Here is an 84,369-nt window from a genome sequence, read left to right on the forward strand (position 1 = left end):
TTCCGGACTCTTCCCGTATCATCCCGGTTGTTCCCACTTATCTTTCGTCCCCCTGGGAAATATCTCTCCTTCTCTCAAATGGCAGCGTGGATGTCGCGCGCTACGTCGTGCGCGAATACGAAGTGGCCGACGCGAACGCGGTCGCGCTCGGCCCCGCGCTGCTGCAGACGGGCCGCTTGAACGTGCGGCTGATGCTCGAAGCCGAGTTGACCGGCGACTGGCACGCGCTCGGCGTCGCGCGGATCGTCGAGCGGCGCACCGACGCGCGGCTGCTCGTCGACGACGGCTACATTCCGCCGCGCCTCGTCGCGCAGCACGACGCCGTGCTGCTGGCCTATGCACGCGAGCTGCACGGGCTGCTCACGCAACGCAGCGAAGCGCTCGCGGCACGGTTGTCGGAGCCCGGCCGCGGCGGCGTGTCGGAAGTCGCGGATTTCCTGCTGCTGCAGCTCGTGAACCGCTATCTCGCACTGACCTGGCACGCGCAGCAGCACGTGTCGACGCATCCGGAGGCGCTGTTCTGCGACTGGCTGAAGCTCGCGTGCGACCTCAGCACATTCACGGCGGCCGGCCGGCGCCCGCAGTCGCTCGCGGTCTATGTGCACGACGACCTGCGCACGAGCTTCGCGGAACTGATGACCGAGCTGCGCCGGTCGCTGTCGACGGTGCTCGAACAAAACGCGATTCAGATCGAGCTGCGCGATGCGGGCAACGGCATCCGCGTCGCGATGCTGGCCGACCCGGCGCTGCGCGACACGGCCGGCTTCGTGCTCGCGGTGCGCGCGGACGTGCCGGCCGACAGCCTGCGCACGCGTTTTCCCGCCCAGGCGAAGCTCGGGCCGGTCGAGCGGATCCGCGATCTCGTGCAGCTACAGTTGCCGGGCATCACGATGCGCCAGTTGCCGGTCGCGCCGCGGCAGATCCCGTATCACGCAGGTCATACGTACTTCGAGATCGACAAGGGCAGCGACCTGTGGAAGCAGCTGGCGCGCTCCGGCGGTCTCGCTTTTCATTTCGCCGGCGAATTCCCTGGACTCTCGATGGAGTTCTGGGCGATACGCGGGTAAGGGCGGGGCGACGCGATGAATTCCTCCTCCGATTCGATCTCCCCCGGCGCAGGCGGATTCGTGCCGCCGAATCCGGGCGGCGTGCATCCGTCCGCGGCGGGCACGGCCGGCCCGACCGCGACGCAGCCGCGCCCGGGACGCTGGGCCGCGAGCGGCACGAACCCGCTCGTCGCGGCGGCGAATCCGTTGCTGAACCTGGTGCCGCAGATCCGTTCGACCGTCCATCACCCGAATCCGGCGTGGCTGCGCGAGCACCTGGTCGTCGAGATCCGGCAGTTCGAGGCACGTGCGCAGGAAGCCGGCGTGCCGTCGGAAGCGATCATCGGCGCGCGCTACTGCCTGTGCACGGCGCTCGACGAAGCGGCCGCGCTGACGCCGTGGGGCGGCAGCGTGTGGTCGTCGCACAGCCTGCTCGTGTCGTTCCACAACGAGACCTGGGGCGGCGAGAAGTTCTTCCACCTGCTCGAACGCCTGTCGCAGCAGCCGCGCCAGCATCTCGACCTGCTCGAGCTGCTGTATTTCTGTCTCGCGCTCGGCTTCGAGGGCCGCTATCGCGTGCTCGACAACGGTCATGCGCAGCTCGACGCGCTACGCCACCAACTCGCGCTGACGATCCGCTCGGTGCGCGGCGAATTCGAACCGGCGCTGTCGCCGCACTGGCGCGACGTCGTCACGCGCGATGTCGCACGCCGTTTCGTCGTGCCGCTGTGGGTATGCGTGGCGCTGGCGCTGCTGATCGGCTTCGGCGTGTTCGTCGGGCTGCGGATCGCGCTCGCCGGGCATTCGGATCGGCTGTTCGCGTCGATCGACGCGCTGCACGTGCCGAAGCTGCAGCCCGCGCAGGCGCCGCCGCGTCCGGCGCCGGCGCCGCGCATCGCGAAGTTCCTGGAACCGGAAATCGCGGCTGGCCTCGTGTCGGTGCGCGACGACGCCGATCGCAGCGTGATCGTGTTGCGCGGCGACGGGTTGTTCAAGTCCGGCTCGACGTCGGTGATCGACCGCTACGTGCCGGTGCTCGCGCGCGTGGCCGATGCGCTGAACAAGGTGCCCGGCAACGTGCGCGTGACCGGCTATACCGACGACACGCCCGTGCATACCGCGCGCTTCGCGTCGAACTGGGACCTGTCGCGCGAACGCGCGGAAGCCGTGCGCGGCATGATCGCCGCGCGGCTCGACCATCCGGAGCGGCTCGCGGCGGAAGGGCGTGGCACGCTCGACCCGGTCGCACCGAACGATTCGCCGGCGAACCGCGCGCTGAACCGGCGCGTCGAGATCACGCTGCTGCCGGCGCCCGGCACTGCCGCCGTCGGCGCGAGCGCCACGCAGGGAGCCCACTGACATGAACCAGGCTGTCGCGCGTTTCGTCCGGCCGTTGCCGTCGCGGGAAATCTGGACTTTCGCCGGTCTCGTCGTGCTCGCATGCTTCATCTGGCTCGCCGGCCCGCTGTTCTCGTTCGCCGAGGTCCGGCCGCTCGAAAGCGGCTGGGCGCGCGGGCTGACGATCGCGGTGCTGTTCCTCGCGTGGGGCGCACGGGTCGCGTGGCGTGGCTGGCGTGCCGGCCGCCTCAACGCGCAGTTGCTGAACCAGCTGCGCGAAGCCGCGCCGGGGCCGGCCACCGCCGACGATCCGGCCAAAGCGCAGCTCGACGAGTTGCGCAGCCGCTTCGACGAAGCCGCGACGCTGCTGAAGAAAGTCCGCTTCGGCCAGGCCGACACAGCGCGCAAGGGCCTGTCGCAGTGGTTCGACCGGATGTCGCGCCAGTATCTGTATCAGTTGCCGTGGTACGTGTTCATCGGCGCACCGGGCTCGGGCAAGACCACCGCGCTCGTGAATTCCGGGCTCAGTTTTCCGCTCGCCGAGCAGTTCGGCCGCGCGGCGATTCGCGGCGTAGGCGGCACCCGGCATTGCGACTGGTGGTTCACGAACGACGCGGTGCTGATCGACACGGCCGGCCGCTATACGACGCACGAGGGCAACCGCGCGCTCGACGAGGCCGAGTGGAAAGGCTTCGTCGACCTGTTGAAGAAATACCGCACGCGCCAGCCGCTGAACGGTGCGATGCTGACGATCAGCGTGGCCGACCTGCTCGGCGCGTCGGAGGCCGAACGCACGCAGCACGCGATGGTGCTTCGCAAGCGGCTGCTCGAACTGCGCGCGCAGCTCGGCATCCGTTTTCCCGTGTACCTGCTCGTGACGAAGGCCGACCTGCTCGCGGGCTTCGCCGAGTATTTCAGCAGCTACGGCCGCACGGAATGCGCGCAGGTGTGGGGTTTCACGTTCCCGCTCGCGCAAAGCGAGGCGCCGGGTTTCGACCTGCGCGCGGCATTCGACCGCGAATACCGGCTGCTGCACCAGCGACTGAATGACGGGCTGCCCGAACTGCTTGCCGCGCAGACCGACGCCCGACAGCGCGAGATGACGTACCTGCTGCCGCAGCAGATCGCCGACCTGCAGGACATGCTCGGCCAGTTCGTCGCCGAGGTGTTTTCCGTGTCGAGCTACGAGCCGATGCCGATGTTGCGCGGCGTCTACCTGACGAGCGGCACGCAGGAGGGCACCGCGTTCGATCGCGTGATGAGCGGCATCAAGCGCTTCCTGAAGATCGAGGGCGTGCCGCCGGTCGCGCAGGTCGGCTCGACCGGGCGCAGCTTCTTCCTGAAGTCGCTGCTGCAGGAGCACATCTTCCGCGAAGCCGCGCTCGCCGGCAGCGATCTGCGCTGGCATCAGAAGCGGCGCGTGCTGCGGATCGCCGGCTACGTGCTGCTCGCGCTGGTGTGCGTGGCCGTGCTGGTCGCGTGGCTGCGCAGCTATTCGAACAATCGCGCGTATCTCGACCAGATCGCCGCGCGCGTGCCGGCGGTCGATGCGCAGATCGCCGGGGCGAAATTCTCCGATGCGGCCGACGTCGCCCGTCTGCTGCCCGTGCTCGACGCGCTCGGCGGCCTCGCGAATGCGGGCGGCGTCGACCTGCAGCATCCGCCGCTCGCGTATCGGTGGGGGCTGTTCCAGGGCGAGAAGATCGACGAAGCCGTCGATGCCGTGTACCGGCGCGCGCTCGAAGACGTGCTGCTGCCGATCGCCGCGAGCCGGATGGAAGCCGCGTTGCGCGACGCACGGCCCGACGAGACCGAATACGCGTATGCGGCGCTGAAGGCGTACCTGATGCTGTACGACAGCGCGCACTACGATCCTGCGTTCGTGCAGGCCGTCGTCGACCTCGAAATGGAACGCGCGCTGCCGCCCGATTTCTCGCCGGCCGAACGCTCCGCGCTGCGTGCGCATCTCGCCGCGCTGTTCGGCGGACGCGTCGCGGTGTCGCCGTATCCGATGAACGAGCGGCTCGTGGCCGACGTGCGTGACCGGCTGCGGCAGGTGCCGTTCTCGCAGCGGCTGTACCGGCAACTCACGCTCACGCTGCGGCCGGCCACCTCCGCGTTCGACTTCAGCGTCGCGCGGGCAGTCGGCCCCGACGCGTCGCTGGTGTTCCGCCGTCAGAGCGGCAAGCCGCTATCGGAAGGCGTGCCGGGCTTCTATACGCGCAACGGCTATCGCAACGTGTTCGCGCCGCGCCTGGCCGGCGAGGTCGACGCGTACGGACGCGAGGAAGTGTGGGTGCTGAACCTCGGTCTCTCCGAGATTCCGGGGCCGAACGACGCAGCCGCATGGGCCCGCGATATCCGCCAGCTGTACCTGAACGACTACCTGAAGATCTGGGACGACTATCTCGCCGACATCAAACTGCAACGCACCGCGACGCTCGCGCAGAGCATCCAGGTGGCGCGTGCGCTGTCGTCCGCCGATTCGCCGCTCACACGGCTGATGGTTGCGCTCGCGCGCGACACGGCGCTCGGCGATGCGCCGGGCGGGGCACGCAATCTCGCGGCGCGCGCGCAGGACAAGGTTGACGAGGCGCGCAGTTCGCTGTCGCAGATCTTCGCGGGCCAGGGCAGCAATGCGAGCGCATCCGCGGCGGCGCCCGCGAGCGCCGAACAGATCGTCGACAGCCACTTCGCCGGGCTGCGCGCGTTCGCGCCGGGCAGCGGCGACCAGGCCCAGGCGTTCAACGAGGTGTTGAAGTCGATCGACGCGCTGTACACGTACCTGACGGCCACCGACGACGCGCTGAGGAGCGGCGCGCAACCGCCGCCGTCCGACGCGCCCGCCAAGCTGCGCGCGCAGGCCGGCCGCCTGCCGACGCCGTTCCGCGAAGTGCTCGACGACCTGTCGAACGTCGCGAACGGCAGTGTCGCAACCGTCGAGCAGCGCAGCGTCGCGACGCGGGCCGGCGCGAACGTGGGCGACTTCTGCCGGCAGGCGATCGCGGGCCGCTATCCGTTCGCGCGCGGCGCGTCGCGCGACGTCGCGCCGGCGGATTTCGCGCAGATGTTCGCGCCCGGCGGGCTGATGGACGACTTCTTCCAGAAGAACCTGCAGTCGATCGTCGATACGACGTCGCATCCGTGGCGCTTCGCGAACCGCAATGCGGACGCCGATCCGTCGGCCGCCGCGATGCTTGCATCGTTCGAGAAGGCGGCGGTGATCCGCGACGTCTATTTCGGCGGCGGTGCGCGCACCGCGCAACTGAAGGTGCAGATCCAGCCGCTCGAAATGGATCCGTCGATCACGGAGATGGTGCTCGACGTCGACGGGCAGATCGTCCGCTACGCGCACGGCCCGCTGGTGCAGAGCGCGGTGGACTGGCCGGGCCCGCGCGGCAGCAATCAGGTGCGGCTGCAGGTATCGGGGCAGGCCGGTGCGACCGACGGTTTTTCGACCGACGGGCCGTGGGCACTGCACCGGCTGTTCGACCGCGCGGCCGTGTCGGCCGGGCGCGGTTCCGACCAGATGATTGCGCGCTTCACGGTCGACGGCAAACCGATCGTGCTGCAAGTGAATGCGGGCAGTGTCCGCAACCCGTTCAGGCTGCCCCAGATGGAGTCCTTTACATGCCCTCCGAAGCCATGAGCTCGACCCCGCCGTTCACGCGTACCGACGGCGATGCGCCGGCCTGGTACGGGAAGATTCCCGGCGCCGGCGACTTCGTGAACAGCCGTCTGCCGCATGCGCTCGCGCTGTGGTGGGAGCGTTGGCTCCAGCAGGGGATGGCCGCGATGCGGCAGCGCGGCGCGGACGAGATCGAGCGCCACTACACGGTCGCGCCGGTCTGGAATTTCCTGATTCCGGCGGGCGCCGGCGCGTCGTGCGTGCAGCCGGGCTGCCTCGCGCCGAGCTGCGACCGCGTGGGGCGTTACTACCCGGTGATCGTCACGCTGCCGATGCGCGCGGCCGATTACTGGAACGGGCTGCCGGATGCCGCCGACACGTTCTACTGGCAGGTCGGCCAGGCGCTGCTCGACGCGATCCGCCATGCACGCGCGCCGGGCGATCTCGAGCAGATGCTCGAACGCGTGCGGCTCACACAGGGCGACGACACGTACGCGGACATCGTCGACGGCATGCCGGCGCCGCCGCCGGAACGGCCGGCCCCGGCTGCGTGGCCGGGGCTGTCCGGTTACTTCGATCCGCACGGCGGCACCAGTTTCTGGTGGACCAACCGCGCGGACGGATCGCCGCTGCGCACGCATGCGCATACGGGCACGCCCGACAACGCGCTGTTCCTGACGCTGTTCGGCGGCAGTTAGCGGCCCGGCCGCAGGAGGGCGGGCCGCCGGGCGCGGCGGGCGGACAGGACGCGGTTTCGAGAGGTGGTGGAGATGAAGGACGCTGGATCGAGAGACAACGAGCACGACACGGCGACACGCGGCGACGCATCCGAATTCACGGTGCGGCCGCTGCCGCTCGGCCATCGCCTGGGCGAACTGCAGCTCGACGAGGTGCTGGGCATCGGCGGCTTCGGGATCGTCTATCGCGCATTCGACCGCACGTTGCGGCGCGCGGTCGCGATCAAGGAATACATGCCGTCGATGCTGGCCACGCGCGGCGGCGACTATACGGTGTCGCTGCGCTCCGAGCGGTTCGCGCAGGCGTTCGACGCCGGGCGCGGCGCGTTCCTCAACGAAGCGCGCCTGCTCGCGCAATTCGATCATCCGGGGCTCGTCAAGGTCCTGCATTTCTGGGAAAGCCACGGCACCGCATACATGGTGATGCCGTTCTACGAAGGGCGCACGCTCAAGCAGCTGCTCGACGGCGGGATGCGGATCAGCGAGACGCAGTTGCGCAATATCGTCGGCGCGCTGCTCGGCGCGCTCGACACGCTGCACCGCGCGCAGTGCTTCCATCGCGACGTCGCGCTCGACAACGTGCTGATCCGCCCGAACGGCAGCGCGATCCTGCTCGACTTCGGCGCGGCGCGCAAACGGATCGGCGATCTGGTCGACGACGGCGCGATGATGATCAAGCCCGGCTACGCGCCGATCGAGCAGTACACCGACGACCCCGCGTTCAGCCAGGGGCCGTGGACCGATCTCTATGCGCTCGGCGCGGTGATGCACGCGATGATCACCGGCGAGCTGCCGCCCGCGGCGGTCGTGCGCAGCATCAAGGACACGTACCGGCCGCTCGCATCGCGCGAACTGCCGGCCGGCGAGGTGTACAGCCCGGCGTTTCTCGCGGCCGTCGATCATGCGCTGCAGTTGCGGATTCCGGATCGACCGGAATCGGTCGCGGCGTTCGCGGCGGAACTCGGGTTGCGGGATTTCGGGGCGGGTGGCGGGTATGGTGCGACGGCCGTGCCGCCTGTGACTGAAGCTGGCAGGAGCGGGGAAGGGAAGGGTGAAGCTTCTGCTGCGTCCGGCACGACGTCGGCTGCCGCTGCGGCTTCGATCGGCGCGGGCGCGACCGCTTCGGGCAACGCTGCGCAGGATCGGCGGCCGTCAACGCCCGCCGGTGAGGATCAGGTGTCCAGGGCCACCGACACGGCATCCGCATCGTCTGCCGTGTCCGCTGCCAAGCCGGAGACCGATGCGCGTTCAACGCGCCAGGCGGCCGCGCAAGGCGCCACGACTGCGACCGCCGGCACGCTCGCAGCGTCCGCATCGTCTGGGCCTCAGCCGGCGGTCAACCCGGTTGAAAAGCCGATTGAATCCGACGCACCGAACGGAAACGCCGAACGCGCGAAAGCACCGCCCGCTGCACGAACCGACACCCGCGACGAAGCCGGTACGCGATCCGCAAATCCCGACACGGACATCGGTACGCGCAGTGCAGCAAGTTCCGGGAATGCGAACGCGCACGCGACTGCCGGCGCACCGTATCCCGCCGCATCGGCTTCGTCATCAGGCGGTGCATCCGTGCCGCCCGGTGCCCAACGCGGTCAAGCCACCGCCGGATCGCGCCACCGCCGCCTGCCGGTCTACGTCGGTAGCGCGCTCGTCGCGCTGATCGCCGTCGGCCTCGCCGCAACCTATCTGTCGCGTCCTGCCCGCGTCGCCGACGAGCCCGCGCCCGTTGCGAGCCAGCCGCTGGCCGGCACGTCTCCGCCTGCGAGCGCGCCGGCCGCCACACTGGCCCAACAGGGGCCGACACCGACCGTCGTGCCGCCGTCCAGCCTGCCGGCCGGATCGTCCGCGCAAGTTCCGCCGCCCCCCATCGCCGCCGAGCCTGCCAGCACGCCTGCCGTTGAAGCCGCGCCCGCGCCGCAGGTTGCGACCACCGTGACGAACCCGGCCCCGGCGGCGACGGCCGGTTCCCGTTCCGCCATCGCGCCCGCCGGCAGCCTCGACGCGTCGGAGCGCGTCGTCAACGTGCCGCCGTCGGCAGCCGCCGTACCACCGGTGGCTTCGGCATCCTCGGCGCCGAAGCCGCCTGAAAACCAGACGGCCATCGCCGCCGCGAACGTGCTGCCCGCCGAGCAACAGCCGCGTCCGCAGAAGGCGCAGGAAACCGTGCAGGTGCGATTCAACGTGCGGCCGTGGGGCGACATCTACGTGAACGGCGCGCGGCGCGGCGCTAGCCCGCCGCTGCGTTCGGTATCGCTGACGCCGGGCGTCTACGTGATCGAGATCCGCAACGGCTCGCTGCCGCCGTTGCACCGCACCGTGGCGATCGACTTCGGCAGCAAACCGGTCAACATCGACTATGCATTCGAATGACGTCAGCCAGGCGGCGCTGGCCGCCGCCGCATTGTCCACGATGCCACCCGGCATGCCGGCGACACCGCGCGCCGACGTGATCGGCCAACTGCTCGCGGATGTCGCGCCCGATGCGCCGTGCGGCATGAACCTCGAATACGACGCCGAGTTCCTGCAACTGCAGGAGCGTGCGACGCCGCGTGCCGAGCAGCAATACGGCGACACCGTGATCCCGGCCGAAGCGCCCGACTGGCGCGCGGTCGAGCGGCTCGCGCTGGCGCTGTCCGCGCGCACGAAGGATCTGCGCGTCATCGCCTGTCTCGCACGAAGCTGGACCGAGCAGCACGGCATTCACGGCTACGCGGACGCGCTCGCGCTCGTCGCGAACCTGCTCGAGCGCCGCTGGGACGACCTGCATCCGCGGCTCGACGCGGACGGCGAACCGGACCCGACACTGCGGATGAACGCGCTCGCCGAGGTAGCCGGCGCGCACGATTGCGCACGTGCGGCGCGCCGCCAGCCGTTGTTCGACGGCGGGCCGAGCGTGCGCGACGCCGAACGGCTGCTCGACGGCCGCGACGACGCCGGCAGCTCCGTGGCCGGCAGCCGCGAAAGCCTGCTGGCTGCGCTGCTGTCCACCGCGCGCAGCGACGGCACGACCCCGCTCGACGCGGCGCGCGTGGTACTGCACGCGCTGGATGCGATCCGCGTGTGCGTGACGGACAGGCTGGGCCGCGAATGGGTGCCAGACGAAGGCGATGCGGAGAAGGCGCTGCGGCGGATCGTGCGCGAAGTGCCGCTGCCCGAGCCGCAACCGGTCTCGCCCGACATGCAGCAGGCCGCACCCGGCGACGCCTCACCGGCCGGCCCCGCAGCAACCGCAGCGGCGGCGATGCCGAACGCCCACGCGTGGCGCGACGCCGAAGTCACGAGCCGCGACGACGTGCGGATCGGTCTCGACAAGATGTGCCGCTATTTCGAGCAGCACGAGCCGAGCCATCCGGCGCCGTTGCTGCTGCGTCGCGCGCAGCGGCTGCTCGCGCTCGACTTCTACGAAATCATCCGCGATCTCGCGCCGGAGAGCCTGCCGAAACTGGATCTGCTGAGCGGCGAGCGGAGCGAATGAAACGAACGAAAGGCGCCGCCATGCGGGCGACGCCGACGGACTGCGCAACCTGATCGATGTGAAGGAGTGGACGATGACGGACAGAACCAAGGCGGCAGGCAGCGGACAGAAGTTCATTGCGCGCAATCGGGCGCCGCGCGTGCAGATCGAGTACGACGTCGAGACCTACGGCGCCGAACGCAAGGTGCAGTTGCCGTTCGTGATGGGCGTGATTTCGGATCTGGCGGGCAAGCGTGCCGAGCCGCTGCCGGACTTGCCGGAGCGCAAGTTCCTCGAGATCGACGTCGACAACTTCGACGAGCGGATGAAGTCGGTCGCGCCGCGCGTCGCGTTCCAGGTGCCGAACACGCTGACGGGCGAAGGGATGCTCAACGTCGACATGACGTTCGAGCAGATCGACGATTTCTCGCCGGCCGCGATCGCGCGCAACGTCGACGCGCTGCGACGGCTGCTGGAGGCGCGCACCGAGCTGTCGAACCTGCTGTCGTACATGGACGGCAAGCACGGCGCCGAACAGCTGATCGAGCGCGCGATCAACGATCCCGACCTGCTGAAGACGCTCGTGCGCGAACCGCATGCCCCTGCACAGGGCGGCGACGCGACCCAACCGGAGGCCCGCGATGAATGATCCCGTCCAATCCCGCGCGGACACACGCGATACCGCGCAACCAGCCGTCGCGCACGACGAATTCGCCGCGCTGCTGCAGAAGGAGTTCAAGCCGAAGACGGCCGAGGCGCGCGAGTCGGTCGAGCGCGCGGTGCGCACGCTCGCGCAGCAGGCGCTCGAACATACGGTCGGCATGACGACCGATGCATACGGCAGCGTGAAGCAGATCATCGCGGAGATCGACCGCAAGCTGTCCGAGCAGATCAACCAGATCCTGCATCACAACGAGTTCCAGACGCTCGAAGGCGCGTGGCGCGGGCTGCATTACCTCGTCACGCACACCGAGACCGACGAGCTGCTGAAGATCAAGGCGCTGCCGGCGTCGCGCAACGAAGTCGCGCGGATGCTGAAGCGCTACAAGGGCGTCGCGTGGGACCAGAGTCCGCTGTTCCGCAAGATCTACGAAGAGGAGTACGGGCAGTTCGGCGGCGAACCGTTCGGCTGCCTGGTCGGCGACTTCCATTTCAACCACAGCCCGCCCGACGTCGAGATGCTCGGCGAGTTGTCGAAGATCGCGGCGGCCGCGCACGCGCCGTTCATCGCCGGCGCGTCGCCGGAGCTGATGCAGATGGATTCGTGGCAGGAGCTGTCGAACCCGCGCGACCTGACGAAGATCTTCCAGAACACCGAATACGCGGCATGGCGCAGCCTGCGGCAGTCGGAGGATTCGCGCTACATCGGCCTCGCGATGCCGCGCTTTCTCGCGCGGCTGCCGTACGGTGCGCGCACCAATCCGGTCGACGAATTCGACTTCGAGGAAGACACCGATGCCGCGAACCACGACCGCTACACGTGGGCGAACTCGGCGTACGCAATGGCCGCGAACATCAACCGCTCGTTCAAGCAGTTCGGCTGGTGTTCGTCGATCCGCGGCGTCGAATCGGGTGGGGCGGTCGAGGGGCTGCCGAGCCACACGTTCCCGACCGACGACGGCGGCGTCGACCAGAAATGCCCGACGGAAATCGCGATCAGCGACCGCCGCGAAGCCGAGCTCGCGAAGAACGGCTTCATGCCGTTCGTGCACCGGAAGAACTCGGATTTCGCGGCGTTCATCGGCGCGCAGTCGCTGTACCAGCCGGCCGAATACCACGATCCCGACGCGACCGCGAACGCGCGGCTGTCCGGCCGCCTGCCGTACCTGTTCGCGTGCTGCCGCTTCGCGCATTACCTGAAGTGCATCGTGCGCGACAAGATCGGCTCGTTCCGCGAACGCGACGACATGGAGCGCTGGCTGAACGACTGGATCATGAACTACGTCGACGGCGACCCCATCAACTCGTCGCAGGAAACCAAGGCGCGCAAACCGCTCGCGGCCGCGCAGGTGGTGGTCGACGAGGTCGAGGACAACCCCGGCTACTACACGTCGAAATTCTTCCTGCGGCCGCATTACCAGCTCGAAGGGCTCACGGTGTCGCTGCGGCTCATCTCGCGGCTGCCGACCGCGAAGGCGGCCAACGAGTGAGCGGCGGCGCAAGCAACGATCGGCATTCAACGCGGCATTCATCCTGACATCGCACTGAAACGGAGACGGCAATGGGCGTGGCAATGTTTATGAAGGTGGACGGCGTGACCGGCGAATCGGCGGACGCACAGCACAAGGGCTGGACCGACATCCAGTCGTTCACGTGGGGCGCGAGCCAGCCGGGCGCGATGGCGAGCGGCAGCGGCGGCAATGCGGGCAAGGCGAGCTTCAACGATCTCGTCGTCGCCGCGTACATGGACAAGGGCGCGCCCGCGATCATCAAGAACTGCGCGAACGGCAAGCATCTGTCGTCGGTCGAGATCTCCGCGTGCAAGACGGGCGGCACGCAGGTCGAGTTCATGCGCGTGACGCTGCAGGAGGTGCTCGTCACGTCCGCGCAGGTCGCGGGCATCGATCCGGGCGACGTCGCCGATCGGCTGATGATGCACTACGGTTTCCAGGCCGCGAAGGTGAAGAAGCAGTACTGGCAGCAGAACGACAACGGCGGCAAGGGCGCGGAGGTGACCGTCGGCTGGAACATCAAGGAAAACACCGAGATGTGACGGCGCGGAGATGACCATGGACGACCCGCGAACCCGCGACGGCCGGGAGGGCAGCCTGCGCGACCGGCTCCAGCCCGCATTGCTCGACCGGCTCACCGACGATGCGCCGCAGCACGCGACCGAAGCGCCCGGCGCACTGTGGATCGGCACCGACCGCCTGCGCGCGGCCGTGCTGCGCGATCTCGCGTGGCTGCTCAACACGCGCAACGCCGAGGACGGTTTCGTCGACTGGTTGGCGTTCGCGCACGCGCAGGCGTCGGTGCTCAACTACGGGATGCGGCCGCTCGTCGGCAAGCCGATGTCGGGCGTCGAGCGCATGTCGGTCGAGGCGTCGATCCGCGACGCGATCCTCCGTTTCGAGCCGCGCATCGCGCCCGACAGCGTCGAAGTGCGCAGCGTGATCGACGCGGCCGGCGGCCGGGCTGGCGAACGGCGCCACAACGTGTTGCTGTTCGAGATTCACGGCACGCTGTGGTCGATCCCGCATCCGCTCGAATTCGTGCTGCGCTCCGACCTCGATCTCGAGACGGGCGCGATGTCGCTGCAATCCGTGGCGGGGGCCTGACGCGATGGATACGCGCCTGCTCGACTACTACAACCGCGAACTCGCGTACCTGCGCGAGCTGGGCGGCGAATTCGCGCAGCAGTTCCCGAAAGTGGCCGCGCGGCTGCGGCTCAATGAATCGGGGCCGCCCGACCCGTACGTCGAGCGGCTGCTCGAAGGCTTCAGCTTCCTTACCGCGCGCGTGCAGCTCAAGATGGACGCCGAGTTTCCGCGCTTCACGCAGGCGCTGCTCGATGCCGTGTATCCGGGCTATATCGCACCGCTGCCGTCGATGGCGATCGTGCGGTTCGCGCCGATGCTGAACGAAGGCAGCCTCGCGCAAGGCTGGCGGCTGCCGGCCGGCACCGCGCTGCGCGCGCGTCCGGCCGCGTCCGAGCAGACCGCCTGTGAATTCCGCACCGCGCATGACCTGACGTTGTGGCCGCTCGAACTGACCGATGCGACCGTCACCGGCGCGCCGTCGTGGCTGCCGCGTGGCGCCTTCGCCGCACGGCAGGACGTGCGCGGTGCGCTGCGCATCCGGCTGAAAGCGCGCGGCGGCGCCAAACTCTCCCAGTTGCCGCTCGACCGGCTGACGTTCCATCTCGCCGGCCCCGAGCGCGACGCGTTGCACCTGCTCGAACTGATCGCCGCGCATGCGCTTGGCGTCGTGTGCCACGATCCGGCGCAGCCGCCGCGCTGGTTGCATACGCTCGACGCCGACGCGATCGTCCACGAGGGTTTCGATCCCGCGCAGGCGATCCTGCCCGACGACGGCCGCAGCTTCCACGGCTACCGGCTGCTGCGCGAGTATTTCGCGTTTCCGGCGCGCTTCCTGTTCTTCAGCATCGGCGGGCTGCGTGCCGCGCTCGCGCGCGCGACCGGCGACGAGTTCGAACTGACCGTGCTGTTCGACCGCCACGACGCGGCGCTCGAAGCGGCCGTCAGCGCGAAACACCTCGCGCTGAACTGCACGCCGGCCGTGAACCTGTTCGCGCGCCGCGCCGATCGCATTCCGCTGCAGCCCGGCGCGCGTGAGCACCATGTCGTCGTTGATCGCAGCCGGCCGCTCGACTACGAGGTCTATGCGGTGCAGCGGCTCGCGAGCGAGCAGCGCGACGACGGCCAGTCGCGCGAATTCCGGCCGTTTCACGCGTCGATCGCCAGTGACGACGGCAACCACGGCGCGTACTACACGGTGCGGCGCGAGCCGCGGCTGGTCTCCACGCAGGCACGCGCGAGCGGCACGCGCACCGGCTACGTCGGCAGCGAGACCTACGTGTCGCTGGTCGACAGCCAGTGCGCACCGTACGACGAGACGATGCGTTACCTGGCGGCCGACACGCTGTGCACGAACCGCGATCTCGTGCTGCTGCAGGCACCCGGCGACGCGAACACGTTCACGCTGCGCGTGTCGGCCCCGGTCGAAAGCATCGTCGCGATCCGTGGCCCGTCGCGGCCGCGCCCGCCGATCGCCGATGCGCAAACCGCGTGGCGGCTGATCCGCCATCTCGGGCTGGCCCGCCACACGCTGACCGATCTCGACGACGACGAGGGCGCGCATGCGCTGCGCGAACTGCTCGGCCTGCATGCCGACCCGGCCGATGCCGCGATGCGCCGGCAGATCGATGGCGTACTGCGCGTGGCGTTCTCGCCGGTGTTCCGCCGGCTGCCGACGGCCGGGCCGCTGATGTTCGGGCGCGGCGTGCAGGTCGACGTGACGGTCGACGACCATGCGTTTTCCGGCGACAGTCCGTTCCTGCTCGGCGCGGTGCTCGAACAGTTCTTCGCGCGCCACGTGTCGATCAACGCGTTCGCCGAATGCGTGCTGACCAGCGCGCAGCGCGGCACGCTCGCGCGCTGGCCGGCGCGCATCGGCAGGCGGCCCGCGATATGAAGCGCGATAGGTCACCGGGCGCCGCCCCGGCCGCCGAAGCCGCACGCCGCGACGCGTGGTGGGCACGCCTGCGTGCCGCGCCGCATGGTTACGACCTGTTCCAGGCGCTGCGCTGGCTCGACGCGCTGTCGCCCGGCCGCGCGCCGCTTGGCCATGCCGCGCGGCCGCGTGACGAACCGGTGCGGCTCGGGCAGCAGCCGTCGCTCGCGTTCGCGGCATCGATGCTGGCCGGCGTGAGCGACGAGAGCAGTGGCACGCCGCCGCGCATCGCGATCCACGGGTTCGGGGTGTTCGGGCCGAACGGGCCGCTGCCGACACACCTGACCGAATACGCGCACGAACGCGCGGCACAGCACGACGACCCGACGTTCGCCGCGTTCGCCGACCTGTTCCATCACCGGCTGATCCTGCTGTTCTACCGCGCGTGGGCCGACGCGCAGCCGACGGTGAGCCTCGATCGCCCGGAACGTGCACGGTTCGATGGCTATGTCGCGAGCCTGATCGGGCGAGCAGCACACGGCGACAAACCGGCCTCGCAAGCCAACGCCGACACCGACGCGCTCGCGCCGCACGCACGCTATTTCCATGCGGGCCATCTGGTGCGGCACACGCGCAACCCGGAGGGCCTCGTGCAGATCCTGCGCCGGCACTTCGGTGTCGAGGCCCGCGTCGTCGAGCACGTGCCGCAGTGGGTCGCGATCGAACGCTCGCAACGCTGCACGATCCGCGCGACGCGGCCGACGTTGCGGGTCGGCGCCGTCGCACTCGGCATCGCGGTGCGCGATGCGCAGTCGCGCTTCCGGATCGTGCTCGGCCCGCTGTCGCTCGACGCGTACCGCCGTTTCCTGCCGGGCGGCCCGCATGCCCGGCAGCTTGCGCAATGGGTGCGCGAATACGTCGGCATCGAGTTCGACTGGGACGTGCAACTCGAACTTGCGGCCGACGCGGTGCCGGCGATCGCGCTCGGCGCGCCGCAGGGCATCGGCCGCACCGCGTGGCTCGGACAGCGGCTCGAACCGGGCCCCGCGCGCGACCTCGTCGTCCGCTACGACGTGCGGCGCGGCGGCGCCCCCCTTCATCGCGAAACCGCCTAAACGGGAACCGTCATGTCCGATATCGGCCGCGCCAACCTGTTCGGAAAACTGAATCCGTTCCTCTACGAGACGCTCGAGCAGGCGACCGGCTTCTGCCGGCTGCGCGGCAATCCGTATGTCGAACTTGCACACTGGCTCAAGCAGATGCTGCAGCGGCCCGACGGCGACCTGCAGCGCGTACTGCGCCACTTCGCGATCGACGACGCCGCGCTCGACCGCGGGCTCGTTGCCGCGCTCGACAAGCTGCCGCGCGGCGCGGGCTCGGTGTCCGATCTATCCGTGCATATCGATGATGCGGTCGAGCGCGCATGGGTCTATGCGACGCTGAAGTACGACGCGACGCGTATTCGCGGCGCGGTGCTGCTGCTCGCGATCCTGAAGACGCCGCAATTGCGTAACGTGCTGCTGGCGATCACGCGCGAATTCGAGCGCATCGTGCCGGACGTGCTCGCCGACGCACTCGAATCGATCGTCGAAGGCTCGCCGGAGGCACCACCGGCCGGGCAGGCTGCGCCGGGCGGCGACGCTGCGATGCGCGGCACGACCGCCGCCGCCGACGGCTCGGCGCTTGCGCGCTTCGCGGTCGACCTGACCGCCCGCGCGCGGGCCGGCGAAATCGATCCCGTGATCGGGCGCGATCCGGAGATTCGCCAGATCGTCGACATCCTGCTGCGGCGCCGGCAGAACAACCCGCTGCTGGTCGGCGAGGCCGGCGTCGGCAAGACCGCCGTCGCGGAAGGCTTCGCGCTGCGAATCGCCGCCGGCGACGTGCCGCCATCGCTGCGCGACGTCGCGCTGTACCTGCTCGACATCGGGCTGCTGCAGGCCGGCGCGAGCGTGAAGGGCGAGTTCGAGAGCCGGCTGCGCGGCGTGATCGACGAAGCGATGTCGTCCGAGCGGCCCTCGATCCTGTTCATCGATGAAGTCCACACGCTCGTCGGCGCGGGCGGGGCCGCCGGCACCGGCGACGCCGCGAACCTGTTGAAGCCCGCGCTCGCGCGCGGGCTGCTGCGCACGATCGGTGCGACCACATGGTCCGAGTACAAGCAGTACATCGAGAAGGATCCCGCGCTGACGCGGCGCTTCCAGCTCGTGCACGTGCACGAACCCGAAGAAGCGGCTGCGCTGACGATGCTGCGTGGCCTGGCCGGGAAACTCGAGGCCCACCATCGCGTGCTGGTGCTCGACGACGCGTTGCAGGCCGCCGTCACGCTGTCGCACCGCTACATTCCCGCCCGCCAGTTGCCCGACAAGGCGATCAGCCTGCTCGATACGGCCTGCGCGCGCGTCGCCGTCAGCCAGCACGCGGTGCCCGCGCCGATCGAAGATGCGCGCCGCCGGATCGACAGCCTGCGTGTCGAACAGGAACGGATCGGGCGCGAATGCACGCTCGGCACCGGCGATACGGCCCGGCGCGAGGCGATCGATCACGACATCGCCGCTGCCCAGACCGAACTCGACCGGCTCGACACGCGCTGGCAAACCGAACGCGACGCGTTGACGGCGATCGTCGACGCCCGCGCGCTGCTGCTCGACGACGATCCGTCGCGTGCGCTCGACGCCGACGCGCGTACCGCGGCACAGAGCCGTCTCTCGGCCGCACAGCAGGCGCTGACCGACCTGCAGGGCGACGCGCCGCTCGTGCTGCCCGCCGTCGACACGCATGCGGTGGCCGCCGTCGTGGCCGACTGGACCGGCATTCCGCTCGGCCGGATGGTGCGCGACGAAACGCAGGCCGTGCTGAGGCTCGCCGATACGCTCGGCGAGCGCGTCGTCGGCCAGAAGCACGCGGTCGAACTGATCGCCGAGCGCATCCAGACCGCACGCGCGAAGCTGGACGATCCGAAGAAGCCGCATGGCGTGTTCCTGCTGTGCGGCCCGTCGGGTGTCGGCAAGACCGAGACCGCGCTCGCACTGGCCGACACGCTGTACGGCGGCGAACACAACGCAATCACGATCAACATGAGCGAGTTCCAGGAGGCGCATACCGTGTCGACGCTGAAAGGCGCGCCGCCCGGCTATGTCGGCTACGGCCAGGGCGGGGTGCTCACCGAGGCCGTGCGCCGCCGCCCGTACAGCGTCGTGCTGCTCGACGAGATCGAGAAGGCGCACCGCGACGTGCACGAGATCTTCTTCCAGGTATTCGACAAGGGCTGGATGGAGGACGGCGAAGGGCGCGACATCGATTTCCGGCATACGGTGATCCTGCTGACGTCGAACGTCGGCGCCGATCGCGTGATGCAGCTATGCCGCGATCCCGAGCGCCTGCCGGACACGCAGACGCTCGCCGATGCGCTGCGCGCGCCGCTGCTCGACGTGTTTCCCGCCGCGCTGCTCGGCCGGCTGACCGTCGTACCGTACTACCCGCTCACCGACGCGACGCTCGCGCGGATCGTCGCATTGCAGTTGCGGCGGATCGAGCAGCGGATCGACGCGCATCACGGCATCCGGCTGCACTGCACCGACGCGGCGACCGCGCTGGTCGTCGAGCGCTGCCGGACGATCGAATCCGGTGGCCGGATGGTCGACGCGATTCTCACGCATACCGTGATGCCACGCATCGGCCGCGCGATCCTGCAGGCCACGCTCGAAGGGCGCGCGCTCGCGTCGATCGAGTTGAGCGCGGCCGACGGCGAATTCACGTACCGGTTCGACGAGGAGGAAACGACGTGAATCGCGTATTCACACTCGACAGCCCGCACGGCGATGCCCTCAAATTCCATACGCTCGACGGCAGCGACGAACTCGGCCGCCTGTTCGAATTCCGGATCGAGGCGCTTGCCGACAGCCACAGCCTGTCGCTGAAGGACATGCTCGGCAAGCCCGTGACGGTCCGGATCGAGCAGCAGGACCTGTCGACGCGCTACCTGAACGGCATCGTTGCGCGCGCATCGCTCGCCGGACGGCGAGCCGAACGGTACTACGGCTACGAGCTGATCGTGCGCCCGTGGCTGTGGCTCGCGACGCGCCGCTCCGATTGCCGGATCTTCCAGAACAAGACCGTGCCCGAGATCGTGCAGGAAGTGCTGTCCACGTACGGCTTTCCGATCGAGAACCACCTCGCCGAGTCGTATGCGCCACGCGACTACTGCGTGCAGTACAACGAGACCGATGCCGCGTTCGTGTCGCGGCTGATGGAGTTCGAGGGGATCTACTTCTGGTTCCGGCATGCGGAGGACACGCACACGCTGATGCTCGGCGACGCGATGTCGTCGCACACCGCGCTGCCCGGTTACGAGACGATTCCGTACATCGCGCGCGACCGCACCGCGATCGCCGACGAGGAGCACATCGACGGCTGGCTGCCCGCGCAGGAGGTGAGCGTCGGGCGGCACCAGACCACCGACTACGACTATACGAAGCCGCGCGCGGATCTTTCGTCGCAGAAGGTCGATCCGCGTGGGCACGATCACGACAGTTTTGCGTCGTTCGAGTGGCCGGGTGGGTATCGCGACGATGCGCCCGGTGCGCATTACAGCCGCGTGCGGCTCGAGGAACAGCAGGCCGAACATGAGCGGGCGCGTGCCGATACCGATGTGCGCGGTGTCGCGCCCGGTTATCTGTTCACGCTGGAACACTGCCCGCGCGCAGACCAGAACCGCGAGTACCTGATCGTGCGGTGCCAGTACCGGTTTCAGGAGAACGCGTATGCGAGCGATCAGGGCGCGGAGGCCGTCGTGCATCAGACGATGATGCTCGTGCAGCCGTCGAGCCTGCCTTACCGGTCGCCGCGCGAGACGCCGCGGCCGCGCACCAACGGGCCGCAGACGGCCACTGTGGTCGGGCCGCCGGGGGAGGAAATCTGGACCGATCAGTATGGACGCGTGAAGCTGCAATTCCGCTGGGATCGGTACGGGCAGAGCAATCAGGATTCGTCGTGCTGGGTACGGGTGTCGAGTCCCTGGGCTGGTGGTGGGTTCGGGGGCGTGCAGATTCCACGGGTGGGCGATGAGGTCGTCGTGGATTTTCTGAATGGCGATCCGGATGAGCCGATCGTCACCGGGCGAGTTTTCAACGGCGAGAAGATGCCGCCGTGGGGGCTGCCGGGGAGTGCGACGCAGAGCGGGCTGCTGTCCAGATCTTCACCGGGCGGAACGACTGACCACGCCAATGCGTTCCGGTTCGAGGACAAGAAGGGCGCCGAGCAACTCTGGATGCACGCGGAACGGAATTTCGATGCGGAGACGGAGCTCGATCATTCGCTGTCTGTCGGGAACAACCACACGCATACGGTCGGGAACGACGAAACGATGCAGGTGAAGAACAACCGGCAGAGGAGTGTGGGGCAGAACGAGACGGTGAATATCGGCAAGAGCCGGGTCGCACAGATCGGGGTGGATGAGACGCATGGGGTGGGTGGGAACCGCAGCGTGTCCGTCGAGGGCGACAGTTCGCATACCGTCGCGAAAGGCAATCACAGCCTCGCGGTGATAACCGGCACGCATGACGTTTTCGTGAAGGGCGACAGCACGCATGTCGTCGGCACCGGGTCGTATGCGACCAAGGTCAATGCTGGAAACCATTCCGTGGACGTCAACAAAGTCGCTTCATTGGCGGCCGGCCAATACATCGACATGGGTTCAGGAAAGAGTGGCGTGTCGATCAACAAGGACAACGTCGGCGTCTCCATCGGCGGAACCGGAGGCGATACCGGTGTCGGGATCAGCGGCCAGGGTGGCGGTGTGGCCATCGCCGGATACGGCAAGGGCGTCAACATTGCGGGCTACGCACCTGGCGTGACGATTTACGGCGAGAACGATCTCAATCTTTCCGGCAAATCGACGGCAAATCTTCAGGCGCCGACGGTCAACATCGACAACGGCAAGAGTAGCTGCACCGTCAACGTCAACGCGACGAGGATCGTTCTGGCGACCGGTGGCGGCTCGATCACGCTCGACGGATCGGGCGTGACGATCCAGGGGACGATTGCCCACATCAATTGATTTCGACCGGCGCCTGCGGGTCACGCGATTGCATTCGAAGCATGGGAGACATTCGATGGAAAACGAATCGGATCAGATGATGGTCGACGAAGCGCTCGAAGCCGAAACGGTCGAGGCATTGCGCCGGTTGTTCGCCAACGATGCGACGCCGGATCGCACGCGGCCTGCCGAACGTCGCGAATCGTCGACGATGATCGGCGAAGTGACCGATACGCATCATCCCGACGCGATGGGGCTCATTCGCGTGAAGTGGACAGTGCAGGACGACGTCACGCACGAACGCTGGCTCGAATGTGTGGCCGACGTGAAGCCCCGCATCGGCGATCGCGTGTTGCTGCAGTCGCCGGCGAACTGGCCCGAGTACCTGATCGCCGGGCTGCTCGCGCGCAAAGGGCATGGTGAACCAGTCGAGCCCGTGGTCGAGCCGGCGATGGCGCTTTCCCTCGAAGCCGACAAGTGCGTGCAGATCGCGGATGCATCGGGCTGCCCGCTGCTGCAGGTGCGGGCCTCTTCTGACGGGCCTGTCGTGACGCTGCTGAACCGGAACGTGAACATCGAAGTCGCCGGCAAGCTGCGGTTGAGTGCGCAAACGCTAGAACTGGAGGGCGGGCGAGGCGGTGTCGATATCCGGACCGAAGCGGACACCGTCGTCCGCAGCCGGTACGTTCGCCTGAACTGAGAAGGCGGCCTGACGTCATGCATCGTGAATTCTCCGCCATCGAATCGTCGCTCGAAGCGTTCATTGATCAGCCCGACGATCCGACGCTGTTGATCGAAGCAACCGACAACGACCTCGTGCCGGTTCTCAAGATGATGCAATCGCTCGACGAACGACTCGGCGATGCGGTTTTCCTGAATTTTCCGTTTCCTTGCGACTCTGCCGACGCGTATTTGCAGACATGCATGGAAGCGCTTTCACGTCAGATCGACGAAGCGAGCAGTGCGCGCATCGAACGCGGTGAAGCAGCCTGGCCGCCGTTGCCGCTGACATGCACCGACCCAAGGCGCTCGCCGTCGACACGGCTGCGCGATGCCGTCACGCACGTTCGCACGCTGATGCCGGAAGGCACCAAGGTCGTATGGGCATGGCTGCCGTCACCGATGGGCGATTTCGGCGGCTTTGCGAAGCTGGTGCTGCAATGCCTGGCGCTGAACGGCTTTGAGGCGTGGATGGAAGGACACCGGTTCTGCATCCGCGACGACCGGAAGCATCCGTGCCTGATTCCACTGGCGCGCGAGAAGAAGGCCGAGCATGTGCTGATTCTTCCAGTCGACTTCTCGTCCGAAAAGGCGACCCGTCATCTGGTCAACATCGCGAACGATGCGACGCATTCGCTCGAACAGCGCATGGGTGCCTTGCTGCAGATTGCCGGGATCGATCTTGCACATGGCAGATTGCCCGAAGCGCAGCGCAAGTACTACGCGCTCTTTTCCTTCCACGCCGAGCGTAAGGACGCGACAGGCTGCGCAGTGGCATTGCACGGCCTCGGCGATGTGGCTTTGCGCCACGGGTCGCCGCGCGATGCGAAGGACTGGTACGTGCGCGCGCTGCCGGCTGCGCTCGATGGCCGGAACCTGCTGGTCGCGCTGAATGCGCTGATGGCGACGGGTAGCTGCTGCAACACGCTCGGCGAGCATGCCAAGGCCGCGACTTACTTCGATCTCGCGAGCGGTGCCGCCGGCAGGCTGATGCTCGTGCATACGAAGATCGAGGCGATGGAGAAGGGCGGTGTCGCGCTACTGGCGTGTGGCCAGGCGGCGGAAGCTGCGAAGAGCTGGATCGCCGCGAAGGGATTGTGCGAAAAGTTCGGCTGCGAACGGCAACGGATTTCCCTCCTCGATCGACTCGTTTCGCTCTACGGGAACGCCGGTCTGAAAATTGAGGCGAGGGCGTATGAGTTGGAGAAGGATCCGGTCTACGCAGCTCGCTTGCGCGGCGCTGCGCAGTCGGCAGCCCTTGATGGGATGTCAGGATATGAACGGGCGTGGCAATGAGTGAATCCGAAACCAGCTTGACGCGCGCATCCAGTTCGTCAGAGAGCCATGCGACGCATTCGCATTCCAGCGCGGACACCGCGTGTGATTCGCTGCTTGATACAGTCAAGTCGACCTTCGATCCGTTCAAGCAGACCTTTACGTCGGACGGCAGCGTATTCCACCACGTCAGTGACGCAGTAAATTCACTCGCATCCCTGCAGGGCATGCCGTCGCAGTTGCTCAACACCGGCATCGCGCAGATTCCGCTGCTCGACAAAATGCCGGGAATGCCGGCGGCCACCATCGGCGTCCCGCACCTCGGTACGCCGCATGCGCATAGTCACCCGCCGAGCAGCGGTTTTCCGTTGCCAAGTGTCGGGGCGACCATTGGCAGCGGATGCTTGAGCGTGCTGATTGGCGGCATTCCAGCGGCACGTGTACTGGATATCGGTATTGCGCCGACGTGTGGCGGGATAACGCCGTACTTCGACATTCAGACCGGCTCGAGCAATACGTTCATCGGCGGGATGCGTGCTGCGCGCATGGGAATCGACATGACGCGGCACTGTAATCCGATGGGGCACATGGGCCACTCCGGCGGCGAAGCGGCGAGCGCTGCCGAGAAAGGCGAGGAGGTGGCGAACGAGGCGGCGCAGGTGTCCGGCCGGTCGAAGTTGCTGGGGCGGGCAGGGAAGGTGTGGAAGCTTGGCAATGCGGCGGTCGGGCCAGCGTCCGGGGTGGCGACTGCTGCCGATGACGCGTCGCAAGGAGAAATCGCCGCGGCTGCAATGACGGCCGCCCAGACGGCTGCGGACCTCGCGTTCATGATGCTCAGCAACCTGATGGGCAAGGATCCCGGTATCGAGCCGAGTATGGGCACGCTGCTCGCGGGTGACCCAACCGTGCTGATTGGCGGATTTCCACTGCCGGACTCGCAGATGATGTGGCACAAGGCCAAGCATGGGATCGGAAAGAAGGTCCGGCCGAAGTTGCCGAAGCCTCTGCAGGAGTTGGCTTGCGAATTTTGGGGGGAGCCGGTTAGTGCGGTGACCGGCGACGTCCGTAACGACTTCCAGGATTACCAGACGAACGAAGTCGTTTCATTTGAGTGGAGCCGCTTCTACAGCAGTGGCCGGAGCAAACTGGATAGCCCACTAGGGTACGGATATCGCCACAGTTGGCAACACGAACTCCGATTCCTTCGAACTCGCGCGGTTTACATCGCGCCGAGCGGCACCGAAGTCTTCTTCGCGCAACAGCCTGACGGTCATTATCGACGGGATGGAGACGGCTATGAACTCGTTCAGTCTGGCAAGCATCGATTTACCATACGACACGAAATCGAAGGTGAGATCGATTTCGATCGAGCTGAATATAACGCTCCGTCAGCAATTTGCATCGCTCAAATCCGAGATGGCAAACGAAGTGTTCTACGCAACGACACAAATCAGCGCCTCGCTCAGATCGCGCAGCATGACGGCAGGGGCAACGTCAGCCGGATCGTTGCTTTTCAACATGATGACGACGGGCACATTGTTGAAGTCCGGCTGACGGAAACTGGCGGGCAAACCAGTCGCGTCGCACGATATGCGTACGATCCAAGGGGATGCATGATCAGGTGCGAAAACGCGCTTGGCTTATCCTCCAACTACGTGTTCGATGCATCGCGCCGCATGATGCGCTCCACTGATGCCAACGGATACTCATTCATTTACCGGTACGACGTTTCAGGTCGTTGCATTGAGACTACAGGGCAGGACGGACTCTGGCGAACACAATTCCAGTATCACCCAGGGCGCACCATCGTCACGCAGAGCGATGGTGGCGTCTGGTGCGTTCTTTACAACGATGCTGGGACGATTACTCGAGTAGTCGATCCTTATCAGGGCTCCATGGAGTATGTCCTGGGCAAGAACGGACGTATCGACAGTGAGGTAGGCGCTGGCGGGAGGGTCATACACTGGCTTTACGATGACCGGGGACGCAATACCGGACGTGTGGATCAGTGGGGCAATATCTGGCCACCCAAGGACGAAGCGCCCGTCCTGCCGGAGTTGCCCCCCGATTTCCTGCCAGGCACACCGCTTGGTATGCAGTGGGGCGATTCCGCACCAACCGACCTTTCCGGCTCAGTACAACTGCCTCCCGAGCAGGAGCGATTGATTGCACCGATCGTAGAGCGCATCGCAATGTCACGCTTGGGAAACACCACCGTTCTCAATCCTGCGGGCTGGATCGTGACCAGCAACAGCCAAAGCGGAGGCACCGAGCGATTCTTGCACGACGCGGCTGGGAACGTTATCGAACGGCAAGACGGCGATGGACGCAACTATTCTTACGAATATGCGTCATGGAACATGTGCATGACGGAAACGGATCCCCTTGGGAACCGAATTCAGTATCGATACGACCAGAAGGAGCAAATCGAGTCGATCGTCGACGCGAACGGAAATCAAAGTGAGTACACCTACGACTATCGCGGACGAGTCAAGAGTGTCCTGCGTCATGACACCTTGCGCGAGCTTTACGAATACGACGCTGACGATCACATAACCAGAAAAACTGACAGCAACGGTAACACCTTGATTCACCTGGAGATAGGGGAGTGCGGGTTACCCGTAAAGCGAACGCTGGCAAGTGGCGAAACACATCGCTATGCATATGATCAACGCGGAAAAATCACAAAAGCATCAACAGAAATATTCGATATCGCCATCAAATATGATCTGGACGGTCGATTGATCAGCGATATGCGCGATGGCATTGGCATAGTGCGCCACACTGCAAATGGTTCAAGGTACACGAAGTATCTCGACCGCTTCGTGGTACGGCGCGAAGCGATCTCTGAAGGCGAAATCTCATTTCATACGCCAACGGGAGCCGTCCATCGAATTCTGAGAGACAAGAGTGGGCGGATTCTTCTACGTCTGGGAAGCGGCACAAATTTACTTTATCTCTTTGATTCCGTGGGTCGATGTCATGGTCGGCTCCAATGGCCGGATATTGCGCCAACACAGAATCGCCTGGTTAGGTACGACTATAGTGCAACCGGCGAACTGAATCGAGCATTCGACAGTTCATCACGTAAAACCGAATATCTATATGATTTAGCGCACCGCCTGATCGGTCAAATCTGCGATGGGATGCCTGTGCGCCACTTCACTTACGACCGCGGTGGAAATGTCCTGTCCAATTCAGAATTGGAGCGACTCAGCTACACGGAAGGCAATCGACTTCATACAACCTCGAGAGCCAGATACCGTTACAACACGCGCAATCATTTGGCCGAGGAAATCGGGAATGATGGGCGCTGCATCGAATTTCATTACGACAGCACGGACTTATTGACAAGAATTGAGTGGAGCGATCGTCAGGAGATCTGGACAGCGAAATATGACGGGCTATCGCGGCGACAATTCAAGCAAATTGGTACCGAGCGGACTGAATATTATTGGGAAGGTGATCGCCTGGCAGCCGAAATAGCACCGGATCACCGTCTTAGACTATACCTGTATGCAAACGATCTGGCGTTTGTTCCCTTCATGTTCATTGACTATTCAGATCTGGACGCAGATCCGAAAGAGGGGGCCGAATATTTCATCGAATCGAACCAGATTGGGCTGCCCGAGCGAATCGAGAACTCGGAAGGTCAAACGGTTTGGAGCGCATTGGATATAGACCCGTACGGGAAAATCATTGTCGCTCCGGGGAACACCATCGATTATGATTTTCGGTGGGCCGGCCATCATTATGACAACGAGACCGGGCTTCATTACAATCGATTTCGATCGTACCACCCGGGTCTTTGCCGGTACCTGCAGTCCGATCCCATAGGTCAATCGGGCGGCATCAACCTGTATGCCTACCCCTCGAATCCGCTCGTATTTATTGACGCGACCGGTTTGGCTTGCGTCAAAGACGGCCACAAATCGACCAAAGGTGGAAATTGCGAACCAAGTTGCTTTGTCGAAACACCCGAATCTGAAAAAAATAAGTGTCCGGAGTGCAAACACGAAAATCCGGATCACGTGAAAATTTCTGACGAAGAATGGAACTCCGAAAAGGCAAAACTAGGCGAAAATGCGTCAGACGAGCAGGTGGCGGAATCCATTGCAAAGAAGCTAGCACAAGAGGCATTAGATTCGTTCAATTCAAATTTGAAGCGCCCCGTAAAGAAACGAACCGTAACGATCCGTGGCATCGATCTCAGGGCGCGTCCTTCCTCAGCTCGCCCCTGTTTGTCTGTCGTAGTCGACAAGCAAAATCGACGCGCATATTTTGGGCAAAATCAAGATTGGCCTCCACATTTTCATGCAACAGATTCTGATATGATGATAAGGAATAGAATTATAACGACAGCCCAAAATTGCATAAAAAAACTCGGCAACAAAGTCACCACATGCTGCTCGGATGATCAGAATCACTCATTCAACAACGGCATCCCGGGGAGACATTCTGAAGTTCATGCAACTGTAGCGGCATTGCGAGCCCGGGGAGATACCGATATAGGAAATCTGGTGATTTACAATGCAAAGATAAAAGAGAAAAATGGTTCATTTGGCGATACTGTTGAGGCCATGCCTCGGTGCGATCATTGCAACCCAATTACGGATGGAGCAATCGTCCATCATGAAATTGCCGAAGCGGAAGCCGCGGAATTACTGTGACGAGAGCGAGGAAATACATGAATCGTGAAGCACCTATGTCAGATCTGACCTACAAGAGCAATGGTCTGACTTATCTTGGAGCCACTCCATTCTCGGGAGTCGCATATTCAGAGAATGAAATGGGGGTACGCGAAGAGGAAACATCATATGTTGATGGACTTAGATGCGGGCTCTCCAGAGAGTGGAACGATGACGGCACGCTGGTGAAAGAAGCTATGTACTCGTGGGACGTATTCCATGGGGCTGCCCGCACCTGGCATGACAATGGCCAACTCGAACGCGATGGCGAATACGAATATGGCATAGCGCTTCACGAAAAGCTGTGGGACGAACAAGGCAATCTCCTAAGCGATTACGTCTTGTCGAAGGACGACGGGCAGTACGAATTTCTGGAGAAGCTTCGCCAGATTTATCGAGGAGGCAAGAACGTCGGCGACGATGAATCTGAGCCCGCGCAAACTTGATCAGAGCAAAACACCGGATCCGCACGGTCACGTCAGCTCTTGTTGGGCTGCATCAATTTGATTTGACATAACGTGAATTATCGACATTTTCGTTTGTGAGTCCCAAGTTCAGATGTCGTGTTTCCGCTAAATAGAGATGTCGTGTTTCGACATTAGTTTGATCGTCGACCACCCGTTTGGGAGCGCCGGCGATGAACGCGACTGGGACGATCACGATGACGATGCGCGAGCTGGACCGATTCAAGGTCAATCCGCCGAAGCCAACGCATCAAACCAGATACACGGCAACCTCATCCGCCGTCAGGAACCGCACCAGCGTCACGGACGGATTCTGCGCCGGATGGAACACGCCACCGAAGCCATCCCAGCTCCGCTGGATACCCTTTTCCGTCTCCAGTGCGATCAGCACGCATTTGCCGTGCTTGCGGTGGCTGCGCAACGGCGCTTCGCCCCACGCGAGCGCAAGGTTGTCGACCAGCACGCCATTCTCATACGCATGGGCCTGCAGCCAGTGAAACTCCGAGGTGTCCAGCTCCTCGTCGCCGTTACTCGGCGCAATCGCCTTGCCGACGCACAGCGTCTGCGCGTGTTCGCCGATCAGGCGCTGGAGCAGCGTGAACGCGTGGAACGTGTTGTTGATCGCGTGCGCGCTGGCGACGAAGCCGGTGCCTGAAGCCGGCAGCACGACGACGCACTCCGGTTCGTAGCTCAACGCCGACGCGCGGCATAGAAAGTGCAACTGGTCGGACGGCAAACTGTCGTTGTCGGCTACTTTGTCCAGCAACGCCTGCAGCGCGGCGTCAGCAATCAGGTCGCCGTGATTGTCACGATCGCGCATCAGCATGGCCATCAGCGGCAAGACGAGCGTATCGACCGCGTCCCGTAACGCATCGACTTCCCGGCGTTGCTGAGCGTCGAGTGCATCGAGCTGCTGCCGGGCCGCCTGCCAGTCGCGTCGTTCGTCGTCGGTGGCTTCATCGTCGCCCTCCTCGACCGCCCTTGCGCAAAACGGCGCGAGTTGGGGCAGCCACGCCCCAAGCCTCGCCTGCGCGGCAGGAAACAGGATGCGCGGATCGGCCCCGCGCTCGACGATCGCGCCACCGAGCAGCGCCAGCAACGCCGCGCGATTCGGATGCAGCGCCGGCAGTTCGGCCGCACACGCGCGCAGGATGGCGTCGGCGCGGGCACGATCCTGCGCCTGCTCGCGCAAGTCGTCGACTTCGGTCAGTTCGAAGAAGTCGTCCATCGTGAAAAGATCGGCTTCGTCGAGGACGGGCCGGTGCAGGACGGTAAGGAATTCAGGTGTGAGCAGCGTCATGGTGGGTGTTGTTGCAAGCAAGAACGATCGACGTTGGCGTGACCGAAGCGGACGGGGCAACGCCCGCCCGCTTCGGTGGCAAGCGCGCGTTACTCCCGCATCCCTTCCAGATCGCGGATCAACTCGCTGGCCGAGATCTCGTCGAGCGTCGACAGCGCATCAGGCTCGCGAATGCTGCCCCAGTTCGACGGCGCACCGGCCTGCAACGCACCGAGCGCCTGATCCGGATACATGTCGATCGCCCCGACGATGATCCCCGGGTCGAGCGACAGCTCGATCACCTTGCCGGCGCCGAGCGGCTTCGTGAAATACCAGATGCAGCCGCCATCCTCCACCTGGCCGCGGCGCCAGCCCTTGTTGACGAGCCCGAGCACGCGGCCGGTCGGTACCTTGACGCCCTTCCAGCGTTCGAGCAACCGCCCGTTGCGCTCATCGTCGGTCAGGCGGTACACGTCGCGGCCGAGCTGCGCGAACGGCTGCAGCAGTTCGTAGTCGGCGAACACCTGCCCGAACGCGGCGGCATCGGCCGGCGCGATTTCCAGCGCATGCGGCACACCGATGCGGATCGTCGCGCCTTCCGGCAACGTGAACGCGTCGTCGTCGGCCGTAGCTGCGGTGCCGTCTTCCGCCACACGGAAGCAGGCCTTCAGCGTGCCGCCGAAGTTGCCGCCGTCGTCGACTTCGTACACTCCCCACACGAGGCGCTGCACGAGGTGGCGCACCAGCGGATGCTCGGCGAGAAACGCGCGAAACACCTCGGGCGTCCAGCGGCGGCGCCCGCACATCGCGACCTCGAGCCGCGCAAGCTGCTGGCTCGCAATGGTGCGCGCATCCTTCTTCAGCAGCTTGAAGCGCTCGACCGCGTCCTTGCCCTTCACCGGATCGTCGGTCTTCTTCGGTTTCGGCAGGTCCGCCAGCCGCGCGCCGGGCACGCCGTCGGCCCCCGTCTCGCGCACATACGGTTTCAGCGTCTCGTCGAAGCCGACCTGGAACGCGCGCGGACCGAAGTCGAGCAGCATCGTGCCCTGCGCATCGAGCCCGAGATCCGGCGCAAGGCGATCCTCCAGCTCCTCGGACGACAGCCCGCGCGCTTCCGCGATCGCCTCAATCTTCTCGCGCGCGCGGTCCTGCAGCGCGCGGAACTTGACCTTCTGTGCGATGCCATTGAGCAGCATCAGCGCAACGTCGCTGCCGATCGAGGCCAGCACGTCGAGGCCGGTCGCCGCGCGCGCATGCGCCGATTCGCCGGGCCACGTGCGGATCAGCGGCGTCAGCTTGCGTGCGGTATCGTCGTTGCCGAACAGGCCCAGCGCGGTCAGCGCCCAGCCTTCCTTGCCCGGCGCGCCGGCATCGAGCCAGGCGTTGAAGCAGTCCCATGCGAAGTCGGCCAGCGACTCCGCCGTGCATGCGTCCTTCACGACGTCGATGCCGCCGTAGATCTCTTCATTGGTCGGGAACGTCAGCATCTGGCCGAGATGGTCGAGCGCGTCGTCCGGCAACGCCTTGCCGTTTTTCAGCACCGGTCGGCGCCAGCCGCGCGGCTGCCAGAATTCGGGCAGCTTGCTGCGCTTGGTCGGAAAACGGTCGAGCGGGCTCTCGTCGAGCACCGCGCGCACCGCCTGCTGCACCGCGTCGTCGGCATAGCGCGCGGCGACGTCCATCAGCAGCGCCTCGTGGCCGTTCGCCTGCAGCAAACGCAGCGCGGCGCCGGCGCAGTCGCGCGCTTCGCCCGGCTTGCCGAGCGACGGCGCGATCAGGCCGCTGGCCGCATGCTCGGGAAACTTCAGCAGCCACGTACGGCCTTCGTCACGCAACGTCTTCAGCTTCGCAAATGCGCGGGCCGCGATCGGCGCGCATTCGACAGCGCCGTAGTTCAGCGCACCGCCGAAATTCTCCGTCGGCTTGCTGCGCACGGCTGCGATGAGGCCGGGCAACGCGGGCAAGCCGAAGGTTGCCATCATCATGTTGACGCCCGCCGTGCTGAAATCGCCCGCAATCGCATTCCAGATATCGACCGCCACCGCGGCCGGCAACAGCGTCAGGTACTCGGCGCGCAGCGTGTACCAGAAGTACCGCTCGCGCTTGCGCTCGTCGATCATCCCGCGCCACGCGGCGACGAACGCCGGCGCGTCGCCTTGCCGGATCGCCTTTGCCGCGGCCTCGCCGAGCGGCCCGTAGTACTTCTTGCTCGCGTCGAAACCGAGGCCGGCAACCAGCGTCAACGTGTCCTTCGCCGCCTCGGCAAGTCGCTTCGCCTCCCACTGGCCAGGCGTTTTCGCCTGGTTGCGCTTCGCTTCGTCCCAGCATTCGATCGCCGCCAGTTCGAGCGGCTCCAGCATCAGCGCAGCGGCCTTTTTTTGCCGCGCGGCAAGCCACGGCGGCGCGGCCAGCACGCCCGGCAATTCGTCGGCCGATGCGACGTCGGCCGGGCCGGCCAGCAGCGCGAGCAGCTTGTCGATCACAGCCTGTGCCGGTGCGTCGAGCCACGGCCGCAGCCCGTCGACCTGCGCCGCGTGCGCGCGCAGCAGGCGTGTCAGGCTCGGCGTCAGCAGCCCTGCATCCTTGCCGCCCGCGGCCACGAGCCGCGACAGCGCGACCATGCCCGCCACCGGCCAGCGATCGAGCGACAGCGACAGGCGCGCGAGCGCGCCCTTCGAACCGCTCGCGACCTTGCCCAGCGCGGCCACCGCGTCGGGCGTGCCGATCGCGGCAAGCCCATCGCCCGCCGCATCGTCGGCGGCGCCGCGTTCCAGCGCATCGAACGCCGCCGCGCCGCGCTCGCGCAACACGGTCGCGACCATCCGCGACATTCCCCAGAACGAATAGCCAAAGCTGTCGGGCCGGATCTTCGCGGCAACCGCGATCGCGTCGGGGTCGGTCGCAGTCAGCAGCATCCAGTGCAGCGTCTCGGGCACGTTGCGCTCCGCACCCAGCCGGCGCACCAGTGCATTCGACACGTGCGGCGCGTCGGGCAGCAGCAGTGCCGGTATCGGCTGGCGGGTCGGGTGCAGCGCCGGCAGTGCGGCCTCGATCCTGTCGACGCAGGCCTGCCAGTCCGCTTCGCTCGCGGCGGCGAGATACTCGCGCAGCGCCGCCTCGCCGCCGAAGATCGGCCCGCGCCAGCTACCGCGCACCGGGCCTTCGACATTCGTCGTGAAACGATGGACGCGGCGCTGCGCCTGACGGTCGTAGTCGGTGTGCACCTGGATTTTCAACGCGTCGAGCAGCACGTCGATCGCACCCGTCAGGCCGTATTGCGCGATCAGGTAGCCGACGACCGGCCGGCCGATCGTGGTTTCGCCGTGATAGTCGCCCAGGGTCATCGCGAGCGCGAACAGCGCGGCGTCGGCTTCGGCATCCGCCACCGGCCCGGCGATCGGCGTGCGCGCGGCCTGCCGGTCGAGCATCCGCTGGACGGCCGGGCGCAGCGCCGCGTCGGTCGCGCCGATGTCGAGCGAGTAACTGTCCTTGTTTTCGATCTTCAGCCACGCGGCACGCACGTCGAGCACGGTCACCTCGACGGGAAAACGGCGCGACGCAAACGCTTCGCGCTGCATCTGCGGCGACAGGCGCACGGGGTCGCCGTGCGCAAGCCACGGCGGCGCGCCGGTGTCGGCGACCGCGGGCGCTGCGGGCGCCGGCGCAGCGGCCTCGGTCGCCACCGCCTCGCCAAGCGCCACGGCGGTCGCCTGCGCGTGGTCGTGCACGGCGGCCGACGTTCCCCAGCCATACAGCAACCGGCGCGACTTGAGCAGGTCGAACGCCATCGCGGCGCCCTGGTCACCGACGTTGTAGCGGCGCTTGATCGCAGCGACCGTCAGCCGCTCGCCAGGCTTCATGTCGCCGTTCGCGATCTCCGCGCGCATGGTCTCGACGACGCGCTCGCACTGGGCATCGAAACTTTCGGCGGCAACGGGCGGCACGGGTGCGGGGTTGGTGGTGGAGGTGGCCGTAGAAGCCGGTGTCGATGCGGCCAGCTGGGGCGACGGCGTGGGCGCCGTGCTGTTCCCCGCCGTCACCGCCGCGGGTTGCGTACTCGCCGCCGGTTCTGCATCCGTCGATGCCTCCGACACCGCGGACGAGCTTGCCGACGGCGCCGCGGCCGGCGGCTTCGCGGCGGTCGCGCCGATGCTGGTGCCAGCCGCCACCGCAACTTCCGCATAGCCCTTGCCGGTCTTCTCCTTGACGAGCTTGTCGAGCGCGGCGCGCGCTTTCGCGTCGTCCGCGAACGACTTCGTCTGGCTCTGACCCGCGGTGCCGATGCGGCCCCAGCGGATATTGAGCCCGGAGCCGTCCTGCTCCACTTCCCAGAACTTGCTGGAATTGCCTTCGATCAGTTCAAAACGACGCATCCGTTCCCTCTCACTCGGATCGACGACGCAGCACGATGCCGCGCCTGCATGCCGTGGCCGCCAGGCAGCCACGACGCCCTCTCGTTCATTCATCCCGCGATCCGTGCATCCTGCACGACGACTCGCGATGTCGGGCGCGACCTGCTCGCCCGGTCGACGGTCATGCCGTCATTGCTCGACGATGCCCAGCAACAGCAACGTCAGCGAACTCAGTTGCGTCAGTAGCGACGCCGGTTGCGCGGCACGCAGGCCGTCGGCCAGCAAGCGCAGCAGGCGGCCCGCGTGAGCGAGGCCGGCCCGCTCCAGCCGCGTGGCCTGCGCCCGCGCACGCTCGACCGCGCCGCCGCCCTGATGGCGCATCCCCTGGCGCAGCCACTCGGCCAAGAGCGCCAGCGTGTCCTCCGCGAGCGCGACCAGCTCGGGCAACGGCGCGCGCCCGCCGGCCAGCGGCAGCGGTTGCGGCGCCGTCGCTTCGGTCTGCAGCACGACGGCGCGCTGTGCGGTCAGCACGGCCAGCGGCCGCATCACGGCCGTGCCCGCATGCAGGCGCACGGTGCCCGCCAGTGCGCGCAACGCGCCCCATTCGCCGGCCAGCGCGCGCGCCAGTGCATCGACGGCGCCAGGCGCCACGGCGCGATGCGGCAGCGCGAGGTGCAGCACATCGTCGCCGTCCACGCCGGTTGTCGCGGCTTCGCCGTGCGCAAGCCGGGCGTGAAGCACCTGCGCGGCCGCATCCCAGTGAACCGACCGCACGACCATCGGCTCGAACGCGACGACGTGCAGCGACCCGGCCGCGCCGGCCGCCGCCCCATTCGCCGCCTGTCTCGGCCGCACGAAATCGGGCAGCGCGTCACGCAGGTACGCCACAAGCGCCGCGATGCCCGGCTGGCGGATCGGCGCGGCCAGATCGTCCCAGGATTTCGGTGACAGCGGCAGCACACCCGTCTGTCGTACGCCGGCCGCGATGTCGACCGCACCGTTCGCGCGCCGCTTCGCGGTTTTCGTGACGACCTGCCCGGCCGCGATCTGCCGCAGCGGAAAACCCGCGACACGGCGGCCGGCCAGATCCTGCGCCCGGCCGCCGGCCGCGACGTCGGCGGCACGCGGCCAGTTTCGCGTGAGCACCATCACGGTTTGCGTATCGGGATCGGCGAACAGCACGCTCGCCCCCTCTTCCGCTTCGTCGGCCCACAGCTCGACACCGAGCGACACCAGCCGCAGATGATCGAGTTCGACCTCGCCCTTCACGCCGATACCGAGCATCTGGCGGGCCGGTACCGCGGCACCGTCGGGCCGCGTCGCGGCGCCCATCGCCGCGCGCAGGCGCGCCCACAGTTCGGCCAGCACGCGCACGAGCCGCAGCGGCTCGAAACGGCTGCTGCGCGCATGCTGCGCGAGCACGAGCTGCCAGGCTTCGTCGAGCGCGTCGTCGACCCACTGCCAGCCGCGCTCGCGCAGACGGCCGCGCAACGACTCCACGCGCGCGGCCAGCGCGATCGGCGGCTGGCTCGAACCGTCCAGCCATAGGGCCTGCACCAGCCCGTCGAGGTCGGCGATCAACGCATGCGCCGCGTCGTCGCGCAGCGGTGAACGGTCGTCGTCGCTCTCCGCTTCATTGCCGGCCGGCGGGCGCACCTCGACGATCGTCTCCGTTGCGCCGTCGGCCGGTGTGCCGGCCTGGCGAAACGCCCAGACGGCCACCACGACGTGCGCGCAGCCGCTACCCTGCCGGCAGTCGCAGCGCGCATGCGCGAGCGAGCGCCGCGAGAAGAACCGCACGGTGCACATCGGCAGGCGTGCAATCGGCGACGACTGCACGTCGGACCACGGCTGCACGGCCACGACGGGACGCGCGACCGCGAGGCGCGCGGCCTGTTCGAGCACCGACGGCGCGAAACTCGCCGCCAGCGCGGCATCGTCGAAATCGGCCGGGCTCCATGCGCGATCCGCGGACGACGTGCCGTTCGTGTCGGTGTCCGGTGACGCATCGTCCGGGCCGTCGCGCGTTTCGCCGCGCGTTGCGTCATTCGGATCGCGGATCGATTCGTCGCGGGGATCGGCCTGCCCCGCCTTGCCGTCTCCGCCTGCATGTCCATCGCCCGACGCAGCCGCATCGGCCGCTTCGTTCGCCGGCGTACTCGCCTGATAAGCCAGCACCAGCATCACGCGATGCCGGCACATGCCGCTCGCGGTGCAGCTGCACGCCGCATCGCGCAAGGTCCGCCCCGGCGGCAGGCTGGTCCGCACACCGTCGTCGAACGACGCGTGCACCGTACCGTCGCCGTCGACGGTCAGCGCCGGCATCGCGCCGGCCGCGACATCCTTCTGTGCGCGCTTGACGAACCCGGCGTTGGCGAGCGCGGTCAGCGCCTCCGGCGTCAGTTCGAGCAGGTCGTCACGCATCGGCGCGCTCATCCCTGCACCTTCTCGGCGAGCCACGCGGCCAGTTGCCCGGGCGTCATCGCACCGACTTGCGCGCCGGCGTTCACGAGCCGCGCGGCCATCTCGCGGTCGTACGCGGGCTCGGCCGCCGAATCGAGCGCGGCCAGCCCGAGCACGCGCGCGCCGCTCTCGGCCAGCGCCTTCACGCGGCGCACGAGTTCGTAGCCGCTGCTGCCTTCGTAGAAATCGCTGACGAGCACGACCACCGTGCGCGCGGGATTCGCGACACAGGATTGCGCATACGCGACGGCCTTCGCGATGTCCGTGCCGCCGCCGAGCTGTACCTTCATCAGCAGCTCGACCGGGTCGGACACGTCGGCGGTCAGGTCGACCACCGATGTATCGAAGGCCACGAGCCGCGTGCGCATGCCCGGCAATTGCCACAGACACGCTGCCATCACCGCGCTGTGGATCACCGAGTTGACCATCGACCCGCTCTGGTCGACGAGCAGCACGATATCCCACGGCTCGACCTGGCGACGCGTGCGGCTGTTGAAAACCGGCGTGTCGAGATACAGCTTGCGCCGTTCGGGATGCCAGTGGCGCAGGTTCGCGGCCAGCGTGCGCGTGTAGTCGAAATTGCGCGCCACCTTCACCCGCGAGCGCCGGCGCCGGTCGCGCGTGCCGCTGAAGGCCTGCCGCACCTCGGTCGCCAGCCGCTCCATGATGCGCCGGACGACTTCGGCCACCAGCCGCCGCGCGGCCGCCAGCACCTCGGGATTCATCAGGTGCTTGGTGTGCAGCACGGCGCGCAGCAGCGATTCGGACGGCTCGATCCGCTCCAGCACGTCGAGGTTCGTGACGACTTCGTCGATACCGAAGCGCTCGACCGCATCGCGTTCGAGCCGGTCGATCACCTCTTTCGGAAACAGCGTGTGGATCGTGTTGATCCAGTCCGGCGTGCTCAGCGCGGACGGCCCAAGGTTGGCACCGCGCTCACCACGCTGCGCGCGGTCGCCGTCGCGACCGTACAGCCATTCGAGTGCCGCATCGGCGGCCTGCGCATCGGCACCGGGCGTGCCGCACGCGGTTTCGGCCGGTTCGCCGAGCAGCAGCCGCCAGCGTTCGAGCGGACCGGGAATGTTCAGCGGCATGGCAGGACTCGTGGAAACCGCGCCGCGTGGTGCCGTGACGGCGCGGCCTCGGGGTGAAGGAAGGAGAAGCCGGGCGCGCGGCGGCCCGTCGATCGGCGCGTCACGATGCCTCCGGATCGGGCGTCAGCCCCCAGCGCCGCAAGCGGCCCAGCACCTGTGCCTCGATGCGTGCCGCGTGCGCGGCCGCCTCGGGCGATGCCTCTTCCGCGTGCCGCTCGGTCAGCACGCGTCGCGACAGGTGGGTCGCCTGGTGCAGCGCGAGCACCTGATCGGCAAGCCGCCCGCGCTCCTGCGGCGGCAACCATGCGAACGCACCGCGCAGCCCCGGCAGCGCAAGCACGAAATCGGCGTGGTCGAGTGCGCGCACGGTCGCATCCATGCCCGCGACGAACGCAGGCGCGCTCGCCAGCGTCTCGCGCGCCAGCGCCAGCAATCCGCCGAGCGCATCGCCGAGCGCGGCGGCCGGCATCGCCTGCAGCAATGCCATCGCATCGTCGATGCCGGCGACGGGTTGACCGTCGTCGGCGCAGGCATGCGCGGCGAGATCGAGCAATGCCCCGAGCGCCGCGCCGCGACTCGCGGGTGCCGCCGCGGTATCGGCCGCCTTGCGCCGCCAGACGGCCAGCGCGCGCAACGGCTCGATCGCGAGCGGCGTGTGAGCGACACCCTCGGCGCCGGCCAGCACGTCGGCCACGATCCGGCGCAGCGCGACGTGCCCCTGCACATGGGCATCGAGATCGCCCGGCGCCAGCGCGGCGGCCGGTTCGAGCAACCACAGCGCGCGATCGAAACCGGCCTCGACGACGATCCGCAACACCGGCGCATCGTGCATGCCGAGCAGATGGCCGTGACGCAGCAACGTATGCAGATTCCCGAGCGCCGGTGCGAGCGATTCGAAGCGCTGCTCGCGCGCGACGGCGTCGTGCAGCGTGTCCAGCAAGCTGTCGCTCAGTGCCGCCAGCCCGGCCCACGCGGCGCGGTTCAGCCCGTCCGCGAGCGGCGCGATGCGGCCGCCCGCCTCACGCAATTCATCCTCGAGCCGCGCGCGCGCCGCGTCGGCCAGCGTCGCGCCCCACGCGCCGGCTTCGATCAGCGCGGCCTGTTGCTCGAGCGGCTCGCCGAGCTGCCAGACCTCGTCGCGCTCGCCCGACATCGCAAGCTGCGCGCCCTGGCAGCGCACGATGCCGGGCACCCGCAGCAGCGCCAACCGGTGCAGCACGCGGCTGCGCGCGCGACCTTCATCGGTCAGCAGATCGAGCGTCAGCGTGCCGCGCAGCACGATGCCGAGCGTGGCCAGCTCGTCGCGCACCGCGGCGACGAGCGGCGGTTGCGGCGTGCCGGGCGCAAGCTCGCCCGCGACGTCGCCGGCCAGCGCCGCCATCGCCTCGACCAGCACCGGATCGGTGCCGGCCCGCAGCGGTCCGCGATAGGTCCACGGCAGCGGCGCGTCGAGCGCGTCCTTGACCAGCGCGCCGGCCAGCGCGTCGAGCCAGTCGCAGCGCAGCGGCCGCGCATGCCCGCGCAGGCGTGCCAGCCCTTCGGCCCGCACGTGCACGGCAATCAGGTCGGCCGTCGATACCGGCAGCTTGCGCGCGCGCAGCCGCTGCATCACGTTCTCGAGCACACGCCGCGCGGCCTCTTCCGCGCCGTACGCCCAGACCCACTGGTAATAGGCCGGCGAAGGCATGCCCGACGCGTAGCCCGCGAATGCGTCAAGGCGTTTGAACGTGTACGGCACGAGATAGGAACCGTAGCGGACGCTGCGGGCGGCCCCGTCGGCGGTATTCGCATCCGTCCCGGGCCCGCAGGCGTCGTCCGCCTGTCCGTCGAGCACGGTGCAGGCGCCGCCGTCGAGCGCGCCGGGTTCGGGCGTATCGGGCAACGCGGCCGGCAGCGTGCGCCAGAGTCGTGCCAGCGCCGGCGCGTGATAGCCGCCGCAGACCACCAGCACGTCGTCCGCCCGCCCGCCGGCTTCGGCGACGGCCCACGCGATCCAGCGCGCCATCATCCGCTCGCGTGCCTGGTTGCCGAGCGAGCCCGGATCGGCGTCGCGCAGATGCGAGAAGTAGGTCGACAGGCGCTGCGCGAGCTCGTCCAGCGCGTCCGGCGTCTCGCCGACGTTCTCGAACAGGTGGTCCCAGAGCGCATCGCGCCCCTGCACCGCAAGCGTGTCCGCCAGCGCGCGCTCGTAGGCGTCGGCACGTGCCTCGTGTTCGGCGTCCGTGACATCGGCATAGCGGTTCTCCAGCTGCGAGAACGCCGCGTGCCACGCGGGCAGGTCGATGAAGCGCACCGTCGCGCCGACTTCGCGGCCCGCCTGCAACGCCTGCCATTCCGGCGAATGTTCGGCGAACGGGGTCCACGAGCCGTAATGCGCGGCATCGCCGGACAGATAGCTGTAGATCGCGATCGGCAGGCGGTGCGGGCGATACAGTTCGTCGATCCGGCCGTTGAAGTCGGCCGGCCCTTCGATCAGCACGTAGCGCGGCCGCCGCGCACGGATGCGCTCGGCCACCAGCCGCGCGCAGGCGGGGCTGTGATGCCGGATGCCGACGATGTGCGGGTTGCTGGACGTCTCGGTCTGCATGCGGCGCCCGTCAGTCGACGTCGATGCATGCGGCGCCGACGATGGCGCCCGACCTGCCCTTGCCGCCGTGCATGCCGCGCACGCCGTGTGCGTCGAACGCGTCGGGCGCAATCCGTCCCCGCCCCGGCATGCCGCCGTGATCGGTCGCATTCATGTCGCGCGTCACGGCAGACGGTGGCGTGCCGCGTAGTACGCGCGCCAGTGCGCCCCTTCGCGCCGCGCGGCTTTCTGTTCGAAGTAGCGGCGCAGCTTTGCGCGATCGTCGGCGTTATCCTTGACGACGGTGCCGGCGATGCAGTCGACGAGATCCTGCGGCGATCCTTCGCGTTGCTCGAGGAACCATGCGCGCACCCCGACCGCATGCGCGACGTTCACCGCTTCGGCTGTCGACATCACCGCCGTCAACCGATCCATCGCGCCGTCGCTGCCTGTGCCGTCGCCGGTCCCGCCGCGCAGGTCGCGAAACGTGGTGACCAGCAGTTCCAGCACCGGCTGCGGCACGGCCGCCGGAATGCCGCTGCCGGCCAGCAGCCGCGCGCTGGCTTCGCGCACGAGCGCGAGTTCGCTGTCGAAGTCGAGAATCGGAAACACGGTTTCGAAATCGAAGCGCCGCTTGAGCGCCGCGCTCATCTCGTTCACGCCGCGATCGCGCGTGTTCGCGGTCGCGATGATGTTGAAACCCTCGCGCGCATACAGCATCCCGTGTTCGCCATGCAGTTCGGGCACCGCCATCACGCGATCCGACAGCATGCCGAGCAGGCAGTCCTGCACCTCCAGCGGCGCGCGCGTGATTTCCTCGAAGCGCACGATCTTGCCGTCGTGCATGCCCTGGTACAGCGGCGCGGGCACGAGCGCGCGCGGGCTCGGTCCTTCGTTGATCAGCAACGCGTAGTTCCAGCCGTACTTGATCTGGTCTTCGGTGATGGATGCGCCGCCCTGGATCGTCAGCGTCGACGTGCCGCTGATCGCGGCCGCCAGCAGCTCGGACAGCATCGATTTCGCGGTACCCGGTTCGCCGACCAGCATCAGTCCGCGGCCGGTGGCGAGCGTGACGAGCATGCGCTCGATGCTTGCGATCGGCGCGACGATCTTCGGCGCAATGCCGAGCGAGCGATCGCCGGCAATGAATGCACGGGCGGCCGTCAGGCTCAGTTGCCAGCCCGGCGGACGGGGTTGGCCGCCATCCTGCGCCTTCAGCTCGGCGAGCTGATCGGCGTACAGGACTTCAGCGGGCGGACGCTGCAATGCATGCGGTTGAGACGGAGCCATGTCTGCTTCTTCTTGTCTTGTATTCGCGGTCGGGCTCGAATGCCCTCGGAGCGCGAATTATATCGCTGCGCGGCGACAAGATCCGTCAACATGCGTTTTGGCGATCGCGCGATTCGATCGCGGGCACCGGTTCGCGATGGAGCGGGTGCGATGAACACCGCAACAGGCTGCTCATCGCGCGTTCAACGCCGCTCGTTCGTCACCGAAGGCCAGCGGCATCTCGTGTCTCACATCGATATCAACCCGCGATACCTGCCAGCCGACCGCGAATGATCTCCGTCGCCTCGTTCACGATGCGCTCGACGAGTTCCTTCACGGTCGGGATATCGCGGATCAACCCGACGACCAAGCCGCACGACCAGGCGCCCGCATCGAGCGCGCCCTCCTTCATGATGCGCGGATACACCCCGGCGACCTCTTCAACGATATCGTCGAACCGGATACTGGCGCCGAGCTTGCTTTCCTTGTCGAGGATGCGATCGACCGCGGCGTTGCGCAGCACGCGCTCGGTATTGCGCAACGGGCGCATGACCAGACGCGTGTCCAGTTCGGTCGCCGCGACCAGCGCCTGCTTCACGTTTTCGTGCACCGGCGCCTCGCGGGTGGCGATGAAGCGCGTCCCCATGTTGATGCCATCCGCGCCTAGCGAAAGTGCCGCAACCAGCGACCGGCCATCAGCCATGCCGCCGGAGGCCACGAACGGGATCTTGAGCTCGTCGGCCGCGCGCGGCAGCAGGATGAAGTTCGGAATGTCATCCTCGCCCGGATGGCCACCGCATTCGAATCCATCGACGCTGACCGCATCGCAGCCGATAGCCTCCGCCTTGAGCGCATGACGAATCGACGTGCACTTGTGGATCACCTTGACATGCGCGTCCTTGAGCGCGGCCAGATATGGCTGCGGGTTGTTGCCGGCCGTTTCGACGATCTTGACCCCGCCTTCGACGATGGCCCGGATATAGCCCGGATAGTCGGGGGAGGTGACGGTCGGCAGGAAGGTGAGGTTCACGCCGAACGGCTTGTCGGTCATCTCGCGGCAACGCCGGATTTCGGCAGCGAGATCCGCCGGCGATCGCTGCGTCAGGCCGGTAATGATGCCGAGGCCACCGGCATTGGAGACGGCTGCCGCCAGCTCCGCGTACCCGACGTGATGCATGCCGCCCTGGATGATCGGATAGTCGATGCCGAAGAGTTCGGTGATCCTGGTTTTCATGATGTTTTCGGTTCAGGTTGAGACGAAAGCGCCTTCGCATGCCGGAAACGCGACGGGCCCCCGGTGGATTTGGACAGTTTCCTCGCAGTTCGGATTGCCGTACATTGGCTAAACTGACACATTGAGTGCGATATCCGACACGCCATGCCCCGCGCCGCCATCCTTGCGTATGACGATTGCTACGCCTCCAGCCTGGGCGGGTTCGCCGACATCCTCCAGATTGCGAACGCGCATTTGCGGCGACAGCGGGGCGATGGACATGCGCAGTTCGAATGGCGGTTCTTGTCTCCGACCGGGAAGCCGGTGATGGCGAGCAACGGGCTACAACTGAACACGGAGCCGATCCGGCCGCAAGAGAAGTTCGACCTGGTTTTCATTCCCAGCGCGCACTATGCGAGCGGCAAGGCGTTCGACGAGTTGCTGGCACGACAGTCTGCCGCATGCGACTGGCTGGTTTCGCAATGGAACGCGGGGGCCTACCTTGCGGCAAACTGCACCGGCACGTTCGTGCTGGCCAGCACCGGTCTCCTGGACGGACGGCCTGCGACGACCACGTGGTGGCTGGCCGACCAGTTTCGCAGCCGGTTTCCCCGTGTCGACCTTCAACTGGAACCCGTCGTCACCGAAGCGGATCGACTGATCTGTGCCGGTGCGTCAGCGTCCTACCTGCTGCAGACCATCCATGTCATCGAGCGTTTCGCTGGGGCGATCATCGCGGCGCAGTGCGCCAAAACGATGCTGATCGACGTGAGCCAGACCAAGCAATCGCCGTACCTCCCGTTGCTGACGGACAAGACGCACGCCGATTCGCTGGTTCACCGCGCACAGCATTGGCTGCAGAAGAACATGGCGAAGGACGTGAAGATGTCGGCGATGGCGCATGATCTCGGCGTGAGCGAGCGCACGATCATCCGCCGATTCCAGGCCGCGTTGAATCAGCCGCCCTTGCGGTATTTGCAGAGCCTGCGCATCGAAGCCGCGCGCGGTTTGCTGGAGGCCGGCGATCTCAGCCTCGAGCGGATCACGGCCCAGGTGGGATACAGCGATACGAGCTCTTTCTGCCGGCTGTTCAAGGAGAAGGTCGGTCTCAGCCCGGGTGCGTATCGTGATCGCTTTCGACCCGCTGCGGAATCACAACAATGACCGATCGGCGGATTGCGGATGACAGTCCACCGGTCAGCATCCGCTCGCCATCGCCGCCCGTCCCCCACCCACGCGATTCGTTTGTAGAATCGGCGTGTTCGCCGTTCATGACACGGTAAAAGGCATGATCGTCAGCCGCCGCCCCGGCGGCGCCCTGCCGCCCTTCATCGACTCGGTCTGGGCGGAGTACCCGCCGCCTCCGATCCGGAATGAACTTTGCCGCGGGCTATGCCGACCAGCCGCATTTCAACCGCGAGTTTCGCGCGTTCACGGGGCTGTCGCCGGAAGAGGACCGGCAACGCGCGAACGCGAACGGCTTTCACGTTCCGCTCTGACCCGATGTCAGGTGCGGCGGCAAATCTTGTTCAAGACCGGGCCCGCGAGGCCCGACAGGATCGAGCGACACCCACCCCATCACCCGGAGGGCACCATGGCGATTCACGAAGTCTTTCCCTATTTGCGCGCCAAACACGCGGACGACGCCATCGCGTTCTATGCGAAGGCGTTCGGCGCGCAGGAGAAATTCCGCCTCGTCGAGCCGTCGGGACGCATCGGCCACGCGGAATTGCAGCTCGGGCCATGCACGCTGATGATCTCGGACGAGTTCCCCGAATACGATATCCTTGCCCTCGACCCGGATGCCAAAGCGCCGATGTCGCTTCACCTGCATGTCGACGACGCCGACGCGACGATCGCCGCCGCAGTCGCGGCCGGCGCGCAATTGACACGCGCGATCCAGGACCAGTTCTACGGCGAGCGTTCCGGCAAGATTCGCGACCCGTTCGGTTACGAATGGCTGATCGGGCATACGATCGAAGCGGTCGAACCCGATGAAATGCAGCGGCGTTATACGGCGCTACTGTCCGGCGGCCAGCAGAAAACCTGAACGGCGCACCGCGCGCGCCGGTCGATCACTCCGACATTCGCGATGCACTATCACCCCGACGACATCCACCGGCTCTACCGGAGCGTGCCGACGCTGCTGCTGAACCGTCCCGCGCCGGCCGAACAATTCCTGGCCGCCGCCGTCGAGACCGGCGCCGAACTCGGGCACGTGCTGCGCGACTACCCGCAGGTCCGCTATCAGCCGCTCGACTTCCACTACCTGTGCCAGCAAAGCCTGTCCGTGCTGGACGACGCGCTGCTGGCCGACCTCACGCGCGACATGAACCACGGATGGCGCGGCGCGCAATGGGCCGCGCTGTTGATCGCGTTATCGGGCGACGCGCGTCATCTGCCGCACCTCGACGAAGTCAGGGGCCACCGCGGCGTCGAGTGGACGGCAGAGCTCGCCGAAGCCGCGTCGGGCCCCGATGCACGATCGTCGGCATTCCGTGGCTGCCAGTCGATCGTGCGCCTGCGCGATCAGCTTGCCGCGTTGCCGCGCGTCGCGGTTCGGTTGCGGCCCTGGCTCTCGCCGGAAGCGCTCGAAGCCTGGGCGATCGCCGTCCGCGCCGCGTATCGCAGCGGTGGCGTCGAAGCCGCTCTGCCGGTTGCTCGCCGTTAGACTGCTCGCCGTCGATCGCTCGATCGACGATCACGCGATGGCCGCCTGAATCCCCCGACGTCGCGCTGGAACGCATCGCCAACCCGGCGCGCGCGTTCCACCGCACCGCACGCCCTCGTCTTCCGTCCCGCCGCGATTCCGAGCGATTTCGCAGAGGACCTTTCCTGTGCAACGCCTTAATCGACCGCCGCGCGATCTCCAATAATGGCCGCTCGATCCGCCGGCCACCGGGCCGGAAAAACGATAAAAACTCCTATGCATTCCTACAAATTGACCAAGCACGCCAGCACGCGACTCGCGGGGACCGCCATTGCCGCCAGCCTGACCGCCTTCGCGCCGGGCGGCGCGCACGCACAGAGCAGCGTGACGCTGTACGGCCTGATCGATACGTCGATCACCTACGCGACGAACCAGCGCTCGCACGGCGCCGGATCGCCGGGCAGCGGCACCGTCGCGATGACGAGCGGTGCGCTTAACGCGTCGCGCTGGGGGCTGCGCGGCCGCGAGGATCTCGGCGGCGGGACGGCCGCGGTCTTCACGCTCGAGAACGGTTTCTCGGGCACCACCGGCGCGCTGTCGCAGAAAGGCGTCGACATGTTCGGCCGCCAGGCTTGGATCGGCCTGAGTTCGAAGACGGCCGGCACGCTCACGTTCGGCCGCCAGTACGACCTGATCCTCGATTTCGTGACGCCGCTCGGCGCGTCCGGCCCCGGCTGGGGCGGCAACCTGGCAGTTCATCCGTACGACAACGACGATTCGAACCGCAACCTTCGCATCAATCACGCGGTGAAGTACACGAGCCCGACGTACCGGGGGCTGACGTTCGGTGCGATGTACGGGTTCTCGAACACGGCCGGCCAGTTCGCCAACAACGCGGCCTGGAGCGCGGGGGTGTCGTATGCGAACGGGCCGCTGAAGCTCGGCGCCGGCTACCTGAAAATCAGCCGCGACCGCAATGCGCCGAACCCGAATGGCGCACTCAGCACAGTCGACGGCTCGGCGACGATCACGGGTGGCAACCAGCAGATCTGGGCCGCCGCCGGCCGTTATGCGTTCGGGCCGCATTCGGTCGGCGCCGCGTGGTCGCATTCGACCACCGATGGCGTGACGGGTGTCCTCCAGGGCGGCGGCATCGCACCGCTGAAGGGTGAATCGCTGGTGTTCGACAACTTCACGGTCGACGGACATTTCTTCGTCACGCGTGCGTTGAGCCTCTCGGCCGCGTACACGTACACGATGGGCCGCTTCGACACGCGCACCGGCCAGACGCGCCCGAAATGGAACCAGGTCGTCGCGCAAGCCGACTATGCGCTGTCGAAGCGCACGGATGCGTATCTCGAAGGCGTCTACCAGAGCGTGAGCGGCGGCAACGGCAATCCCGCATTCAACGCGACCGTCTGGACGCTGACGCCGTCGGCGAACAGCAACCAGGTCGTCGTCGCACTGGGGCTGCGGCACAAGTTCTGACGACGCGGCGCGGCGCAACGCCGCTACGCCAACCGCGTAAGGCATGCGTTCCGGCACTGCCCGATCGTCATGCCCCTGAGCCGAAAAGGCCGCGCCCGTGCGCGGCCTTTTCGCTGTGGCATCGCCCCGCACGAAGGCAAGAATGCCGCCCGGTCTGTCGCGTCGGCGCAAAAAAATGCGGAGAAACTGGTCACGCTGTGACATTTTTCCTAATCTGTTTGCAGCGGCGCCGAGATTTGGCGTTCCGGTCGCGACACTCTTTCATATGGCGCACCACCGGCTTACGAACACGATTCACGTCGTGGGTGCCGGACCTTTCGCGCTGTCGAGGCCGGATACGGACGTGCCGATCGCACGCCCCACGCGTTCAACGCAGTCAACCGCAGGAGACGAACGATGAGCAAAACGAACCGAATTGCGGTCCTGGCAACCGTCGTACTGCTGGCCGGTTGCCACCACGCGGCCAAGACGCCCGAGAATGCCGGCATGGCGCCGACGCCCTCGAGCGAAGCCGTCGCAACGGTGACGGCCGACGAGCTCAATAATCCGAACAGCCCGCTCGCGAAGCGCAGCATCTACTTCGATTTCGACCAGTACTCCGTCAAGCCCGAATACCAGTCGCTGCTGCAGGCGCATGCCGACTACCTGCGCAGCCATCCGGCGCGGCACGTGCTGATCCAGGGCAACACTGACGAACGCGGCACGTCCGAATACAACCTCGCGCTCGGCCAACGCCGGTCGCAGGCCGTGATGAGCGGGCTCGAAACGCTCGGCGTGCCGGCCACGCAACTCGAGGCGGTCAGCCTCGGCAAGGAAAAGCCGGTCGCGCTCGGCCACGACGAGGATTCCTGGGCACAGAACCGCCGCGCCGATCTCGTCTATCGTTGATCGCGGGCCACCGCGACAGTGGCACCCGCTTCACGAACAGCATGGCAGCCCGCAGGCCGCAGAAGCGGCCGCGCGGCGCATGCACGCCATCGACGATGCCGCGGTGCTTCTCGTTCAATGCCGGCGTTCGAGCCGGCGATGCAGCCAGTGCGACATCACGGCCGATGCCACGATCGCATTGAGCGTGGCGGCCGCTGTGAAGGTGTCGAACTTGTCGGTCTTCGCCAGGCCATTCACGATTTCGACGAAGCCGAGCGCCGCGCCAGCACCGACGACCATCCCCAGCAGCACGAACCAGCGCCGCTGGATTCGCGTGCCGATCGCGCCCATGATGCCGCCCGCCACGGCTGCCGGCAGGAAAAAGCCAAGCAGGAACGATCCGAAGAAGATGATCGGCACCATGCCGGCGCTGACATTCAGTCGCTCCCACGACGGGCCGTCGAGCAACGACCACATGATCAGCGTCACCGCCGGCCAGACGAGCGATGTGACCAGCGGGCCGCCGACGGCAAATGACACGCAGCCGAGCACGACGGAATGGGACGGACGCGACGTCGGACGCTCAACGGTGGCACTCATGTTTTTGTAGTCGGAATCGGAATGGCGGCGTGCCGCAGTGTACCAAGGCGCCGCGCGACGGCTCCGATCCGGCCCCTTCGCGTTCGACGATCCACAAAAAGCATGGAATAAACGGCCCGCCCGAAACGTTTCGTGTTTCGTCAGCGCGCAGACGTGCGGTTCACGCGAACCGGCCTTTCCCGCGGACTGCGCGTGGCAAGGAGGCGGACATGAAATCGGCAACGTTGGCCGCGGCGCTGATCGCCGCGCTGGTGCTCGTCCTGTCGGCGGGATGCATGTCGTCGGGGAGTGGCCCTGCGCAGGGACCGGGCATGAGCCGGTATGGCGGTGGCGGCGCGGGAGGCAGCGGAGGGGGTGGCGGAGGTGGCGGAGGTGGCGGCGGCTACTGAAGAACCGCCGCAAGAAATCGGGCGACGCGTCGCGCGCGAGCACCGGAAACCGGCTGAATCGCGCGCGACGCCCTGCCCGGCGGCACGACTTAACGCATGGCCTTCACGTCGGCCGGCGTGACGCTCGCGGGCTGGCCGCCCCACGTCGCACGCAGGTAGTTCGCGAGCTGCGCGAGTTCGTCGTCGCTCAGCGTGTGCGCGAAACCGGGCATCGGCTGCAGGTTCTCGAACCCGGCAAACTTCTGCTCGCCGATGCCGTCGAGCATCGCGACCAGCAGGTTGCGGGAATCGCCCTGGCGCACCGTCGAATTGCCGTTCATCGGCACCGCCACGTGCGGCTTGCCTTCGCCGTTGAAGCCGTGACAGCCCGCGCAGACCGCGAGATACACCGAGCGGCCGGCGGCGAGTTGCGCGGCGTCGGCCGACACCGGCTTCACCGGTTGCGGCGCGGGCGGCGTATCGCCCAGCAGGTACACGGACAGCGCGCGCAGGTCGTCCTTCGCCATGTACTGCGTGCTCAGGTGCACGACCGGATACATCTCGCCGAATGCCGACCCTTGCGGTGCGATGCCGACGCCGAAGAACGTCTGCAGGTCGGCACCCGTCCAGCCGCGCGCGGCCAGGCCGGCCGGCGTGATGTCAGGCGCCGCCACACGGCCGAGCGCCGCGCCCGTGAACGGCTTCGCGCTGTCGAGCTGGCCCGTGAACGCGCGCGGCGTATGGCATTCCGCGCAGTGGCCGAGCGCGCCCGCCAGATAGCGGCCGCGCTGCCAGTCGGCGGACTGGCCGGTCGATGCATCGGGCAGGCTGTCCTTCAGGAACACCATGTCCCAGAAGACCATCCCGAAACGCAGGTTGTACGGGAACTTCAGCTCGTGTTCGCGGTTTTCCTGCGCGACCGGCTTGACGGTCTTCAGGTACGCGTACATCGCGTCGGAATCGGCGCGCGTGAGCTGCCGGTACGACGTATACGGCATCGACGGATAGAGGCGCTTGCCCGGCGCCTTGCCGTCGTGCAGCGCGGCGTAGAAGTCGTCCGCGCTCCAGCTGCCGATCCCGTGATCCTTGTCGGGCGTGATGTTCGAGCCGTAGAACGTGCCGAACGGCGATTCGAGCGGCGCGCCGCTGGCGAACGGCGCGCCGTCCTTGGCGGTGTGGCACGCCGCGCAGTCGGCGGCCTTGACGAGATAGCGGCCGCGCGCGACCTGGTCGGCGCCGGGCGCGCCGGAAGCGGCGTTCGAGGCCGGCGCGTCGCGGCCGCCACACGCAGCGAGCAGCAGCGCGCAGGCCGCGGCGAGTGCGGGCAGGCCCGCAGCCCGCGCGACACGGTGAGCGTAGGTGCGTTTCATGCGGCGTCCTTCACGAGTCCCGGCGTCGTCAGCACCACGTCCTTGACGGCTTCGTAGTAGCGGACATAGCCCGTGCAGCGGCAGATGTGCGCGTCGAGCGATTCGGTGATCGTGCGTTCGACGTCGGCCTTCGCGATCGGCTCGCGCTTCAGGCGTTCGATCAGCACGGTCGCCGCGTTGACGAAGCCCGGCGTGCAGTAGCCGCACTGGAAGCTGAAGTGCTCGAGGAACTTCTGCTGGATCGGCGACAGTTCGACCACTTCGCCGGCTTCGTTGCGCTTCGCGTGGCCTTCGATCGTGCGGATCGAGCGGCCGTGGAAGAAGTGCGCGCCGGTAATGCACGTGCGCATTTCCTCGCTCGTGCCGTCCGGCTTGTCGACGATCACGACGCACGCGTGGCAGATCCCCTGCCCGCAGCCAAGCCGCGAACCGGTGAGGCCCGCGTACTCGTGCAGGAACTCGATCATCATCAGCCCTTCCGGCACCTGCATCGGGCCGACGGACTTGCCGTTGATGTTGATCGACAGCGGTTTCGACTGGAACCGGACGAGCGGACGCTCGACGGCAGCCGGTGCAGATGCCGCAGCCGGCACTGCCGGGGCCGAGGCCGGTGCGGCCGAAGCCGCGCTCGGCGCGGAAGCGCCGGTCGCAGCGGCGCTGGCGCTCGCGGCCGAAGCCGCGGTTTGGGCGGTCGTCATGCGAGCACCTCCTGAATCTTTTGCGGGGTCACCGGCAGGTCGGTGAAACGATGGCCGATCGCGTGCGCGATGCCGTTCACGATCGCGCCGACGACGGGGATCATCACCACTTCGGCGACGCCCTTCGGCGGATCGGTCTCGGACAGCGGCGGCAGCACGTCGCCCGTCTGCGTCCACACGGCGACGTCGGACGCGCGCGGTAGCTGGTAACGGTTGAAGTTCCACGTACCGTTGCCGGGGCCGTCTTCATACAGCGGCAGGTACTCGTGCAGCGCGTGGCCGATCCCCATCGCGAGACCCCCCTGCAACTGGCCGGACACGAGCTGCGGCGAAATCTGGTTGCCGCATTCCATGACCGAGTGATGCGTGAGCAGCTCGACCTTGCCGGTCGCTTCGTGCACGGCCAGCTCGACGAGCGTGCCGACTGCCGTGTAGTACGTGACAGCCGCGTTGTTGCGGCTCGTCGGCGGGATGAACACGCGCTTGCGGTCCAGCACGCGATAGCCGTTCGCGGTCGGCGCCAGCGTGCCGCGCATCGCAGTCGCGCCGGCCGGCGCGGCGGTGCCGGGCACCGGGCCGTTGTCGCCCGTCTTCGGCGCGCCGACGCGCAGCGACAGCCCGTCGATCGGCAAGCGCTCGACCGTGCCGCCGACTTCGAACTCGGCGTCGGTCCACTGCCAGCGGTTGAACACGTGCACGACGGCGCCGGTCGGCAGGCCGAGCGCATATGCCTGCTTCGCGAGCTGTTCGAAGCTCAACGGCTCGAGTCCGTCGGCGGTCAGCTTGCCGTCGACCCAGCGCGCGTCTTCGATGCGGATCGTGTACGGCGCGGCCTGGCCGCCGCCGAGGCCGCGCGTCCAGATCGACATCGCCGCCGGCCACAGGCCGTAGCGGAACACCGCGCGCGCGGCTTCGCGCGTGCTGTGCGTAAAGTAGTACGCGGAGTTCGTCGCGCTCGACGGCGACGCATAGCTCGGCGACCAGCGCGGGTTCGCGCTCAGGCGATCCTGGTCGGCCTGCGACATGATGTACGGATCGCCGCTGGTCTCGACCGGCAGGTCCGGCCATTCGGTCACGGCCACGCGCACTTCGGTTGCCGGACGACCCAGCCATTTCGCAACCGCGACGGCCTGCGACGTCGACATCCCGGTGCCGATCTCGGCTGCCGTGTGCTGCAGCGACACCTTGCCGTTCTCGTCGAATTCGACCTTCGCGAACGACGCTTCCGCGCCCGTGCCGAAGTCCTTCTGCACGCATGCGAAGCCGACGCCGTAGCGCTTGCCCGGATTCGCGGCCTCGTATTCAGCCTTGCGCGCGACGCGACGCGTCCACAGCGGATGCTGCTTCGAGCGCTCGAGCACCTCGTCGACGCGCAGCGCGCCGGCGGGAATCGCCCCCTGCGTGTTCTTCATCCCCGAACGCAGCGCGTTGCGCAGGCGGAAATCGATCGGGTCGATGTTCAGTTGCGCGGCGATCTCGTCGACCGCCATCTCGGTCGCGGCCATGCTCTGCAGCGTGCCGTAGCCGCGCGCGGAGCCGGCATCGATCGCGCGCGACGCGATCGCCACCGCGGCCAGGTCGCTCTTCGGGAAGTAGTAGATCGATTGCGCGGCCGTTGCGCCGACCATTGCGACCGAAGGCGAGAAGTTCGAGCGCCCGCCGCCGTTCGCCTCGAAGTCGCCCTTGAACGACTGCAGCAGGCCCGTGTTGCGGTCCACCGCGATCCGGTAGTGCATCTTGAACGCGTGACGCTTCAGCGACGTCTGGAACTGCTCGTAGCGGTCGTTCGCGAAACGCACCGGGCGGCCGTCCGCGTACAGCGCGCAGACGAGGCCGTAGAACGGCACGTTGAAGTGATCCTTGGAGCCGTAGCCGACCGTGTAGCACGGATGCACGAACAGCTTCTTCACCGGCATGCGGCACTTCGCGACCATCTCGGCCGCGTGCTCCGCCACTTCCAGCGGCGACTGGGTCGGCACGACGAGGTGCAGCGACTGCGTCGTGGTGTCGTACCAGCAGTTCGCGTTGTCCGGTTCGAGCGCGGACGTGTCGACCGACTGCGTGTTGTACTCGCGGTCGAACACGAGCCAGTCGGCCGACGGATGGTCGAGCTCGCTGGCGATCTGCCCGGCCAGGAACATGCCCTGCTCGTCGAGCTTGCCGTGCTCCTTGCCGTCCGGCCACACCGGCAGGTGCTTGCGCATCATGCTCGGAAAGATCGGTGCGTCCTTCAGGCTCGAATAGACGTCGTCGTCGTAGGCCGCCTTGCCACCCACCCGCACATAGCGGAAGGTGCCCCACGGGTCGCGCTCGAGCGGACCCGTGACCGCGCCGTAGCGGATCACGTCGTCGCGGAACTTGAGCGCGTTCTTCGCGAAGCGGAAGCGCGCGAAGTCGTGGTAGATGAGGATCGCGACCGCATGGCCGAGATACGCGGGCGTCTTGCCGGCCGGCAACAACATGTCGTCGCCGTAGAACGCCGGGAACGCGACGCCGTCGCGCGCGAGATCGTCGGCCGTGACCACGCGGTCCGGCTTCAGGTCGTCGCCGAGCAACGAAAGGTCGAAGCCTTCGTAGGTGCGGTCGGCCTGCGTGACGCGCAGGATCAGCGCATGCGACTGCTGCTGCGGCCAGTGCGGCATGTCGGCTGCGCGCACGTCACGGGCGAACACTTTCGAGCCCGTGACCTTCGCGATGCCGTCGATGCGGAATTGGGGGATGCCGGTGACGCTATCCCATTTGACGGGGGTGAGGAGTTTTTCTTCGAAGAGCGCCGCGAACGCGCGGCTGCCCAGGGGCGCGACATACACTGCGACGCCCGCCAGCACGCTGGCTTTCAGAAAACCCCGCCGTGACAGGCCGTGGTTTTTCATTGGGGGGAACCTCCTGATGCGGCTCGGACGGCGATCGGGTGTCGCGACGTTCGGAGCGGCGCGCATTCTGGCATTGTTTTAGATATATCGCCTATAGTATTTCTCGCATGAAATACTTATCGAATTTCTTATAACGGTATTCAGCCGGGCTGCGGCAGCCGGTCGCGGGTGGCAATTCGTCCCCGTCGCGTGATCGTTTGCAGCGGTTTCGATCGGATCGACCGCATCCGGCGGACCCGCGCCGCCTGCAAGGCAACCGGTCTCCCGTCGGTCGCCGAACCGCATTCCGTTCGCAACGATGCTGCCGTGACGTAGGTGAATGCGCAAGACTTTCGCGGGCGTGGTTTACGACTAGTGGCCGGCGCAGCGCCCGATGCGGCCCATGTTTCATGGTAATGTCGTGCGCATCCGGCCTGGCCGGGCTTCCGCCATGTGCCGTGCGGGCGCCGCCAGCCATCGCGACATCACGCGACATCGTGTCGAGGTTAAAAACCATGGCAGTCAGGGCATCTCTCCTGCACTCCGTTCTCGCCACTCCCCCCTCCGGCAACCACCGTGTGACGGCCGCACTGCGCCCGTCGATGCTCGTTACGCTGTTCGAAGACGTCCGCCCGATGGCGCTCTCCGGGCTCGCGAGCGGCTTCGTCGCGGCCGTCGCGCTGATCCGGCTGCAGCAGCTCTGGTGCCTCGCGTGGCTGATCGTCGACGTCGGCCTGCTCGTCGCGCGGCTCTCGATCGCGCGTGCGTACGCGGTGCGGCGCGACGCCGGCGACGACCGCGCCGAATACTGGGCGATGCACTATGCGCCCGTGTCGCTCGTCGCGTGCTTCGTGCTCGGCCTCGGCGTGATGGGCTGCGTGCAGGCCGTCGACGTCGAGCTCGGCACGCTGTCGGTGATGGTCGCGGGCGGCGTGTTCGGCGGGATCGCGTCGCGCAATTCGGCGCTGCCGCGCCTCGCGATGATGCAGGTCACGCTCGGCGTGCTGCCGATCGGCGTCGGTGCGCTGTTGGCCCACCGGTCGGGCGCATGGCTGCTGCTGCCGCCGCTCGCAATCTATCTCGCCGCGATGCGCACGGTCGTCCAGCGTCACTATCGCGTGCTCGTCGCGCTGATCGCCGCTCGCCAGCGCAACGCCGAACTCGTCGCGCGCTTCGACGCCGCGCTCACCTACATGCCGCACGGCCTGTGCATGATCGACGGCGAGCACCGCGTGATCGTCACGAACCGGCGCACCGCGCAACTGTTCGGCTCGCCGCGCGAGATCATGCTCGATACGCCGCTGCCGGCCGTCGTCGCGGCGCTCGGCGCGAACGACGCGACCGATCCCGGTGGCGCCAGTCTCGCCACACAGTGCGAGCTCTGGCTGACCTGCGACGAACCCGCGCCGCTCGACGTCGTGCTCGCCGACGGCCGCCAGCTCGAACTCACGCGCCACCGCGTGCCGGACGGCAACGCGGTGATCATCGTCGAGGACGTCACCGCGCGCCGCCGGACCGAGCAGCACATCCGGCACCTCGCGCGGCACGACGCGCTGACGGGTTTGCCGAACCGCCACGAACTGCATGCCGAGCTCAAGCGGATGCTCGCGCGCCGGCCGCGCACGCCGGGCCCCGCGCCCGCCGTCATGTATCTCGACCTCGACGGCTTCAAGGCGATCAACGACCGGTTCGGCCACCAGGCCGGCGACGACGTGCTGACGCAGGTGGCCGAGCGGCTCGGCAAGACGCTGCCGCCCGGCGAGCTGGCCGCACGAATCGGCGGCGACGAGTTTGTCGTCGCGCTCGACGACACGACGATGCACGCGTGCTCGCTGCTCGCCGCACGCATCATCCGGCAGATCTCCGCGCCGTATACGCTGTCGATCGGCGCGACCGTGAGCCTGGGGATCAGCATCGGCATCGCACTCGACGACGGGCACGGCTCCCCCGATGAACTGATCCGGCAGGCCGACAGCGCGCTGTACGACGCGAAGTCGGCCGGCAAGGGAATCTACCGCTTCTATTCGAGCGGCAGCAGCCACGTCGCGCCAGCCACCGCGAACTGACCCGGCTGCGCCGCCCTCTTTCCCCCGCGTTCGCCTCCTCCGACGATTCAAACCCGAAACGCTTTGCGTGACCGCACGTGGCGCCGCGCGTTCGCGTGTCACGTGACGTGTTCCGTAACATCGCCGCCTGCCACGCATCACGTTGGCTGCAGAAGCCGGCACGATCGAATCGGCGCCAGGCTTTTCAAGCCTGGCACTTTTATTGCTCCCTGTCAGGGAAACAGGTTGTCAGGGAGACCCAACATGAACACCGTCGAAGTCCTCAGCCGCAGCGATACCATCGACGAACTGGATGTGATCGACGGCGCGGCACTGATCCGCCGGCTCGTTTCCGAGCGCCGCATGCCGGCCGCACGCGAAGCCCGATGCGTCGACAATCCGCCGCTGACGCTCTACGGCGCGTTTCGCCAGGGCGTCGCCGATCACGGCGCGCACCGTGCGAATCCGTATCGTGCCGGCAGCCGTTTCTGGGCACTGTGGGAAGAAGGCCGTATCGAAGCTGAAACATCGGGCCGATAAGACGGCTGCGCGTGCCGGCCCTGTCGCGGCAAGGGGCCGGCGCGAAACATCGCACCCGAATGCGGCCGGCTCGCACGCCGGCATGCGTTCATCGCTGCAACATCGCACGGGGTTCCGCGTATCGGCTGTGCAACTCGTCCGTACGTCTCCATGCGCTTGCCGGTCGATGGCGTTCCGCGTTGCGCGCGCCAGGCACACCGCGCGGCGGTCGTTTCCCGATAAGATGGCAGATTCCGTTCATCGAACGATGCCGCCATGAGCGCCTCTTCCTCGCACCGCAATCCCATCCACTGCGAAATCGATCTCGACGCACCCGGCAAGCACGCGGGCTACCTGCGGCTGCCGCATTCCGTGCACCGCTCCGCGTACGGCTGGCTGCCGATCCCGATCGCGTCGATCCGCAACGGCGACGGCCCGGTCGCGCTCGTGATGGCCGGCAACCACGGCGACGAGTACGAAGGCCAGATCATCGTGTCGCAACTGATGCGCGAGATCGAGCCCGAGATGGTCAGCGGGCAGCTGATCCTGCTGCCGATGGCGAATTTCCCGGCGGCCGATGCAGGCCTGCGCGTGTCGCCGCTCGACGAAGGCAACCTGAACCGCAGCTTCCCCGGCGACCCGACCGGCACGCCGACGCAGATGATCGCCCACTACATCGAGCATGCGCTGCTGTCTCGCGCGCAGTATCTGGTCGATCTGCACTCGGGCGGCAGCTCGCTGCTGTACCAGGGCGGCAACATGCTCGCGATCGATCCGCTCGACGCCGACGAAGCCGCGAAGCTCAACGGGCTGCTGGTCGCGTTCGGGTTGCAGAATGCGCTGCTGCACGCGCCGAACCCCGTGCATTCGGCATCGGCCGCGCGTCGCCAGGGCGCGATCTCGATCGTGACCGAACTCGGCGGCGCAGGCATGGCCGATCCGTCGCTGATCCGGCTCGGCCGCCACGGGCTGCTGCACTACCTCGGCTATATCGGCCTGCTGCACGGCGCGCTCGTGCCCGATGCGCCGCCGACCGTCACGCGCTTCATGCGCGTCGACGGCGAGCGCCACTTCGTCTACGCGTACGAGCGCGGGCTGTACGAGCCGCTCGTCGAACTCGGCGACCAGGTGAAGGCCGGGCAGCCGGCCGCATGGGTACATTTCCCCGATACGCCGCTGCGTGAGCCTGTGCTGCACCGCTTCAAGGGCGACGGCGAAGTGGTGTGCAAGCGCGTGCCCGCGCAGGTGCGGCGCGGGGACTGCCTGTTTCAGTTGGCGGAGTTGTCGACGCCGGCGCGTGTCATCGAGTGATCGCGACTGGCACAACCCGCCGCCGCGAAGGATATCGACAACGCGTCACAACCGTCGTACGCCGGCGCCGGTGCATATTGAACACGCTGACCGTCAGCCGGACGCCCCTGGCAACTCATTTTCCTGCGCAGCGCCACATTGGTGACAATGCGGGAAGAAGAAGAAATTCCGGCCGCCGCATTCGCACACATTGAAAAGCCTCAATCCGCAATGTACGCAGAACGTGGAATCGTCGCCGCCGAGATTCCATTGTTTGTCGCATGACGGGCAGCGCTTTTTTTCGAGTGACCGAACGGCTTTTTCGTATCCGATCGTGCGCGCGCGTGCGCCCTGATCCTGCTGCAATTCGAGCCGTTTGCGTTCGGCATAGCGCTGAAATGCCTTCATCATGTAAAGGCCGGCGAATACCGTGAGCGCAATGCCGACCAGTACCCGGACATAGCCGCCGAAATTCGGCAAGTACGGAACCAGCTCAATGAAAAACGCACTCAGCGCAAACAGGCCGAAACCATACACGAAAGGCCAGTAGCGCACCTTGCGGTAACGGATGAACAGCCAGATCGCAACCAGCAGTATCGGTAACGTCAGCGCCAGCCGCAACCCGAACACCTGGAGCTCGTAGTGCCGTGTTGCCTCGTCGTAGCGCCGTTCGGCTGCTGCGTCCGCTTCGGCGATTTGCGTGTCCACTTGAGTCTGCTGCGAGGCCAGTGCCCGTTGCTGGTCGCCGATCACATCGATCTGATGCTGCCAGTTGACCACCACGGCCTGGAGCGTATCGAGTTTGTGCGTTCTGGCGAGAATGTCCGGGTCCCTCGCACTGTCTCCTGTCACCGCGCGGGTTGCCAGCCAGTTGCGGAAACTTTCCTTCTCGGCCGCATACTCCTTCGCGGCGCGGCCGCGCGCCACTTCCATCGTGTCGGCCTTCTCGACAAGCGCGTCGTGCTGAGCCTGCAGACGGCGCCGCGCCGCGTCCAGCCGCGCCTTTGCCTGGGTATCAGCGAATTGCTCGATGGCGGGCGGACCGCCGCTCGGCGCGAACGCCATGTCGCGGATCACGAGACTGCCGAGCATGTTCAGAAAGACCGCGAAGATGATCGCGATCGCCCACGACGCGAGTCGCAGGAGCCGCGCTGGACTGGTCAGGCCGTCACCGGAAGTCATCATGATTGTTTGCCCTCTGTTGGAATGGTTTTCATTGTCGTCAATCTCGATACAACCGTCGATTGTCTCTTTCTCGTCGATTTCAGCCCGGCGCCACGCCGATGCCGCATGCCGACCCGGAAGGAGCACTCGAACTTTTCGAGATCGGCCATTCGTTCGATCAGAAAGTGAAGCGGGCGCGGAATCGCGGGATATTGGCGGCAGGCGGTACCAAGGGACATCGAACCAGTCTCCGCATATCGCCATAGCCACCCGGACGTCGCCGTGCCGCTGCGAACCGCACCCGTTACATACGCCTTAAAGCCCAAGCGCCTGTTCCAGTCGCCGCATCTCTTCCCGCCACTGTTCCTGCAGTTGCGGCTTTTGATGTTTCGGTTTGCGTGTGAGCTCTACCGCCAACCATGCCTCCAACTGACACCAACGTTGCCACTGTGCCTCAGCGTCACAGCTCGCGGATTGAACACCGGTGGGGTTCCGTGTCGTCGGAATCTGCTCGGGTGCAGCGGCATCACGAGAGGTGAACAAATTTCGATACGCGCTTTCAGCATCCGGCAATTCTTGCAAGCGCCCGTTATGGATTGCCCAAAAGCGATTGCAACTGTGCTCGATCAGTTCGCGGTCGTGCGAGACCAGGATGAAACCACCATCGAACGCCGCCAGCGCGGCAGCAAGTTCGCACTTGCCTTCCATATCCAGATGATTGGTCGGTTCGTCAAGCCACAATAGGTGGTAGCTGGCCATGGACAGCGCGAGAAATAGCAGACGAGCCCGCTCGCCGCCACTCAGCATGGCCACGGTCTGACCATGGCGTACATACGCAAACCCGGCAGAAATCAAAGCCTGCCGTCGCTCTTTGTCGCCGACTGGCGCAAATTTATATAGCGCGTCCGACAACGTGGCGTCGTCGGCCAGTTGATGCAATGACTGATCGTAGTAGGCAATGCGCGCCGCTGGATGATAACGCCAACCCATGCGCGCTTCTCCCTGCTGCAGATCGCTCCAGCACTGGCGTAGCAACGAGGATTTGCCCGTGCCATTGCGGCCCAGGAGGGCGATCTTGTCACCTGGCCGCAACCACAAATCGTGAACCTCAAACAGGATCGGTTCTTCTGCCTGGGCACGGACATGCAGGCCTTCGAACGCCAACAGACGGTCCGCCGCCAATGGTCTTCCTTGCAGCTTCAAGCGCCAAGGACTGCCATGACTCACAAAGGTCTGGTCTTCCTTTAGTTTTTCGACACGCCTTTGCATGGACTTGGCCTGGCGCGACAGTTTCTCATTGTCGTGTTCGCGCCCCCAGATGGCCAGACGTTTGCTGCTGGCGGCTAGCCGGTCTATCTCGTTTTGCTCGCCCGCATGCCGCGCTTGTGCCGTTGCATCGTCCTTGGCCAACGCGACCATGGCCCGGCTGCACGGCATATCGAAACTGTACAAGCGCTGATCGCGCAGAATCCAGCTTTTGTCGCTGAGGGTGTCTAGAAGTCGCGGATCGTGCGATACCAAGATGAAGCCACCCTGCCAGCGGCGCAGAAAATCTTCCAGCCACAATAACGAAGGTAGATCCAGATGATTGCTTGGTTCATCAAGCAACAGCAGATTCGGCTGCTTAAGGACTGCACGTCCCAGCAGCAAACGAGTGTGCTGGCCGCCGCTCAGGTCGGAAATGGGTGTGTCCGCCACGGTGGCAAGCTCTAAGTCGTCCAGTAGACTGTCTACCCGCCAATGCTCCGCCCGTTGCTCGCCGACGCTCTCCAGCAACGCCGCTCGTGTCGTCAGGTCGGCAAGTTCTGGCGGTAGATGCTGCTCGACGTGTTGCAGGCGGCACATTGCCGCATATTGCACGCTACCGGCACTGGGTTCGCGGCTGCCCGCCAATACATCAAGCAGACTGCTCTTGCCGCAGCCGTTGTGGCCAATCAGGCCGATACGGTCGCCAAGTTTTACAGTAAAGGAAAGATCCTGGAATAGCGGGCCATGGCCGGTTTCCAGTTTCAGGGAAAGTGCAGAAATCAGCGTTGTCATGCTCTTGCTCTCGTTTTTTCGGGACGTGTTTGTCCCTGTCAACAGGAGCGCTGGCGACAACCTTGGAGTCGAGAAAGGACTCGGGAGGAAAAGGCTTTGCTCTGACCGGGTTATCGCAGCGCGATGGAACTCAGGCAAGAGCGGGCGAATGTGCTGAATAAATGTGCCAACATGAGTGGGCGCACTAGAAAAACCATATTTACCTCCTTTTTTAAAAAGAGTTGGATGTAGCGTCGGAGTTTATCTCGGCTCACGTCGGTTATACAAGCCGCTGGAGTTACGGCTCCCAATTCTTTCCATGAGCGATCTCGGAATGTTTCGCGACAACCCGCTATTGGGCGGCCAATGTCTGCTTTAAAGAACGTGTTCTGAGTAACGGCTCCTGACCGGGAACCGTCGCCGTCATATTGAATGACGCGCGTTGCCTGTAGCCCTCCGTGGTTCAAGAGCCTTCAGCTTCATCGTCTTCCGGCACCTAATCGGCATGACCGGTAGGCCATCGAAACAACAACACTTGGACGATCCACGGCGGTCATCTACGTCATATCCACATCGAACGGGCGCGGCTCCCCACCACGCCCGTTCGCCCCACCCCACTTCCCCTGCAAGCCTTCTGACGTCCGCCGCGAAATCCTTATCGAAATTGCTTCGTTCGCCTTTGCCGGCCGCGCCGCTAACGTGTTCTAAACGGCGGCGGTCCGCCATCTGCATCGCAGCAGGATGCACACCGGCCGCCGCCATCACGACAACTGCGTCGCGATAACGGAACAGACCGGACGGGCCACGTGCCCGCACCCCGCCAGGAACGTCCGCATCGCGCGCCCTACGCGATGCCCATGGCCACGACCGACCGCATCATCGATACGACGCCGCTCGACGTCCGCGCGCAACCGCTGATCGACGCGCTGATCGACGAGTATTCGACCCGCTACAACGCGTATCGCCCCGACAGCCGCGCGTCCGCGCGCGACGAACTCGCGCGCTACCCGGCCGAACTGTTCGCGCCGCCCGAAGGCGCGTTCGTGCTGCTGCTGCGCGACGGCGAGACGATCGGCGGCGGCGCGTTCAAGCGCTACGACACACAGACCGCCGAGCTCAAGCGCATCTGGACCCGCACGGATCTGCGCCGCCAGGGCCTCGCACGCCTCATCGTCGAAGCACTCGAACAGCGCGCCGCGCAGCAAGGCTATCGCCGCCTCTACCTGACCACCGGTTTTCGCCAGCCCGAAGCGTGGGCGCTGTACGACCGCACCGGCTATACGCGGCTGTTCGATCCGTCGATCGCCCCCGAAGCGTATTTCCACCTCAGGTTCGGCAAGGATCTCGCCGATCCGTCGCGCACGTCGACGCTGACCGACCTGTGGGCGCCCGTGCCCGAACCGGTGCTGTCGCGCTGACCGCGACCGCGCCCCTGCCTCCCTCCGATCTCCGCTTGCCACCACAGGACGCTTTCATGCAACGAGCCGTACCGCTTTCTTCCCGTGCCGTGCGCACGCTGGCCGCCGCACTGATCGGCCTGACCGCGCTCTCCGCAGCCGCGGCCGCCGCCACGTTCGACCTGAGCCCCGAACAGCGCGGCCGCCCGCGCGGCGTGGCCGATGCGGCGGTCGAGCGCGCGGTGCCCGCGTCGTTCAAGTTCGCCGAGCCCGGCACGCTGACGATCGGCATCGCGCCGAGCCTGCCGCCGATCAGCTCGTATGCGACCGACGCCCGCACGGTGATCGGCTTCGACGCCGACATCGGCCAGCTCGTGTCCGACAGCCTCGGCCGCAAGCTGAAGATCGTCGCGCTCGCGTGGGCCGACTGGCCGCTCGCGCTCGAGTCGGGGAAAGTCGACGCGGTGATCTCGAACGTCACTGTCACCGAGGAACGCAAGCAGAAGCTCGATTTCTCGACCTACCGCAAGGACCAGGTCGGCTTCTACGTGCGCAACGACAGCAAGATCCAGGCGATCCGCGAGCCGAAGGACGTCGCGGGGCTGCGCATCGTGACCGACGCCGGCACCAACCAGGAAAAGATCCTGCTCGCGTGGGATCGCGAGAATGTCGCGCACGGGCTGAAACCCGTGCAGATCCAGTATTACGACGACCAGGCGATGCGTATCGTCGCCGTGCAGTCGGGCCGCGCCGATGCGGTGTTCAGCGTGAACTCGGTGCTCGCGTACCAGAGCGCGCAGCAAGGCAAGACGCGGCTCGTCGGCGCAATCAGCGGCGGCTGGCCGCGCACGGCCGACATCGCGATCGCGACGCGCCGCGGCAGCGGGCTCGCCGATCCGCTGACCGTCGCGCTGAACGGGTTGATCAGGAACGGCCGCTACCAGCAGGTGCTCGACCGCTGGAACCTCGCATCGGAAGCGATCGACCAGTCGCGCACCAATCCGCCGGGGCTGCCGAAGAGCTGAGCGCCGCGCGCACCCACCGTCCATTCACGCTCACGCAGGAACGCCGCTCATCATGTCTTACTCGCTTTCGCTGCTGGACAAGAGTCCGATCGCCGACGGCGCGAACGCCGCCGACGCGCTGCGCTTCACTACGACCCTCGCGCAGCGCGCCGAACAGCTCGGCTACGAGCGCTTCTGGGTCGCCGAGCATCACGGCACGCCGGCCTTCGCGAGCTCGGCGCCGGAGATCGTCGTCGCGCACCTGCTTGCGCACACGTCGCGCATCCGCGTCGGCTCGGGCGGCGTGATGCTGCAGCACTACAGCCCGTTCAAGGTCGCCGAGACGTTCAAGGTACTGGCCGCGCTCGCGCCGGGCCGCGTCGATCTCGGCATCGGCAAGGCGCCCGGCGGGTTGCCGCTGACCACACGCGCGCTGCAGTGGTTCCACGACAAGGCGCGCAAGCCGGACTTCGCGGGCCAGTTGGCGGAACTCGACGCGTTTCTCGGCTGGGGCGTCGCCGAAGATCACCCGCTCGCCGGTGCCGTCGCACTGCCGGTGCCGCCGCAGCCGCCCGAACGCATCCTGCTCGGCGGCTCGCCGGACAGCGGCGCGCTCGCCGCGCGCAACGGCTGGCGCTTCTGCTACGCGGGGCATTTCAATGGCGACGATGCGAACCTCGAACGCTCGGTGGATGCGTACCGCAGCGCGGGCGGCGCACGGCCGCTGGTCGCGCTGTACGCGGTGGCCGCGCCGACGCGCGACGAGGCCGAGCGACTGATCGGGCCGCTGAAGATCTTCAAGCTGCAGTTCGCGGGCGGCCAGAGTTTCAATCTCGCCAGCGCGCAGGCGGCCGCCGAATTCGCGCGGCAGAGCGGCGCGTCCGACTACCGGATCGACGAGTTGCGCCCGACGGTGCTGGCCGATACGCCCGAACGCGTGCACCGCGCACTCGACGCGCTGAGCCGGCGGCTCGACGTCGATGCGTTCGTGATCGATTCGCCGGTGACCGACTACGCGGCGCGGCTCGCGTCGGCCGAATGGCTTGGCGGCGCGCTGTCGGCCACGCCGTTGCAGGCGGCCCTCGCGGCCGACCGCTCCCTTTCCCCTGACCAGAACGCGTGACGCTCCCATGACGACCCGACGATCGATCCCCTTCGGCCTGATGCTGCAAGGCGCAGGCAGCCACATGAACGCATGGCGGCACCCGAGCAACCCGCCGGACGCGAGCATCAACCTCGACTTCGCGATCGGCATCGCACGCAAGGCGGAGGCCGCCGGCATCGCGTTCGCGTTCGTCGCGGACGGCCTCTACATCAACGAGAAGTCGATCCCGCACTTCCTGAACCGCTTCGAGCCGCTCACCGTGCTGTCGGCGCTTGCGGTCGCGACAAAGAAGATCGGACTCGCGGGCACGATCTCGACGTCGTACAGCGAGCCGTTCACGGTCGCGCGCCAGCTCGCGTCGCTCGACACGATCAGCGGCGGGCGCGCGGGCTGGAACGTCGTGACGACGCCGCTCGAAGGCACCGCGAAGAATTTCGGCAAGGCGCATCCCGATCACGAACTGCGCTACGAGATCGCCGACGAATACCTCGACGTCGTGCAGGGCCTGTGGGACAGCTGGGACGACGACGCATTCGTGCGCGACCGCGCGACCGGCCGCTTCTTCGATCGCGACAAGCTCCACACGCTCGACCACCACGGCCGCTTCTTCCAGGTTGCGGGCCCGCTCAACATCCAGCGCTCGCCGCAAGGCCAGCCGGTGATCTTCCAGGCCGGCTCGTCCGACACCGGCATCGGGCTCGCGGGCAAGTATGCGGATGCCGTGTTCACGCATTCGCCGTCGCTCGACGAAACGGCCGCGTTCACGCGTCGCGTGAAGCAGAGCGCGATCGAGCACGGCCGGCCAGGCAGCGACGTGAAGATCTTCCCCGGCATCGGGCCGATCGTCGGCCGCACGGCGGCGGAGGCCGAGGACAAATACCAGGCGATCCGCAACCTGCTGACGATCGACGAGGCACTCGCGTATCTCGGCCGCTATTTCGATCATCACGACTTCACGCAGTACGCGCTCGATGCGCCGTTCCCGGAACTCGGCGAGCTCGGCCGCAACAGCTTCCGCTCGACCACCGACCGGATCAAGGCCGACGCGAAACAGAAAGGCCTGTCGCTGCGCGAGACGGCGCTTGCGGTCGCCACGCCGCGCCCGAACTTCATCGGCACGGCCGAGCATGTCGCGGACGAGCTGATCCGCTGGCACGACGCGGGCGCCGGCGACGGTTTCATCCTCGGCTTTGCGGTGCAGGCACAGGGCGTCGACGATTTCGTCGAACTCGTGATCCCGGTGCTCGAGGCGCGCGGCCGCTACAGCCGCGACCTGCCCGGTGCGACGCTGCGCGACCACCTCGGCCTGCCGCGCAAGGCGAGCCGCCACGCGGCGCCTGCCCCGTCGCACGAAACGGCGGCCGAAGCGCACGCCTGACGCCCGCCGCCGCGCCGCCCGTGCGCGGTGCGCCCGCCCGACCGATTCGAGGATTTCCACCGACATGAGCGACACGACCCACCTCGGCGGCGCGCTGCCGCCGCTCTCTTCCCCCGGCGCGCGCGACACCGGCACGCGTTTCCGGATCGTGCCCGCGCGCCACCGGTCGCGCACGGCCGGTACCGTGCTCGCCGTCGCGCTGATCGCGATCGTCCTGCATTCGATTCTCGGCAACCCGCAATGGGGCTGGCCGGTGTTCGCCGAATGGTTCCTGTCGCCACCGGTGCTGTCGGGTCTCGCGCGCACGCTGGTGCTCACGCTGCTCGGTGCGGTGTTCGGCCTCGTGCTCGGCGCGTTCGTCGCGCTGGCCCGGCTGTCGCGTTCGCGGCTGCTGTCGGCGAGCGCGTGGACCTTCGTGTGGCTGTTCCGCTCGATTCCGCTGATCGTGCTGCTGCTGATCCTGAACAACCTCGGCTACCTGTACGAACATGTGCGGCTCGGCGTGCCGTTCACCGACATCGTGTGGTTCGACACGCCGACGACCGACCTGATCAGCCCGTTCCTCGCGGCCGTGCTCGGCCTCACGCTGCATCACGCGGCGTTTTCCGCGGAGGTGATCCGCGGCGGCATTCTCGCGGTCGACCAGGGCCAGCTCGAAGCGGCCGCCGCGCTCGGGCTGCCGCGCCGCCGCCAGACCACGCGAATCGTGTTGCCGCAGGCGATGCGCGCGATCCTGCCGACCGCGTTCAACGACCTGATCATGCTCGCGAAAGGCACGTCGATGGTCTACGTGCTCGCGATGCCGGAGCTGTTCTATACGGTGCAGGTGATCTATCGCCGCAATCTCGAAGTGATTCCGCTGCTGATGGTCGCCACCGTCTGGTACCTGATCATCCTGACCGTGCTGTCGGCCATCCAGGTCCAGGTGGAACGGCACTATGCGCGCGGGGCGCTGCGCAACCCGCCGCCGTCCGTCATCACGTTCGCACTCGCGCGCCTCGGCACGCTGTGGCGGCGCGCCGCGTCCCGCCACGCGGCATCGACCTCGCAGGCTCACCGCGATAGCGACGCCGCGACCGCCGTCGCCCCACGCGCCGGCGGCGAAGTGGCGGTACATGGCGTATCCAAGCAGTTCGGCATGCAGCGCGTGCTCGACAACGTGTCGTTCGTCGCGCCGCGCGGCAGCGTGACCGCGATCGTCGGGCCGTCGGGCTCGGGCAAGTCGACGCTGCTGCGCACGATCAACCATCTGGAGCGCGTCGACGACGGCTTCATCGACATCGACGGCGAACTGATCGGCTATCGCCGCGACGGAGACGTGCTCCACGAGCTGAAGGAACGCGACGTGCTGACGCGGCGCACGGCCGTCGGGATGGTGTTCCAGAACTTCAACCTGTTCCCGCACCTGACTGTGCTCGAAAACCTGATCGAAGCGCCGGTCGTCGTCGGCGGCGTCACGCGCGACGCGGCCGAGCGCACCGCCCGCACACTGCTCGCGCGCGTCGGTCTCGCGGATAAAGCCGACGCGTATCCGCGCCAGTTGTCCGGCGGCCAGCAGCAGCGCGTCGCGATCGCGCGGGCGCTTGCGCTGCGCCCGAAGGTACTGCTGTTCGACGAACCGACGTCGGCGCTCGATCCCGAGCTCGTCAACGAGGTACTCGACGTGATCAAGGAACTCGCGCGCTCGGGCACGACGCTCGTGATCGTCACGCACGAGATCGGCTTCGCACGCGAAGTCGCGGACAACGTGCTGTTCATGGAGCGCGGGCGCATCGTCGAGGCCGGGCCGCCGGCCGTCGTGCTCGATGCGCCGACGCATCCGCGCACCCGCGCGTTCCTGTCGCGGGTGCTGTGATGCGCGCCGCTCCCGCCTTGCGAGGTGCCGCACGATGACCGACCGACGCCGGTTCATGACCGCCGCGCTGGTCGCGGCAACGGGTAGCCTTCCATGGCACGCGGTGCATGCAGCCGCGGCGACCGCGGATCTCGATCCGCGCCAGGCGGGCCGCATTCGCGCCACACGCGATGACGCAGCCGTTCATGAGGCAGCCGGCTATCGCTGGGTACGCGACGGCGCGTTCACGGTCGCGATTTCACCGCACGCGCCGCCGGTGTCGACCTACGCGACCGACGCGCGCACCGTGGTCGGCGCCGATCCCGACTATGCGCAGCTCGTCGCCGACGCGCTCGGCCGCACGCTCGTGCTGCTGCCGATCGCGTGGGCCGACTGGCCGCTCGGACTCACGTCCGGCAAGTACGACGCGGTGATCTCGAACGTCGGCGTGACCGAGAAGCGCAAGGAGAAATACGATTTCACGACTTACCGGCTCGGGTTGCACGGCTTCTACGTGCGCACCGGCAGCCCGATCGCGACGATCGCCGCGCCGAAGGACGTCGCCGGCCTGCGCATCATCACGGGCGCGGGGACGAGCCAGGAGCGCATCCTGCTCGAGTGGAACAAGCGTAACGTCGCGCAGGGGCTGAAACCGGCCGAACTGCTCTATTTCGACGACGATGCGGCGTCGCGCGTCGCGCTGCTGTCGGGCCGTGCCGATGCGGAGCTGAACCCGAACGCGTCGCTCGCGTACGAGGCCGCCCGCACCGGCAAGATCCGCCGTGTCGGCGTCGTCAATGCGGGCTGGCCGGCCAACGCCGATGTGGCGATCGCGACGCGGCGCGGCAGCGGGCTCGCACCCGCGCTGACGCTCGCGACGAACGCGCTGATCGGCAGCGGTCGCTACGGGCAGGCGCTCGCGCGCTGGGGTTTGCAAAGCGAGGCGATCGCGCGCGCTGAGACCAATCCGCCGGGGTTACCGTCGTTCTGACCAGCGGCAGCGCGGCGCGCCATGCCGGTCACGCTTCGGCAAGGCCCGTCACGGGCAGCGCGACGCGCGAGCCAGCTCCACGTCGGTCGTCGACACCTGCTTGCCGTTCACGTGCAGTTGCCGCAGCTTGGTCTCGAGCCCCCATTTCGCTTCATAGGGGAACACTTCATAGTCGAGACCCGGTTGCGGCACGAACGAGCGCGCAACATGGTCGACGCGCTGGCTGATGGTGGTCGTGCCCACCGCGCCCATGTCGATTATCCGCTGTCCGCCGATCTGAAACGTCATCGTGAGCGGCTGGTTCGCGTTGACCACGTACTCGTCGTAGTACTTGTATGCGTCATCCGGCAGCGGCATGCCGATCGTCGTATTGCCCGCCAGTGCGCGCGTAAAGCCCGGTACAGCGACATCCATGCCGGGCGGCCCCTTGAGAAACCAGGAGTCGTTCGGTTCGCAGGTGGTGTTGAAATAGAAGTGAGAATAGGCGCCCAGATACACCCGAATCCGCGCTTCCGTTGCCGGATCGTACGCGCCGCTCCGATTCGCTCCGGTACTCGCACAACCGGCCAGCACTCCGCACGCCAGTAAAACCCCTGCCATCTTTCGCATGACTTGCTTCGCTTCGTTATTCGATTTCTGATTTCGAATCGGCTGACGGCGCTACTCGTGCGGCGCCTCGCGATCCCGCTCTCGTCGGCCATGGCCCATGGTCCGATGCGCGGATTGTAACCGGTGGCGGTTCGGCCCCGACTCAGGGAGGCGCCATGCTCCATCGATCCAAAATCGGCGTCGCACCTATGCCGGCAGTGCAGCCCCAGCCCTGTCGAGATTCGCGACCTGCGCATGAATCGCCGGAATCAGGTCGCGCCCGTAATCGAGCGCATCGTCGAGCGGGTCGAACCCGCGAATCAGGAACGTCGACACGCCAAGCCGGTAGTACGCGCCAAGCGCCCGCGCGACCTGTTCGGGCGTGCCGACCAGCGCGGTCGAATTCCAGCGCGCGCCGGTCAGGTTCGCGACGCCCATCCACAGCCGCTCGTCGAGCACGTCGCCTTGCGCGGCGGCGGCCATCAGCCGTTGCGAGCCCGCGTTCTGCGGCGCATGGCCGGCGATCGGCTGGCCGTTCGCGAGCCGCGCCGCGCGCACGCGTTCGCGAATCGCCTCGGCCTTCTCCCAAGCGGCAGCCTCGGTGTCGGCCACGATCGGCCGGAACGACACGCTGATGCGCGGCGCCCGCCCGAACGGCGCGGCCGCAGCCCGCACGCGCGCGACCTGCTCGCGTACCGACGCGAGCGGCTCGCCCCACGTCATGTAGACATCGGCATGCTCGCCCGCGACCGCGAGCGCGGCCGGCGACGAGCCGCCGAAATAGATCGGCACGTGCGGCCGCTGCGCGCCCTTCACGAGCGGCGACGCGCCGCGCAGCCGGTAGAACGCGCCATCGTGATCGACCGGCGCGTCGGCCTGCCAGATCCGTTTCAACACGTCGAGATATTCGCCGGTGCGGCGGTAGCGCGCATCGTGCGGCACGAAATCGCCGTCGCGCTGCAGGTCGGTATCGTCGCCGCCCGACACGACGTTCAGCGCGAGCCGGCCGCCGCTGAACACGTCGAGCGTTGCGATCTGCCGCGCGGCGGCCGACGGCACGATCACGCCCGGCCGGTGCGCGAGCAGAATGCGGATGCGTTCGGTCGCGGCGGCGGCGAACGACGCGACGATGAAACCGTCCGCCGCGTTGCTGAAATGGCCGACCAGGATCTGGTCGAAGCCGGCGGCCTCGTGCGCCTGCGCGAAGCGGCGTACATAGTCGGGCTGGACGGCCGCGCCGCCCGGTACGTCGACCTCCGCGCCGGGTGTCGCGGTGATCATGCCGATGATGTCGACTGGCATGTCGGGATGTCCTTGGGGTGCTTGATCTGAAATCGTGGCCGGGATGGTCCGCTTACTGCGCGGCGGCCGTCTTTTTCGCAGGCGCCGCGAACGCGCCCGCATACGAGCGGTCGAGCAGTTTCGACGTGTCGTACGCAGCCGGAATCACGCCGGCCTTGTGCAGGAAGTCGGCCGTGTTCTGCGCGTCCGTCGCGGCCGTGTCGTCGACCGGGCCGACGCGCTGCTTCGCGTTGTTGAGCCAGCGGTATGCGACGTCGGGTTCGAGCTTCGCGCGCTTCGCCCACAGGTCCGCATACTCGCGCGGATGGCTGTCGACCCACTGGCGCGCCGCAACGACGCGCCTCAGGAAATCGGTGATCCCGGCGCGCTTGCCTGACGCGGCCTGCTCGTTCGCGGCGACGAAGCTCAGTGCCGGCATCAGCCCCTGCGCGGTCGTCACGGGCCGCGCGCCCTGCCGCAACGCGAGCGTGCTGACGAACGGCTCCCACAGCGACACGGCGTCGACCGAGCCGTTCGAGAGCGCGTTGGTCGCATCGATCGGCATCAGGTACGCATACTTGACCGAATCCGCGCGCAGGCCGGCGTGTTCGAGCGCGCGCAGCACGAGCTGCTGGCTCCATGCACCGCGCCATACTGCGATGGTCTTGCCCTGCAGGTCGGCCACGGTGCGCACCGGCGAATCCTTCGGTACGAGAATCGCGACGCCGTCGAGGCTCTGCCGCGACACGGCGACCACCTTCACCGGTGCGCCGCGCGCGGCCAGCGTGAGCAGCGCGGAGTCGCCGAGGAAACCGACGTCGATCGCATTGCCGTTCAGCGATTCGGCAACAGGTGCGGCGGCCTGGAAATGCTTCCACTCGATCGTGTAAGGCAGGTCCTTCAGCACGCCGGACGCCTCCATCGACGCCTGGATGTTGAAGTAGTTCTGTTCACCGACGCGCAGCGTGACGGTGTCTTTGGCAATGCCCGGCTGCGCGGCAAGCGCCAGCAAGAGTGCCGTGACGATTCGGCTCGACAACGTGATCTCCCGGAGGGTTGGCAGGCGGCCGCGCAATGGCGGCGCATCGTGTTCCGCCGTGCGCAGCGGCCGGCGTAATGCATGGAACCGGTGAAGATACGTCGGTCCGCTTCATGAAACAAACGCAATATTCTTCTATGCAAAGATGCAAATATTTTATGAAGTGACCGGCATCGCCTGATGCCGCCTGCCCCTCCATGAAACCCGGTTCGAATGAATCCTCGACAGATACTTCGCACGCGAAATAAATCCGCGCTATATTTCGCATACGAAATAACTACCCGGAACGAGGACGGCCATGACCTCCCAACCCATCGAGTTTTCCGCCGTCGACGGCTACGCGCTGCACGGCACGCTGTGGACGCCGGACGCCGCGCCGCGCGCGCTGGTGCTGATCCATCCGGCGACGGCCGTGCCGGAGCGGCTGTATGCGGGCTTCGCGCGCTTCCTGACCGAACGCGGCTTCGCGGCGCTCACCTACAACTATCGCGGCATCGGCGCGTCGCGGCCCGCGCGCCTGGGCGCGCTGCAGGCCCGCATGCGCGACTGGATGGAGCTCGACGTGGGCGCCGCGACCGCGTGGGCACGGCAGGCATACGAAGGCTTGCCGCTGCTGGCGGTCGGGCATAGCGTCGGCGGGCATGCGATCGGGCTGTCCGCCGCGACGCCGCACCTGCGCGCGGCCGTGCTGGTCGCCGCGCATGCGGGCAGCACGCGACTGATCACGCAGGCGGCCGAACGCCTGAAGGTGCGGCTGATCCTGCGCGTGCTCGGCCCGTTGATGTCCGCGCTGCTCGGCTACGTGCCCGGCAAGCGGCTCGGGCTCGGCGAGGACATGCCGGCCGGCGTGTTCCGCGAATGGAGCCGCTGGACGACGCTGCCGCATTATTTCTTCGACGATCCGACGCTCGGCGCGGCCGAGCGTTACGCGAAACAGCAGTTGCCGATCCTCGCGCTCGGCTTCGACGACGATCCGTGGGCGAACCCAACGGCCATCGGGCTGCTGGTAAGCTACCTGACCCGCGCGGCGGTCGAACGCCGCCAGATCGATCCGCACGCGGCGGGCAGCGGCCCGGTCGGGCACATGGGCTTCTTCCGAAGCCGCCCCGGCACCGTGCTGTGGCCCGACGTGGCCGACTGGCTCGCGCAGGCACTCGACACGCCGCGAACCGCGGGCCGTCCCTCCCTTTCCATTGCAGCCGGGAACCCAGCTTGAGCGAAGACCGACGACTGTTTTTCATGTTGAACATCGGCCAGCGGCGCGTGCAGCGCTGGATCGACCGCAAGGCGGAGACCGAGACGCGCGCGAGCGCCGCGCAGGCCGGCGCGTTGTTCTGTCTCGCGAAGCAGGATGGCGCGCTGATCGGCGAAGTCGGCGCCGCGCTGCAGCTTGCGCCGTCCGCGATGACGGGGCTCGCCGACCGGATGGCGAAAGCCGGCCTCATTACGCGTCATGCCGATTCGGACGACGGCCGCGCAACACGTTTGTACCTGACCGACGAAGGCCACGCGGCGCTCAAGCGTGCACGCGTGCTGCTGCGCGAACTCAACGGCAAGCTGTGCGACGGGTTTTCCGACGACGAACTCGACGTCGTCGCGCGCTGGTTGCACACGCTGCAGGAGCGGTTTCCGGCGGAACGCTGAGCGGCAGCGCGGCACCGTCGATCCGTTGACGGCGCGCGCGCTGTGCCCCGCGCATCAATGCATGTCGGTCAGCACGATGCGCCCGTCGACCTTGCCTTCGCGCAGCTTCGCGAGCACGTCGTTGATGTTGCCGAGCCGGTCGCGGTGGATATGCGCGCGCACCAGGCCGTCGGCGGCGAAATCGAGCGATTCCTGCAAGTCGCGCCGCGTTCCGACGATCGACCCGCGCACGGTGATGCCGTTCAGCACCGTCGAAAAGATCGGCAACGGGAAATCGCCGGGCGGCAAGCCGTTGAGCGCCACCGTGCCGCCACGCCGCACCATCCCGAGTGCCTGCGCGAACGCGCTGCGCGACACGGCCGTGACGAGCACGCCATGCGCACCGCCGATCTCCTTCTGGATCACCTTGGCCGGATCGTCGATCGACGCGTCGATCGTCAGTTCCGCGCCGAGCTGCCGCGCCAGCGCGAGCTTGTCGGGTGAAATGTCGATGGCCACCACGTGCAGACCCATCGCACGCGCATACTGCACGGCCACGTGCCCGAGGCCGCCGATGCCGGAGATCGCGAGCCACTGGCCCGGGCGCGTATCGGTGACGCGAATGCCCTTGTAGACGGTAACACCCGCGCACAGGATCGGCGCGATCTCGTCGAACGCAACCTGAGCGGGTAAATGACCGACGTAATCGGGATCGGCCAGCACGTATTCCGCGTAGCTGCCGTTCACCGAATATCCGGTGTTCTGCTGGCCGTGGCACAACGTCTCCCAGCCCGTGTGGCAGTACTCGCAATGGCCGCAGGCCGTGTACAGCCATGGCACGCCCACGCGATCGCCTTCGCGCACGTGCGTGACGCCCGCACCGACCGCTGCGACGATGCCCACGCCTTCATGGCCCGGAATGAACGGCAACGACGGCTTGACCGGCCAGTCGCCGTCGGCTGCGTGCAGGTCGGTATGGCAGACGCCCGATGCCTTGATGTTGACGAGGATCTGGCCGGGCCCCGGCGTCGGCACGGGCACCTCCTCGATGCGCAGCGGTTCGCCGAACGCGTGCACGACGGCCGCTTTCATGGTTTGGGACATGTGTCGCTCCTGGCTGGTCGGTGAGCGATCCAGTATCCGGTTTCGGATTCGAACGACGTTGATGCGCGTCAATGCGCGGGACAATGCGCGGCGATGCCCGCTGCTTCAAGGCGTCGCACCGGGGCGCTCCGCAGGATTCACTGGACCCTGATCCGATGGCGGATGTCCATGCCCGCGTCATCGATCGGCGTGCGGCTGTTTCCCGGCGGGCCGCGCCGACGGATCCCGAATGGGGCGCCACGAACCCGGCCGGCGCACGAGCAACACGGCGACACACGCACCGCATCGCCCCGTTCAAGCGATCGTTCCGAACATCGCGCAGCCGATTTCCGCTCCCGCCGTCATTTCACCCATCCGACAGAAACCCGACAGGATCCTGCCATCCGGCTTGGAATTTGAAATGATATAACATATCATTTCGGGTACTCGTCCGCCTGAGACGGTTCCACCGTGGGTGGCCGAGCCTCGCCGAGCCATGTTCCAACGGGTCACTGCGCGCCAAAGACGCAACAATATATCGTATCCAGCCGTGACCTGCATCGCTCGTTATCCGATCCGACTCCAACCGATTCACCGACCATGCGCGACCTCCCTCGTCTACCGCTCCGCCCGCTCTCGTCCCTTTCGCTGCTGCTGTTCGCCGCCGTCGCACACGCGCAGACCGCTACGCCCGCCGTCTCCGGCACGCCGCCGACCACCCCGCTCGCACCGATCTTCGTGACCGCGAACCCGCTCGGCGACAGCGACCTGATCGCGCCGACCGTCCAGCTTTCCGGCGATGCGCTGACGCGCCGCCAGGCCGATTCGCTCGGCGAGACGCTCAACGGGCTGCCCGGCGTGTCGACCACCACCTACGGGCCGATGGTCGGCCGCCCGATCATCCGCGGGATGGACGGCGACCGGATCCGGTTGCTGCAGAACGGCGTCGCGGCCTACGACGCGTCGTCGCTGTCGTACGACCATGCTGTGCCGCAGGATCCGCTGTCGATCGAGCGTGTCGAGATCGTGCGTGGCCCGGCCGCGCTGCTGTACGGCGGCAACGCGGTGGGCGGTGTCGTCAACACCATCGACAACCGGATTCCGCGCGAAGCGATCCAAGGCGTGACGGGTGCGCTCGACGCGCGCTATGGCGGGGCGAACTCGGTGCGCGCGGGTGCCGCGCAGGTCGAGGGCGGCAACGGCCGCTTCGCGTTCCACGTCGACGCATTCGACCGCGAAACGAGCAAGCTGCGGATTCCCGGCTACGCGCGCAGCAGCGCGCAGCGCGCGATCGACGGCCCCGACACGCCGCAACCGGAAGGCAACGTGCCGAACAGCGACGGCCGCGTGCACGGCGGCGCGGTCGGCGCGTCGTACACGTGGGCGGACGGCTTCGCGGGCCTGTCCTACAGCGGCTACGAATCGAACTACGGCTCCGTCGCGGAAAGCGACGTGCGGCTGCGGATGCGCCAGGAGCGCCTCGCGCTCGCATCCGAGGTGCGCAACCTGAGCGGGCCGTTCACGAAACTGAAATTCGACTTCGCGTACACCGACTATCGCCACAAGGAAGTCGACAACGGCGAGACCGCGACCACCTTCCGCAATCGCGGCTACGAGGCGCGCATCGAGGCAACGCATCGCAAGGTCGGCCCGTTCGAAGGCGCGATCGGCGTGCAGTTCGGCCAGAACACGTTCTCCGCGCTGGGCGACGAGATGCTCGTGCCGTCCACGCGCACGAACAGCGTCGCGTTGTTCGGCCTCGAGGAATGGCAGGTCGTCCCGGCACTCAAGCTGAGCCTCGGCGGACGCTTCGAACACGTGAAGGTCGATCCCGATCCGGCCGGCGTCGAGAAATTCGCCGGGGCACAGCCGCGCGAATTCAACGCGGGCAGCCTGTCGGCCGGCGCGCTGTTCTCGCTGACGCCCGTGTGGTCGGTGGCGGCCAACGTCGCGTACACCGAACGCGCACCGACCTTCTACGAGCTGTATTCGAACGGCCCGCACGATGCGACCGGCCAGTTCCTGATCGGCAACCCGAACGCGTCGAAGGAAAAAGCGGTGTCGACCGACCTGTCGCTGCGCTACGCGAGCGGCCCGAACCGCGGCAGCGTCGGCGTCTTCTACAACCGCTTCTCGAACTACCTTGCCGAGTACAACACGGGCCGTGTCGTCGACGACGACGGCGAACCCGTCGCGCCCGGTACCGACGGCTCGCTCAACGAAGCGATCTATCGCGGCGTGCGCGCCGAGTTCTACGGCATCGAGCTAGACGGCAAGTGGCGCGCGTTCGCACGGCGCGGCCATACGGTCGACCTGGAACTGACGGCCGACTACACGCACGCGCGCAACGTCGATACGGGCCAGCCGCTGCCGCGCATCGCGCCGCTGCGGGCGACGCTCGCGGCCGACTACGGCTACGGCCCGTTCGGCGCGCGCGCGCAGGTCACGCATGCGTGGTCGCAGCACCGCGTACCCGGCAACGACTTTTCAACGGACGGCTACACGTCGCTCGGCGTGATGCTGACCTACAAGTTCCGCGTCGGTGCGACGCACTGGCTCGCGTACCTGCGTGGCGACAACCTGACGAACCAGGAAATCCGCTACGCGACCTCGGTCGTGCGCGGCTTCGCGCCGGAAGGCGGCCGCAGCGTGATGGCCGGGTTGCGCACCACGTTCTGATCCGCTCATGGTCCGCGGCGCCCGCCGCGGGCCTTGCTCCGGCGACGCCCATCTCGCCGCGAGTTTCCGTTTATCGGCCATTACTGCCTATCGCGCAGCGCAGGTTCTGTCGCAATAAGGCTGGATAGTCGAGTAAGAAGTGCGATGTCGATGCGCTGATTCTCGAACATGACCCTCCCCGCACTATCCCTGATCGGCCGCTTATTGCGACAGAACCAACATGCCTGCCCGGAGCGTCCTGGTGGGTTCCGGGCCATACTTTTCTACGGCATGTGTACCATCCGTGATCCGGTACGGTCACTCGAATCGACGAGCGTTCGCGTATAGGCATGACGCGGCGCCTCCAGCACCGCCTGCGTCTCCCCGGTCTCGACGATCTTTCCGCCATGCATCACGACGAGCCGGTGCGACACCGCACGCAGCACGTCGATGTCGTGGCTGATGAACACGTAGCTGAGCCGATGCCGCCGTTGCAATGTCGCCAGCAATTCGAGAATCTGCCTCTGGATCGACACATCGAGCGCGCTCGTCGGTTCGTCGAGGACGAGGATGCGCGGATCGACCGCGAGCGCGCGTGCGATTGCAATGCGTTGTCGTTGCCCGCCGGAGAATGTCGCCGGATGGCGCGAGGCCGCGTCGGCCGGCAAGCCGGTTTCCGCGAGCAGCGCCGCCACACGTGCACGCCGCGCGTCGGGCGGCATGTGCGAATGATGCAGCGCGAGCCCTTCATCGACGATCTCGCCTACGCGCAGGCGCGGCGCAAGCGAACCGAATGGATCCTGGAACACCATCTGCACGTGCGCGGCGTGTTCGCGCCGCGTCGCCGCCTTGCCTGCGCTTTCGAGCGCCGCGTAACGGATCGCGCCGGCCGACGGCGCGACGAGCCCGACGAGCGCGGCGGCCAGCGTCGATTTTCCGCAGCCCGATTCCCCGAGCACGCCGAGCGTCTCGCCTTCTCGCAGTTGCAGGTCGATGCCTTGCAGCACGGCGGGCGTTTCGCTGCGAAACAAGCCGCGCCAGCCGCGTGCGCGCGTGCGGTATCCGGCGTGCAGCGCGCGCACGTCGAGCACGCGCGGCGCATCGGCGGCCAGCGGTGCGATCGTACGGCGCGGTGCGCTGTCGAACAGCTTACGCGTGTACGCATGCCGCTGCGCCACGAATAGCGCGTCGGTCGCGCCCTGCTCCACGATCTCACCGTGCTGCATCACGGCGACGCGATGCGCGAAGCGGCGCACCAGATGCAGATCGTGGGTGATGAGCAGAATGGCGAGGCCGTGCCCGTCCGCGTTGGCTTCCTGGAGTTCGATGAGCAGATCGACGATCTGCCGGCGCACGGTGACATCGAGCGCCGTGGTGGGCTCGTCGGCGACCAGCAGACGCGGGTTGCCCGCGAGCGCCATCGCGATCATCGCGCGTTGCCGCTGGCCACCCGACAACTGGTGCGGATAGGCATCGACCCTGCGTTCGGGTTCGACGATACCCATGCGCCGCAACAGCGCGATCGCCTGCTCGCGTGCCGCCCCGCCCCGCAGCCCCGCGTGCAGACGCAGGCTTTCACCAATCTGCCGCCCGATGGTCTTGAGCGGATTGAGCGCAGTCATCGGATCCTGGAACACCATTGCGATGTCGCGACCGCGTATCGCGCGCCATTGCGCTTCGCTTTTGTCGAGAAGTTCCTCGCCCGCGAGCCGCACGCTGCCGCTCACGCGCGCGGCGTCGGCCAGCCCGAGCAGCGCGAGCGCGGTCAGACTCTTGCCCGATCCCGATTCGCCAACGAGCGCGACGCGTTCGCCGCGCCCGATTGTCAGATCGAGCCCGTGCACGATCGTCCGCGCGCCGATCAGGATGTTCAGGTCTTCGACTTCCAGTACGGGCATCGTCATCGGGTGGCTCCTGCGGTGCGGGTTTTGCCGGCGTGGGGGTTGGCATCGTCGGCGTCTGCACCGTCAGCGGCGCGGTTGCGGTCAGTCGCGAACGATTCGCGCAATGCATCGCCGATGAACGTGAGCAGCAGCAGTGTGACCACCAGCGCCGCGATGGCTGTCGCCGAAATCCACCATGCCGATAGATGGCCCCTGCCTTCTGCCAGCAACTCGCCGAGGCTCGGCGCGGGCGGCGGCACGCCGAGCCCGAGAAAATCGAGGCTCGCGAGCGACACGATCGCCGCGCTCATCCGAAACGGCAGCCAAGTGATGACGGGCGTAAGACTGTTCGGCAGGATGTGCCGCCACATGATCTGGCGATCGGACAGCCCGAGCGTGCGCGCGGCGCGCACGTATTCGAGCGAGCGCTTTTGCAGGAATTCGCCGCGCATGTAATCGGACAGCGTGACCCATCCGAACGAGGCGAGCAGCACGAACAGCAGCACGAGGCTCGGCTCGAAAATCGACGACAGGATGATCAGCAGATAGAGATCGGGCAACGCGGTCCATACCTCGGTCACGCGCTGGCCGAGCAGGTCGACGAGGCCCGCGTAATAGCCCTGGAGCGCGCCCGCGAGCACGCCGATGAGCGCGCCTGTCAGCGTCAGCGCAAGCGCGAACAGGACCGAACTGCGAAAGCCATAGAGAACGCGCGCGAACACGTCGCGACCGTATGCGTCGGTGCCGAGCCAGTTCTGCGCCGAAGGCGGCGCCGGAAATGGCTGCGCCGCGTGATAGTTAACGGTGTCGTAGCGATACGGATCGGGTGCGTAGAGCGCGAAATTGCCGTCGCGCGAAAACTGCTCGCGGATGAACGGGTCGAGATAGTCGGCTTCGGTGGGCAGTGCGCCGCCGAAGTCGCTATCGGCGTACGTGTGCAGCGCCGGGAACAGCCACTGGCCGTGATAGCGCGCGACGAGCGGCCGATCGTTGGCGATCATGCCCGCAAGCAGGCTCGCGACAAACAGCACCGCGAACACGACTAGGCTCGCGAAGCCGAGCCGTTGACGGCGCAAGCGCCGCCACCATGCGAACGCGCGCGCGAATTTCGCCGCGTCGCGGTGTGACGCAATGGCGCGCGAAGGCAGCACGAATGCGGCCCCCGTTGGCGTGTCGGAAACGGTATCGGCGTAGTCCGCCTGCTTCGAATCCGCGTGCGATGAGCTGATGACTTCCATGGAGAACTCCGGATTCAGCGGCCGTTGCCGCCGAAGTGAATGCGCGGATCGATCAGCACATACGCGAGATCGCCCGCGAGCTTCGCGAACAGACTCACGGCCGTAAACACGAACAGCGAACCCAGCACGACCGGATAATCGCGGCCGATGATCGCGTCGTAAGACAGGCGCCCGACGCCGTCGAGCGAAAACAGCGTCTCGATCAGCAGGCTGCCGCTCACGTACGCGGACACAAACGCCGCTGGAAAACCTGTCGCGATCGGAATCAGCGCGTTGCGCAGCACGTGTCGCCACACCACCGCGTTGCGCGACACGCCCTTCGCGCGCGCAGTCAACACATACTGGCGCGACAATTCGTCGATGAACGCGTTGCGCGTGAGAAACGACACGACGGCGAGGCTGCTCGCCACCGACGCCGTGACCGGCAGCACCAGATGCCAGACGCGGTCGAGCACGCGTTGCGCGAGCGGCAGCGCGTCGTGCCCTTCGGCGCCGAAGCCGCCGAGCGGAAGCACGTGCAGAAAGAGATCGCCGCTCAACAGCATCATCAGCAGTACGCCGAGCACGAAGCCCGGGATCGCGTATGCGGCGAGCAGCGTGGCGCTCGTCGCGAAGTCGAACGTCGTGCCGCGCCGCAGCGCCTTCGCGATGCCGAGCGGCACTGCGATCAGATACGTGAGCACAAGCGTGCAGGTGCCGAGCGTGACCGTCACCGGCAGCTTGCTGACGATCAGCGCCCAGACCGAGCGATGCTGGAAGAACGACTGGCCGAGATCGAAGCGCGCGTAATGCGTGAGCATGCGCACGTAGCGCGTGAGCGGCGGCACGTCAAAGCCGAACGTGTGGCGGATCGCGGCGACTTGCGCGGGATCGACGCCTTCGTTGCCGTGATAGCCGCCTGGGCCGGAAGCACCCTCGCCGTGAACCGACGAGCCTTGCAGCCGCGCCATCACCTGCTCGACAGGCCCCCCCGGCACGAATTGCATAATGACGAACGTCACCGTCAGCACGCCCAGCAGCGTGGGAATCATGAGCAGCAATCTGCGCCCGATATACGCGAACATGACACTTACTCCTGTTGGGCCGCGTGCGTCGCGGCGTTCGTGCTCTGCGCGTCGGGTGCGGCGTGCCACCAGCCAATGACCCAATCGAGCTCGCCGTATTGCCGTGGCACGCGTGCGGGCGGCGAGATACGGCGGCTCCACGCGATGCGCGAGTGCGTGGCGTGCCACTCCGGAATCATGATGCGTTCGCACAGCAGCACGCGATCGAGCGCGCGCGCCGCGGCGATCACCTCGCGTTCGCTGCCGGCGCGCTGCACGTCGTCGATCAGCGCATCGACGGCGGGCGACGCGATGCCCGTGTAATTCTCGGAGCCCGGCGTGCGCGCCGCGCGGCTGCCGAAGCGGCGTTCCAGTTCGACGCCCGGAATGCTCGCGGCGCGGTAGCCCAACGTCGTCATGTCGTAATCGAAATGCTTGAGGCGCTCGACGATGATGGTCTGATCCATGATGCGCAGCCGCGCGTCGATGCCGAGCAGCCTCAGGTTGCGCACGACGATCATCAGGATGCGCTCCATGCCCGTGCCGTCGTCGATCAGTTCGATCGTGAACGGCGTGCCGGCCGCGTTGCGCAGTATGCCATCGCGGTAATGCCAGCCCGCGCTCGCCAGCAGCGCCTCGGCCCGTGCAAGATTGCGGCGCAGCCCGTGGTGCGCCGACGTATCCGGCTGCGGCGGCAGTGCGCCGAACACCTCGGGCGGCACGCCACCCCGTAGCGGCTCGAGCAGCGTCAGCTCGTCGGCGCCCGGTACGCCGCTCGCGGCGAACACGCTTTCGTCGAAAAAGCTGCGAGTGCGTGTGTACTGGCCGAAAAACATGTTCCGGTTGATCCATTCGTAATCGAGCGCGAGACCGATCGCCTCGCGCACGCGAATGTCCTGGAACTTGGGACGCCGCAGATTGAAGAACAGACCCTGCGCATTGCTGATGCCGTGATCCGGAAACTCCTGCTTGCGCAGCGTGCCGTTCGCAAAGGCGGGGCCGCTGTAGTTGCGCGACCATTGCTCCGCGCTGCCTTCGGCCAGCGCGTCGACATCGCCGGCGCGAAAAGCCTGAAGCGGCGCCGACGGGTCACTGTAGAGCCGGAAAATCACGTTGGCGAAGTTGAACATGCCGCGCCGCACCGGCAGATCCACGCCCCAATAGCGCGGATTGCGTCGATACACGATCTCGTGATTGCTCGCGCGCGCGCCGATCAGATACGGCCCGCTCGCGATGGGCGCAACCGTGGCGAGTTGGTCGAACGTCAGCGTGCCGCCGTCCGCCGCGCGTGCCCAGTCGCGCGAAAACACGTAGAGATCGCCCGCTTCGAGCACCGCGCGGCGCTGCGCCGTGCGAAATGCAAAGCGCACCGTCTGTGCGTCGATCACGTCCACCGCGCGAATGAGCGTGTAGCGGCTGCTGTGGATCGGCGAGGTCGACGAACCCGTCAACTGCTCGAACGAGTAGCGCACGTCCTGCGCCGTCACCGGCGCGCCATTCGAAAACCGCGCGGCCGGATTCAGGTGGAACATCGCCGAAAGGCCGTCACGCGCGATCTCGACGCGATCGGCGAGCAACGGATATTGCGTGCCGACTTCGTCGAGGCTGCGTTGCATCAGCGTCTCGAACATCAGATTGACTTCGTCGGGCGCCGCGTTGCCGCGCAGCAGAAACGGATTGAGCGAGTCGTACGTCGCGATCTCCGTGTAGTTCGCGAGGCGCAGCGTGCCGTCGCGCGGCGGCGCGTGGTCGGCCCACGCAAAGCGCCGCATCGACGCATCGGGCCGCACGTCGTCGAAGAGCGCAAGCGTCGTTTGCCACTGAGAATCGGGCGCGGCGTGGGCGAGCGTGACGGTGCCGGCAATGCACACGCATCGTGCAACGCGTGCAACTTGCGCGACGCGTGCAACCTGTGCAACCCGTGAAACTCGCTCAATCAGAATGGATGGCCAAGCGCGCGACGTCGGACGAACGGAATCGGTCATTACTGCTCCGGCTGCGTCACCAGCGACAGCTTCGTGATGCCCGCGTGCTGCACCGCGCCCATCACCTTCGCGACGGGACCGTACGGCACGCGCTCGTCGGCCTGCAGCGACACCGCGAGATCCGTGTCCTCCTGCTTGCGCTGTTCGAGTTGCGATTCCACCTGCGAGAGCGGCACAGGCTGCTTGTCGAACCAGACTGCACCCGCGTCGTCGACGCTCACGGTAAGCGGTTTTTTCGGATCAGAGGAAGCGGTCGCTTCGGTCTTCGGTAGATTGACCTGGATCGCCTTGTTGAGCAGCGGCGTCGTCACGATGAACGCGACGAGCAGCACGAGCATCACGTCGACGAGCGGCGTGATATTGATTTCGCTGAGGACGTCGTCGTCCTGATTGGAGGAGAAAGCCATCAGGCGGCGACCTCCGTAGCGCGGGCGAAAACCGGTCGGGATTGATCGGCGCGCGGCGCAGTCGCCGCGCTCTCGGCGGCGTTTTCTACTGAAATGCGAAACTGCTGGCGCTGCGCGAGCGCGTAGAGCGTGCCGGCGTGATCGTCGAGACGCGCGACCGCGGCTTTCGTTCCGCGCACAAAGATGTTGTACGCGAGCACGGCCGGCACGGCGACGGCGATGCCGATGCCCGTCGCGACGAGCGCCTCGCCGATCGGCCCGGCCACCACGTCGATGCTCGCCGATGCCGCGTGCGAAATCGCCCCGAGCGCGTGAATGATGCCGAACACCGTGCCGAACAGCCCGACGAACGGCGCGATGCTGCCCACCGACGCAAGCCACGCGAGCGAATGTTCGAGGCGTCGGCGTTCGTGCGCGATCTGGCGCGTGAGTTGGCGCTCCAGCGTGTCCTGCCGGCTCCACAGGTCTTCGGGATGGTCGCTGTCAAACGCGCGCGCCTGTTCGAGCGCGGCGAGTGCTGTGCCCGTCACGCGCGCCTTGGGGCCTTCGGGCAGCGCGCGCGAAGCGATATCGACGAGCGTAAGTGCACCGTCGAGTGCATCGTCGGTGCGCCGATCGACGCGTGCGGCGCGCGTGTGCTGGATCGCCTTCAGGACGATGATCGTCCACGTTGCGATGGAGAACGCGCCGAGCAGCCACAAGGCGCCTTGCACGATAAGGGTAAGCGGCAACGAATTCATGTTCGGACTCCGGAAATCAGTCAAGTTGGAAATTGAGCGGAACGTCGACCCAGCCATCGACAGACGTGTCGCCCCGCTTGGCGGGCACGAAGCTCCAGTGCCGCACGGCGGCGACGGCGGCATCGTCGAGCACGCGGTGGCCGCTCGAGCGACGGACCTCGATTGTGTCGGGCGAGCCGTCAGCACGGACGTGGACATGCAGGACGACCTTGCCCTGCCAGCCGTAGTCCTGCGCTGTCGCCGGGTAGTCGGGCGCGGGATTGTGCAGGTAATCGGCGTTTCCGTCGGGCAGCGTGGTTTTTTGCGTGGCCGGTGCGGTAGCTGCGGCCGGTGCAGCGGGTGCGGCAGGCGCCGCCGCCGGTGTGGGCGCGGCCGATTCCGCCGGCGCCGCCGAGGGCCGCGCAGC

General features: G+C 66.9%; 61 protein-coding genes and 1 pseudogene. 36 read left to right on the plus strand and 26 right to left on the minus strand.

The genetic code is table 11. The features are described from left to right. Window positions 1-92: 92 nt before the first annotated feature. From tssK to BDO18943_RS25315, 18 genes and pseudogenes are all read left to right on the plus strand, one after another. A pseudogene (gene tssK / locus BDO18943_RS25230) lies at window positions 93-1,067 on the plus strand (type VI secretion system baseplate subunit TssK); the annotation flags it as partial. A gap of 15 nt (window positions 1,068-1,082) precedes the next feature. Beyond that, the gene (locus BDO18943_RS25235) at window positions 1,083-2,405 is read left to right on the plus strand and encodes a DotU family type VI secretion system protein (RefSeq protein WP_175024504.1); all 1,323 of its coding nucleotides are present in this window, start codon (window positions 1,083-1,085) and stop codon (window positions 2,403-2,405) included. 1 nt (window position 2,406) lies between these two features. Beyond that, window positions 2,407-6,033, plus strand: a complete 3,627-nt coding sequence (tssM, locus tag BDO18943_RS25240) for a type VI secretion system membrane subunit TssM (RefSeq protein ID WP_175024505.1) — start codon at window positions 2,407-2,409, stop codon at window positions 6,031-6,033. Further along, entirely contained in the window at window positions 6,015-6,710 is a 696-nt protein-coding gene (gene tagF, locus BDO18943_RS25245; RefSeq protein ID WP_175024506.1) for a type VI secretion system-associated protein TagF, read from the plus strand. The genes tssM and tagF overlap by 19 nt, the downstream gene beginning before the upstream one ends. A 72-nt stretch (window positions 6,711-6,782) precedes the next feature. Further along, the gene (locus BDO18943_RS25250; protein ID WP_175024507.1) at window positions 6,783-9,119 is read left to right on the plus strand and encodes a serine/threonine-protein kinase; all 2,337 of its coding nucleotides are present in this window, start codon (window positions 6,783-6,785) and stop codon (window positions 9,117-9,119) included. A gap of 40 nt (window positions 9,120-9,159) precedes the next feature. After that, window positions 9,160-10,224 (plus strand): type VI secretion system protein TssA, encoded by a 1,065-nt coding sequence (gene tssA / locus BDO18943_RS25255; RefSeq protein ID WP_175024552.1) that lies wholly within the window; start codon window positions 9,160-9,162, stop codon window positions 10,222-10,224. A gap of 73 nt (window positions 10,225-10,297) precedes the next feature. Beyond that, window positions 10,298-10,852 (plus strand): type VI secretion system contractile sheath small subunit, encoded by a 555-nt coding sequence (gene tssB, locus BDO18943_RS25260; RefSeq protein ID WP_043183757.1) that lies wholly within the window; start codon window positions 10,298-10,300, stop codon window positions 10,850-10,852. Next, window positions 10,845-12,353 carry a type VI secretion system contractile sheath large subunit gene (tssC, locus tag BDO18943_RS25265; protein ID WP_089452965.1) on the plus strand — a complete coding sequence of 503 codons (1,509 nt, stop codon included), beginning with the start codon at window positions 10,845-10,847 and terminating at the stop codon, window positions 12,351-12,353. Before tssB ends, tssC begins: the two co-directional genes overlap by 8 nt. Before the next feature lie 71 nt (window positions 12,354-12,424). Further along, the gene (locus BDO18943_RS25270; RefSeq protein WP_027791618.1) at window positions 12,425-12,916 is read left to right on the plus strand and encodes an Hcp family type VI secretion system effector; all 492 of its coding nucleotides are present in this window, start codon (window positions 12,425-12,427) and stop codon (window positions 12,914-12,916) included. A gap of 16 nt (window positions 12,917-12,932) precedes the next feature. Further along, window positions 12,933-13,481, plus strand: a complete 549-nt coding sequence (tssE, locus tag BDO18943_RS25275) for a type VI secretion system baseplate subunit TssE (protein ID WP_175024508.1) — start codon at window positions 12,933-12,935, stop codon at window positions 13,479-13,481. Window positions 13,482-13,485: 4 nt separating this feature from the next. Beyond that, window positions 13,486-15,357: a type VI secretion system baseplate subunit TssF gene (gene tssF / locus BDO18943_RS25280; RefSeq protein ID WP_175024509.1), complete on the plus strand. Its 1,872-nt coding sequence runs from the start codon at window positions 13,486-13,488 to the stop codon at window positions 15,355-15,357. Then, a complete protein-coding gene (tssG, locus tag BDO18943_RS25285) occupies window positions 15,354-16,451 on the plus strand; it encodes a type VI secretion system baseplate subunit TssG (protein WP_175024510.1) in 1,098 nt (365 codons plus the stop codon). The genes tssF and tssG overlap by 4 nt, the downstream gene beginning before the upstream one ends. A 12-nt stretch (window positions 16,452-16,463) precedes the next feature. Beyond that, on the plus strand, window positions 16,464-19,124 hold the full coding sequence (gene tssH / locus BDO18943_RS25290; RefSeq protein ID WP_175024511.1) for a type VI secretion system ATPase TssH: 2,661 nt from the start codon (window positions 16,464-16,466) through the stop codon (window positions 19,122-19,124). Further along, entirely contained in the window at window positions 19,121-21,394 is a 2,274-nt protein-coding gene (tssI, locus tag BDO18943_RS25295; RefSeq protein WP_175024512.1) for a type VI secretion system Vgr family protein, read from the plus strand. The genes tssH and tssI overlap by 4 nt, the downstream gene beginning before the upstream one ends. Window positions 21,395-21,449: 55 nt before the next feature. Beyond that, a complete protein-coding gene (locus tag BDO18943_RS25300; RefSeq protein WP_175024513.1) occupies window positions 21,450-22,073 on the plus strand; it encodes a hypothetical protein in 624 nt (207 codons plus the stop codon). A 134-nt stretch (window positions 22,074-22,207) separates the two neighbouring features. Beyond that, on the plus strand, window positions 22,208-23,389 hold the full coding sequence (locus BDO18943_RS25305; RefSeq protein ID WP_175024514.1) for a hypothetical protein: 1,182 nt from the start codon (window positions 22,208-22,210) through the stop codon (window positions 23,387-23,389). After that, entirely contained in the window at window positions 23,386-28,038 is a 4,653-nt protein-coding gene (locus BDO18943_RS25310) for an RHS repeat-associated core domain-containing protein (protein ID WP_175024515.1), read from the plus strand. Before BDO18943_RS25305 ends, BDO18943_RS25310 begins: the two co-directional genes overlap by 4 nt. 17 nt (window positions 28,039-28,055) lie before the next feature. After that, the gene (locus BDO18943_RS25315) at window positions 28,056-28,502 is read left to right on the plus strand and encodes a toxin-antitoxin system YwqK family antitoxin (RefSeq protein ID WP_175024516.1); all 447 of its coding nucleotides are present in this window, start codon (window positions 28,056-28,058) and stop codon (window positions 28,500-28,502) included. Between the two features lie 268 nt (window positions 28,503-28,770). Here BDO18943_RS25315 and BDO18943_RS25320 read toward each other — a convergent pair whose 3' ends face one another. From BDO18943_RS25320 to BDO18943_RS25355, 8 genes are all read right to left on the minus strand, one after another. Continuing rightward, window positions 28,771-29,820, minus strand: a complete 1,050-nt coding sequence (locus tag BDO18943_RS25320) for a hypothetical protein (protein ID WP_235996187.1) — start codon at window positions 29,818-29,820, stop codon at window positions 28,771-28,773. A gap of 89 nt (window positions 29,821-29,909) precedes the next feature. Next, a complete protein-coding gene (locus BDO18943_RS25325) occupies window positions 29,910-34,172 on the minus strand; it encodes a WGR and DUF4132 domain-containing protein (protein ID WP_175024518.1) in 4,263 nt (1,420 codons plus the stop codon). A gap of 168 nt (window positions 34,173-34,340) precedes the next feature. Continuing rightward, entirely contained in the window at window positions 34,341-36,587 is a 2,247-nt protein-coding gene (locus BDO18943_RS25330) for an SWIM zinc finger family protein (RefSeq protein WP_175024519.1), read from the minus strand. Then, the gene (locus tag BDO18943_RS25335; protein ID WP_175024520.1) at window positions 36,584-37,708 is read right to left on the minus strand and encodes a vWA domain-containing protein; all 1,125 of its coding nucleotides are present in this window, start codon (window positions 37,706-37,708) and stop codon (window positions 36,584-36,586) included. The genes BDO18943_RS25330 and BDO18943_RS25335 overlap by 4 nt, the downstream gene beginning before the upstream one ends. Window positions 37,709-37,808: 100 nt before the next feature. Next, window positions 37,809-40,295 carry a DUF5682 family protein gene (locus tag BDO18943_RS25340; protein WP_175024521.1) on the minus strand — a complete coding sequence of 829 codons (2,487 nt, stop codon included), beginning with the start codon at window positions 40,293-40,295 and terminating at the stop codon, window positions 37,809-37,811. 10 nt (window positions 40,296-40,305) lie between these two features. Next, a complete protein-coding gene (locus BDO18943_RS25345; protein ID WP_175024522.1) occupies window positions 40,306-40,449 on the minus strand; it encodes a hypothetical protein in 144 nt (47 codons plus the stop codon). Between the two features lie 8 nt (window positions 40,450-40,457). Further along, window positions 40,458-41,564: an ATP-binding protein gene (locus BDO18943_RS25350; protein WP_175024523.1), complete on the minus strand. Its 1,107-nt coding sequence runs from the start codon at window positions 41,562-41,564 to the stop codon at window positions 40,458-40,460. Between the two features lie 238 nt (window positions 41,565-41,802). Further along, window positions 41,803-42,777 carry an NAD(P)H-dependent flavin oxidoreductase gene (locus BDO18943_RS25355; protein WP_175024524.1) on the minus strand — a complete coding sequence of 325 codons (975 nt, stop codon included), beginning with the start codon at window positions 42,775-42,777 and terminating at the stop codon, window positions 41,803-41,805. A gap of 144 nt (window positions 42,778-42,921) precedes the next feature. On the opposite strand from BDO18943_RS25355, the gene BDO18943_RS25360 reads away from it, so the two are divergent. The 6 genes from BDO18943_RS25360 (at window position 42,922) to pal (ending at window position 47,782) form a co-directional block, all read left to right on the plus strand. Next, complete coding sequence (locus tag BDO18943_RS25360; RefSeq protein WP_175024525.1) at window positions 42,922-43,920, plus strand: GlxA family transcriptional regulator; 999 nt, start codon at window positions 42,922-42,924, stop codon at window positions 43,918-43,920. Window positions 43,921-44,129: 209 nt separating this feature from the next. Further along, a complete protein-coding gene (locus BDO18943_RS25365; RefSeq protein ID WP_235996188.1) occupies window positions 44,130-44,255 on the plus strand; it encodes a helix-turn-helix domain-containing protein in 126 nt (41 codons plus the stop codon). A gap of 95 nt (window positions 44,256-44,350) precedes the next feature. Further along, the gene (locus BDO18943_RS25370) at window positions 44,351-44,806 is read left to right on the plus strand and encodes a VOC family protein (RefSeq protein ID WP_175024553.1); all 456 of its coding nucleotides are present in this window, start codon (window positions 44,351-44,353) and stop codon (window positions 44,804-44,806) included. 42 nt (window positions 44,807-44,848) lie between these two features. Further along, window positions 44,849-45,427 carry a hypothetical protein gene (locus BDO18943_RS25375; protein ID WP_043186784.1) on the plus strand — a complete coding sequence of 193 codons (579 nt, stop codon included), beginning with the start codon at window positions 44,849-44,851 and terminating at the stop codon, window positions 45,425-45,427. A 255-nt stretch (window positions 45,428-45,682) separates the two neighbouring features. Continuing rightward, window positions 45,683-46,894 carry a porin gene (locus BDO18943_RS25380; protein ID WP_175024526.1) on the plus strand — a complete coding sequence of 404 codons (1,212 nt, stop codon included), beginning with the start codon at window positions 45,683-45,685 and terminating at the stop codon, window positions 46,892-46,894. A 396-nt stretch (window positions 46,895-47,290) separates the two neighbouring features. Then, the gene (gene pal, locus BDO18943_RS25385) at window positions 47,291-47,782 is read left to right on the plus strand and encodes a peptidoglycan-associated lipoprotein Pal (RefSeq protein ID WP_043186780.1); all 492 of its coding nucleotides are present in this window, start codon (window positions 47,291-47,293) and stop codon (window positions 47,780-47,782) included. Window positions 47,783-47,896: 114 nt separating this feature from the next. On the opposite strand, the gene BDO18943_RS25390 is transcribed toward pal, so the two are convergent. The 4 genes from BDO18943_RS25390 to BDO18943_RS25405 all read right to left on the minus strand — a co-directional run bounded on the left by BDO18943_RS25390 (window position 47,897) and on the right by BDO18943_RS25405 (window position 53,670). Next, window positions 47,897-48,361 (minus strand): hypothetical protein, encoded by a 465-nt coding sequence (locus BDO18943_RS25390; protein ID WP_175024527.1) that lies wholly within the window; start codon window positions 48,359-48,361, stop codon window positions 47,897-47,899. Window positions 48,362-48,839: 478 nt separating this feature from the next. Next, on the minus strand, window positions 48,840-50,099 hold the full coding sequence (locus BDO18943_RS25395) for a cytochrome c (protein WP_175024528.1): 1,260 nt from the start codon (window positions 50,097-50,099) through the stop codon (window positions 48,840-48,842). Next, entirely contained in the window at window positions 50,096-50,797 is a 702-nt protein-coding gene (locus BDO18943_RS25400) for a (2Fe-2S)-binding protein (RefSeq protein WP_089452929.1), read from the minus strand. The genes BDO18943_RS25395 and BDO18943_RS25400 overlap by 4 nt, the downstream gene beginning before the upstream one ends. After that, window positions 50,794-53,670, minus strand: a complete 2,877-nt coding sequence (locus BDO18943_RS25405; protein ID WP_175024529.1) for a xanthine dehydrogenase family protein molybdopterin-binding subunit — start codon at window positions 53,668-53,670, stop codon at window positions 50,794-50,796. The genes BDO18943_RS25400 and BDO18943_RS25405 overlap by 4 nt, the downstream gene beginning before the upstream one ends. A 494-nt stretch (window positions 53,671-54,164) precedes the next feature. On the opposite strand from BDO18943_RS25405, the gene BDO18943_RS25410 reads away from it, so the two are divergent. The 3 genes from BDO18943_RS25410 (at window position 54,165) to BDO18943_RS25420 (ending at window position 57,524) form a co-directional block, all read left to right on the plus strand. Further along, the gene (locus BDO18943_RS25410; protein WP_175024530.1) at window positions 54,165-55,715 is read left to right on the plus strand and encodes a sensor domain-containing diguanylate cyclase; all 1,551 of its coding nucleotides are present in this window, start codon (window positions 54,165-54,167) and stop codon (window positions 55,713-55,715) included. A 243-nt stretch (window positions 55,716-55,958) separates the two neighbouring features. Next, window positions 55,959-56,234, plus strand: a complete 276-nt coding sequence (locus BDO18943_RS25415) for a hypothetical protein (RefSeq protein ID WP_043186765.1) — start codon at window positions 55,959-55,961, stop codon at window positions 56,232-56,234. Window positions 56,235-56,489: 255 nt separating this feature from the next. Further along, window positions 56,490-57,524, plus strand: coding sequence for a succinylglutamate desuccinylase/aspartoacylase family protein (locus BDO18943_RS25420; protein WP_175024531.1), 1,035 nt, complete (start codon window positions 56,490-56,492; stop codon window positions 57,522-57,524). A 93-nt stretch (window positions 57,525-57,617) separates the two neighbouring features. Here the strand turns inward: BDO18943_RS25420 and BDO18943_RS25425 are convergent, their stop codons facing one another. The 3 genes from BDO18943_RS25425 to BDO18943_RS25435 form a co-directional block, all read right to left on the minus strand. Then, window positions 57,618-58,685, minus strand: coding sequence for a hypothetical protein (locus BDO18943_RS25425; RefSeq protein WP_374101846.1), 1,068 nt, complete (start codon window positions 58,683-58,685; stop codon window positions 57,618-57,620). Beyond that, a complete protein-coding gene (locus tag BDO18943_RS25430; protein ID WP_175024533.1) occupies window positions 58,685-58,906 on the minus strand; it encodes a hypothetical protein in 222 nt (73 codons plus the stop codon). Before BDO18943_RS25430 ends, BDO18943_RS25425 begins: the two co-directional genes overlap by 1 nt. 76 nt (window positions 58,907-58,982) lie before the next feature. Then, on the minus strand, window positions 58,983-60,707 hold the full coding sequence (locus tag BDO18943_RS25435) for an ABC-F family ATP-binding cassette domain-containing protein (RefSeq protein ID WP_175024534.1): 1,725 nt from the start codon (window positions 60,705-60,707) through the stop codon (window positions 58,983-58,985). Between the two features lie 836 nt (window positions 60,708-61,543). On the opposite strand from BDO18943_RS25435, the gene BDO18943_RS25440 reads away from it, so the two are divergent. From BDO18943_RS25440 to BDO18943_RS25465, 6 genes are all read left to right on the plus strand, one after another. Next, window positions 61,544-62,104 (plus strand): GNAT family N-acetyltransferase, encoded by a 561-nt coding sequence (locus BDO18943_RS25440; protein WP_175024535.1) that lies wholly within the window; start codon window positions 61,544-61,546, stop codon window positions 62,102-62,104. A gap of 56 nt (window positions 62,105-62,160) precedes the next feature. Next, on the plus strand, window positions 62,161-63,108 hold the full coding sequence (locus BDO18943_RS25445) for an ABC transporter substrate-binding protein (RefSeq protein ID WP_175024536.1): 948 nt from the start codon (window positions 62,161-62,163) through the stop codon (window positions 63,106-63,108). A gap of 52 nt (window positions 63,109-63,160) precedes the next feature. After that, window positions 63,161-64,210: an LLM class flavin-dependent oxidoreductase gene (locus tag BDO18943_RS25450; RefSeq protein ID WP_175024537.1), complete on the plus strand. Its 1,050-nt coding sequence runs from the start codon at window positions 63,161-63,163 to the stop codon at window positions 64,208-64,210. Window positions 64,211-64,217: 7 nt separating this feature from the next. After that, on the plus strand, window positions 64,218-65,570 hold the full coding sequence (locus tag BDO18943_RS25455) for an LLM class flavin-dependent oxidoreductase (RefSeq protein ID WP_175024538.1): 1,353 nt from the start codon (window positions 64,218-64,220) through the stop codon (window positions 65,568-65,570). Between the two features lie 64 nt (window positions 65,571-65,634). Beyond that, window positions 65,635-67,425, plus strand: a complete 1,791-nt coding sequence (locus tag BDO18943_RS43080; protein WP_175024539.1) for an amino acid ABC transporter permease/ATP-binding protein — start codon at window positions 65,635-65,637, stop codon at window positions 67,423-67,425. Between the two features lie 34 nt (window positions 67,426-67,459). Continuing rightward, a complete protein-coding gene (locus tag BDO18943_RS25465) occupies window positions 67,460-68,395 on the plus strand; it encodes an ABC transporter substrate-binding protein (RefSeq protein ID WP_175024540.1) in 936 nt (311 codons plus the stop codon). A 48-nt stretch (window positions 68,396-68,443) separates the two neighbouring features. Here BDO18943_RS25465 and BDO18943_RS25470 read toward each other — a convergent pair whose 3' ends face one another. The 3 genes from BDO18943_RS25470 to BDO18943_RS25480 all read right to left on the minus strand — a co-directional run bounded on the left by BDO18943_RS25470 (window position 68,444) and on the right by BDO18943_RS25480 (window position 71,303). Further along, window positions 68,444-68,809 (minus strand): hypothetical protein, encoded by a 366-nt coding sequence (locus BDO18943_RS25470; protein ID WP_175024541.1) that lies wholly within the window; start codon window positions 68,807-68,809, stop codon window positions 68,444-68,446. A gap of 381 nt (window positions 68,810-69,190) precedes the next feature. After that, a complete protein-coding gene (locus BDO18943_RS25475) occupies window positions 69,191-70,285 on the minus strand; it encodes an LLM class flavin-dependent oxidoreductase (RefSeq protein WP_043186743.1) in 1,095 nt (364 codons plus the stop codon). A 52-nt stretch (window positions 70,286-70,337) separates the two neighbouring features. After that, window positions 70,338-71,303, minus strand: a complete 966-nt coding sequence (locus BDO18943_RS25480) for an ABC transporter substrate-binding protein (RefSeq protein ID WP_175024542.1) — start codon at window positions 71,301-71,303, stop codon at window positions 70,338-70,340. Window positions 71,304-71,601: 298 nt separating this feature from the next. Here BDO18943_RS25480 and BDO18943_RS25485 point away from each other — a divergent pair, with 298 nt between their 5' ends. Both BDO18943_RS25485 and BDO18943_RS25490 read left to right on the plus strand, forming a co-directional pair. Next, window positions 71,602-72,519, plus strand: a complete 918-nt coding sequence (locus BDO18943_RS25485; RefSeq protein WP_175024543.1) for an alpha/beta hydrolase family protein — start codon at window positions 71,602-71,604, stop codon at window positions 72,517-72,519. Next, a complete protein-coding gene (locus BDO18943_RS25490) occupies window positions 72,516-72,947 on the plus strand; it encodes a MarR family winged helix-turn-helix transcriptional regulator (protein WP_043186736.1) in 432 nt (143 codons plus the stop codon). The genes BDO18943_RS25485 and BDO18943_RS25490 overlap by 4 nt, the downstream gene beginning before the upstream one ends. Before the next feature lie 54 nt (window positions 72,948-73,001). Here BDO18943_RS25490 and adhP read toward each other — a convergent pair whose 3' ends face one another. After that, window positions 73,002-74,030 (minus strand): alcohol dehydrogenase AdhP, encoded by a 1,029-nt coding sequence (gene adhP, locus BDO18943_RS25495; RefSeq protein ID WP_175024544.1) that lies wholly within the window; start codon window positions 74,028-74,030, stop codon window positions 73,002-73,004. 579 nt (window positions 74,031-74,609) lie between these two features. Between adhP and BDO18943_RS25500 the strand changes: the two genes are divergently transcribed. Next, the gene (locus BDO18943_RS25500) at window positions 74,610-76,688 is read left to right on the plus strand and encodes a TonB-dependent receptor (RefSeq protein ID WP_175024545.1); all 2,079 of its coding nucleotides are present in this window, start codon (window positions 74,610-74,612) and stop codon (window positions 76,686-76,688) included. A 263-nt stretch (window positions 76,689-76,951) separates the two neighbouring features. Here BDO18943_RS25500 and BDO18943_RS25505 read toward each other — a convergent pair whose 3' ends face one another. The 7 genes from BDO18943_RS25505 to BDO18943_RS25535 form a co-directional block, all read right to left on the minus strand. Further along, entirely contained in the window at window positions 76,952-78,571 is a 1,620-nt protein-coding gene (locus BDO18943_RS25505; protein WP_175024546.1) for an ABC transporter ATP-binding protein, read from the minus strand. After that, entirely contained in the window at window positions 78,568-79,788 is a 1,221-nt protein-coding gene (locus BDO18943_RS25510) for an ABC transporter permease (protein WP_175024547.1), read from the minus strand. The genes BDO18943_RS25505 and BDO18943_RS25510 overlap by 4 nt, the downstream gene beginning before the upstream one ends. Before the next feature lie 14 nt (window positions 79,789-79,802). Then, window positions 79,803-80,852 (minus strand): ABC transporter permease subunit, encoded by a 1,050-nt coding sequence (locus tag BDO18943_RS25515; protein WP_175024548.1) that lies wholly within the window; start codon window positions 80,850-80,852, stop codon window positions 79,803-79,805. A 5-nt stretch (window positions 80,853-80,857) separates the two neighbouring features. After that, entirely contained in the window at window positions 80,858-82,702 is a 1,845-nt protein-coding gene (locus BDO18943_RS25520) for an extracellular solute-binding protein (RefSeq protein ID WP_235996189.1), read from the minus strand. A gap of 113 nt (window positions 82,703-82,815) precedes the next feature. Continuing rightward, window positions 82,816-83,223, minus strand: a complete 408-nt coding sequence (locus tag BDO18943_RS25525) for an ExbD/TolR family protein (protein ID WP_175024550.1) — start codon at window positions 83,221-83,223, stop codon at window positions 82,816-82,818. After that, window positions 83,223-83,963 (minus strand): MotA/TolQ/ExbB proton channel family protein, encoded by a 741-nt coding sequence (locus BDO18943_RS25530; RefSeq protein WP_175024551.1) that lies wholly within the window; start codon window positions 83,961-83,963, stop codon window positions 83,223-83,225. Before BDO18943_RS25530 ends, BDO18943_RS25525 begins: the two co-directional genes overlap by 1 nt. A 16-nt stretch (window positions 83,964-83,979) precedes the next feature. Then, a partial coding sequence (locus tag BDO18943_RS25535; protein WP_235996190.1) for an energy transducer TonB occupies window positions 83,980-84,369 on the minus strand: 390 nt, incomplete at its 5' end.

Origin of the sequence: Burkholderia aenigmatica (assembly GCF_902499175.1) — a bacterium.
GTDB classification, from domain to species: Bacteria; Pseudomonadota; Gammaproteobacteria; order Burkholderiales; family Burkholderiaceae; genus Burkholderia; species Burkholderia aenigmatica.

Bases quoted from the DNA above. Each gene is read 5' to 3' on its own strand.
- BDO18943_RS25235 (WP_175024504.1), top strand. From the start codon at position 1,083: ATGAATTCCTCCTCCGATTCGATCTCCCCCGGCGCAGGCGGATTCGTG.
- tssM (WP_175024505.1), top strand. From the start codon at position 2,407: ATGAACCAGGCTGTCGCGCGTTTCGTCCGGCCGTTGCCGTCGCGGGAA.
- tagF (WP_175024506.1), top strand. From the start codon at position 6,015: ATGCCCTCCGAAGCCATGAGCTCGACCCCGCCGTTCACGCGTACCGAC.
- BDO18943_RS25250 (WP_175024507.1), top strand. From the start codon at position 6,783: ATGAAGGACGCTGGATCGAGAGACAACGAGCACGACACGGCGACACGC.
- tssA (WP_175024552.1), top strand. From the start codon at position 9,160: ATGCCACCCGGCATGCCGGCGACACCGCGCGCCGACGTGATCGGCCAA.
- tssB (WP_043183757.1), top strand. From the start codon at position 10,298: ATGACGGACAGAACCAAGGCGGCAGGCAGCGGACAGAAGTTCATTGCG.
- tssC (WP_089452965.1), top strand. From the start codon at position 10,845: ATGAATGATCCCGTCCAATCCCGCGCGGACACACGCGATACCGCGCAA.
- BDO18943_RS25270 (WP_027791618.1), top strand. From the start codon at position 12,425: ATGGGCGTGGCAATGTTTATGAAGGTGGACGGCGTGACCGGCGAATCG.
- tssE (WP_175024508.1), top strand. From the start codon at position 12,933: ATGGACGACCCGCGAACCCGCGACGGCCGGGAGGGCAGCCTGCGCGAC.
- tssF (WP_175024509.1), top strand. From the start codon at position 13,486: ATGGATACGCGCCTGCTCGACTACTACAACCGCGAACTCGCGTACCTG.
- tssG (WP_175024510.1), top strand. From the start codon at position 15,354: ATGAAGCGCGATAGGTCACCGGGCGCCGCCCCGGCCGCCGAAGCCGCA.
- tssH (WP_175024511.1), top strand. From the start codon at position 16,464: ATGTCCGATATCGGCCGCGCCAACCTGTTCGGAAAACTGAATCCGTTC.
- BDO18943_RS25300 (WP_175024513.1), top strand. From the start codon at position 21,450: ATGGAAAACGAATCGGATCAGATGATGGTCGACGAAGCGCTCGAAGCC.
- BDO18943_RS25305 (WP_175024514.1), top strand. From the start codon at position 22,208: ATGCAATCGCTCGACGAACGACTCGGCGATGCGGTTTTCCTGAATTTT.
- BDO18943_RS25310 (WP_175024515.1), top strand. From the start codon at position 23,386: ATGAGTGAATCCGAAACCAGCTTGACGCGCGCATCCAGTTCGTCAGAG.
- BDO18943_RS25315 (WP_175024516.1), top strand. From the start codon at position 28,056: ATGAATCGTGAAGCACCTATGTCAGATCTGACCTACAAGAGCAATGGT.
- BDO18943_RS25320 (WP_235996187.1), bottom strand. From the start codon at position 29,820: ATGACGCTGCTCACACCTGAATTCCTTACCGTCCTGCACCGGCCCGTC.
- BDO18943_RS25325 (WP_175024518.1), bottom strand. From the start codon at position 34,172: ATGCGTCGTTTTGAACTGATCGAAGGCAATTCCAGCAAGTTCTGGGAA.
- BDO18943_RS25330 (WP_175024519.1), bottom strand. From the start codon at position 36,587: ATGAGCGCGCCGATGCGTGACGACCTGCTCGAACTGACGCCGGAGGCG.
- BDO18943_RS25335 (WP_175024520.1), bottom strand. From the start codon at position 37,708: ATGCCGCTGAACATTCCCGGTCCGCTCGAACGCTGGCGGCTGCTGCTC.
- BDO18943_RS25340 (WP_175024521.1), bottom strand. From the start codon at position 40,295: ATGCAGACCGAGACGTCCAGCAACCCGCACATCGTCGGCATCCGGCAT.
- BDO18943_RS25345 (WP_175024522.1), bottom strand. From the start codon at position 40,449: ATGAATGCGACCGATCACGGCGGCATGCCGGGGCGGGGACGGATTGCG.
- BDO18943_RS25350 (WP_175024523.1), bottom strand. From the start codon at position 41,564: ATGGCTCCGTCTCAACCGCATGCATTGCAGCGTCCGCCCGCTGAAGTC.
- BDO18943_RS25355 (WP_175024524.1), bottom strand. From the start codon at position 42,777: ATGAAAACCAGGATCACCGAACTCTTCGGCATCGACTATCCGATCATC.
- BDO18943_RS25360 (WP_175024525.1), top strand. From the start codon at position 42,922: ATGCCCCGCGCCGCCATCCTTGCGTATGACGATTGCTACGCCTCCAGC.
- BDO18943_RS25365 (WP_235996188.1), top strand. From the start codon at position 44,130: ATGAACTTTGCCGCGGGCTATGCCGACCAGCCGCATTTCAACCGCGAG.
- BDO18943_RS25370 (WP_175024553.1), top strand. From the start codon at position 44,351: ATGGCGATTCACGAAGTCTTTCCCTATTTGCGCGCCAAACACGCGGAC.
- BDO18943_RS25375 (WP_043186784.1), top strand. From the start codon at position 44,849: ATGCACTATCACCCCGACGACATCCACCGGCTCTACCGGAGCGTGCCG.
- BDO18943_RS25380 (WP_175024526.1), top strand. From the start codon at position 45,683: ATGCATTCCTACAAATTGACCAAGCACGCCAGCACGCGACTCGCGGGG.
- pal (WP_043186780.1), top strand. From the start codon at position 47,291: ATGAGCAAAACGAACCGAATTGCGGTCCTGGCAACCGTCGTACTGCTG.
- BDO18943_RS25390 (WP_175024527.1), bottom strand. From the start codon at position 48,361: ATGAGTGCCACCGTTGAGCGTCCGACGTCGCGTCCGTCCCATTCCGTC.
- BDO18943_RS25395 (WP_175024528.1), bottom strand. From the start codon at position 50,099: ATGAAACGCACCTACGCTCACCGTGTCGCGCGGGCTGCGGGCCTGCCC.
- BDO18943_RS25400 (WP_089452929.1), bottom strand. From the start codon at position 50,797: ATGACGACCGCCCAAACCGCGGCTTCGGCCGCGAGCGCCAGCGCCGCT.
- BDO18943_RS25405 (WP_175024529.1), bottom strand. From the start codon at position 53,670: ATGAAAAACCACGGCCTGTCACGGCGGGGTTTTCTGAAAGCCAGCGTG.
- BDO18943_RS25410 (WP_175024530.1), top strand. From the start codon at position 54,165: ATGGCAGTCAGGGCATCTCTCCTGCACTCCGTTCTCGCCACTCCCCCC.
- BDO18943_RS25415 (WP_043186765.1), top strand. From the start codon at position 55,959: ATGAACACCGTCGAAGTCCTCAGCCGCAGCGATACCATCGACGAACTG.
- BDO18943_RS25420 (WP_175024531.1), top strand. From the start codon at position 56,490: ATGAGCGCCTCTTCCTCGCACCGCAATCCCATCCACTGCGAAATCGAT.
- BDO18943_RS25425 (WP_374101846.1), bottom strand. From the start codon at position 58,685: ATGACTTCCGGTGACGGCCTGACCAGTCCAGCGCGGCTCCTGCGACTC.
- BDO18943_RS25430 (WP_175024533.1), bottom strand. From the start codon at position 58,906: ATGTCCCTTGGTACCGCCTGCCGCCAATATCCCGCGATTCCGCGCCCG.
- BDO18943_RS25435 (WP_175024534.1), bottom strand. From the start codon at position 60,707: ATGACAACGCTGATTTCTGCACTTTCCCTGAAACTGGAAACCGGCCAT.
- BDO18943_RS25440 (WP_175024535.1), top strand. From the start codon at position 61,544: ATGGCCACGACCGACCGCATCATCGATACGACGCCGCTCGACGTCCGC.
- BDO18943_RS25445 (WP_175024536.1), top strand. From the start codon at position 62,161: ATGCAACGAGCCGTACCGCTTTCTTCCCGTGCCGTGCGCACGCTGGCC.
- BDO18943_RS25450 (WP_175024537.1), top strand. From the start codon at position 63,161: ATGTCTTACTCGCTTTCGCTGCTGGACAAGAGTCCGATCGCCGACGGC.
- BDO18943_RS25455 (WP_175024538.1), top strand. From the start codon at position 64,218: ATGACGACCCGACGATCGATCCCCTTCGGCCTGATGCTGCAAGGCGCA.
- BDO18943_RS43080 (WP_175024539.1), top strand. From the start codon at position 65,635: ATGAGCGACACGACCCACCTCGGCGGCGCGCTGCCGCCGCTCTCTTCC.
- BDO18943_RS25465 (WP_175024540.1), top strand. From the start codon at position 67,460: ATGACCGACCGACGCCGGTTCATGACCGCCGCGCTGGTCGCGGCAACG.
- BDO18943_RS25470 (WP_175024541.1), bottom strand. From the start codon at position 68,809: ATGGATGTCGCTGTACCGGGCTTTACGCGCGCACTGGCGGGCAATACG.
- BDO18943_RS25475 (WP_043186743.1), bottom strand. From the start codon at position 70,285: ATGCCAGTCGACATCATCGGCATGATCACCGCGACACCCGGCGCGGAG.
- BDO18943_RS25485 (WP_175024543.1), top strand. From the start codon at position 71,602: ATGACCTCCCAACCCATCGAGTTTTCCGCCGTCGACGGCTACGCGCTG.
- adhP (WP_175024544.1), bottom strand. From the start codon at position 74,030: ATGTCCCAAACCATGAAAGCGGCCGTCGTGCACGCGTTCGGCGAACCG.
- BDO18943_RS25500 (WP_175024545.1), top strand. From the start codon at position 74,610: ATGCGCGACCTCCCTCGTCTACCGCTCCGCCCGCTCTCGTCCCTTTCG.
- BDO18943_RS25505 (WP_175024546.1), bottom strand. From the start codon at position 78,571: ATGACGATGCCCGTACTGGAAGTCGAAGACCTGAACATCCTGATCGGC.
- BDO18943_RS25510 (WP_175024547.1), bottom strand. From the start codon at position 79,788: ATGGAAGTCATCAGCTCATCGCACGCGGATTCGAAGCAGGCGGACTAC.
- BDO18943_RS25515 (WP_175024548.1), bottom strand. From the start codon at position 80,852: ATGTTCGCGTATATCGGGCGCAGATTGCTGCTCATGATTCCCACGCTG.
- BDO18943_RS25525 (WP_175024550.1), bottom strand. From the start codon at position 83,223: ATGGCTTTCTCCTCCAATCAGGACGACGACGTCCTCAGCGAAATCAAT.
- BDO18943_RS25530 (WP_175024551.1), bottom strand. From the start codon at position 83,963: ATGAATTCGTTGCCGCTTACCCTTATCGTGCAAGGCGCCTTGTGGCTG.